Genomic DNA, 115,343 nt, shown 5'->3' with positions numbered 1-115,343 from the left:
TGATATAAGCTGTCCCATCCGCAAAACCAACGATCACCCCAACCAATAAATAGAACATGAAGAGTGAATTGGCTTGGGAGCTAAGAATCAATCCTAGTCCGAGCACAATCCCAGCAGTAGCAGTCAAACGGCGAAGCCCGAAACGATCCTGCAACTTCCCTGCGAACAAGGTCGCGAAAGCGAGTGCAAAGCTCGTTATAGAAAAAGTAATCGAAACAGAGTTAAGCTCCCAGCCAAATTTTGTTACCAGATGCGCATTAAATAAACTCCATGTATAGATGGTACCTAGGCCCATTTGCATAATTACTGTACCTAATACGATTAGCCACCGTTTGGTGCTTTTGCTGTCCATTGTCGTAGTCATGGTCTTTTCCTTCTTTCTCTCTCGTTGTCTGCTACAAGAGCTTCTATCGCCTCTTTATTGTAGCTAAACCAGCCGATGTTGAGAGAAATCCGGCATGAGATGACGGAAATGAAGAATGAATTGCATTTATAAGCGCATAATCTGCCTGAATTCCTTTACCTTACTACGACTTACCGGCACTTCAAAACCTAAATCATGCAGGCGCAGCAAATACGTATTGTTGAACCACGGGATGATTTCCTTAATCTTGGACAGGTTAACAATATAGGAACGATGGCAGCGAAAAAAACGATCCTGCGGCAGCCGCTGAAAGAAATCGCTAATACTAAGTGCCATGCTGTATTCCTCACCTTTAGTCATCACACTTGTACTTTTTTCCTGCGCGGAGGCGTAATAAATATCGTCGGCATTCACTACGATAATCTTTTCATTTTTCCACAGATTAACCTTGTCACTGACCGGATTACGCTCTTCTTCCCCCTGTCGTCCACGGCTGGCAAACGCATTCTCCAGCTTGTGCAGCATGGCTTTGATGCGTACCTCGCTATAAGGCTTAAGAATATAGTCAAAAGCTTCAATCTCAAACGCCTCAGCGGCATGCTCCTTATACGCAGTGATGAACACTATGTAGGGTTTTACCGAGAATCTACTGATATTTTGTGCCAACAGCACTCCGTCGATGGAGGGAATATTAATATCCAGAAAAATCACATCTATCGTATCACTCTGCAAAAATTTAAGCGCGTCCAGCCCATCTTCAAACTGTGCCGTTATATCAATCCCGCTGTGCGTCTCTATTAAATAAGCCAGCTCCTGTCTTGCCAGCTCTTCATCCTCTACAATGATCGCTCTCATTGTTCCTCCTTTTTAACATCAAAAAAGATGTTCGTCCCTTTATCCAATCTCTGAATGGTAAGTCCAGTCCCATAGATCAGCTTTACCCGTTGGTGTACATTAAACAGTCCGATTTTATTCTCCGGCATATCGCCAGTATAGACCTTCTCTATCGTTTCCTCGCTGATGCCAGCTCCGGTATCGCGAATGCCCACCCGTACGGTATCCCCGTGGTCTTTTACAGAAATCGTTACTGTTCCTGTCCCTCTTACCTTCAGTATGCCATGTATAATCGCATTTTCTACAAGCGGCTGAATGATCAGACTCGGAATTCGAACCTGAACCTCATCAATATCATAAAGCACGTTAAGCCGGCTTCCAAAACGCGCCTTTTCGATCTCTACGTATTGCTGGACCTGCTGTAGCTCTCGTTTGATATCAATGAATTCATCGGTAAGCTCCAGATTGTATCTCATATAACCGGACAGATTCACAATCAGCTCGCGTGCCTTATCCGGATTAATTCGAATCGAGGACGCAATCGCATTCAGTGCATTGAACAAAAAATGCGGGTTAATGCTGGTCTGCAGTGCCTTCAGCTCCGCTTTGTTCGCCATTTCCTTAATGCCTTCCACCCGCGACACTTCCATCAAGGTAGAGATCATTTGTGACAGACCCACGGCCATAGCTTGAAGCGAATAGGTAATCTTGTGGGCTTTGGTGTAATAGATTTTGAGCGCTCCCGTCACCTCACCCTTTTCCTTCAAAGGAATAATGATCAGCGACTTGATCTGCGGATTCACGTAATCACTATCATCGTTACGGATGGTAATTTCACCACTGGACAACGTTACTTTAGTTTCCTCACTGATAATATCGTTAGTTGTCTCATAATCCTCCTCACCCACGCCAACATAGGCACGAATAAACCGAGTATCCGTAATCGCTACAGCGTCTGCACCGATATCCTCTTTGATGATCTGGCAGATGGTGTGCAGCGACTCCTGATTAATATTGCGAAAATACGGCAAGGTCTTATTGGCAATATCAAGCGCCAGCTTGGACTGCTTAGCCGCGATCCGTTCCTTCTCACCTTCCACGCTCTGCACTAGCACAACAATCAGGCCGACACTAATCTGGCTCATAATCATCGGAAAAGCGATCTTGGACACGATATCCACACCCAGCGACATCGGCTGAGCCATCGCTAGAATGAGCAGCATCGTCAGTGCCTCACAGGCCATTCCCGCCAAAATCCCTGCTATCCAGCGACGTTCACCAGAGGTGCGGCGATAGATTATCCCAGACACTATGCCTGCGGTGATACTCGTAATCAGACAAGGAAGAGAGGTTACCCCTCCGATATCAATCAGAAAACGGTGAACCCCTGAGATGATGCCTGTTATAAGTCCAACCCATGGCCCGAACAAAATCCCGCCAGATACGATGGCGATAATTCGCACATTCACAAGCGAACCTTCCACATTAATCCCGCTATAAGTGCCGAAAATGGCAAATAAGCTGAAGATCATCGTCGCAATAGCAAGCTCTTGCGGAGCGTAACTCCCTTTTTGAAAAACCTCTTTAAACCGCGGCAGACGAGTCAATACAAACAGACACATCAGCAATAACGCAGCTCTTTCCAACAATTGCAGTAATATAGTAAACGTATATTGCACGGTCACCGCCTCCAAAGGTCTCGATGTCGATTCATTATAAAGATAGTTCATGCCTCTGTCCATTCAGCCTGTCCCTTTATACCTCTATTGAAACTCTTGTTGTATGATATTAACAGATTGGAAGCATGAATATTCGGAGGTGGCAGTTTGCACAAGATAGAACACGAGGCAGATATCATTCAGCTTGTACATAATGACCCCTGGATGATGGATATTTTAGAAAATGCCAGATCGCTACAGTTACCTGACTGGTGGGTTTGTGCTGGGTTTGTACGTTCAAAAATCTGGGATACCTTACATGGCTTTGAAGAGCGGACCCCTTTGCCAGATATTGATGTTATTTATTATGACGGCAGCAATCTTCATGAGGAAGTGGAAAAGCAATGGGAGGCAAAACTAAGAAATTTAAATCCCCATGTGCCATGGTCCGTTAAGAATGAAGCAAGAATGCATACCATTAACAACCTTGCGCCCTATACGTCATCTGTAGATGCCATCTCCAAGTTTCCGGAAACAGCTACAGCGCTTGGGCTTTCCTTAGATGAATACGGTAAGGTTATCCTAACCGCTCCGCATGGGATTGCAGATGTTATTAATGTAGTGTTACGGGCTACCCCTCATTTCAACAATAATCCGAACTTACTCCCTATTTATGAAAAACGAATTGCACAAAAAAACTGGCAGGCAACGTGGAAGCAATTGCAGGTCAGCGCTACCTAAAGCTAAGTTGTGTTAGCATCGGAATAAAAAAGACAGCAAGCCTCTGCTACAGAAGGGCTTGCTGCTGTTGTTTTATTACACCGCTAAATCAATACCAACCACGCCTACTACATCTCCCTGACGATTCCGGATTGCTCTAGATAATGTAATACAAGAACGTTTCGTAATCGCGGATACATAAGGTTTAGAGACATATTCACCCTCATTCACGGCCCCATTCCACCAATCACGCCGCTTAGCATTCAACAGGCCAGCCGCTGGCTCGGAGTAGATAAAGGTTCCATCCGTCCGATTGGACCAAATGGCTTGTACATCTGGAATTTTCTTAATGTAAGCGTTCAAAATACCTTGATGAACTTCAGTATCTGGAGCGTAAAGTTCTTCCTTGGCGGAAATCGTCTCCAAGAGACTCTGCATTTCCTGAAGCCGGGCTGCATATTGGCTCATCTCAATTTCCGCTCTGCCCGCAATGCTAGTAACCGATTGCTGCAAGGATTGCGACTCCGCTAACAGATTGGCGCTGACTTCGTTCAGCTGCCCAATTTGGTTCCGCTGCCGTGTCACCTGCTCCAGCGTAAGGTCTACATTGGCAATCGTCTCATTCACGATAGCCACCGCACCGCTCAGCTCCGTTGTCACTTCTACAATCAGCTTGCCCTGCTTCGCGGCAGCATCGATTGTTTCCGTCACGGCGCTGCCTACTTCATCTACTCTCGACGCGATATCATCGAGTCGAAGCTTAACCGTGCCGACCTCGTTCACCCCACGCTCCACTGAGACTTGCTCTTTCGTAACGGATTCCAGCACCTGCTGTACTCCATTATTAATGTCAAGCAAGATGCCTGAGGAGCGGTCTACCGAGCTCTTGCTTTGATCAGCCAGCTGCCGAATCCGGCTGGCCACTACTGCAAATCCGCGGCCCTGTTCACCGGCCCGGGCCGCTTCAATAGAAGCATTCAGCGCGAGCAACGAGGTCTCATTCACAATGGAGTTAATCAATGTATTGATCTCCTCTACCATCGCAATATGATTACTCAGGGTAGTAAACTTAGCTAACATGTCCCCACTCTGTGTTTGCAGATCCTTCATCACCACATCTGCAATGCTCAGGGAATCTACCATTGCTGTCATTCCTTGCCGAGCATATTGCATATTCGAGCCTAGTTTTTCCGTCAATTCTTCGATATGTGCTGTAACTGAGGCTACACCGCCCATCGTCTGATAGGCCCCTTCAATATTGGCTTTAGCTTCATTGCTGCGAATCCTTAAATCCGTTTCATACGCGTGTGAATAATCTGCTGTCTGCTGCAGCTGCTCTGTATGGCGGCTGATTTCTTCAAGCGCACCATGCAGCCGATCCGAGGTAACTACAATCTCATTGCCAAGAAGCTCCACTTTGTTCTGTGACTCCTTCAGCAGCGCTTCTTTGCGATAACCGTAGCGGGATGTATTCAGCGAGAACCATCCTAGAGAACCCATAAGCAGAATAATCACCAGCTTATGCATCCAGAGCATATCAATCAATAAGCTGTACACACTGACAAGAAGCAACAGGACGACTACGAAAATCTGGTTTCGACGGATCTGCATCTTTACTTCCACTCCACTCGATTGATGTTATGTATTCTAACATTATATCAGCAGAGTTAATTAAAGGAAATACTTTCTATAGTATTCCTTTTCGATCAATCATTCCCCGGGCCAGGCAATCTCCCCTTATAAAGATGCTTGTTGATCTCCCGCTTCCAAGAAAGCCATCAAGAGGAAACCTGAGCTTATTGTCGAATATATAAGCATATTGCCACTGGAAAAGAGGATCACATTATGCGCGCCACACCTCAAACTCCTCGTCAGACCTATTGGAATCGTGTGCTTCTCAATTCATTCTGGATCATCCTGATTGTGTATTTAAGTATTCAGTTCATTGTTTCTCTATCCTTATGGAGCCAGCGTCCGGAAACCCCAACCAGGAACGATTATATTGAGCACTCGTTGATTTCTGATTCCATCATAGTGAGTTTGATCATTATTCTAGAAGTAATCTATAGATGGAGGCCTCTGTGGGCCCAACTCGCCATTACGGTTGCAAGCCATCTATTTGCGGTTTTGATTATCGTCAATCTCAGCGATGAGTTGCATGTTAAATCATTAATTATGCTGTTCCCGCTACTAGTCTCGATGATCTATCTGAAGAGCAGTTATATGATAGCCACTTCTGCTATTTCTCTACTGTACACGATCATTTTATTCACCAAGACATCCATTCACGAGTACTTCCCGATCACCCAAACAATCATTATCGCTCTTATTTTTGCAGGCACTGCTTTGGCAGGTTTTGCAGTAATCGTTCGTGGACGTGATTTGATGCAATCCCTGCAGAACTCCGTCAAGTCAGAACAGGAATTACGCATTCAGAATATAATCATGGATCGTCTATCTAAGATAGATCCCCTGACTGATCTGTATAATCACAAGACTTTTCACGAATATTTGGGTTGGCTAATCGAGCATCAGCAGAGTAATCCATTCTCCATGCAGCTTGCCGTTATGGATATCGATAATTTCAAAAAAGTAAATGATTGCTATGGACACTCCGTTGGAGATATCGTATTACAAAAAGTCGCAGCGATCCTGCTCGAGTATATCGGTCCTGATGATTTCGCCGCGCGGTACGGGGGCGAGGAATTCATTGTCATTCTGACAACCAAAACCTTTGAGCAATCCTATGAAATCATGCAACAGATTCTAGCCAAAGTCGCCGATACCCCTTTTGCCGAAATGGAAGGGAAAAGCATAACCGTCAGTATCGGGATGCATGATTACACAGGTGCAGACTCCAAAAATTCTACTTTTCAGCAGGCTGATGATGCACTTTACGAAGCTAAAAACACCGGGAAGAACAAAATTGTCATCAGCTAGTGACAAGCTCCACAGACACTGTTTATCTGTCGGAGCTTGTTTTTTTTGCAAAGCCTTAATTTCAGAAGCATTTCATACCAAAAACCCCCACCTTGAGATGAGGGCTGTGTATCCACTGCTATATTCCGTAACGCTTCTGCGGTTCCAAAAGCTCCACCACTTCCTGCTTCGGAACAGGTCTGCTAACCAGATATCCCTGTACCTTATCGCAGCCCGATTTTCTGAGGAAATCCAGCTGGCTGATCTCTTCCACTCCCTCCGCAACGACCTCCAGCCCCATATTGTGGCCCAGCTGTATAATGGTCTGCACAAAAGACTGGCTGTAAGCTTTTTCCGAAAGCGAATCGATAAAGGTTTTATCCATTTTAAGCGTAGAAATCGGCAATTGCTGCAAATAACTAAGAGATGAGTATCCCGTTCCGAAATCATCCAGCGCAATACGAATGCCTTGGGATTTGAGGAATTGAAGCTTATTCACGATACTCTCAAACGATTCCATAAAAATAGACTCGGTGATTTCCAGTTCAAGACAACTAGGCTTTAGCCCACTTTCAGCGAGACTTTCCTGCACCATCTCGACGAAATCATCCTGCAATAGTTGAATAATGGAAATGTTAACTGATATCTTGTAAGGAATGCCCATACGATCTTGAATGCCCTTCATAAAGATGCACGATTCCCTAAGCACCCATTCTCCAATATAAATAATCAGCCTGGAATCCTCGGCGATTTTGATAAAGGAAAGTGGAGATACAAAGCCCAGCGTTGGACTATTCCAGCGAATTAAAGCCTCAAAACCAGAGATTAATCCAGACTGGATATCCACCTGCGGTTGATAATATAACTCAAACTCATTATTATTCATGGCACTGCGCAAATGTTTCTCTATATTCATCCGTTCATTAAACGCAGTATGCATGGATTTGTCATATACCACATAAGTCCCCTTGCCATCCTCTTTTGCCCGGTACATAGCGACATCCGCATTTTTCAAGATTTGCTCGGTGGTCTCCCCATCTTCCGGATAAAAGGAAATTCCAATGCTTACGGAAACGTACAAATAACTCTCTCCGATTAAAAAGGACTGCCTGAACGCTCTCATGATACGCTCCGCCAGGTCTAGCACATCCTCGTGGTTTTCTATATCCTTAATAAAAATCACGAATTCATCCCCGCCGAGCCGAGAGAGCATATCTCCTTCCCGCACCACCGACTGCAGCCTTTTGCTAGCCTTCTGAATAAGAACATCACCGGATTTATGCCCTAAGGTATCATTGATGTATTTAAAATTATCGGTATCTACGAACAACAGCGCCGCCTTGCCTCCTGAACATTGCAGATATTTCTCCATAGATTCCAGTAGACATACACGGTTGGGTAGATTACTAAGCTCATCCACATAAGCTAGACGATGCATGTGTTTTTGATTCTCCACCAGCATATCGTATTGCTCTACAAGCTCCTGCTGTGTGGCTGTAAGCTGTTCATAGGTTGCCTCAAGCTCCTGATAACTGTTGCTCAGCTTTAGCTCTACCTGCTTCCGCTTACTAATATCAATCAGCGAACCGATAAATAACACAACTTCATTCTTTGGATCAACGATAGCTTTACCACTTACCTCAAACCAGACGAACTGATTATCTTTGGTCCGCATGCGGTATTCCGTCTCGTAGATAGGTGTTAAACCTGCCAGATGATCATGTCTTGCCTTTTGGGATGATGGCTGGTCATCGGGATGAATAATACTAAGCACCCCATTTTCGAAAGAATTGATTTCATCCTCCGTATAGCCCATGAGCTTGTACCAGCGATCCGATAGATTATACAGTCCTGTCTCCCAATCAAGCTCCCACATGTATGCACCAGAACCCTCTGTCGCGAGACTGAACCGTCGTTCACCTACTTGCAGCTTAGCAAATTGCTCCTGTAGCTCGACCTCTGTCGCTGACAGCTCTTCGTAAGTAGCTTCCAGTTCCTCATAACTTTGCTGAAGCCTTAGCTCATTTTGTTTGCGCTCATCGATATCCACTCCTACAAGCACAAAAATATCAGCTGCCTGCTTATCCAATCCTTTCAACAAGGTGGTCCGAAATGAAAAATACCGCGCTGCTGGCGAATTGTCCGGAAGTTTATGCTCGATATTATCAACATAGTCAAGCTGTACGGCCCTTTCCAGCAGATTCCGAATAGCCGCCGTACTGCCTGTCAGCCCCTCTATATCCTCAATGTTTTTGCCCACTACTTCATTCTCGCATAGGCCCGTCATTCGCTCAGCGTAATTGTTAAACCGAACTACCTTTTTATCCGCCTGCACAGCCCAAACTACCATACCGCTATGCTCTATTACATCCTCAAAAAATTGCTGTTCCGAATAAACCGCCCGCCGTAAGTGATTAATATACATTTTTAGCAAAACCGCACTAATGATCAGAAGGCCGAGCAGAATAATGGCTCCCACAATAAATCTATTGCGCATCATAACTTTATAATAATCCGAATGAACGAAGAAATAGTGCTGATACAGCTCTTCAAAAGCACCTGAACGATGCAGGCGATCCAATCTCTCGTTAACATAAGTCACTAGCTCCGGAGAGGATTTACTTATTGCAAAAGCGACATCCCTAGGGTAGAGATTGCTCATTTTTTTGATAATACTCCCCTTCAATTTCTGCTCTGCAATCAGATAATCAATCACTTCCTGATTCTCAAATAGAAGGTCGATTTCCCCATTTTCTAAAGCCTTCAAAGCTTCAGGAGTCGTTGCATATTCTATGTAATTTGTAATCCCCACCTTGCTGTTCAGCACGGTTGCAGAATACTGCCCATTCCCTAACCCAATCTTATAACTTCCCAACGTCTTTAAATCGATCTCATCCTCAAGCTCTCGCCTTGCATAGATGGAAATATAATTCTTAATAACTGGATCTGAAAATAACACCTCTTGGTTACGCGACTCCGTAATTGCCATAAGACCTGCTATCTCAATATCTCCTTGAATCAGCCGACTGTATACTTCATCCCATTGCCCAGTACTGTAGTGAATAAGGTAATCCTGCTTCTCAAAAATCATCGTGCTCAAATTAATATCAAACCCGGTCAAATACCCATTTTCTACATATTTATAAGGTGGATATTCCAGTTCTACTTGGTACCTTATATCCTCTCTTTCGGCGTGAGCGGCTGTAGGAGGTACGAGCAAAAGCAGAAAAATAATCAGAAGCAACATTGTGCACCGCTTCATTGCCCAATTCCCCTTTTTGCTAAAATTTAGAATTTAAAGCATTATTCTAAAAAGTGTTCGACAAAATATGGTAAGATTCCTGCTAATTCTTTCCTAAAACCACACATTATACGCAAATCCCCATCTTTCGATGGACTCTTTTATTTGTAAATGATAAAAGTTACGAAGTCTTGATTTTTATATTGCTTTTTACATAGAAAATGTGGATAATAGCAATAACGATAAACGATGATAATGATTATCATTATTATAAGCGTTAATAATTTCAATTTACTATATTTAAGTTAAAAGGAGACTGATCACCCATGAACGTTACCTCTACCCGAACAACATTACAGGTTGACGATTATCTGGATCTGCTCAATCTTGCCGTTAAAGTTGGAGATTTGAAATGGCAAAAAGAAATTAAATCCAGATTGCAATACATCCTCTGTCTGCCGACAAGATAATGCTTCCGAGTATACGCCGTGTTCCCTTATTTGGGGGCATGGCTTTTTTTGTTGGTATGCAGACATAACTATATAATAATTGGAGTATCTCCAGGTCACCTGATGGTTAATGATATAGTATAATTATCAGCATAATATATTGAATAAAAAGTCCTTCAGATCGGAGCGTGTCAGCTTGAAAAAGTATATAGCTTTATTCTTAATGCTCAGCCTGTTATGGGTACCTGGTGCATACGCCGCTGGAATTCCTGCACAGCAGGGATTTGTTACCGATAACGCTGAAATGTTCAGTTCCGCAGAAGCCGCGTCTATTTCTGCTACCGCTACTGGAGAACTCATGACCATCCATGTACTCACTGTAGATTCCACAGACGGTACTCCAGCTGATAAGTATGCAGACAAGGTTTACGACTCGTGGAAACTGTCCACGCGGGATCTTCTACTGCTGATCTCCGCTGGTGACCAGTCCATTGAGCTAAATTTCTTAAATCCAGGCTTTCAAAGCTCGTTAAATACTTGGTCTAAGAATCAGGGAGGGTCCTCGGGAAGTTCAGCCATCCAAAAACTGCTCGACACCTATTTCATTCCTTATGCCAAAAAAGGGGACTTCGCTGGCGGGACAAAGGCTTTGATTAATGCCATCCATTCCATCGGAGATCGTGCCGGCAATACTGGAGGAACCGCAGGAAGCGGGAGCGCAGCCGGGGTCGGGAATGATGTAAACCGCTCCAGCAGCTCCATGTTTATGATTGCAGCGATTCTTATCGGAGCCCTTCTAACCCTCCTTCTACTCTTTGTAATGGTTACAGGTCTGCGTCGACGCAAGCAGCTTAGCGAGCAACAGAAACAGTTATCTAATTTAATGGTCCAGGCAAATCGGGCACTGGAATCGCTAAACCCTTTTCAAGGGATCGTTCAAGGGAAGACGGGAGAGCTAGTCGAAGGTATTTCCAAGCGACTGTCCGCCAAGCTCGTTGAAATCTCCGCACTACAAAGTGAAGGTCAAGGCGTTCAGCCAGCATTTTATCGTTTGGCTGCCCTCAAGACAGCCGTGAAACAATTGCAGCAGACCGAAGCTGCCTTCCGCACAGCGCTTGAAGAGGAAGAGAAACACATTGCTGTCATTAGCGAAGCTGACCGCAATGTCAAACAGCGTATTACAGAGCTGAAAGAGGATACGCCAGAGCTTGAAGAACAGCTGCAAGGTGCAGTTAAAGAAACCGGGTATGAGCTTCAAGAAATTGTAGAGGAACTTAAAGAGCTTGCGGAGGAAACTGCTAAGGCAGACCAATTGGAGCTTTTTGATCCCATTGCTGCACAAGAGGTTACCGAGGATGCACAGGAACGTCAGGAAAAAATCGAACAGGATCTGAAGGATGTTGATCTCTATGATGATAAGCTAAACAAATTTCCTACGGTATTAGCTGCGGCACGTGCCAAAATCACCGGGATCATTGAACAGAATTCACTGCATAATATGAAGGTTAAGCCATATGACCACCTAGAGCAGGCCCGCGTAGAATCGTTGACACTTGAAGCGCCGCTGCGTATAGGAGATATGGATGAGGTGCGCAGAATCGGCGCCAGTCTAGATCTGCTTCTGGATGAAGCTGTTGCTATGACAGAGCAGCAAGCACTGCTGCGGCAGAATAACCGCAGAGATCTAGAGACATTCCGCACCACATGGAGCCACTTGAAGCAGCGGCGAGACGAGCTGCAGGCCCGAATTACAGAAGCACGTGTACATTTCGAAGAACAGCATATAGTTAGCGTAGAGAACATTCTGACGGAGTGGAGCACACGTCTTCGGGAAGGTGCAGGTGAAGTGGCACAAATTGAGAACTGGACCAGTGATGAACGGGGCGAATATGACAAGGCCCACGATGCGCTGGAGCGCTTGCTGTCCTTGCAGGATGAAGCTGGCCGGCAATATGACGGCGTCTCTGAAAGTCTAAATGCATTAAATGAAAGACTGGATAAAGTACAACGTCTCTTCTCCGAAGGACAAAGCCGGGTAGAGACGACCCAGCGAATGCTGCACAGCAGAGGCTTGTCTTCCAGAATCCGCTTTGAGTTATCCCTACTGCCGGAATATAGCCAGTTGGAGCAACGGCTGTCATCCCGGCCTTACAATCTAGAGGAACTGGAATCGATTGGCCGCGCTTATGACGCTCAGATCACTTCCTTTGTGAATGAAGCGAACCGAATCGTTCGCCAAAAAGAAGAGGAAGAACGGCTTGCCCAGCTAGCCATGATGAGAGAGCAACAGCGGCGTGCGCAAGCCCGTAAACGGATGTCCTCTGGTCCTCCTTCTTCAGGCGGATTCGGTGGGGGACGTTCCTCCGGCGGCTCTTCCTGGGGTGGTGGCGGCAGTGGCGGCAAATCCTCCGGTGGTTCTTCCTGGGGCGGTGGCGGCGGCAAATCCGGTGGAAATTCATCGGGTGGCTCTAAGTGGTAATTCCTCACCATTAGATGCAAATGGATATACAAAAAGACTCTTTCGCTTATATGGGCGAAAGAGTCTTTTTAATTATGAATTATTATTGCTGTTTCATTTGTGGTATGAATGTGCCATCGGAAGATAAATTGTAACGGCCGTGCCCACTCCCTCTTCACTAGCTATTGCCACATATCCTCTGTGGGCAGTCACGATTTTTTTGACAATCATGAAGCCAAGTCCATTCCCATCGCCTCTAGTCGTGTGAAAAGGCTCTCCTAATTTCTCCAGAACTTCCTTGTTCATCCCCTCTCCATTATCGGTGAAGGTAATCACCTGAAATTCATCCTTCACATCAAGAGTCACTGTAATGCTCCCACCAAAAGGCAAAGCTTCCATTGAATTTCTTAGGATATTGAGGAAAATCTGCTTAATCTGATTGCGGTCACATTCGATCTCAGCATCATAATGGATCTTTGTATTTAACGCTATATTATTCATCTCCACCTGAATCGCGAAGATATTCAATACTTCCAGCAGGATCGTACTACATTGTTCAGTCATATAATGCGCAGCCTGCGGTTTACCCAGAATAAGAAACTCGCTCACAATAAGATTCATTCTTTCCACTTCTGACATAATGAGATCATAATGCAACAGACGTGAATCTTTATTAGCCAGTTGAAGCATCCCTTTCACAGTAGTCAGAGGATTGCGGATCTCATGTGCAATGCTCATAGCCAGTTGTCCTGCGACCACTAGCTTTTCTGTATTGCGCAGCACTTCTTCCGTTCTTTTCATCTCCGTGATGTTGCGCAAACTTCCAATCACACGCGCTAAGTAACCATTCCCATCGTAAACGGGTAGTACATCTAACATATAATGCTCGAACAACCCGTTTTTCTCCTGAATCACTTCTAACCCGGCACATGCGACATGATGTATGATGACATGTTGAAAGTATGCACCCACATTCCTAATTTCAAAGACACTAGTTCCAACAACAGACTCTTGATGCTCACCACCCAAATGAAGCATAGCTAAACCGTTCTCATTTATATTCACGACTGTTCCGAATTGATCTGTTATGATTACCCCTAAGTAATTGGTCTCTAGCAAAATCCGATTTAATAATTGCAGCTGAGAATTCCCTCTCCGCAACAAAATCTCACGTTCAATCGAGTCAGCCATCGTACAGAGCAGAGGCAGCAAATGGGGATGGGCTACATCTATATCTGCCATAAATGAAATTGTACCTAAAATTTCTTGCCCATTTTCTTTATAAAATGGAGCTGTACAGCATACTAAATGATGCAAAATATGATGGAAATGGTCTCGTCCTGTCAGCTGGAATGGCCTCTGATATTCAAGGGCTAAAGCGATTGAATTGGTACCCACCTCTTTATTCATCTGCACGCCTTCTTTGATGCCTACCTGTCCTACGAGATCTATAATCGTCGCATCTCCTTGGAACGCCAATAGATAACCTGCATCATCCGAAATCGTAACTAGGATCGGGTTCCCTTTGACTGAGGAAAGAAATTTTTTGACAAAAAATTCGATAACCTCAATCACTTCACTATATGCGCTAAGCTGTGCCCCCAATTCATCAGTAGAATATCCCTTTGCAAAGACAGGCGGTTGCTCAGGATCAATTCCTTGGTCAATACAATGCTGATTGGAAGCCTTAATAATGGTCTCATCCGTCAGTATCCCTGTTGTCTCATCCAAAGCCCTTACCCCATTCTGTATGAATCTTCAATTTTGCATTGCATAATTATGTATTCTACCTCTCTTCCTCTAATCCTTTTCAATCCTTAAAAATCAAATAATCCCAATGTTAAAAAATAACTTTCTGCACAAAAAAACTCCACCCCTATAAAAGAGCGAAGTTTTGGAGGATTACTATTTTCTATTTTTCTGTTAATGCTTAGTGTCATCCAAAAAAGGTTTATTCACATAATAATACATTACCCCCATCAGTACGCCACCGCCAATTAAATTGCCGATCGTAACGGGGACAAGGTTATGCACCACGCCATACCACGATACCGTTCCGGGATGATCAAGTACAAGCGCAATCGCAAAGGTACACATATTGGCAATACTATGTTCATAACCGGAGATGAAAAAACAGAATACGAATAAGACCATGGCGAACATTTTGGCCCCATCGCCTTTCATATTCATCGGTATAAAAAAAGCCATACAAACGAGCCAGTTACAAAGAATGGCCCGAAAGAAAAGCTGACCTGCCGGGGCTTCCATCTTATGCTCCACTACATATAGCAAAAAACCGTTTACATCTGAGCTATAGAACAGTCCTGTCAAAAAAATCAGCAAGGCAAAAACGGCAGCCCCAAGAATATTACCGATATAACTCATGATCCACATGCGGACAACCTCAGACCATTTCATTTTCCGTCTTAGTGCCGTGTATGTGTAATAAAAAGTATCTCCGGTGAATAAATCCCCACCACCAAAAGAAATTAGAATAATAGCCGCTCCGAAAGTAATCGCAGCCATTGGATATGCAAAGGGGGATTGCTCCATAAAGAAATAGTTGCCTGTCTTAAATGCTACAATTACACCGAATCCGATAAACATACTGGCCAGCATGGCTCTGGCAATATAGCGCATTACGCTTTGCCGGAATATCTTCTGTTTCTTAAGTGCTAATTGTTCAACCTGAAGCAGTGCCTCGTTCTCCATGTGACCTCCTTAGGGATTTTGGTATTTCCAGCTGATTATGGGCTAATCGACAGCCTTGCGTTATTATACCCAATAACCCGCTGGAAATTACTTGAACCAACTCGCGGCAAAAAATCCCTGAATACTTACGGGGAAGCGAAGCTACCTCTTGCTAATTGTCTTCATTCATTTTAGCAATGGCTTCTGCTTTTTCACTGCTGGCGACGATGATAAGCACGAGTATCAAACAGCCTAAAACCATAGCCTATCCCCACTTCCTCCACATGTAGTCTTGTGACAACTTATGTATGTGGATAGGGCTTTATGTTTGGCTACAGCAAACTTCATTTGATTAGATCACGTTTACGCCTATGCAGTAGTTGAAGCAAGCTACTTCATATCCAAAAAAAAGCAGAGCAGCGAACCCCCAGAAATGAAGGCTCACTGCTCTGCTATATTTTTACGGACTTTTTTTAAAACAATTAGTTCAAGAAGCTGCTCAGTTGGCTCTCTGCTTCACCTTGTTTCAGCGCCTCAGGCTTGTCCGCTTCATTGAGTCCTAGACGATTGCCCAGTTGGGTATTGATCGTCGTCATTTTGGATGTATAATCCTGGCAGCTTTCGATAATACGACGGTTTGACTGTTCCGAAGTATCCAATGCGCTAAGCAGATCGCCGATCGCTTGATTCACGGCTTCCATAGACATGGAAGGTTTGGATAGAAGCTCGGTGGTTTTTTCTGTAGTCGTACGCAGCAAGCGTGCATTTTCTTTAAACTGATCTTCAATCGTCTTATTTGTTGCTTCTACAGCGTTGATAACATTCTCCTGATCGGCCAGCGACATCGCAATCATTGCCGACACTGTAATCAGATTAGAAGTTTTATCAATCGCATTATTTACGGAATCGATCAGTTTATCATTATTGTCATTGATGATATCTGTAGCAGCAATCGCTTGATTGTAGAGCAGAATCATCTCTGTCATGGACTGAATACGAACCATCACTTTACGCAGACCACGCTCCAGATAAGCTTTACGGAACTCATTCTCAGGCTTTGCAATCTCCACCTCGAACAGCTCTTTTAGCTTATTGCCGAAGGCAATTTTGGTTTGAAGGTTATAGATCTCCTCCATAGAGGTACGTTTCAGCTGGCGCATATTTACAATACTCTCTTCGAGGGTATCTCTGCCGTCGCGTAGACCAGTAACAATCGCATCAATATTCGTGCGGACAGACTGATATTTGTACACATAGTTCTTCATCGGACTCTTCCGCAGCATTTTGCCGAAAAAGCTAACATTCTTACTCTGTTGCAGATTTTCACACTCATTCCGCAGCTTCATAATCATGTTAGGCACTTCAACACGCTTACCGGACATCAGGTCATTTACCGGACGATCCAGCAGCTTGAGCGTTTGGCCTGCTTTTTCCTGCGTCTTCACCCCAAGCTTCCCAATATCATCCATTAAAGAATCCAACGTGACTGTATCTGTCTGAGATACCTTCTCGATCAATTGTGCGGCTTCTTCGACTACCTTTTGTTCATCTTCTTTTTTTAATTGGATCAACTGCGTGGACATGGGTTTCCCTCCTATAATTCGGAACTGCTATACCGCTGATGAATCAGTTCCGCCTTCGTCTGAAGTTCCATCAGGTCTTTATGTTCGATCGTCGAAGCAATATCCGATATTTTGGAATCAACATCTCTTAGACCGTTCAGCAGCGTTCTCCGATTCTTCGTCTTCGCTTCACCACTTAGGCGCAAAAATGGGTTAATCACACCATTTAAATCCTTCAGAATCAATCTGCGGACCGTATGATTAATATCACCATTATTGAGCTCCTGCAGCAGCGGAATTACACGTTGAAGTCTCGCAAAAAGCGCCAGTGATTTCTCGACAATTTCATTGTCCAGTGTATCCTTCTGCCCCTCGGAGATAATCATATCTTCCAGAATGCTAAGGTACTCAACTACTGGAGCAAATTCCGGTCCAATCTTCGTTGGTTCGGCCTCAGTTCTACCACTATTGCCCGGATTACCTGGTGCAGCATTATTTGCCACACTAGGTAATTGCGGAGAATTTGCAGAGGGAGCTGGAGCAACAGGCACCGTCTCTGGACCTGCTGGCAGCACCTCAGCCGGAAGGTTGGTTCTTGGACTTCTCGTTGCAAGAACCCCTACCGCTGCACCCGCTACAGGCAACAGCAAGGAGAGTAACTCAGGCAAAAAAGAACTCGTTAATACAGCGACAACATAGCCAATACCGGCATACAGCAATATTTTCGATTTAAATTTAATTTTTCTCACCTCTTGTGAGCGAGATTGCGAACGCTCAATTCACGGGATCCGGAATTACGGATTCGCCGTTTATTTTCATAATTAGCGGCTGCTCTACATGGCTGGCAAGCACATTATCGCCGAACTCCGCAGGCTGGACCTCTCCGCCGAGTGCACTTTTGACAGCCAGGTATGGAAAGTTAATTCCAGACAGACAAGAAATATGAAGACCTCCAGACATCCGGGGGTTAATCTCCAGCAGTTTAGGAATTCCACCACTATACTTCATTTGAATATTGAAATTGAAAGGTATTTTATATACCTCTGCTACCCGGGAAGCGATCTCCTCCAGCTCCGGAATATGCTCCATCAGCCGCAGACGACCGCCAGCTTTACGACGGGGTACAGCCGCTAACAGCCTGCCATTCTCATCTGACAAGCAATCTATACTGTATTCATAACCTTCCAGCAATTCCATCACCATAAGTTCAGGGAATGTAGGTTCACTTCCCAGAATACGATAGGCCTCATCGAAGGATATCAGCGGAGTTACATGACCAAACAGCTCCTGTAAAGGACTACGTGTGTTATCAATGATACGGAAGCCGAGGCCTCCCTCTGTCTCCGTGGGTTTAAAGCATACGTGGTGTCCTTTGGCTACAAGATCATGATAAGCCTCTTTGAACTGCTCTGCTGTACTCACCACATGATAATCAGGAATTGTCATAATCCCTGTTTCCTTAACACTTTCGTAGAACTTCCCCTTATCCATGATGGTCTCCAATAAGTCCAAATCTCTACAGACTAGAACCTTGGTGCCAATCGCATCAAACATAGCAGCATGCAAAGCTATATCCAGCATATGTAACCGTGGAATGAAGATATCGATCTCATTGCGGCGACAGAAATCCACGCAGAATTGAACATATTCTATTCCAGTCAGTGCTGGTTCAGTCCCAGCAACATCAGCACCTTGAAGGGACATATGGTGAATATCAGGATGCGTGGCGAAGATTTGTACAGGAACGCCATCCTCATTATTGCGGATGAGATTCATATAATGGTAAGCGACGGAAAACCAGCGATTGAAATAAATGTTTACCTTTTTCATAGTGGCCCAACTCCCAATACGGTTAAGTTATTATAGATCATGTTTACATACTGTAGAATTTCATCACCAGCAAAAACACCCGCTTGCTTCGTAAAGGGATACCTTGATTTTACAAGACCACTCTGCTGCTCTGCAAATATTTCTCCATGACAAGGAGCAATCGCATAGTCCGCACTTTCTAGTAAACTCTTATCCAACAAGGAATCTCCCGATGCTACCATCGGTTCTGAACGAACCGTCCGGCGCACATGAACAATCGCATCACTTTTATTCACAGCGGCAGGAACGACATATAGCTTGCGCCCTTGTAAGGATACCCGCCAGCCCAAATCATATAATCGCTCTGCCAGATTCGTGATCTCATCCATAGGTAATAAATCACGAACTACTACAAAAGTATAAAATAAATCATCACAATACCGCTCACTAATGATCCATTCCTCGTGCACTACAGACCTAACGTGCATTCTAACTTCTTCTGCCGCAGCCGATTCATTTTGAACAAGCCTGCCCACAGAAGCTCTCCAGCTTTTATCTACTTCGCCACCAATCAGAATATTCCCGCCATTACTAGTAATCGCGTAGTCTGGAATAATCGTGTCTTGAAACAGATTAATACGCTTATACTGCGCTATTGTACGTGTTGTAACGGGCATAAAGATAATACGGGAAGTAAGCTCCATCAGATCAGCCAATGCTTTTTGCGAAATGTATGAAACCGTCTTACCATCCACAACCTCCGCAGGAACCAGGCCCGGAGTATTCTCAGGGACACCGATTGCATTTAAGGAATAGATTAACGTTCGGTCCAAATCACTGGCATAGATCATTCCGTCTCACCTCTCAGCGGCTTAATAATCCCGCAACAGGAGTAGGTGAGTCCAGGGAATACTTCTACTGGAACCCCTCTATCCTCTGCTAAGAGAATAATATGACGAAGATTTGGATTATCCATAGTATCGACAAGAATCTTCCACGGTACTCTGCGCAGCAGCACTCGGGTAGTTTCTCCGACTCCGGGCTTGACCAAATTGATGTTATCTATGCCGAACACTTCTTGAATACTCTGAATATCACGCAGGCCCTGCCATGTAATTTCTGGCGGCGATTGCTGCATCTGTTCAGCAATCGCTTGTGCTTCTTCCGCAACGGAGGAGAAATACGGGCAGATCGCCGCAATGAATACATTAGATACATCCGTATCGAGCCATTCCTTGTAGAATTTAGCTCCATGGAATTCTTCCGGACCGATTAAATCATCGCGCAGCACTGTCCGGCTCATCAGTCCTGACACCGTAGAATTGAGGCATGCACTAGGAATAAGATAATCCTCTCTAGTCCCGAACGTGCCTGAACAGTTCCCGGGATCAGCCAATACGGCCAGGTCATCATTTAGCCGAATGCCATATTTCTCATATAGGCTGTTGCACGCTTCAATCAATACCTGGCGAATAGCCCCTTTCCCCGTCCATCCGTCGACAAACTGCAAATCAGCGTCAAGCCCGTGCTTTTGCAGAATATAAAGGATTGCGTTCTCATCAATCCCCTTGCCCCGAATGATAGAGATACTATAATGCGGCAGATCAGCACCATATCGCTCTTGGATATAACGCTTAATCAGTACACCAATTGGTGTTCCCGCTCTTGCCAAAGAGACTAACACCGTATCAAGTCCCCTTTGAGCGACAATCATCTCAGAGACTACCGCTACTGCTAGAGCGACCTTCTCCGCAGATTGCTCCAGCGTCTCGTGAAATAACTCAATATACTGCTCAGTAGGCTGATATTCCACGGGCAGCATCTCAGAGTAGTGTACGCCTGATTGAATGGCGGCCTCTCTTTCGTCAGTCGCCCGCTCCAGTGAAACATCGCTCAGATCCTTAAGCAAAAATATAACATCTGACGGAGAATAGCTGCCTAGCGGAACCGGTTCGGCTATACTTCTGTTTAGAATTTCTTCAGTTACTGTTCCCTTCATAGGTAGGGCCTCCACTTCTTCTTTCCGAGGTCAGTACAATAAGATGCACTTTATGGCGGGCCAGTTTCTTCAGTATATCAAGCATAGGTTTCATACGCTCATGCGGTACATCACGCTCAATCAGCACAAATATATCATCGTATTGACCAGGAGCTATATTATAAATAAAGTTTGTGATTTCCGGGTCACCAGCTGAAGGATACGCAGCAGCACTATGTACCCCATAATCCGGCCGACGCTCAGGGTGAATTGGACTTCTAGTGGAAGACTGGTAAGCAATCCCTTCCCCCATTTCCGCCGCCACTCTCATCGGAAGATACATAAATTCTCCTACACCCATTACCAAGGCTTTCGGTCCTCTACGCAATTGCCGCAGCTGCTCAGCTATTCGTTTCACACCCTGATCAAGCTCCAGATTATCCTGTGACTCCATTCCGAACCGTCCACTATATTTCATATAAGGCGCTGTGTTGATCTCACCATAGGAATCGATAGAGGATACCTCCAGTCGTTCCATTCCATCTTGAGCATAAGTAGTTACAACCTCACACTCAGAAATGGCCTCTCTATCCAGCTGCTCAGTATCCTTATTAAACACTGGTGAACCTATCACTTCAATATTCCCTTGCAGCAGACATAACGACTTAATGCGAATCCCCAGCTCCTGCTCAAGCTCACTATAGTGTTGAAGATTGCTGCCGCTTCTCCAATCCAGAAGAGAGACTACCACATATTCCTCCCGCGGGAATTTTGACTGAATATCTCGAATTGTATTGATCGCGGTTTTCCCGGTCGTAATCTCGTCATCTACCAATATAATGGGCTCTGTCCCAGATAAGAGTTCGGTATCCAAGGCATAACATAGATGATCAACTGCATGGGAATGCTCTTCTACAAAACTTACAACAGACTCCAAATCAGGAATATGCTCACGCGTAGTATGAATATAGGATGCCTGCTCAGCAAAGATGTTGTACACACTGTGACCCAGTGCAGTTGCCGTTTCTGCGAATCCAATAAAAACCACAGGCTTGGGCAAAACCAGCCGGGCCGCTAGTAAATGTTGATAGGCTTCCTTAGCAAATTCAGGATGAATCAGCCCATGAACCGCCATATCCAATAACTTTGTCATACGATCACTATCCACGGAATCACCGTTCATCTCCTGATATAACAGCAGCGCCAACGCTGCTCCGCTTAGAAGTGAAGTATACGGATCGACGGGGATATGCTTGCCAAGCACCTTACTGACAAACAGAAAAGTTCGTTTTTTATTAATTCGCGCCGCCATAGAAAATAAAGAATCCAGAGGCATATGAAAGGGGTTAAAGGTTTCGGTTACATTCACTTGCAGGTTCTCGACTATGTTATACGTGCGTAAATTCGTTTTCGGGTAATAATCCGACAAAATGCTGTTGTTCATGTAACACCCCGTATATTTGAGATCGTAGTAAAATTCGTCTTGCCCAGTTCAGATGGGGCTTAATTTCGTTCATTTTATTAAAATATTGACTCTTAAACACGCCCAGACTGCCATCATTACTTTCTACAATGCTTAAAGCGTCGACGTATTCCTCATGCATCACCGTATACATCGCCTGAACAGGTCTGAGATGAGAAGGATGGATAATCGTCTTACCCACAATTCCATTCTCTTTATCCAAAATAACCTCACGAATTAGCCCGTCCACACTGCTCGAGATATAGCTATTCCGCATATCACGGCCGTTTTTGCCGTAAGTATCCTCAAATGGCGTCTGCCGTAGCTGCGGCCGGAGAACTCGATGACCTTTATTCGCAAAATACTCCCAGACAGGTCCTGAGATCACATATCCCTCTTCAACCCGCCCAAACACATTGATAATGTCCGAGATACAGTCACGGATAGGAGTAAGATCATAAATACTAACATCAGGACTGCGACGCAGTCCGAACAGGCTGGAGAAATCCGTTGCCCCAATTCTGACGTTTAGGACAAGTTCACGGTAATTACGGAGTAAATCACGGATAGATAGCAGACTGTCCACTCGACTTTCCCGATAAATAATAGGTGCAGTTTCCAAGATTGGCATCCCGTAAAGCACAGGATCATTATAACCACGCGTATTGTTGTACTCAGCTAACGTTTCAAAATATTGAATTCCATTGTCCACAGAGAACTTAGGAAATACAAACCCTGTTAACATCGTTACCAAGGATCCCAAGCGGAAAATCATTTGCCGGAGTTGGTCCGGGTTACGTACTCGTATAAAAAGAAGCGGGAGGCTGTTCGATGAATCCAGCTCATTTTCTGCGTAAGCAGCTAGGTAAATAAGATGCTGGATAATAGACTCCTCTGCATTGTCAACCTGGTCATCTCCGATTGCGTCCTCCAGATCTATAATAACCGTCACTAGACCTGCATTCTTGAGCTTAATGATGTCTTCTGCAACACTTGCACGGGTAGCCGGCATATAGAGGGCAGCGCCGACAGCGTAGGCTAGCAGTTCCTTGTTCGTGGTATGATCAAATGAGATAGGCGGAGTGTAAAACAAAGAGATTTCTTGTTCTTTCGTCAGGTAATCGAAGTATCTCAAATCGGTTCCCCCTTATAGTTTTGCGAAGCCAAGCAAAACAAGCGTAGACCTCTCCTCATAGAGAGTGTCAGAACCGGCAATACTCTCCCTTGGGGATGGCATCTTGGCTCTCTCAAATATAAGTGAAGGCCTACGCTATAACATATACGATTACCTGAAAGAAGCAGGCGTTTCTATTCTTGCATGATCGGCTCCGACTTCTCTATGGTGCAATTACTTTTTTAATCATGCACTTTTATGGGCATCTTTTTTCTTACGTCTAGCACTATAGAGGATCGTACCCACGAATACCGCTATAAGGATTGTAAAGAATACGACATGCGGCAATTCAAAACCAAAAGCACCCGCTAGCATCTTACCCGCAATAATGGCGATAAGCAGGAACGCTGCCTGTTCCAATTCAGGGAATTTATCAATAAGCTTCAAGAATACCTGCGCCACTCCGCGCATCATCAGAACCCCTAAGATACCACCCATAAAGAGAACCCAAACCTGATCGCTAAGTCCAAATGCCGCAATAACACTGTCAATACTGAAAGCAATATCCATTAATTCAACAAGGAGAACCGTCTTCCAAAAAGAAGTGCCTTTATTCTCCGTATGCTCTTCGCCACTGCCCTTAAACAAACCTTTATATGCGATATAAAAGAGATACAGTGCACCAAGAACCTTAACCAAAGTAAACTTAATAAGAAATGTCCCTAGTCCAATGGCCAGGAATCTGAACAAATAAGCCCCTAAGATACCGTAGAAAAGCGCCTTTTTCTGCTGCTCCTTAGGTAGATGCTTAACCATAACGGCAAGCACAAGTGCATTATCTGCAGAGAGCAAACCTTCTAGTAGAATTAAGCTCCCGATAATCCCCCAGCTCACAGGATCAGAGAGTGTACCTACTACATCACTCCATGAGAAAAAATGCCCATAATTCTCACTAATATTTCTAAAAAAATCTGCGAACCAATCCATTACACTTTGCGCCTCCGGTAAAATCGATTATTTGCTGCCCGCAACCCAGCGCAGCCCCCAGCCATAGGCTTCATCCATCTCACGATGACCACTGTAATATTGCACCAGCCGTTCAACACTAAATGTTTCATTGCTTACATTCCGGAATAACGCAATGGCACACATCCCTTTTCGGTTGTTATGCTCGTCCAAATTTACAATGATATCAGGTCCTCCGCCTTGTTTGATGGTGACAACCCCATCGGCCTCCGACCAGTTGGTTACCCCTTTATAAATAAAGGAAAACACTAGAATGCGTTCAATCTCGGAAATTTTGATACCATTTATACGCAAATTCTCACCAGTAGTTACGGAGCCTGTCCGATCATCCCCATCAAGCATGACATAAGGAGGTTGATTCAATGAGCCAAAGGCATTGCCCAACGCTTGTACCACTCCTTTACTGCCATTCTTCAGTTCATACAGACAAGCAAGATCTAGATCTACGCCATTTTTACGACTAAAGAGTCCGCCCTGCTTCTGGTTCCAGTTGAGATTAATCAACACTTCCCCTAAATCACCACTGGCTGATTTTTTCAAATTGATGGAATCGCCTTTTTTCTTCAGCTCGATTTTCTTCAAGTTGAGATTCATTGGCGAAGGCGGGGGTGTGGCTGGAGAGCTCTCTTCACGTTTCACTGGCTGCGCAGGCGGCGTTGCGAAGATTTGTGGTGGAATCTGCGGCTTAACCTCCGGCTGTGGAGCAGCAGGAGCAGGCTCCTCATTCGCTTCAATACCGAAGTTGCTGCATATCTCTTTCAAACCTCCGGCAAACCCCGCTGCAATGGCACTGAACTTCCATTCACTGTTATATCTATATAATTCCCCTACCACAATGGCCGTTTCCACGGAGAAAAGATTGTCGAGATCACATCGGAGCAGTTCCGCACCTGTCACTTGATTGAGAATCCGAAAATAGGCCTGACTAACTTGCCCAAAACTTTGACCCCTTTTCTCCCCATCATAAATGGTAAGCGTAAAGGCAATCTTCATCACATCGGAAGGAATCTTATCCAATTGAACTTCGAATTGCTTGCGGTCATTGAATCCTGGCACATCCTTATACCTAATATAAGATGTGGCTGGATTATTATAAAATATTAAATCCTCGTCTTTACTTACTTTACCCTCTGATCCAAGCAGGAAAGCAGAGCTATCAATCTCCAGAGCAGCCGGAGCATGCCAGCCGATCTCTACGATTATAGAATGAAGTCCAGCATTGCCTTTGGTCAGATCAGCTTTTTGCCCTTTGACTACGTTAACACTCATTCTTACGCCACCTTTATAAATGGAGTAAACCAACTAATAATTTTGTAAAAAAGAACCCCACAAAGTGGAGTCTGTACTGCTCTAAATATTTATAAAAAGGGCAGGATCGGTAATGACCCCGCCCACTTGGATGTTATTGCGCGTCCAGTCCATAGTTTCTGCATAAAGCGCTTAGACCGCCGGCAAAGCCACTTCCAATCGCCTGGAACTTCCAATCCGCACCATTGCGGTAGAACTCACAGAATACAACAGCTGTTTCAGTTGAAAAGTCTTCACCTAAATCGAAGCGAAGCACTTCACGATCATTAGAAGCATCTACTACACGTACAAAAGCATTGGAAACCTGTCCAAAGTTTTGTGCCCGAGTTTCATAATCATAGATCGTTACCGTTATTCCGATGCGCTGAATATGAGCAGGGATTTTGCTGAAATCAACAACAATCTGCTCGTCATCTCCGTCACCCTCACCTGTACGGTTATCCCCCGTATGAGTCAAGGAACCTGCGCCACCCGAAGGATTGTTGTAGAATACAAAATCATCGGAGCCCTTGGCCTTACCATCTTCATGCAGTAAAAAGGCTGAGGCATCAAGGTCAAAATCTTGGCCGCCGCTATACTTATTAGTATCCCAGCCCAACCCTACTACTACCTTCGTCAAACCCGGATTAGTCTTGGTAAGATCAATCCGTTGTCCTTTAGAGAGACTGATCGTCACTGACAAAACCTTCTTTCATTTATGAATTCAATTCATCTTTAGCATGCAGAATGAAATTTATTGCAGGCCGTAGTCGCGAGTCAAACCGCTCAAGCCGTCTTTGTAGCCACTGCCGATAGCATTGAACTTCCATTCTGCACCGTTACGATACAATTCGCCTACAACAACACCAGTTTCAATAGAGAAATCCTCACCGAGGTCGAAACGAATCAATTCTTCATTGTTCAGATCGTTTACGATACGTACGTAGGAACGGGAGACTTGTCCAAAGTTTTGGCTTCTTGCTTCAGCATCATAAATTGTAATAGTAAAAGCTACTTTGTCTACATCAGCAGGGATGTTCTGAAGATCCACTTGAACCTGCTCATCATCACCATCGCCTTCACCTGTACGGTTATCTCCGGTATGAACAACAGAAGCATTCTCATTTTGCTTGTTATTGAAGAAAATGAAGTTGGTTTCTTTATCAACTTTACCACTAGCATTGGTCAAAAAGACGGATACGTCCAAATCGAAATCTTTTCCGCCGTCATATTTATTAGTGTCCCAACCAAGACCTACTGTGATTTTGGATAGACCTGGGTTTGTTTTCGTTAAATCGATTTTTTGACCTTTGGATAGATTAATTGCCATGATTACATACCTCTTTTCTTATATTTGGATTATACGTAGCGTTCTGCAAGTTGATTGATATGAGCGGCGTGGCTGCCTTCACCAATTGCAGCGAACTTCCATTCTCCACCTTGGCGGTAAAGCTCTCCACAAATAAGTGCCGTAAAACCTGTGTAGTTGTCTGACAAGTTGAATTTAATCAACTCACTATTCCCGGCAGCATTTATTACCCGAATATACGCTGATTTGATCATTCCAAAATCCTGTTTGCGATTCACCGCATCGTAAATGTTAACGACAACCAGAACCTTGTGAACATCGGCAGGAATGGCTTTCAAATTAACCATGATTTGCTCGTCATCTCCGTCGCCTTCACCCGTCAGATTATCTCCGGAATGAATGACCGAGTTGCAAGGACTTTGCTTGTTGTGGAAGCAGATCAGGTTACCCTTCTTAGTTAGCTTACCATCCTCATTTAACAGCAGTGCTGAGGCATCACAGTCGACATTCGCCTGTTTCTTGACTCCAAAGAATCCCCGCGAGGCTTCAATTGGATCCCAGCCTAAGCCCACAATTACATTGGACAAGCCCGCATTACCTTTAGTCAAATCAATCTTTTGACCTTTTACCAGATTAATTCCAGCCAAATCAACGTACCTCCGTTTCCGATAAAAATCATTATCTGTTAGTCTAGCTTTTAGGTGTTATATCAGTGATACGATAAAGAATAAATTACGTTTCAACGAACTTTTATCTATGACTTCACCTAATTTATAAACTGAATTCGCTAGGGTTTAATCCTAAGACGCCACAAATATTCCGCACAACTGCTTTTTCGTAATCATCAAAATCACCATCAGCTGATCCAATTGCCGAGCATACACCCACGATCAGACGGCCCGCTTCTGGTTTGCCGCTAAACTTAGCGATCGCTTTCAAAGCTTCTTGTTTTCCTATTTCTGGTGAAAATTCGAAGTTACTTACGTAATAGTTGAATTGAGCAATGACATCTCTCATGTCAAATACCTTCAATTCATTACTCATATTCATATAGCCGGCCATTTTGTTTTTCTCTGCTTCTTCTATTTTACCGTCCGCCGCAGCGACCAAAGCGCAGCCTGCAACTACCGCATTCATGAAATCTTTATTTTTGAATTTCTTCACTTGATCTGTAAGTCCGCTTTTGGCTGTATTCAACCAGTTTTTAAATGTGCTCATCGTATTCTCCCTCTATCACTGCTAGATTATGATAACAAAAGATATCCCAAGAGCCTCCTCTCCACGTTCCGACAGATTTTGCATATAAATCCCTGAAATAACCGTTACTCTTCTAATATACCTGATAAAATAACAAGATTCTACTTTCCACAAAATTACAGCACCTTTGATAGAAAGGATCGTGTCCGTTCTTGCTTAGGATTTCCGAACAGCTGCTCCGGACTTCCTTCTTCCACAATCTCACCTTGTTCCATGAACAGCACCCGATCCCCCACCTCACGCGCAAAGCCCATTTCATGTGTCACCACGACCATCGTCATCCCCTCACGGGCCAGTTCCTTCATCACCGCCAGCACTTCCCCCACCATCTCCGGGTCAAGCGCTGAGGTTGGTTCGTCAAAGAGCATAATTTGGGGCTCCATAGCCAGTGCCCTTGCAATTGCTACCCGCTGAGCCTGCCCCCCAGACAATGAGGCTGGATACATCTCTGCTTTTTCACTTAGACCTACTTTTTGCAGCAGCTCAAGCGCTTTTTGCCGCGCTTTATCCGGAGACCATTTACGCACCTGAACCGGCGCCAGCATAATGTTTTCTATAACCTTCATATGAGGAAATAGATTAAACTGCTGAAATACCATCCCAAGCTCTGTACGGATATCGTTAATCTTCGTACTCGCCGCCATCAAAGAAGTGCCTTCAATTACAATCTCGCCCCCCTGCGGCTGCTCCAGTAAATTAAGGCAACGCAAAAAGGTGGATTTACCCGATCCGGACGGTCCAATAACCACCACTACCTCCTGACTGAAAATATCGATACTTATGTCGGCCAGCACCGTATTTGTTCCAAATGATTTATGTAAGTTCCGTACTGAAATCATAGGCTCCATCCTATTTCAGCCTCCGTTCAACGTAATTCAGCAGCTTGCTAAGAGAATAGGTAAGAATGAAATAAATAAGTGCCGCTGTCAAATAAGGCTCCCATATCCGCAAATATTGCCCTTTCATCGTGTTGGTCCAATACATTATTTCCGGTGCAGCCACCAAAGCCAGAAGAGAGGAGTCTTTCACAAGCACAATAAACTCGTTACCAAAAGCCGGAACCATCCGTTTGATCGCTTGCGGTAAAATAATAAATCTCATCGCTTGCCGACTAGTCATCCCCAGTGAAATAGCCGCTTCCCGTTGCCCACGATCAACCGACTGAATGCCTGCCCGAAAAATCTCAGCCGAATAAGCAGCCGAATTAAGCGACAGAGCAACAAACGCAGTAATTAGAGCATTAGTTTTGCCGTAAAGCGGGGGAATCACTCCAAAGTGAACAATCAGAATCTGCACATACAATGGTGTTCCTCGAAAAAAATTGATATATGAATGAAAAGGCCAGCGCAAATACCATTTTGGGGCCATTTTGCCAAATCCGATCCCCAGTCCCAAAATAGAGCCAAATAAAATAGAAACTACAGAAATACCGATAGTCAGCAGTGTCCCTTTTAAAAGGACGGGCAAATAATGAATGATAATGTCCATTCTAAAATCCATAGGACTCTCCCCTTCTCTTCTTTATGTCATCTCTCTTTAAAAAAATAAGCATGCGCAATAGCTATCATTACGCATGCTTATTAGGTTTTTTCCTTATTTTGCGTTCAATAAGCTATCCAGGTTAGGTTCTTCGCCGAACCAAGTTTTGTAGATTTCCGTGTACTTTCCGTTTTCCAATACCTTCTTAATAGCCGGATCCAGTTTCGCTTTTAACTCACTGCCCTTAGGGTAAAGAATGCCGTAATATTCCGCTCCGAAGTTCTCCGTGTCTACAATCCCCACCAGCTTCTGCTTAGGATTGTTTTTCATGTACTCACGTACAATGGCAATATCCGCTACAACCGCATCGGCTCCGCCGCCATTCAGTTCCATCAATGCCACCGCATTGCTGTCAAAACGTTTCAAGTTAGGGTTGTCGACACCCATTATTCCGCTCATCAGGTCATCTGCAGTTGTGGCCCCTTGTATTGCAACTACTTTATCTTTAAGATCAAGTGCGTTTTTGATGTCGCTGCCTTCTTTAACCATAATCATATTGGTAGATTCGAAATAAGGGATGGAATAGTCATAGGTTTCTTTACGTTCATCCGTAATCGATACTGAAGATAGCCCTGCTTGATACTCCGTTCCCTGCTTCACACTTTGCAGCATCGTTTCCCAGCCTGTGTTCGTTACGTCATAGTCTATTCCCGCTTCTTCCATAACTGCCTTAATGAAATCGATGTCGAATCCTTTGATTTTATCCGTGTCCATATACTCCATAGGAGCGTAGCTGGCATCACTGGCAAACTTAATTTTCTCCGCTGAGGATTCGTTACCAGCTTTACTGTTATTTGCTCCACAACCTACCAATGCAACCACCACAAATGATATAAAAACTGACATTAAAAAACGACTTTTTATTTTCATATCCCCATTCCCCCTATTTTCTGAAATAACTTAAAGAGATTTTAACAGATTAAAGGATTCATGACAATTAACTTTTCTAAATAATGTAAGGTTATATAACACAATATTATTATTTTATACGTTTTATGCGTACATCACTCTCAAAAAAAATACCATCAAACAGAAAAAGGCACTGCCAGAGATTCTATTCTCTCTAGCAATGCCTTTAGCATATTTAACTTTAAACCTATTAAAGTGTGATATCTCCATCATAAGAACCGATCAATTTATACAGATCCGGCCGGCGGTCACGGAAGATTCCCCACTCGATCCGGCCAACTTCCAAAGCATCCAGATCGAATTCGCTTACCAGCACGGTTTGCTCCTCACGTCCAGCCTCAACGATTTTATTGCCCTGAGGACCTGCAATGAACGATGAACCGTAGAAATTAATGCTCGAATCCTCATCAATTTCCTCACCAATACGGTTGGAAGCCACGACTGGAATAAGATTCGCAGCTGCATGTCCAAGCATACAGGTCTGCCAATGATCCTTGGAATCGATCGATCCATCCTGCGGTTCAGACCCAATAGCCGTTGGATAGAACAGAATTTCTGCTCCCATCAGGCTCATTACTCTAGCCGCTTCTGGATACCATTGATCCCAGCAGATACCTACACCAATCTTGGCATAACGAGTGTTCCATACCTTAAAGCCAGTATCTCCCGGATTAAAGTAGAACTTCTCTTCATAACCTGGGCCATCTGGAATATGACTCTTGCGGTATTTGCCCAGCACCGTTCCATCAGCATCAATTACAGCAAGTGAGTTGTAACGCGCGTAATTCTTTTTCTCATAAAAACTAATCGGCAGTACCACTTGCAGCTCCTTGGCTACTGCTTTGAAATGATTAATCGCCTTGTTATGCTCAAGCTCTGTTGCGTATGCGTAATAATCAGCTTTCTCTTTTTGACAGAAATACGGGGTCTCAAACAGCTCCTGGAGCAAAATAATTTGCGCACCCTGTGCTGCCGCTTCTCTGACCAATGTCTCGGCTTTGCTGATATTCTCCTCAATATTGCTGGAACAACTCATTTGTGTCGCAGCTACTTTTACATTTCTCAAGTATCTGTCCTCCTTGTATATAAATGTCCCTTTGGACGTCTAGTTTCCTTCAATTATAGCTGTGCAGGCATTTGCTGCGTAGTGCAGTGGACATTTCCGCCTTCGGTGATAACGGCCATTCCGTTAACTGTACGAATCTTGCGATCCGGGAACAAACCAGCCAGTACTTTCTCAGCAAGTGTATCCGTTTCTGTCGCGGTGCCCCCAAACACAGGCAAGATAATTCCGCCGTTCACGAAATAAAAGTTCAAATAACTGAGCGTCAGACGACTGCCGTCATGATCGACCCGTGGTGGCTGCTGAATCTTGATAATCTCCAGCTTACGCCCTTTGGCATCTGTAGCGTTCTCCAGAATACGCAGATTCTCTTGCGTAATCTCATAGTTCTCATCCTGCGGGTCCTCACAGACCTGGATAATAACTTTGCCTGGTGCAGCAAAACAAGCAATATTATCGACATGACCATCGGTTTCATCGCCACTAAGGCCACGTCTCAGCCAGATAATAGCTTCTGTACCTGTATAGTTCCGCACGTACTCTTCGATCTCTTCGCGCTTCAGCTCCGGGTTGCGGTTTAGGTTAAGCAGACACTCTTCTGTAGTAAGCAAAGTGCCTTCTCCATCCGTATGAATCGAGCCACCCTCCATCACAAGCGGTGCATCAAAACGGGTGATCTGCGCATGCTCCAGAATCTTCGGAGCCACTTCGTCATCCAGATCCCAAGGTGAATATTTACCGCCCCAAGCATTAAACTTCCAGTTCACACCTGCCATTTGTCCTTCTTTATTAACAATAAAGGTAGGTCCGTTATCACGCAGCCAAGCATCGCTATGCGCAATAGGCAGCAGCGTTACATTCGGTCCGCCGACCAAATGCTCTACCCGCTCCACATCCTCCGGGTTCACAATGACCGTGATTGGTTCAAACTCGGCGATGGCTGTGATAATGTCAGCATAACCTTGGCACACTGACTCGTGGTTATCCTGGAAACACATAGATTCCTGCACCGGCCAGGAGATAAAAGTACGTTCATGCTTGCCCCATTCCGGTGGCATTGTATAGTTCAAATCTTTAGGATTCATGTGTTAACTACCTTTACTAATATATTTGGAGCCAGTCCTACCCTTAAAACTCCTTCCTCATCATACAATAATATGTTCTAGTGCTCAATTCCCTGGGACATTAATAATCTTGGAAGGAATTTTTTTGTTCGCAGCCCCCATTTTACAGTTAAAAAATTTAAGTTTTCATCCGTAACAACGAAGCTAAATTTAATTATTTTAATATAAATCAGGATATCATTTAATAATTTTACTTATTTTAGTGATTCCATTTTCATTTCTAATGGATTTTATATAATTAGCTTAAAGGAGTGGGTTGCAATGGATGACATCGATCTTCAAATCTTGGAATTACTGAAAAGCAACGGCCGCATGACCAGTTCCGAAATCAGTAAAATCGTTCATTTATCCGTGCCTTCCATCACTGAAAGAATTCGTAAACTGGAGAATAACGGAGTGATTGATCAATTCACGGTCAAGTTAAACCGTAAGGCAATAGGACAAACCCTATTGGTATATATTTTCGTGCAGCTGCACGGCTCAGTTGAAACCCAACACTTCCGCACAACCATTATTCAATCGCCGCTAGTACTGGAATGTCATCATATCTCGGGGGAATACGACTATCTCTTGAAGGTGGGTCTACCGGATTTATCCGAATTGGAGGGTTTTATAACGCATACACTCAAGGCCAATCATGACATTGTAAGATCAAATACCGTATTTATTTTGTCCACGTTAAAAGAAGAATAGATAAAAGGAGTGAAGCCTTATGCCTTGGGAGTGGATGGCAAAAGGAATGCTGCTGGGGCTTTCTATTGCGGCTCCTTTAGGTCCTATCAGCATCTTATGCATCAAGAAAACCTTAAGCTCAGGTTTCAAAACTGGCCTATGCTGCGGCTTGGGAGCGGCCACAGCTGACGCAGTTTATGGTAGTATCGCCGGATTCGGCTTATCCGCCCTCACCGCTTTTTGGGTTGATTATAAAACGGTACTGCAAGCCTTGGGCGGGTTGTTTATTTGTTATCTTGGCATGAAGTCGCTGTTAGAACCCCCAGACACAGACAGCACAGCACCCAATTCCCCAAAAAGCTCACTGAATTCATACATAGTAACGCTGTTGCTGACGCTGTCCAATCCCATGACGATTATTTTTTTCCTTGGCATATTCAGCGCATCTGGCGTCCTTCTGTCTCATAGCAGCTCCAATATGCCGTTTCTAGTTAGCGGCGTCTTTCTGGGTTCCGCATTATGGTGGATGGGTTTGACAGGGAGCACCGCTTTGTTCAGAAACAACATAATGTCAGGACGTTCGAAACAGCTCATGTTCAACAAACTGTCCGGATTGGTAATGTTGTCTTTCGGCGTTGTCTCCCTTATTCAATCTCTCAATCTTCAGGAGTTCCTTTAAACGATATCTCTCACTATACGGTAATCTTTTTTACCACATTGCCTTCAAAATCCTTAACGATAAATTCCCCGCCCTCTAGAATAGCATAGGAATTCGGATTATTCTCTTTAGGCAGCGATATGGAGCCGGGATTCACCACATACACTCCCTCTTTTACATCGGCAACTGGTATATGGGTATGTCCCTGAATAAAAATATCCTTCTCGGAAAGCGCCGGCAAATGCTCAATGCTAAAGCCATGACCATGTGTAGCGTAAATCCGTCTGCCTTCGTGCAAAAGCATAACATAATCGCCCATCATCGGGAATTCCAGCAGCATTTGGTCTACCTCGGCGTCACAGTTTCCACGTACTGCGGTTATCGGCTTGTTTTTGTTATATGCATTAAGCTTATTAGCAACCTCTTGTGGGTTATAGTCCTTTGGCAGCGGATTTCTTGGACCATGATATAAAAAGTCTCCTAGAATAATAAGACTGTCCGGCTGCTCTTCTTCCACCTTTTCCAAAGCCCGTTCCAGCCAAAATAAAGATCCGTGAATGTCGGAAATAAACATTAACTTCATCATGTATTCTCCTTTTCAACTTAACTTAATTAAATATGCGCTTAGACAATAATCTTAACCTTGAACATACCACAACGCAAAGCGGACGTCCCCAAAGGAACGCCCTGTTCGCTATATCTTAACACTCACGGTAAATTCGAGGATCCCATCAAAAAGCGGTCTACTTCGCGCGCAGTCTGACGCCCTTCGTCAATAGCCCAGACTACAAGGCTTTGCCCGCGCCGCATATCGCCTGCTGTGAACACACCTTCTACATTGGTTACTTGTGCTCCGAACTCTGCTTTGGCGTTCCCCCGCTCATCGCGTTCCACCCCAAGCTCGCCCAGTATAGTTTCTTCGGGTCCTGTGAATCCCAAAGCCAGTAATACCAGCTGTGCTTGCAGGGTCTCCTCACTGCCCGGCACTTCGACCGGTACCATTCGTCCCTGTTCATTATGAGTCCATTCAATGCGCACTGTACGCAGCTCCTGCACTTGCCCACCCTCATCGCCGACAAACCGTTTCGTCGAAACCAGATAACGGCGCGGATCTTCTTGATACAGTGAAGCGGCCTCCTGCTGACCATAGTCCACTTTAAGCACCTTTGGCCATTCCGGCCAAGGATTGTTAGACTGACGTGTCAGCGGCGCCTGTGGCATAATCTCAAGCTGAGTCACACTGCGGCAGCCGTGACGGATCGAAGTGGCTACACAGTCTGTTCCAGTATCCCCACCGCCGATTACAACTACATCCTTACCTGCTGCTGATAAATATTCCCCATCGGCAAGCCCTGAATCCAGTAGGCTCTTTGTATTCAGCGTTAAAAACTCCATAGCTTGATGAATCCCACGCAAATCGCGTCCTTCTATCAGCAGATCACGTGCCTGTGTAGATCCACCACACAGTACTACAGCATCATGCTCTGCCTTGAGCTGTGATGCTGGGAGATCTCGGCCGATCTCTGTTCGAGTTACGAAGGTAATGCCCTCAGCTGCAAGCAGATCCACCCGGCGCTGTACAGTCTTTTTATCCAGCTTCATGTTGGGAATACCATAGGTAAGCAGACCGCCAATCCGGTCCGCCCGTTCATACACAGTCACCGTATGTCCTGCCTTATTAAGCTGTGCCGCACAGGCAAGCCCCGCCGGACCTGAACCCACTACAGCTACCTTTTTACCCGTGCGATGAAGCGGCGGCTCAGGCACAATCCAGCCTTCTGCAAAACCTCTATCTACAATCGACTTCTCAATAGATTTAATGGTGACAGGTTTGCCATTCATCCCTACCGTACAAGAGCCTTCGCAAGGAGCGGGACAGACACGGCCTGTAAATTCAGGAAAGTTGTTAGTCTTATGCAGACGTTTCAGCGCTATCTCCCAATTTCCACGATAGACCATATCGTTCCATTCAGGAATCAAGTTGTGCAAAGGGCAGCCGGAAGCCATACCAGACAACAGGCGTCCTACATGACAAAATGGCGTACCGCAATCCATACAACGCGCCCCTTGCTCGCGCAGCTTTTCTTCATCCATAGGTATCGAGAATTCATTCCAATTCTTAATTCGCTCCAATGCCTCACACTCGGAGGGTGTCTGTCGTTCAAACTCTAAAAATCCGGTTGCTTTCCCCATCTCTTTCATCCTCTCTACCAAAGAAAAGTACTCTCTGTCACTTTCTGCTGTTATGCCACTCTAAAGCGCCAAAGTAAATGCCTTAATATTAGCACCCCATATCTTTAACGAAAATGAGTAATGTCACCTTTTTATGTAAAATAAGAGCATCCATTCAAAAGAAAGTTCCACGCAAAAAAAGCACACAGCGCACTGTACTCATTGAGCACAATACTCCGCATGCTTTTGAAGAATTATCTGTAAAAAAACATCTAGTCCACCGTCAGCACTACCATTCCAATCCCGCTTACAGTTAGCTTATTACCCGTCAGATTCTGCACAAGATCGGCTCCAAAAATTGTTTTCCATGCACCAAGCTGTGGCAGAACCAAAGCCGTCTGTTCTACATTAGCATTAAAAAGCACATAGATATGCTTCGCCGCATCGCCTCCAGCATGGCCACGCAATGTATACGCTACCGAACTTACCGGTGCTTTTTCAAATACTAGATGATTCCGAATGTCATCTGCCGTTCGCATACGGAAAGCCGGATGTGCTTTACGCAAGGCAATTAGCTGCTTCAGATAAACCACATCATCTTGATGAGCAGCGCACAGTTCCCAATCCAATTGGTTGATCTTCACCGAGGATTTATAGCTGTTCTCTACCCCGTTTTTCGTGCGCATAAATTCCTGACCCGCATGGACAAAGGGGATTCCCTGACTCATGAACACTATCGCAGAAGCTAACCTATGCATAGATTGGCGCTGTTTGTCCGTCTGCCCTTGTGTGGACAGTAATATTTTATCCCATAACGTATGATTATCATGACATTCCACATAATTGACGGTTTGCTGAGGCTCCACGGCAAATTGTCCAATGCCTGGGGCATAAGCAATGCCTCCCGCGACCCCTGCCTTTATCGCAAGCTCCAATCCCATCATTCCGCTGATGAAGCCCGGTTGATCATGCAGAAAAATATTCCCTTTAATGGCATCCCGGAAATCATCATTAAAATGTCCGATTCCCGGCAGAAGTGCAGCATTCTTCTGATGAGCGAGCCGCTCCATCGGCAACTCCGTCCCCATCATCCAACCTTCACCAATCGTCATGATGGACGGGTCAATCCCATCCAGACGACGCCGGATTTCATCCATCGTGTTGAGGTCAATCAAGCCCATCAGGTCAAAACGAAAACCATCGATATGGTATTCTTTGGCCCAATAAACTACGGATTCCACGATGAAGCTGGACATCATCAAGCGTTCTGAAGCCACGTCATTCCCGCAGCCAGAGCCATCCGACAGGCTTCCGTCTTGCTTGTAACGCAAATAATAGCCGGGAACCAGCTTGGTGAAATTCACACGATAGCCATCGTACACATGGTTGTAAACCACATCCATAATGACGCGGAGACCGCGATCATGAAGTGCTTGAATCATTGTTTTTAGTTCCCGGATACGCAGTCCAGGCACATATGGATCTGTAGCATAGGAGCCTTCTGGCACATTATAATTCTTCGGATCATAACCCCAGTTATAATGCGGTTCATCCAGCCTCGTCTCATCTACACTCTCTGTAGAATAATCATAGACAGGCAATAGCTGCACATGGGTTACACCGAGGTTCGCGATATGATCGAGTCCAGTGAGAATACCCTCCGGTCCGCGGGTTCCTTCTTCCGCCAAAGCAAGATATTGTCCTTTATGGGTCATACCGCTTGCTGGATGAATGGATAAGTCTCGCAAATGAAGCTCATAAATGATGGCATCCACAGGATCATCCAAGGGTGGCTTATCTCCCGTCCACCGTTCCGGATCTGTTTTGCGTAAATCTAAAATAGCTCCCCTATCACCGTTCACTCCTACAGCACGTGCATAAGGATCAACCGCCTCATTCCACTGTTCTCCAAGACGTACTCGGTAGGTATAGAACTTGCCATCTAAATCACCGTCAACTGTAATTCTCCACGTTCCCCGGACATCACGGATCATAGAATACTTACACTCTGCTGCTCCCTGCCATGAATTATAGAGTACCAGCTCCGCTTCTTGAGCGGTGGGCGCCCATAAACAAAAAGCTGAACTCCCCGGTGAGTACGTTAGGCCAAGATCGTCCCCATCATAGCTGAATAACTGATCAAACTCCTGAGCAAACACGGAAATCCCTCTAGTAGCCGCAGGATCCCCATAATAAATGGGTTCCTTCATTTCCCTTTGTACGGACAAAGCACCTATCCCCTTTTCCAGTTATTAACTGGATTATAGTATGATCGTCTAAGTAGTGCAAACGTTTGGACTCAAATTTTTCAAGCTATTTTGTCAGGACAATCCCTCTACCTCGATGCAGCTGCAATATCTAGCCCGACCATCGTAATAATGTCTTTATTCGCAAAATACGGAATACGCCGTTCTTTCCCTAGAGTGACTCTACCGTCCTTGTACCGCACACCATTATCGTGGACAATCAGGGTAGCACGCTCTCCGTCCTCAAATCCCTCATATCCTATACCTAGTACCCAATGGTAATCGTAAGTAAACTCACCTCTCCACCGCAGACGAAACCACTTATCTAATTTAACAGCCACAGGCCGGCCGGCATCAATTTCTGTTTTATATACTTCAAAATCATTAAACGTAGTAATAAGTAACTTTTGCTGATCCTTAGGTAAAATCACTGAATGGATATAGTTCTTCAGTCCTTTGGTAAAACGGCGCACACTCATCCCCCAAGGTCTTCCACCGTGATGGCTGTATATGTAATTAATATGAGCGGCTTTGGAAGGAAAATGACCTTTGCCCCGAATAAAGTCCGCTCCTAAATGGGTGTTCCAATACTCCGCTAACGCTGCCATCGTAGCTGGGCCACATGCAGAGGACGGGGATTCGACCCCAACCTCCCACTGTGTATATGGCTCCGCAGGCAGTTTCTTGCTAATCCGAGGCTGTCCATGCTTCATTCGGATAGATCCCCTCTTAAAGGGCTAGACTTAGGAGTACAATGTGGAGTTGCCTCCGGAAGTAGAATTACATTTGCACCGGCATCCAATTCTCCTTCTGCAGCTGCTGCCCCTTCCATTGTTGTCTCCCGTTCTTCTGTCTGCACTGTATCTTCCACATTTATCTCAGCTTTACTATCAGGATTAATCTGCAGCGTGAAATAGAAATTAGAGCCCTCTCCTTCACTGCTCTCTACAGCGATAGCTCCGCCCATCAGCTCAACGAGCTTTTTACAAATCGCCAGCCCCAATCCTGTCCCGCCATATTTGCGATTAAACGAGGAATGCAGCTGATAAAAGGACTGAAACAGCCGATGCTGCTTCTCTAGAGGAATGCCAATCCCCGTATCCCTAACATTAAATTTCAAAGTTAATTTCTTTTGATCTGCGGACAGCTTCTGCTCTACGTAAATACTGATACTGCCCCGATCTGTAAACTTGATTGCATTGCTGACCAGATTGACCAATATCTGACGCAACCGCCCGGCATCGCCCATAATCAGTGGCGGGACTCCAGATGCCATGCTGCATGATAACTGAATATTTTTCTCCAAAGCCTTAGCTGTAAATAGATCGATTACGCTGTCCAATACGGCTTGAAGCTGCACGGGCTCATTTACAATCATCATTTTTCCGGCTTCAATTTTGCTGTAATCCAGTATTTCATTCAAAATAGATAGGAGCGAGCTGCTGCTCTCCTTAATAATGTCAGTATATCCAAGCTGTTCTTCATCAAGCTCCGTCTCCGCCAGGAGATCCGTCATCCCTACAATTCCGTTCATCGGCGTACGGATTTCATGGCTCATAATAGCTAAGAACTCAGACTTAGCCTGGTCTGCTTTTTCTGCGGATTCCTTCGCCCGAATGATTTCCTTCTCATCCGTGATGTCCCGAAACACTACAACAACACCCTTCGGCTCCCCTTTATCAAACAGAGGGGTTACCTGGTATTCCGCAAGAAAGCTAGAACCGTCCTTACGCCACAAGACCGCATCTTTACTCTGATAAGATACACCTGACTTAATAGCCTTCATCAGTGGAGATTCCTGCGGCCGATAATGGCTCCCATCAAGCGCTATTTGCTGAATATGATCCAAATAAGGATGGCCCATAATTTCATCATGTTCATAGTCCAGCATTTGCAAACCTGCAGGGTTAATGAACGTCACCTTCTCCTCCATATCGAGTCCAAAGATGCCTTCTGAAACCGCATTTAAAATAAGGGTATACTCATTGCTAAGCTTCTCAATTTGTTCTGTATAACGGATGCGCTCTGTAATATCACGGGAAATCCCATACACACCCACTACTTGGTCATCTACAATGATCGGAATATTGGTAGTATTAATTTCTACAAAGTGTCCGTCTTTATGAATAAGCGTTAGATCATAGCTTTGAGGATAACCCTGGGCGGCTAAGTTAAAATGATACAACGTCTTCTCTATGTCCTTCTCATGCACAATGGGGCCAAAGTACATTCCGATCAGTTCCTCCAGCGAATACCCGGTCAACTTCTCCAAATTCGCATTGGCAGTCAAATAGTCTCCATGCAAATTCATAGAGTACACAGCAGATGGATTGTATTCAAACAATGATTTATACCGTTGCTCGCTCTCCTTAAGCTTGAACTCGAACTGCTTGCGCTCCGTAATTTCCCGCCCAATCGCTATAATCTCCAAGACATTTCCCTCATCATCATAGGTATAACGACTGCTCGACTCGAACCAGACATAGGTGCCATTCTTATGGCGGTAGCGGTAAGCTACAGCCGGAATAACGCCAGAGCTGCGGCTCTGCTCCATTAAACCTTGCATCATAACTAGATCATCGGGGTGAAGATAATTATAGGCGCTTGTCCCAACCATCTCTTCAGGTTCATAACCAAGCAGGGTACGGCTAGCCGAAGAACAATATAAGAAAACACTGTCTTTGACCGCATGACGCGAGATTAAATCCAGCGAATTCTCAGACATCAATCTATAATTGCGTTCACTTTGACGAATTTGTTCTTCCATTTGCTGCTGCTGATCCCGATGATCCACCGTTTCCTGAGCTGCGATCTTTAGTTCCGTAATATCCTCGGCGTATACTATAATATACGAAGGGGCTTGTCCTTCTTCTGCTCCTAATCCAGAGAACATGAGAGACAGGCAAACGGGTTGACCTTCTTTGTTTAAAAAACAATGTTCCTTCTTCCAGCTGCCCGCTGGCGATTTCTGAAGCTCGTCCATTACTAATCTATAGGAGAGCTCTTTTGAATGTGCCTCTCTATTTTCCGATTCTGTAAAAAGAGCCCCGGCAAGAAACTCGGCCTCCGTAAAGCCAAGTAGATTGCAAAAAGCCGGATTGACTTTTATCCAGTTGAAATCGCCGTTATTCGAAAACAGTACGGCCATTCCTTCTGGAGACCTCATAAATGCATGATCCAGAATTGCGTTAAATTCTACCGAGCTGCCCATTTAAGCCAGACCTCCTTTGTTGCTAGTGCTAAAGCTCTCATACCTTCTTATGTCAGTATACGATAAGAGAACTGGGGAAAGAAATGTCTAGCGCATTATTTTAAATTGGAAATATTTAAATTTAAATTATTGACGCTAGCAAATAAACAACTTATATTTAAGAATAAATATATCGTTCGTGACCTATTACGATGGAAGCACCCGTAATAAAGGCTTTTGCCTTTGCTACGGGTGCTTTTTTGTTGTCTTCAGGGATACGGACAAAAGGAGGAGCGAATTAATGAACGCACTAAAGTCATTCCCCTTACTACTACTGGTGATCCTGCTATCGTTAAGCACATCAACGGAAGCTTTTGCTGCAGCAACGACTGAATTAACACCCTCTATTCAAGCGGCTTTTGATCTAACAGCTGCGACTGCCGACGGTCCTACAAGGATAAAGATGACTAATCTGTACAATGATTTATCTACTTTAAAGATGCAATACAATAATCGTGAGGAGCAGATCCGAACCCTTCACTATAATAATGAGCAAACACTGATTGCAGTACGTAAGCAAATTAAAGAGATTGATTTAGAAACCGTAGCTCAACTGGAGGCTACCGTTAAGAGCTGCAAACAGCACTATCAGCCCTTATTCGACCAGTACAATGCGCTTAATAAGCGTATCAAGATCGCCAAGGGTCTTAAAAACAAGACGTTGAATACCGTATTACAAGCCCAAGGTGATGCTATGAAGATCCTGGTTCAGTTGGCACGCAAAGAAATTAGCGACAGACAGAATCAGTTGAATGCAGCGAAACAGACACGTACCCGAAAGATAACCTATGCCCGCAAAACCTTGTCTGGCATTGATAGTCCACAGGTCTCAATTAAATCAAACAAAAGCGTAGTCACCTCATTGAATAAACGGATTTCCGCAGATTGGAGTGACTTCAAAGCAGCGATTCGCAAGCAAAACCTTACATTAACCACTCAGTCTCTGTCCTCACTCGTCTCCGGTTACCGCCAAATCGCAACACACAAGCAAAAAATCATAGAATTAGAACAAAAGATTTCTGCTGTCATTGCAAATACGAGGAAACAGATCATTTAACGGACTTTTTCTTCTCATTCGCTCTGCGGTAAGCCATTACTTTGCGGTACATGCTTTTATCAGAAAGATGTTTAAAAATATACGGGTCCGGACTAGTATTCACTTCAATAATCCAAGGCGTCATGGATCTATCCAATCCTACATCGACACCAATCTGTCTAAACCCAGGATATTTCTTATGGTAGAAACGTCCGGTATCTTCTCCTAGCTTTCTCAGTATCTTAAGCATTTGCGCTTGCTGAGCTTCGTTCAGATAAGGAGACAGCAGCTTTTCCATAGCAGTTAGTTTGCCGCCGCTATGATAGTTGGTAACAATCTTACCTTTCTCAGCTACCCGACCGATCAGACCGGTAGTTTCCCATTTGCCCTGCGGGCTGAGCTGGACCATCACACGGATATCAAAGCGGTGTTTCCCGTGCTTTAGCAAAACTATTCCTCTCTGGATCAGGTAACTACGTCCACGCGTTGCTTTCTTTAAAGATAAATGGAAGGCGTCGAAGGTTCTAAAGGTTTTGAGTCTTGTTCCACTTTGGTACTTATATTCTGTTCCATGAGCCTCTCTACTCTGCTCAACCTTCATCACACCATTGCCATAGGTACCGTATTCCGGTTTAACATAAACCATTCCATATTTCAGCAGCATAGCTTTCAGATTGACTTTACTGAATTTTATCGTTTCGGGAATCAACGGTGAAATTTCAGCGCTTCGCATGAGCACCTTGGTTTTAATCCATTTGCTGGTCAATGCAGACTTTAACTTCTTTCCCAACTGTCCTCTCCCCTGTCCCTCAAAAAATAATCACGGCCTTAGTAAGCCTTAGTATTTTATGCTGCAACTGTACAAATGGCATGAGTGAAACGCCCTCTCCGCTTTCGGATGTATCTACTGTTTACTGTGTTGCATATGGTGGAAGAGGATATCCATTAGCGGATAAAAGGAGGCGTGAACCATGCACATTTGTATCATTGCACCGGAGCAGTTCCCAGTTCCGGGAGACGGTTCTGTAGAAATCTGCATTTGGGCCATTGCCAGAAGACTGGCGGAGAGACATAAGGTAACCATTGTAAGTCGGAAGGTACCTGGACTACCTGCTGCCACTATATTGGAGCAGGTCAGAATTATCCGATTGCCTGCAAGCACCCCAGCCCATTATCTTACTTCGGTATTAGAATACATTCAGAAAGAATCCTTTGACATCATTCAGGTTGATAATCGCCCCCATCTTATGTCTGCTGTAAAGAAGCAGCTTCCTCATATCCCGGTATTTCTGTTCCTGCACTCGCTTACCTTCACACCGGGTACAGATAAAGTGGCCAATGCCTTGGCAAAAGCGGATCTGATCATTGCCAACAGCCACTCCTTACAGCGAAGATTGGATCGCCGCTTCCCGAAACTGACCACAGGGATTCATATTGTCTTATTGGGAGCTGATCTTGACCGGTTTACCCCTGTGCAGATATCTGAAAAACAACAGCTTCGTAGTTTCTACAGACTCCCGCAGACCTTTACCGTTTTGTTCGTTGGTCGGGTTATCCCCCGCAAAGGGGTGCCTATATTAATACGTGCTATGTCGCATTTAAACAAACACCTCCCCGCTCATCTGGTCATCGCCGGCAAAGGCAAACCGTCGTACATACGGCAGTTGAAGCTCCTTGCACGGCGGCTGAGAGTGTCTGTTACTTTTCTAGGAAATGTGGCTCATGAGAATATACACACCCTTTATCAGGCGGCAGACTGCTTTGTATGCCCTTCCCAGAATCATGAATCCTTCGGCCTTGTTAATGTAGAAGCTATGGCCTCCGGTCTACCTGTTATCGCTTCTAATAATGGGGGCATCCGAGAGATTGTCGCCTCTGGCCATAACGGTTATCTGGTAGAACGATATCGCGAGGCTTTACCCTTTGCCCGGCATTTGCTGCGGATAGCCCGCCATCCACAATTGGCAGTTACCATCGGATCACAAGGGAGAGCAGATGCGCTTGAAGCCTTCAATTGGCAGCGAACCGCAAACCATTTAGAACAGCTGTATCAAGCTTCTGCAACACCACAGCAAGGGTACAGAACTCTTGCAGATGGAATGCAATTGTAGACTCACCCAAAGTAGGGGCCTCCTAAGCCATCAACTGGCTGCTGGGTCCCTTTCTTTTTGGAGCTTGCTTGAGCTAAACACCAATCTCCGAATGAATTAGGTAACATATGCGCATACAAGGTAGCTATCGGACACAGCTGACCCCAAACGCAGCTTTATCCCTCATTTGCAATGCTAAGGACCCTATAACCCCTATTGGCATGAAAAATGCCCCATATGAACGTCATCCATAGGAATAACGCCAGTGGAGTCCGCAAGCATGTTCCAAGAGCCAAGAACTAACAAATAACGTCATATCGGTCCATAAGCCTCAGAGGAGGATTATTACTCCACGATGCAGACAGGCCATGAGCCACAACAAAAAGCAGCGATCCTCCCTCACGGGAGAATCGCTGCTTTTCTTTTTTCCTTATTTTACAATAAATAGTAAGTTTCATTCAAATCAATTGAATAACTGTAAGCACAAGCCCTACGACAAACCCGCATAAAGCTCCGTTCACACGAATCCATTGCAGATCTTTACCCACTTTATCTTCCAGCATATTCACTAGACTAGCGTCATCCATGCTGTCCAGATTCTCTTTTACCAAAAGACCTATTCTGTAGTGGTTAGCCTCTACAAAGGCAATTAGCGAAGCGCGAATCCGCTCTTCCCAGCTGCTGATCCATTCTTGTTCCTTGCCAATACGACGTACAAGCAGGGTATAGAGCGTGAACAGCTTGCGTCCGCCAGCCGCCCGATCTTCCTCCAATAGGGAAATTGCTTTGCTGCGAATGTTCTCCAATTGCGTATGCAGAAATGCGGTTGCTGCTTCGCCTTCAAGCTCATTTATTGCCCATTCTTTTAATGAAGCCAGTCTAGCCTCGTCATTAACAATCTGGAACAGGGCCACTCGAATCTCGCGGATAATCTCTTCACGGTATGGGCTATCCTCTTCCCGAAAATCGCGGATACCGGACTGCAACATACCTTGCAGCATTTCACCAAGCATATCTGCATCTATAAACCCGACAAAAGCCTGAAAAGCCATACCTTTAAGTCCGCCTAGCTTCACTTCAGCTAATTTCTCGCTGGCAATCTTGCCCAGCATAGCCTTCGTTTCAGGACGTCCGCTCCAAGTAGATACCCCTTCCAGCGCATAGTCCAGAGCAGCTACATCTTTACCGTCATTCATTAACTTAGTAACTATTTTATCAGCCGCAACGCCAAGCTCAGCTTCACGAACATATTCGGAGGCTGCCTTTTGCAGAAACGGTACGGCCTTCTCTACCGGAAGACGAGACACGAATTCGCCAAGCTGCTCCAATATTTGTACTCTTGCCTTCTTTTTACTAAAGAACTTTGTTAGTAGCTTGGAGCCCATTGATATAAAGCCAAACTTACGCAGCTTGTTCTCAATGCTTTCCTTGTTAAGAAGCTCAGTCTCCATCGCGGTGATTAGTGATTGGATGATCTTATCGCGATTCTTGAGCAGTAGTGAGGTGTGTGGAATACGTAGCCCCATCGGATGGCGGAACAGCGCCGTTACCGCGAACCAGTCGGCAATCCCCCCTACCAAACCGGCCTCGAAACCACCTCTCAGTAGAATCACGGCTAGGTTTTCAGGTAGAAACAGTGTAATCAGAAACCCACATGCCATAAAGGCGAGTGACATGGTGGCTAAGTTTTTGGATCTCATAAATAGTCCCCTTTACATAAGCAGCTGCCGATGTCCTTACACAGGAAAAATACCGTCGGGTCACGTTCCACGAACATAAGCTGACGATAGATTCGGCTAGTCGGTTAGTTTGATAACTATTGTACCACGACTGAACTATTATCTAAAAATATACTGTAAAAACCTCTTATCTCTTGTTGGACGTTCATTATTGTACAGTTGCATGAAAATGGTTTTTGGTTTTCAGAATATTAATGATAAGATACAAGTAACGTTTCAATACCCCTTAAAAAGTACCACTTTACCTGGAAAAGGAGCTCATACAATATGCTGATTGCTTTAGATATGGATGGAACATTACTGAACGAAGAAGGAAACATCAGTCCAAAAAACCGCGAAGCTATTATAAAAGCTCAGAAACTAGGTCACATTGTTATCATTGCCACAGGCCGCTCTTTTATGGATGCAGAACGTCAGCTTCGGCTAGCGGATCTGGAATGTCCTGTAGTCAGTCTAAATGGCGCAGTCGTCACATTATCTGATCGCACCCTCGCGGCAAGCACGCCGCTGAATAAAGCAGACATCATTCCCGCTCTGCGCTGGATGAACGAAATTCCGGACTTGTATTACGAGGTATACACTGAGGATAACGTTTATGTAGAGCTGAACAAACGTGTACGGTTAGAGAAATTATCTGCACTAAGCGATGAAGAAGTTCCTGAAGAAGTCAGCTGGCTGCTGAAAGCAATGATCGATCAACAGTTTCAACAAGCAGCGGTAACCTATGTGGAGAGTATGGAAGAGGTGTGGAGCAAGGAGGAAAATGTTATTTATAAAACATTGGCTTTTTCTCTAAACCGAGAGCTGCTCAAGGAAGCTTCCACCCGCTTCGCAGCTATTCCGGGCTTAATTATTACCGCCTCCCATGTAAATAATATCGAGATTAACCATGAAGAGGCCAACAAGGGCTCCGGTGTAACCATGCTTGCTGACCATTATGGTATCTCGCTAGCGGATGTAGCTGTCATGGGCGACAGTTATAACGATCAGCCGATGTTCGAGAAGGCCGGCTACCGGATTGCTATGGCTAACGCAGCGCCAATTCTTAAGGAAATGGCGGAATTCATTACCACCAGTAATGAGGAAGACGGAGTCGCGGCAGGAATTGAGCATCTTTTGAATAGAAAATCTAAAGAATAATTTCTATATAAAGCAGTGAATGCACAAATAGCACCGTGGGCGTTCTGCTCACGGTGCTATTTGTGGGTTTATTTTTGCTAGGTAGGGGGCTTCCATCACACTTTAGGTTTAGATTTAGCTTGTGGTTTAGCTTGTGGCTTACCTATAGCTTACTTATCGCTTTCCTGTAGCTTACTGTGGCTTACCTATTGCTTACTTATCGCTTTCCTGTAGCTTACTGTGGCTTGCCTATTGCATCCCCCGTCCCTCTCAAGAATTAGTTGTACTTCGTACAGTTAAATGCCCTCTTTTAGGCGATAATTCGGATTTAATTGCACTCTGTACACTTATATTCAGCAAATCTATTCAAAACGCAAAAATTCGCGATTTTTAACTGTACAAACTACATCTAAATCGCAAGGGATTCGCTACTCCACGAAATAGTTGCACTGAATACATCTATTTCACTTCAGCCGGTCAATCTCCCCATGTCTACAACTGCCTCCGGGTTAAAGCGAACTACCTTTCCATTCATCCCAAATCATCAAGGAAGCTGTCCTCCCCCTCCCATTCGGCAGACACTCGTACGTAGTCATCCACCTCAGGAAATTCCAACAGTTCAATAATAATCAATTCGAGCGCTGTAATGGCCCGCAGTCCATGCTTCGTACCAGCAGGAATCGTGACCGTGTCCCCGGCGGCAACCGCATGAAGATGGCCATTCATCCGGTATTCTCCATTTCCAGAAAGAAAAGACCAAACTTCTTTAGTATGCCGATGAAAATGGTAGCTGGTGTGCTCGCCTGCCAAAATGGTTATTTTAGAGGTCGTAACCTCAATACCTGCCGCCGTGCGAGAGAAGTCCAAAATGCGTGAGGTACCCCAGCGTTTTTCTTCAATCATCGGCTTCGCCGCATGGCCCTCCAGCTTCTGCTTAATTCGTTTTGCCTGCTCTATCCCAGCAACCAAAATGCCATCTGGCCCCGACGCCACGATTAAACCAGGAGCGCCGATGATATGCACAGGACAAGAGAGTTCGTTGATCAAATGGGTACCTTTTGAATCCTCAGAAATACTCCCACTGCCAATTACTCTTCCTTGCAAATGGGGAACAAGTGCATCCCAGCTGCCAATATCCGCCCACACCCCAATATAGGGGATGACTACCGCTCGCCGCGTGTGTTCTAGCACCTCATAGTCAAAGCTTCGTTCTGGCAATTGATCATAATGCTCCATAAACTCCAAGTAATCTACTGGAAGATCCCGTTCGACCATACTTGAGAGCAAGTACCCTAATGAGCAGGAAAACACGCCGCAATTCCACAGTCCTCCCTGAGAAATGAACTCGGCGGCTGTCGATTCGTTCGGTTTCTCTGCAAACTGCTTAACATTTAAAAAAGACGTCCCCCCTACCCCAGACCCTTCACCCGGCAGAATATAACCGAACTGTGTAGAAGGAAATTCAGGTAAAACACCAATCAAAGCAATGTCCGCTTGTGATTCGGCAAGCACACTCGGAAATTGATGAAGCTGCTTAAAAAAAGAAGCCTCCACATACGAATCCACCGGAATGACCACTACGATCTCTTTTGAGTCCATACCCTTCACAGAATGCAGATAACTCGCCGCCAGAGCTACTGCAGTAAAAGTCCCCCGTTTCTGCGGCTCTGCTAATAAAGGGACTTGAGCACCAACGGATTTGCAAGTAATCTCCACCTGACTGCGATGAGTCACAATGCAGCTTGAATCCAACAAACCTACTTCTTCCAGCCCTCTGCATACCCGTTCGATCATCGACTCCACACCGCCAGCTTCTGTTGGAAGCAGCCTTAAAAAAGCTTTTGACCTGATCTCATTTGATAGCGGCCACAACCGCTTCCCCGATCCCCCTGAAAGGAGTACGATCTGCAACCCTATCGCCCCCCTGCGCTGGATTTAGCCCCCGGTATTCTCACATACCCCTTTCGTTTATGAAAAGACAATGATCTATACTTCTCAGCCAGCTGATTCACTTTCTGCTTGGATAGCTGTCCTGCATTCATATGGAGACCTTTATTACGCGCTTTTTGAATCTTCATTCCCTCGCGATTCTTCGAATACAGGTAATTGGCATAGGTTTCGAATTCGGAAAAGGCAAATTGCTTGGAGCGGTTCATACTGTGTAAAATAGCTCGATACCAGGGCATTTGGTGTTTTGCTTCTATCTCTCTTTTCATTTGAGCCAATTGACTGCGTTCAAACAGCATGTAATGGGTCACAAATGACGATTTTGCGGTCACCTTGCGGCCCATGAGTTTCCTATAGGTTACAAAATACTGTGGTTGGCTCCAGTTCCGGCTGTAAAAGAGTGTCTTGCCATTCGCCCGAAAATGGTGGGGGGTGATCAGAACGGTATCAGCATCAATGACCAAAAAATAATCCGCTGTGCAGAGCTTGTCACCATTCAGCTTCAGCAGCTGTTGGAATAGCCAGCCGGAACGTTCCCAGGTGCGTGAGCGGTAATGAATGTCTTTTTTCGTAATCGGCAGCACCGTATTCTCATCAATAAAGGTACAGCCTTTTGTGCGGCAGAACTCAATCATCCGTTTCTTTTTGGGAGCAACAATTAATATCCGGCCGATGGGATGCTTAACCTGCTTTCTAACAGCGTCAATCACATGGGGAAGGGTCTGTAAATCTTTTTCAATCGCGGGAATCAGTACATCTATAGTAACGGCATGTCTGATGCGGGCTTTACTGGGCGAGGGCATAGGGTCATCTCCATATCATGTTTTTGCTTTAGGATATGAGCATGATAGGAAAAGGGAATGGGCATCACAGAATTGTTCAGGAGAGTGGCAAATGTGCGCTGGACAAGCCTGCGATGCGCGGGGCAGAAATTTTTATATTATAAAAATAGAAGCAGACCTGCACCCGGCGCCCTTTACTGGGGCAAATATGCCCCCTTTTTCGCTTATGGAGGTGGGTTTGCCCCTCTTCTACGTCGCTGCTCCTCTTCTGCTCATTTCTAGGGCATATATGCCTCTCTTTTCGCTTACGGTGGCGGCTTTGCCCTTTTCTAGGGCATTTTTGCCTCTCTTCCACGTCGCTGCTCCTCTTCTGCTCATTTCTAGGGCATATATGCCTCTCTTTTTGCTTATGGAGGCGGATTTGCCCTTATTTAGGGCATTTTTGCCTCTCTTCCATGTCCCAGCTCCTCTTCTGCTTCTTTCTAGGGCATATATGCCTCTCTTTTCGCTTACGGTGGCGGATTTGCCCTTATTTAGGGCATTTTTGCCTGTCTTCCACGTCGCTGCTCCTCTTCTGCTCATTTCTAGGGCATATATGCCTCTCTTTTTGCTTATGGAGGCGGATTCGCCCTTATTTAGGGCATTTTTGCCTCACATTTCGCCCACGCAGCCACATCCCAGCTTATCTACGGGATTTATACCGTACATCCCGCCCACGCAGCCACTTTCCATCCAATCTACGGGATTTATACCGTACATTCCGTCCACGTAGCCACTTTCCATCCAATCTACGGGATTTATACCGTACATTCCGCCCACGCAGCCACATTCCACCCAATCTACGGGATTTATACCGTACATTCCGCCCACGCAGTCACATTCCAGCCTATCTACGGGATTTATACCGTACATTCCGCCCACGCAGCCACATTCCATCCTATCTACGAGATTTATACCATCGTTGTGTCCCACTCCCACACCAATCCCCATATTTTTACTGGCTCAATATCCAACACTTTTCCTGTGCAGTAAAAAGCCTGGGATGGTATATTGTAGATTGGCTAAATTTTCAGCACATTTTAAGATGAACTCAAACATCATAGAACTAGATTTGTTGAGATCACTCTATACAGAAATAATGAAGGTGAATCTATTGAATAAGCTTTTATTTCATAATATCCCGCTGGGAGCTACTGGTGAGCGGATCCCGCAAGCGGCTGTGGCCTCAGCGCAGACAAGCCAAGAGCTGGTGAAGCGGGAGGATGAGGACTCCGCTTTTTTTCGCAGGCTGGAAGAAGGCGGCATCTTACTCAATCGTCCGCAGATTTCTGCGGTACGGCATCATAAAGGGCCGCTTCTAACACTGGCCGGCGCAGGTTCCGGCAAAACCTCGGTTCTGATCTGCCGAACCGGTTATTTGTTGTCCGTGCGCGGTGTCTCGCCAAGTCAGCTGCTATTGCTGACTTTTTCGAGTAAAGCTGCGGCGGAAATGCGCGAACGGATCGCCCTATTACCGGGAGTAGGCCCAGCGGACGTCGCGCGGCTGCAGGCCCGCACGTTTCATTCCTTTTTCTTATTTTTCTTGCGCAGACAAGGATTGCAGCAAGAGATTTTCAGTGAGACGCGGCGCCAGCACATCCTGTTGAAACAAATCATGCGTGAGCTAGGGCTACCTAAAGATGCCTATCCACCGGAAACGCTACTCTCCCTGCTCTCTTCCTGCAAGATGAACATGGGTACCGTAGAAGGCTTGCCTGAAGGAACCACCGCTGAAAAAGAAATGAAATCCATTCTGGAAATCTACGAACAATGGAAACTAGACAATTTCAAAATCGACTTCGACGATGTCCTCTTAATCGCCTATCGGATGCTAAAGGAGCGTCATACGCTTTTACAGGAATTGCAGATGAGATATCTATACGTGATGGTGGATGAGTTTCAGGATACCAATGCCCTGCAATACGAATTAGTCAAAATGATTGCTCACCCACAGCATAATCTGATGGTCGTTGGCGACGATGACCAGACGATTTATTCCTTCAACGGGGCACGCAGTGAATTCATTCTGGAATTCGAGAAGCTGTACCCGGGAGCAAGGGTTATTACACTTGATATTAATTACCGTTCTGGTCCAGCTATAGTCGGACTCGGCAACGGTATTATCCGGCACAATACGCGCCGGCGTTCCAAAACCCTGCAAGCTGCCAAAGGCAGCGGGAGTCAGCCCCGGTATATGCGTCCCCAGACAGCAGACGAGGAAGCCGAGCAGATGGTTGAGCATATTTTAAACGAGGTTTCGAGCGGCAAAAGAGAATATAGCGACTTCGCCATGTTATATAGAGCGTCCAGCAGCAACCGGGCCGTTCTGGAATTACTTCTTTTACGCGATATTCCCTATATTGATTATGGAGAAGGGCAATTACTGTACGAACACTGGCTAATTTCCCCGGTCGTGGATCATATGCGTCTCTCCGTGAATCGGCGGAATTTTGCGGCTATGGAGAACATCCTGCCTACTCTTTATATGAACCGTGAAAAAGGTATGAATCACATCCGGCAGATGGAAGCTAGACAACCAAAGCAAGGCCCACTAATCCATCTGTTGTCCATGCCCGGCATGGAGGATTTCAAGGGCACTAAGCTTAGAGAGCGGCTGGATCTAATTCGCAATATGCGCGAGTTAACCCCAGTCCAAGCGATTCGCCAGGTCCGCACGCAATTCTATGATTATTTCATCGAAGCGAATGAGCGGCATCAAGCAACCTTGCATCGCGAAACGTTAAAAGAAATGCTAGATGAACTAGAATCGTCTGCAGAGCGATTTGATAGTATTCCTGCCTTTTTGGATTTCATAGATAATGTTACGGAACGTAATGAACATAATCGTCAGCCGGGCACCAAAGAACAAGGGAATCGGATCGCGCTTATGACCATTCACAAATCCAAGGGATTAGAGTTTCCTGTGGTCTTTTTGATTGGAGCCTCTGAAGGAATTCTCCCGCATAGCTCCGCCCTGGAGGGCGACCGGCTCAAGGACCGCAAGCTGGCCGCTGCAAATAGTGGAAGTTCAAGCTTGGCTGCCCTGGAAGAGGAGCGAAGACTGGCTTACGTAGCTGTTACTAGAGCCCGGGAAGAGCTATTTATCAGTTCACCTGCGAGGCATCGGGGCAAAAAAGCAGAGGTCTCCCGCTTCATGTTATCAGCCTTCCGCTCTGCCGTTTCTTCCACAGCAACGACTACGGTGAGCAGAACAGTGACAACAAGATCCTTACCTACCAGCCGGACAACTGCGACAAGAACCCATGTCGTTCCAGTATGGAATTGTACCAGCAATACCTGTCCTGGCTGGACGCGCATGAAAGCGGGCGGAGCTGAGGATCATTTAACCTCAAAGCCCTGCCCGTTATGTAGTTCCCCTATGGCAAAGGACCAACGAGAAGTTCCTGTATGATTCAACGCAAAAAAAAGCAAGTTTCCTCTTCCCTGGAAACTTGCCTTTTTTATAAAAATATAGGTTTAAGCTGGAGTTACTACCGCTTCTTCTTCCTCTTCTTCATGCACAGTCTTGATCTGGATCATTACGGTTGACGGTTCGGTCAACACTTCAATCCCGTCCTTAAAGATCAGGTCAGAGACAAGCAATTGGTCGCCAATATCCAATCCGCTGATATCCACTTCCATGGAGGTAGGAAGATCTTCAGGCATACAGCGAACTTCCACTTCATAAATTTCAACCTGAAGCGTACCGCCTGCTTTAATCCCTACGGCTTCACCTGCAAAATGAATAGTCACCTTGCTGTCCATGCTCTTTTTCATATTTACATGTTGAAAATCAATATGCAGAATTTTGCCGGACAGGGTATCCTTCTGAATGTTCTGAACCACGACCGGAACCTCTAGCTCTTCCGATACCTTACCTTGCAGAATTGCGCGCGGATTCTTTTTGAGAATGTCCAGAAGTTCTTTTTCATTCACTTCCAACGTCAGAGTCTCTTTACCAATACCATATAATACAGCCGGAATACGTCCTTGCTTACGCGCCTGATTGATGTTGGACTTGGTGTCAGTCTTACGTGTGTTGAATTGAATAAACTTATTCATTGGGTTTCCCGCTCTCTTTGACCATAAATTCTTGTCACACTAAGTGTAACATGACCATATAATCTAGTCAAACCAACTGGAAGAATGCTAGGATTCGTATTCGTCAAAAGGGTCCGCGATCTCAATCTCATATGCTTCAGCATCACTCACCCCTACAGATAATACCGCCCGGCCTCCTCCAAGACGTTTCAAGCCACCGCTAAAGATAACATCCTCCAGTTCTTTGCGCTTGCCCGGGCCCGCCGGAAAATCACTGCGGACTGCAATTATTTTGACCGGAGTTGCTTTATAAGTCTCAGGATTCAGCGAAAAAGCCATGGCATAATAGTGTTTGTTTCCGGCGCTATCGAAGCAAGCAATGTGGCCCAATACGCCCACCATTCCACCCCGCAGCAGATGAGCTTCATTGGCTCCCCCCCACTCTTCGGGCACGAATTGATCCTGAAGCACCTCGGCATTAATAAAGGTCTGCTCATTCAGTTCGTCCAGCGAAGGAATCACTGTGAACCCAATCTGTCCTCGCCCACCCCGTTCGCCCTGTGGCCGGGTAAATACGCCTACACTGCCATTATCAAGCTCGATAAGCCGGATATCCTTCATCGTGCCGGGACCTGAAGAAAAGTGGGTTAAAGAATCGATGTGATACCCCCGGTAGAATTGGGTCACCCAGGAGGTAATCCGGTGCGGATCATCCGCTGCCGTAATCACTTCCACCCCGCCCACAATAAGTTCCCCCCTGATCCGGGTCCAGCACGGGTCCTGTAAATTGTACGTATGCGTATGCGCACGAGGCCTCCAGACTCCATCATGGCATGTAAAAAAGAAGACTTGAGAGAACTCACTGTCCCGTTCCTCAACTCTTCCCATTAGTACTTCCTCCCCGTTATACATAAACGGGGCGGTTATATTATAGACATCCCGGTGCCCGACACCGGTGAACGTCAGTTTATTTACTATGGTTGTACCGCGTCCGGCATGATATGTATCCAGAAGCTGCTTACAGGTGGCTGTCCGTGCCGGGTTCCTTGTCATCATCGTCCTCCTCATAATCATTTGAACGATCGATTACCCAATCGTTGTCTTCCGCATCCATGGCGATCAGCTCGCCGGGCTGGACATTAAAGTATACACATAATTTTAGCAGCAGATCCCTTGGATACTGCACCATCTCATTCTTGTACATTCGGCGTACTGAATCAAAGTGGTAATTGATCTCTTTGGCAAGCTTACGGATCGATAATTTCGGATCATGCCTCAGCATGACCTCGCTCAGTTTACTGCGTATGACTGGCATTCATCCACCTCCTCCCATAATATATCCGCACTCACCCAAGGAGTCAATTAAATTGACAAGATTAAATGGTCATGTTACAGTGGGATTAGGAAATAATTTGCAACATTTCTAATTTCAGAAAAAACAAATACCTTTCCCTATTCAGAAAATAAAGTCTTCTTTATTTTCTTTTTTTGTATCCAGACCAATCGCAAGACCATTAGGGAGGCTCTTTGAATGAAAAATACAGTCCGTAATCACAACATCGTGTTCCTGGGAACCAGTCTGCCGCGAGAGTGCGGTATCGCCACGTTCACACAGGATCTGCTAGATGAACTTATCCACCTTCCCGGCTTCAACCCGCCCCGGATTATTGCCATAAACAACAATGAAACCTACGCTTACGATCAGCAGGTAATACGGCAGATCGACCAGCATAATTACGCAGATTATATAGATACGGCCGATTTCCTCAACAATTCTGATACCGATTTGTTGGTCATCCAACATGAATTTGGCATCTACGGCGGAGAAAGCGGTGAATACCTGCTGCCCTTTGTCGAACGTTTGAACATTCCGTACGTTGTTGTTTTTCACACAGTGTTGACCAAGCCCTCCCCTAAGCAGCATCAGATCATCCGATGTCTGGCCGAGCGTAGCGTGCAGGTCGTGACGATGGCGGAATCAACCCTTACTGATTTATCTACTATTTATGAGATCCCAGTTTCCAAAATTACATTCATCCATCACGGTGTCCCTCAAGTGAGCACAGCTTCACGCTCCAGCCTCAAAGCACAATACGGTTATCCAGACCGCAAAATCCTCTCCACCTTCGGCTTCCTCAGTCCCGGCAAAGGGATTGAATACAGTATCGAAGCTATGCGCGGCGTGGTCAAGCGACATCCCGAAGCACTTTACATTGTCTGGGGCAAGACCCATCCGGTCGTCAAGCTGGAATCCGGCGAAGTTTACCGCCAGAAACTGACGGACCTCGTAGAAATGTTTGACCTGCAGAACAATGTCCAATTCGTCGATAAGTTGCTGACCCAAGAAGAAGTAATAGAGTCCTTGGTCATGTCAGATATCTATGTGACTCCTTATCTGGGTAAGGATCAGGCCGTCAGCGGCACCCTGGCCTACGGAGTCGGTTATGGCCGGGTCATCGTGTCGACCCCTTACCGCTACGCCCAGGAAATGTTGGCAGAAGGCCGCGGTCTACTGGCTGATTTTCATGATTCTGCTTCCTTGGAAGCCTGCATTTTGCGCTTGCTGAATAGCCCCGCCCTGGTGCAAACGATGGAAGACCGTACGTTGAAGCTCGGGCTCACTATGCGCTGGAACGAAATCGCCAAAATCTATGCCGCCTTGTTCCACAGCCATATCCAGAGCTCGGCGTCAGCTGATCGGAGCGTGATTTAATGGAAACCTCCACCACAGTACAGGCTAAACCAGGCTATCTGCGCAGAATCACGGACGATACAGGAATCTTTCAGCATACCAAGTTTGGGGTTCCGGACCGTTCCAAGGGCTACACTACCGATGATAACGCCCGCGCCCTGATTGCTGCGGTCTTAATGTACGAGAATTCCCGGGATGCCGTGGCACTCGATCTCATTCATACGTATATCTCTTTTATCTATCATTCCCAGACAGCGGACGGCAATTTTCGCAATTTCATGGATTATAACCGCTCCTTTATAGAGGATAAAGGTTCTGAAGATTGCCAGGGACGTACCTTGTGGGCACTCGGGTTCGCCTTGTCGCATGCTGCTTCCCTGCCCGATAACCTGATGAATACCTGCCGGTATTTGATCAATCAGGCACTGCCGCATCTGGAAGCCTTGGGCTCACCTCGGGCTGGAGCCTATGCCATCATCGGCCTAAGTTATCTTACCGAAGCACCGGGCTCATTAGGTTATGCTTTTCCATACCCGCATACTGAAAACACGACCGAAGAAGCCGCCTTTCTGCCAAGGGCAACCATTGAGGGTCTGATCGAAAATATTGCGGTTCGGCTGCATAATCAATATACCCGCTATAAGGGGCACGGCTGGAATTGGTTCGAGGACAGCATCACTTATGGCAATTCCATGCTGCCCTGGGCTCTGCTTCGGGCCTTCCTGATCTCCGGGAATAAAGACCTGCGGGAGACCGCCAAGGAAAGCCTGGATTTCCTAGCTTCCACCACCTTCTCCAGCAAAGGTTACTATAAACCGATCGGCAGCCATGGCTGGCTGCTGCGTGATGGGCTGGCTGCACCCTATGATGAACAGCCCATTGAAGCCTGCGAGATGCTGCTGGCCTGCCGGGAAGCAGCTGTTGTTCTTGAGGACCCCGCCTATCTTACGCAAGCAGAATTATGCTACAACTGGTATCTAGGGCATAATTCCTTGGGAATCCCTCTGATCGATCCGCAGACTGGTGCTTGTTATGACGGCATCCATGCCGCGGGGCTCAACCTGAACCAAGGCTCGGAGAGCATTATATCCTTCACAATTGCCCGGTTGGTGATGCATCATGAATAAATATGCTACGATCCTAGCCGGCGGGGGCGGAACACGGTTTTGGCCCCTGTCCAGACAAGAAATCCCAAAGCAGCTGCTGAATATTAGTGGCAACGACATTATGCTAAACGATACGATTGAACGCTTCAAAGGGATTATTCCTCAGGAGAATACAGTTATCGTTACTAATCGTACCCAAGCAGTATTGTTGGAGAGTATTATGCACAGCAGCGTTCTCAAAGCTAATATTCTAATTGAACCTGTGGCGCGAAATACAGCCGCTAGCATTCTTTTTGCAGCATTATCTATAGAGAAATCTCATGGCAATTCCTTAATGGTCGTCCTGCCTTCCGATCACTATATAACGGATGAGGAACAATTCCGTCTTACACTAGACGAAGCCTGTACTGTTGCCATGGAGTCAGACAAAATAGTAACCATCGGAATCAAGCCTACTTTCCCATCTACTGGCTACGGCTATATTGCCTTTGATAAGACGCCGATTGCGACAAGCCCAGTGGCTGTATATGATGTAGATGAATTTGTAGAGAAACCAAACTTTCAGAATGCACAGAGTTATCTGGCATCCGGTAATTATCTATGGAATAGTGGGATTTTTATTTGGCAGACCTCTGTCATTATTGATAATTTCAAACGTTATCTACCTCGACTCTACAAAACCATGCTGCCCATCAGTGATTATTTGGGTACAGATCAGGAAGAGGAAGTTATTAATGCCATCTATCCAACGCTTCAGAATATTTCGATTGATTACGGCATTTTAGAGCGCTCTGATGAAGTTGTCGTGCTTTCCGGGCAATTTGGCTGGAATGATATCGGCAGCTGGGATGCACTGGGTTCAATCTTCCCTCCGGATGATGCAGGCAACATTATAAAAGCAAATCATGTGGGGATAGATACCCATAATTCAATCATCTATGGAAATGGCAGACTGATCACGACCATTGGTGTAGACGGGTTCATCATTGCGGATACTGGGGATGCACTATTAATCTGTCCCAAGGATAAAGCGCAGTCAGTCAAAGATATCGTGGAGCTTCTAAAGGAACAGGGAATGACAGAATATATCTAACTAAAAAGAATGCAAAAAGACGGGCCATTGCAGTACATGCATGGTCCGTTTTTCATCTCATTATATAAGTTGAACAGTTTATAAATGTTTTTTAAACGCCAAACCTAGGTCCAAGCCCACAAGAACCCGTCTCGATCCCAAGCAATTCTCCCGCCATGGAGTTTCCGGAAAGCTTTCTTCACTTCTTTGGAGAGTGAGGCATTGCCGTTCTCATTCACAAATACAAATTGTTCTCCAAAATTCTCTTTCACATATTCAATCGCCGCCGTCTGATGCAAGGTACCCGTAAAACGAATCTCCTTCACCATCCATTCTGCTACTTCTTGTGCGGTTATTTCCATATGGATGCGCCTCCTCTCTGTGCTTACTGCTAAAATGTGCCCTCATTATAACATGAATACAGCCCAACCGGACAAACGTCCGAATTGGGCTGTATTGAAGTCATTTTACATCATTGTGGATAGATATGGTTCGACGGATAACGGGACTTCTGTCCTCCACTCACCATCAACAGAATCCCAGTAATTAAGTGCAAGAACCAGCCCACAAAAGGAATCCATGCCAATAAAGAAGTTATAATTCCTAGCACTGAACCGTAGATAGACTCACGGTCTCTTGAAGATAAAATCAATGTAATCACATGTAGAATAAACATCAACCCCAGAACGGAATACCCCGTGCCAATAACAATAGCAGCACCCAGAATTGGAATTGCCAAAATAATTTCACAGGAACCCGTAATCCATTTCATAGCTTTAGAAGCGCTCAATAGACAACCTCCTAATTGGGTAAAATATATGATTTTTCTAGTGCTAATTATTTTATTTCATACCAACGGCAAAGGTTCTTCCACTTTGTCATGAGATTGCTTCTGCACAAGTGGAGGCAAGCCCTCCTTGCTCATTGCTGCCGAAGGGTCCAGTCCCAAACAGTGGCACATTAAAGGAGCCATTCGCAGCTGTGGCAGCATTTCTTCCTCTTTTTCTGAAGATAATACATCTACCCCAAACGTATATAATGGCACATCTCGCTCGGAAGGGGTTATCCCGCCGTGGTACCCATTTGCGTTCATTCCGTGATCTGCCGTAATCATAATCTTATAGCCCTGTTCCATCCAAATAGGCAAAACAGTGGCCAGCAGACCGTCGGCATTACGCACTGAAAGCTCATATTCTTTACTCTCGCCGCCATAACGATGCCCGGCGTCATCTATATTCATGGAGTGAATGTATAGGAAATGCGGATCATAGGCACTCCGTAAATACACCGCGTCGGCAAACACATGACTGTCGGGATAGTGATCCTCGAAATAAAAGCTGCCATGCTGAATGGGCTTCATCACATTGTGCTGATGGCGATCAGCCAGTGGATCAAAAGGGGCCGAATTATAAAGCTCACTGACCCAATGATAGGCGACAGCAGCTGTGCGCAAATTAGCGGCCACTGCCAGATGGAATACGCTCTCTTCATGGCTTGGTCTCACAATATGGTTAGCCGTAATTCCATTTTTGGTCACAGGTGTCCCCGTCAAAAGCACTTCATAAAGCGGGCGTGACAGACTAGGCAATTCCGACTTCACTCGGTGACATGATATTTTCCCCTGCTCCACCAAATGCTCCATATACCCCATATATTCACGTGCGGCCTCATATCTAAGTCCGTCCAACACTACCACAATAAGTTTATTGTTCATTTCAGTCATCTTATTACGCTCCCTCTCGTTCCAGATGCAGCAGCTCAGAAGGGTTCAGAGCCAAGGTGACGTTAGCCCCTTCCACCAGCCTCAGCCAGCGTCCGTCATTTAAAAGATCAACCGTTAAGCAAATGTCTTCCACCTCTACCGTACACCTAATAATATTGCCCAACACGGAGACAGATTTAATGATGCCATCCACCAGTTGCACTCCGGCAGCAACCTCATGAAGTCCCGCGCCCTCATGCAGCAGCGTAACCGCCTCAGGCCGAATAGCAAAGCGGTCCTGCGTGCTATCTATCCCCCGGAACAACGTCATCACTTCTGATCGGGTCAATACATTGTAACTGCCCATAAACCGGGCAACGAACTCTGTTCGTGGTGCGGAGTACAACCCCTCAGGTGTGCCATCCTGCACAATCCGGCCACCGTTCATAATACAGATGCGGTCAGAAAGAATCAGCGCTTCCTCCTGATCATGTGTCACGAATAGTGTCGTCATGTTAAACCTTTTTTGGATATCACGAATTTCTGCACGTAAATTCTTGCGTATCTTAGCATCTAGTGCGCTTAAGGGTTCATCCAGCAGCAATACTTTGGGCTGCACCGCTAGAGAACGAGCCAGCGCTACCCGCTGCTGCTGTCCACCGGAGAGGGACTGCGGATATACATCCCGTTTATCCTCCAGATCGACCAATGCCAGCAATTCCGCGCAGCGATGATGGCGGGCTGATTTCGATAATCCCCGCATTTTCATTCCATACTCGATATTTTGGCTCACCGTCAGATTGGGGAACAAGGCATAAGACTGAAACACCATTCCTACCTCGCGCTTACGGGGCGGCAAACTTCCCAGATCTTTATTTTCCAAAAGAATTCTGCCGCCATCCAGCTCTGAAAGACCGGCTATGCAGCGTAGCAATGTGCTTTTTCCACAACCGGAGGGGCCTAGCAGTGTCACAAGTTCACCTTCACGGATCTCCAAATCAACATCGTCTAACACACAGGTATTCCCAAACATTTTGCGTACACCCTGCAGCTTTAGATAATCATTCATCCCTTAACGCCCCCTCCCATCTTTTTACCGAGCTTCATGAGTACCATCGAAAGAATTAGAATAAACAGAAAATAAGAGATCGCAATCGCGCTGGCTAAATGTCCACTTTCACCAACCCTTTGATATAGATATACCTGAATCGTCTGAATATGTCCGCCAACTAACATGTTCGTAAGGACAAATTCGCCGAATAGAACTGAAAATGATAACAGTGTAGAGACGATAACCCCAGGCCATATATTAGGCAAAATCACATTCACGAAGGCCGTTCTTCGGCGGGCACCAAGCAGCTCCGCAGCATGCAGCAGTTCAACGGCATTAACCGTTAACAGACTATTGCGAATGCCCTGATACATATAGGGAAGGATGACCACAAAATATGCCCCCACTAATAAATACGCTGTTCCAGCGATATCAAAGGGTCCAGAGGAATAGGTACGAATAAGACCTACCGCAGCCACAACACCAGGCACCGCATAAGGCAAAACAACAATACCTTTCATAAAGCTCTCCCAACGCGGAAAATAGAGGGTGATGACAAAAACAGCTGGCAGCATCACGGCCAGACTCAGCAACACGCTGATCAGGCATAAATAAAGCGAGGTCCAAAGCGCCTCCAGAAAGCGAATATCCTCAAACATTTCCCCAAACCAATTCAGCGTCCAAGCTCGGGGCAGCAAGGTATTCTGCCAATCTTGTGCAAAAGCATAAATGCCCGTTGCCAAAAGAGGAAGCAGCAAATACACCATGAGCAGCAGCATGAAGGTGCGTGGAGCAAAGCCTGCTTTACGTATATTCATTGCCCTGCCTCCTCACGAGCTGTCCATAAACGCCGGGAAGCTTTGATTTTCACATCCGGTTTACTGAGTGCTTTCGTTCCGAACCTCTCCGCACGCCGCACCATTAAATGGTTCAGATAAACCGCCAAAATCGTAGTCAGACCAAGCAGAACAGCAAGCGTACTCCCCATTTGTGGCTGTGTAACCACATCTCCGGCAATCAGTGAACCGATACGTACCGCCAACAGATTGTAATTTCCGCCAACCAATGCGTAAGCCGTGGCATAAGCCCCCATTGCATTAGCAAAAAGAATTCCAAGTGTGCCGAAGATCGCCGGAGTTAGAATAGGCAGGCCTATCGTCTTCCAGAACTGCCAAGGCCCAGCCCCCAGTAAGGATGCTGCCTCTCTCCACTGCTCACGAATTCCGTAAAAGGACGGGTACAAAAGCAGTAAGGCTAACGGAACCTGAAAGTATACATACACCAGTATTAGACCTGACCAGCTATATAGATCAAAATCGGCAAAAACACTCCAGCCCCACTGTTTAAATAAGAGTGTAAACACCCCATTATTTCCGAGCAAAATGATATAAGCAAAAGCCAGCGGAACACCTGCGAAGTTAGAGGTCATATTCGACAGCATCAGAAGTCTATCGCGTACTCTCGGGGTAAACCGGGTAATGCAATAAGCACAAAAAAGCCCGACAATGATCCCTATCAGACTTGAGGCTATGGAGATTAGCAGACTGTTCTTAATCGCCTGTATGTAATAGGCACTTTGCAACGCATGCAGATAATTGCCTAACGTAAATCCCGTTCCGTCCGCTGTGCGTAAGCTTCCCGTCAGCATGGATAGTATAGGTACCAGTTGAAAGGCTAACACCATTAGTGCAAATGGAATAAGTGCCAGGATCACACCGCGGCTTCTTTGTTTCATCTTACTCGCTCCTTGTCGCAGGAATAGAACAAAGGCGCCTTACGGCATCGTGACGAAGGCGCCCTGCTTCTTTTTTGGGGAGAAATGAATACTAATTCAAATGCACAAGCACACGTTCCTGCCACAATTGAGGAATGGTTTTTGCCGTCTCTTCCCATACCTTGTAATCACCAACAGGCTTAGCGTTGACGTATTCTTCTTTTGGCAACAGCTTAGCTGCAACATCATCCGGCAACGTTACACTGTCACGGATCGGACGAGCATAACCTTTGGCAAGATTAATCTGTCCTTCATCGCTAAGGATGTATTGACGTGTAAGCTTCGCCGCGTTAGGATGCGGCGCATATTTGTTGATGATCGTGGCATACCCGCTCACGACACTGCCTTCCTGGGGAATGGCTACTGCGAAGCCATCTTTGTTGATCTGATCTCTATAGTTCAAAGCGTTGAAATCCCACAGCAGGGTAACTTCTACTTCCCCTTTTTCAATGTTGGCAAGGGAAGCTTCTGCATTGGAGAGACGTCCGTTTTTAGCTAAATCCTCGAAAAAAGCAATCCCCGGTTCAATGTTCGACTCGTCGCCACCAAAGGCAATCGCTGCGGCCAATACAGCCATCTGTGCTTGAGCAGCCTTGGTTACATCACCAACGATGATTTTGTAGTTACCGTTCTTCAGATCTTCCCAGCTCTTCGGTGGATTCGCCACGAGCTTAGTGTTAGTCAGAAAAGAAATGGTGCCTTGATAGCCGACGATCCAATTCCCGTCCTTATCCTTAGCCCAATCGGGGATTTCATCCCAGTAGGATGTTTTATAAGGCTGGGTTACCCCTTTATCCACGGCAACCGAGCCAAACGCAATCCCCACATCTCCGATGTCGGCCGTTGGTTTGTCTTTTTCCGCATCAAACTTGGCAATTTCCTCCGCGCTCGACATATCGGTATCCGAATGTGTAAGACCATACTTACTGTTCATATCACTCCATGTATCTTTCCAGTTCGCCCAGGAATCCGGCATCCCCACACTGACGATACTGCCCTCTTCTTTAGCTTTACTCTCGATCTCAGTCAGACTTAATTCTTTGGTGCCAGCCTTTCCATTCGTTGTTTCTTCAGCCTTGGCTGAATTTCCACAAGCAGCAAGCAACAGGACGAGCAAGGATAACATTAGACCCATCGATAATTGATTTTTGATCCCTTTTTTCATGATTTCCCCTTCACTCCTATTTCTTATTTGCGGGCTTCTTTATGTCCAACTGTTAGGCACCCAATTGCAGTATAGGCGTGTACTATTTTCGCGGCATTAAGGAGAATAGGAATATTTGTAAATAAAAAGAAACGACCTGTCGTCTTTTTAGATGACCGCCGTTTCCCTTAGAAATGTTTTTATGAAAATAATTACATTAATTACACTAAAATAGAACTTTACTGATGTATAGTAGTATTTATTCATAATAAGAAATGACCCTCAGAGGAGCTTGAAAAATGCCGTTTACAAAAATTCAGATGGTAACAGGTTTATTTCTATGTACTTTGCTTATCTCAGCTTGCAACAATGCAGCTACTCCTCCTAAAAATAACACGCCAGATACAAGTAATAAAATCATTCAAATAAACAGTGATCTTTACACCCTCCCATTACGTGATCAGAATACAGAACAATACAACTACGCTGTCAATACCTCTGCCGGTATCGTATGGTTGCCAGCCCCAAAAATGAACATTGCCCCTGGAACAGAAGCAAATCCATTTTATTTTCCAACAGAGCCATTCACTTTCTATTTAAGTTCTCCTAATGAAAAATCACTAACTGTAGAAAAGTCCAAGAAGCTATTGACGTTACCTTTAAATGATGGCGATGCTGTTCTGGTGGTTAGCGGCGTTTTTGGATTAGATGATTATATCCTCTATCATACCTTTTCCATTTTCACTGATGGCGCTCAGCCGATACGAGAACAAGCTTGGGTGATGAAAGTAGACGATCCAACATCTAATAAAGAAATTGCTCAATTCCATTCATCTGGAGGTAAATTTTATAGTTATGTAGTTGATGAAAAAGAAAAACTTTATCTATCGGTTTCCATACTTCCTGGAAATGCAGATGGTAGCTATAGTTACGAAGTTTATATTTATAATCTTCTGACTGGCAACAAAGAAAAAATAAATGATTATTCTCTTAATCCCTCATCACTGGATTCCATCCAATTTACTTACAATAACAAAAAATATTCGTATAAACTTCAATCCAAGTAAAAAACTGCCCGACATTTCCAGGCAGTTTTACATGTATGAATATAACTACCGTCTACGCGCTGCCACACTGACAACACCGTATCTGTAAAGCACCTTCTTACCGAACCAGCCAAAAAGCCGATCCGTAAAGAAGCCCATAAAGCCAAGGCAGAATAACCCGACAAAGATCCAATCCGTACGGAAAAACAACCGGGAATTCCAGATCAGATAACCTACACCTTCGTTCGAAGCAATCATTTCCGCGCCGATAATCGCCATATATGAGGTGCCCATCGCTAACCGGATACCCGTAAAAATATAAGGGATCGTCGCCGGAACGACCACATGAATCAGAATTTGCCACTCACTGGCGCCCATACTGCGGGCTGAGCGGATTTTGTCTTCTTCCACGGACATCACACCGGTTAAAGTATTCAGCACCACGATAAAAAAGGTAGCGTACATAATTAACGCAATCTTCGACTGCTCCCCAATACCAAACCATACTAAGAACAATGTAATGAATGCAATCGGCGGGATAAAACGGATAAAGTTCAGGAAAGGCTCCGCAAAAATACGGATCAAGTTCACCTTCCCAATGATTAGCCCTACGGGAATGGCCAGTAAACTGCCGAGTACCCAACCAATGAGCACCCGGTAAAAGCTAATCCCGATATATTGCAGCAAGGTTCCGTCTTCCAGCAGCTCCCGTCCGCCCTTAAGTGTACTCCATGGTCCGGGGATCACATCGGGGCCATAGATTACAGCTCCAAGCTGCCAGACGCAGAACGCGGTAATCCATAGAAGGGTTACGGAAACCCACTTCTTCTCCACCCATTTTCTCATCTGTCTCACCCTATCCTATTCTTCGAAATGACCTTGAATTTGATTGTATAACGAGTAGAATTCCGGTGAGGTTACGTCCCGCGGATACGGCAGTGTATTATCATAAATATCCGTAATATTAGAAGACGGTCCTACGGACATAATGCCAATTCGTTCCCCCAGCAATAACGCCTCCTGAATATCATGAGTTACAAAAATCACCGTCTTATGTGTCTGGCGCCAAATGTTGACCAATTCCTTCTGCATCGTTCGGCGCGTCATCGCATCCAGCGCACCAAATGGCTCATCCATCAGCAGAATCGCTGGATCATTCGCCAGCACCCGAGCCAGCTGAACACGCTGCTTCATCCCCCCAGACAGCTCCTTCGGGAACTTCTCCTCATGCCCGTTCAGCCCAACAAGCCCGATGAACCTATCCGATATTGTGTGCCGTTCCGCCTTTGCGATTTTCTTCATCCGCAATCCGAACTCCACATTCTGACGAACGGTTAACCAAGGGAATAAGGAGGAATCCGCCTGCTGGAACACAACCGCCCGATCTCTGCCAGGCTTATTCACCTCTACATTATCCACCCGTAGATGCCCACCGGATTTGGAGACAAACCCGGCGATCATATTCAGCAGTGTTGATTTCCCGCAACCACTCGGCCCGAGCAGAACGAAGAATTGCCCACCTTTAATTACGAGATCTACATCTTTTATAATGTAGTGAACGTCCCCAGCAGTCGGTTCGCTGTAGCTTTTACGGAGCTGCTCAATATGAATGGTATGCTGCTTAGCAGGTAATGACATGCTGAACCCCCCTATTTCTTGTACGTAACCTCTTCTGGCAATGCCTTCGCCAGCGGCTCGAGATTCAGTTTACTATCCAGATCGAAATCCTTCTCAATGATTCCGTTGTCGACCATATATTTCTTCTGCTTGGTCAAACTGTCATACGCTGCTTGAGTAAATCCTAGTGCCCACGGATTATTCGGCAGATCTTTTATCGTTGATTCCTTAGGCTGCTTCACTTCCTTATACATCAGATCAGCAACCTCATCTGGGTGAGCCTGAGCATAGGCTCCGGCTTCATCCACCGCTGCTAGGAAATTCGCTATACCTTGCGGATTCTTAGTCGCAAAATCATTTCCCGTTACAATCCCCATCCCCAATCGAACCGTGGTTTTAGACATATCCGTCAGTTCATGAACACCTTTAAGTGCATAGAGCTTATCATTCAGAACCGAACCATAAAACCATGCTCCATCCACAGCACCTTGCTTCAAAGCGATATAAGCTTCATCAAAGGCACCCTGTCCTATTAACTCCACATCACCGAGAGCAGCATTATGCTCTTTCAAATATTCATCCCAAAGGTACGGAATGAAGGTGCCGCGTATGAAACTCAGCTTTTTCCCTTTCAAATCTTCAGCCTTCTGAATATCATCCTGTACGAACAATTTCCATTCAGTGGACGCTTCATCAGTCGCTAATCCCGCCGAGGCGATAATAGCATAATCGCCCTTCGCCACTGCGTTCAGCAAGGGGAAGTCTGCCCCGAAAGCCACATCCACCTGTTTAATAAAAAGGGCATTTACACCTTCCGCAGGGGAGCCAAAGTTGACCAGTTCAGCGTCAATCCCGTGTTTGGCAAAGATGCCTTTATCTAGTGCCACCCGAAAAGTGGGATTCGTATTGATGTCAGCAATTTTTATCTTTAATGTCTCTGCTTTGCTATTCGCCGCTCCCTCTTTAGCGGCATTAGAGGCAGCCGCGTCGCCCTTGGAGCTGCAGCCCGATAAAAGGATAACCACTGATAAAGATAAGAGCAGAAAGCTTGAGCTGATCCATGATTTTTTCAACCGACCCATCTCCTCAAATTTGTTAATTTACCTTGCGGCTGCTGCCTTCATCCGTCGTCGCTACACAAGCAGCTCCTTCAACAAATGGCAGGGTTGTCGCCACACTTACCACAGAATCCGATCCTTTAGGTGCAGACCCCGGGACTCTGAACTGCGTTACGTCTATTGGCTCAATCGCTTGTTCAACTGGCGTTTCCAGCTGTGGTACCCATGCATAAGGCACACGGTAGGAACGATAGACCATATTGGTATTTCTGGAGTCCGTAAATGGCGAAATATATTCCCATACCAGTTCATGTTCTGGCGTAACTTCAAAGAGTCTGCCGTTAGAACCTTCTGTAATTAAGGTGTTGCCATTCGGAAGCCGTTGAGCGGAGCTGATATATGGACTGTAGAATTTATAAGAATCGGTTGGGACAGAGAAACCTGCTTCTGCCGCTGTATATTGCCACTCTATCTCAAAAGTCACGGGATTAATCTCCAGAATTCGCGAGTGGTCGCGGAGTGCATTTTTTTGCCCAAAAGGAGAAGATGGATTTGGAAGACCATAACCGCCCCAGCCCCCGTTATCGAATACAAGTAAGTTGCCTTCTCCCGGCAAACCTTTCGGAATGATGTGCGCATGATGCTGGCCAATGATCCAGTCGATATGCTTCACTTCTGGCAGCGAGTAATCCGGACCGATTCTCCAAACGATGGCTCCGGTACGCTTATCCGTGATCGCAATAATATTTGCTTCACGCGCATCCCAGATCACGTTATCCGGATGGAAACGCTCATCCCCTGCATCGTAAAACTTATTGGGTCCTACATAAGAAGCCGAATTGATATGCAGCCAGTCTCCAACACCACCACCTAGATTTCCGAAAGAGCGTGAGTTAGGATCACGAAATAGTACATTTTTGGCCGCTTCATCAAAGCCTAGCTCATCAAAATGTTCATTTGGAGCCCACTCCCAGACGATATTCCCCTCCCAGTCCACCTCAAGGATCGTGTCATCAAGCAATTGTTTGTCGGAGATTTGAGGATTGTAGATGTTTTTATGAGCAAGAATTAGCGTTTTTCCACTGTCTACCTTGGGTTCAAGCCCCGGTGCAAAATATCCGACCGGATTGCCTTCGCGCTGATAGTCATGATGCTGGCGGGCATACCAGAGGGGTTCATAACCCGGATCTTCTATATGTTCATAGCTGTTATATTTCCACACGATGTTCCCATCCCAGTCCACCTGTACCAGATCTACATTATCCTGTATTCCGAATTTAGGATCTCTTCTTCCTGTGCTGCCCAGCACATAACCACCCGGGAAGATTTTAGCCGGAAATCCAAGCAGCCCCTTCCACAAATGCACCTCTTTACCGTTCATATCAATCAGTACAACACCTTCTTCACCAGCTTGAAATACGGTATAGCCACTCCAGGCTTTGTTAGGGTTATATACGGTTGCTCCAGTTGGATAAATGGTTGAATGTCCCATCGTTCATCTCTCCTACGTTCAATTTTTTTAGTAGCTAAGATAATTACTCTTTTTGGTGGTTGTTCGTGGCTTCTGTTCAAGGGCTGGAGAGGTCTCTGCATTCTCCTTGGCGAGCTTCAGCAGGATATCCGAGAATCCTTCCAAATTGCTAATGATCCGCTGATAAAAGTCATTTTGCTGCGCCAATTCCTCCTCCGTAAACCCCTCAAACAAAAGCGAAATACATCGTTCTCCGATGTTGCTGTTCTGCTCCGCCATCTTGCGGCCTTTACCCGTAATATCCAGCATTACCGTTCTACGATCGCCTTCTTTACGTCTGCGCACGGTATATCCACCCGCCTCAAGCTTATCGCTCAATGCGGTAATCGCACCTGAGGTGAAGTCTAGTTCATCCGCTAAATCTCCTAGCCTTTGTTCACCATCGCGAATGATTTTGTGCAGAATCAGCATGCCTGGTAAGGAGATACCTGCTACGGCGACTTTATCCCGCTCTTTCACGAATCTGCGAACCGCCTTGCGAAATGCCCAATCTGTCTCCTCCAGCTGTCTCCAATATTGTTCATTCATGGCTTACTAACCTCTGCTTTCTCCCAATCAGCCCATAAAAAAAGACTCCCAGCACCTACCCCTGACAAGGGAAAAGTACGGGAGCCTTTGGTGGTCCAATCAGCTCAGTTGAATTATTTCACTGTTCATTTAATTACTGTTTAAGTATTGGTGATATCATATACCCCTTTATTCCTACCTGTCAAGTAAGTATTTTATATATTCAAAAAAAGAACACCTTCAAAGGTGTCCTCCAACTCGGAAGCTTATAGACCACTTTCCAGCACAATTGCGTGACTGTCCTCATCGTATACCTGCATAAAAGATGATACGGCCGGTAAATAACGCTCTAACTGGTAAATATATTTTACCCGACTCCTGAATTGGCAGATTGGAGATATTTAATTTCACTTGCACTCCTTGCAATCTACCTTTTATTTTGAAAGATTCTGAAAATTAAAAATTAATTCAAAAATATTATATATGAAAAATCATATGAATAGTGGAAATTTCCTTTTTACATAGAAGAAAAAGGAGACTACACGCAAAAAAAGACAAAAAGCAGGCCAGAGTCACCTCTGCCTGCCTTTGCCAACCTATCTTATAATTTGATTATTCCATATAACAGTTTTGCGATTTCAGCACGGGTCACTTTGCCACGAGGGTCAAAGTTATTGTCGCCCTTGCCGTCAAGGATTCCCTTTGCTTGCAAATCAATTACCGCTTGCTTCGCCCACTCAGATACACTATTCATATCCTTAAAGCTTGCAGCAGCAGCAACGGAAGCTTGCAATCCTGCTTTATACTGCATCAGTTTCTGCAGGACAACTGCCGCCTCCTCACGAGTAATCGCATCTTTAGGTCGGAACTTGCCATCACTGCCTTGGATCAATCCAAGCTGGACAGCTTTGTCTATCGACTGTGCATAATAAGCATCTTTAGATACATCTGCAAAAGCACTCTGTACGATAGCCCCATTTGCTTCATCCAATCCGAGAGAACGAACGGCCAGTGTAACAAAATCTGCACGGGTTACATTCGCCTGTGGTCCATAATGCGTATCGTCGATCCCTTTAATCACATGCTTAGCCGTCAGCTTGGAAATATACGACTCTGCCCAGTGACCAGCAGTATCCCTAAATTGCTTATGGTATTCCAGTACCGCAAAGGAGGAAAAGTGATTTGTTGTGAAGGTAACGGTATTATCCTTAAACACTCCACCCAAATATTCCAACGTGCTGCCATTTACATAATAGACACCCGCAAAATCTGTATCAAGCTTAGCAAGCTGTTCCTTAGTCAGCGTCAAGGTAATCGTAACAACACCTTTAAGCTGGTGGATAGCCGTTTCTTTGCCTCCTGCAGATGTACTGAGGTTCAGCGTAACGTTAGCTCTGAATGGACTCATTCCAGCGTCATTGGCCTGTACAGATATCATACTCGTATCAATGCTTAGTAGCAGCATATCACTGCCTGCCGGAATGGCTGGTAAGGAGCTTGTTGGTACGCTCAAGGTAACGTTAGATGAAACAATATTCAAATTCAACTTCTTATCGACAGCCTGTTGAACAGCGGCTGCATCAAGAGCAATTCTAATCTGATCTTGAGCCGGGGTTGCTCCGCCTGCGCTAATCTTTAGGCTTCCCCCTGTAGCAGCTTCCTCTATCAGTTTCTTCAAGGCTGACGGATCAGCTGTATACGTCCCATTACTTCCTAATGCCAGTTCAATGTTTCCTTTTCCCGCTCCAGGTGTGGCTGTAGGCGTCGGAGTCACTGTTGGCACTGGTAAAACTACCGGAGGTGCCGTTGTCACCTCTGGTGCTGGTGTCGGCGTCACTTCTGGCGATGGCGATACCTCTGGTGTCGGCGTTACCTCTGGTGTCGGTGTTGGTGTTGGTGTCACCTCTGGTGTCGGCATCACATCCTCTTTTCCAGTGTAAAAGCCCCAGATATCTGAAAGCACACTACCGGAGTGATCATCCTCAACCTTTGTATACCATTGGTAGTAGCTATCCGGATTCAGCTTACTCCAAGTGACCTGAGTCTCCGCGCCACTCTCTACTTGTGGATTGGCCGCAATTTCCTGGTCGCTGTAAACCTTGACTCCGATATAGTCGGTAGCCACACGTTTAGTCACAGGCTGTAAATCCAGATCCAGAACGAACTCATCTTTGCCTGGATATTCGTCTTCATCATAGTAGTTATAATCATCCAAATAAGGCGAATAAGTCTTCACGCGAAGTTTGTTATTAGCAACATCGAACTGAAGCAGACGGATATAGCCAAGTCCCCCTTCTTCAGCGCCTTGGTAATCTGCCAGCATTTGATAGACACTGCGGTCTGGAATACCGTCACCGTTATCATCCAGCTCGTCTACCTTAAGCTCAGCATCATGATAATGGCCGGACAGTGCTGCGATTACGTTTTTGTTAGGTTTCACAACCATCTCAAAAATCTTATCTGCAATAGGTGCACGGTTATTAGAAACCAGCAAGTATTCATGGAGACAAAGAATCGCTTTACGCTCTGGATAACGGGCAACGATCTCATTCATCCATTCGATTTCTTCCTCAGCCAATCCCCAGCCCATGTATACAATAACAAAATCATTTCCGTTCGCAGACACTAAATCGTAATGGCCCCTGTTGTTGTCATAAGAGCCACCGAAGGTCGGCATATTCTTGAATCTCCACTCTCCAAAATACTCCCAGAATTTCGTGTAATCCCCGGTTTGATGACCTACGTCATGATTACCCGCAAGAACACCATAAGGAATGTTAGCTTCCTCCAGAACCTTCATGTCCCGGTCAGCTTCCTTCCACTCATACTCCTGATAGGATTTATCCACGATATCTCCTGTATGAATAACATACTTCAGGTTCAAGCTCTCTTTGTTGTCAGCTATCCATTCTACATTTTTACGGTAAATGTAAGGGTAGCTCTGTGAATAATATTGTGTATCTGACATCCATACAAAAGAAAAGTCATACGTATCTTGTGTTACTGTTGGTGCTGTCTTAGCCACCGAAGCAATTTCGTCCTGAACCATTACTGCAATGCTATTTCCATTAGCATATTCTCCAGCTGTAACCGTGGATTTCAGCTCAAAATCCTCTGTTCCAGCGATTAAATGATCCAGCTGTACCCATTTTTGTTGAGTTGGACTCCATGCGTAGAGACTTACTTTACGTCCCGGCAACGAATTCCCTTTCCATTCAATATCTACACGATCTGACGCCTTAACCGACTCATCCAGCTTAATTTCATAACGCTGATAAGGGAATTGATCGACAGCATCATTAATTAAATATTGTCCGTCCACCGCACTTATTTTACTGTAGTCGTCACTGCTAAGCGCTTGTTCGCCCGCAGGTACGGATTGTTTCGGCGGCTCTGTATCGGATGCGTTTATAAATCCAGCAAAGCCTTGCTCCGGATGGTTAGCATCGTACTTAAATCCTCTAAAGAAGGTAACGTTTATCTTATCCTGATTAGGATCTTCAACCTTAACCTTTAAAGTCGGATTAGTACCTACAGCGGTCTCCCAGTTTGTAGGAGAAATAAGCAGTGGCGCAAATGGATTCTCATTCGGTACATGGAATGTAATGACCTTTTCTGCCTGATTGCCAATCCTATCTAAGGCTGTGATAGAAAGCGTATGATCCCCAGCCGACAACTTCCCGGATGAAGTAGCATAGGGCAGTTCAATAACATTACCATCCAGCTTCACGCTGACCTTATCTACACCCGCATAAGTATCCTTAACTTCAGCAGCAATTTCAAAATTGCCACGGTAAGTTTGTCCTTCTTCTATGGATGCTTTGATGGATGGTGGCGTGTTGTCGACAATTACGTTTGATGATACTTTCGTTCCACCTTCGGTAAGCGTTACTTTATGTTCTCCGTCAGTTGCTTCCTTAGTATTCCAGTTGTACGCCTTTGAACGGAACAAATCCGCTTTTAGATCAAACTGGAAGCCGAGGGATTCATGCTTACCTGCGCTGTCCCCCATCTTGATTTCCTTATCACGTTCTGCATAAGCCGGATCCCAAATTTCGGTACCATCTGCCAGCAGGAGACGAACATTTTTCACTTCAAAATCATCCTTATTCTCCTCAGGACGAGGATCAAATGGAGATGATTTAGAGCCCGCCCGAATGTAAATCACATTATCCGTACCCTTTTTTAAAGCGGCAGAAGAAATAGGAAAAGTCAATGTAGTATACGTAGTAATCGGGTCCATAAAGGTATACAGAATACTGGCATCTCCTAGTTCTTCCGGTCCCATCGTGATCGCATTTTTAAAATAATAGTCCACATTTTTAGCTTCAAATACAAAGTAGGCATCATTCTCCAGTGCATTATATGCCTCGTTATTGCCCAGTAACTTACTGTCAATGCTCAAGCCTAAGACATCAGCCTTAGCGGTGGCAGAGGTTCCCTTTACGGTCACGGAGCCATTGATCAACTGCCCTTCCTTCACATTCAAACGAAGGGGTGATTGATCCTGTCCTCCTGTAACTTTTACTTTTATTACTGGAGATTGTGTTTCATTCGTTCCATCAGAAACAACAAAGTAATACTGGATTTCATTTCTGCCAATCAAATCCGCAGAGGTCAATTTAAAGTGATACAAGCTGTCGTTGAAGTCTTGGGATAGATTGTGGCTAACAGCCTCCGGCTGCTTGTCCGAAGACACTCTAACTTCCACAGAAGTAACAGCTTTATTGTCATCAGCAAAAGCCTTCAAATCGAGACCCAGCGACTGATCAATCTCCGTTACGCCGGTCAGATCTTCTACTGTTGGTTTCTCTGTATCCGGCTCCACATGGATCGGTGTGTTTGGAAGTTGTGTTACATCCGTCTGGCCTGGTGACGGAACGGCTGACCCCGTACTGATCTTGAGCATTTTGCTCAGCCCATTCACAGGATACTTATATAGAAGGGTTTTATTCTCTTTGGTGTCATCACCTTTAGCTCCACCATCGTAGGTGAGGTCAGCATCATAATACGCAGAGGAAATCTCCTTCTCCGTATTGCTCTTGATTACGACTGCCCGGCGGCCAGAGTTCGCCATACCATCGCTTTTGATCAAAAAGAGATTGGTGCCTTCAATTAAGTTTGTGTTGAATTCTGTATTGAAATCATTAGCAGTGTAAGTACTATTGGCACTATTAATAACCCAGAACACCACGGACTGCTGTGCAGGAATCAGAAAGTTCTCTGGCGTCGAAGGCCACTTCACATCGGAAGCGTTACCTTTATCAGGATAACGATAATAGACCTTGTAGTCCTTGAAATTAACTGGTGCATCAGTATTGTTATAGATCTCAATGAATTCAAAAGCGTCGCTGCTCGTTCCTTTTACATTCGTCGAATTCGGCAGCAGCTCTGTGATTAACAACGGCGGCACATTATTCGAATCGAACGCCGGCAGGTTCACATGAACAGAATAACTCTCTGTCACATTATTAACGCGGATGCTGTAATGCAGCTCCGGCTCTTCCAGCGCAGCTGCAGGAATCATTGCCGCATATTCATCCCCACCTTTTGAAGTCATGGTGATTACCGTATCTTTCGCCTGAGAAGGAGAGCCATACTGTAGCTTCACTACAGGTAGTGATCCATCTGCCCCGCTTTCCAGATTAGTAATCTTCGCACTGATAGGGAGATCGGCTGGATCGACACTACTCTGTGCAATATGTTCAATCACTGGCTGCTTGTTCCCAGGAACTAGCTCAGGCACTTGTTCTGCCTCTACGGTTCCAGGCGTAGCCACAACCGTTCCCGAATTCGCCATGAGGTTCATAACGGAGCTATCCGCTTGCAAATATTGATAGAAGATCCCGTTATTCTCCTTCACCTGTTCTTTTCCATAGGAAGCAGAAACAATTAGCGTATCTCCTGCTTTGCTTTTAATTTGTAAATTACGCGCAGAAGTGTTAGCCATCCCCCCGCCACCGTTGATCCGGAACAGATTCACTCCTTCCTGCAAAGCTGCAGAAGGATTAAAGTTTTTGATGAAATCCTCCGTAGGAACATTCAGATTATTGCCGTTCATAATCCAGAAAACAATATTTCCATGCGCCGGTATTACAGCATCACCATTAGGCGCCCATGTATCTTTGTCATTATAAAAGAAATAATAATCCTTAAAATTAACCGGCTTGTCCGTATTATTGTAGACTTCAACAAACTCGTAACCATCTACAGAGGTTCCATCTGTCCCTTTTACATTTTTAGTATCCGGAACAACTTCTGTAATCAGTAGCGCTCCTGGATTATGAGGTACCGCGTACACCTCTGCCATTACAGTCGGTTGACTTAAAAGCGTGTCGAGCTCAACCTGTTCATCAAAATGCGCCTCTAATTCGGAAGATGTCTGCTCCGTCTCCAGCTGCTGCTCTTCGGCATATCCTGCTGGAGCCATGATTCCCAACATCAAACTGCTGGCAATTATGCTGGAAAATAAACGTTTAGCTTTTGCTGTTATTCTCAAAACTCCGAACACTCCCCATTTGTTTGATTGTGATTCAATGCATAAATATGCAATGAAGCTCATCTGGAAAGTATACCTGCGGTGTATTATCGCTATATCATAGCCGTGTTAAATCTTTAGGTTATTTTTAATATTGCTTAAGCTTCAGTTCAGCTTCGCGGGTTACAATATAACTAGTTAGAACCCATTTTAAACGATACTTTAGACGGATGCTTAAGCAAGATAAGTTATTGCAGAACAAGAAAAGAGGACTCTAATGGATATAAAAAGAGTGATCATAGTCGGAACGGTAGTTGTAGTGATGTCTTTCGGAAATGCTTGGACTAGTCTTACCGCTAATGCAAGTTCGCCTGTAAAATGGTCCACCGCAGAGGTCGCGGATCAAGACGAATTATTGGAGGTACTTAACCAGCCAACGGACGAGGATCTATACGAGGCCATATATGACGGTAAGTCACTTCAAGATATTGCATCAGAACAAGGCCAAGATATTGAAGCTGTAATCGATCTACAGGTTGCCCAGCTAACGGATCAATTGGATTCACGGTTAGCCGCTGGAAGCATAACAACCGAGCAGTATGCGGCATATAAAGCGGAGCTGAGGGACATCGTTTCAGATAGTGTCCATACTTCCTTCGGTTAAGGGAATACATACAGCGACGCTGTAACATACACAAAAAACCCGGCTAAATGGATCTTCCATTTAGCCGGGTTTTGTATATTTAATACTTATTTTATAACAGAATCCCTAAGTCCCTATCTTGTTCTCTCTGTTAATCTCCAGAATATCAAGGAAGAATACAAAGATCGGAATCCCCAGAATCAGACCCCAAACCCCGAGATAATGCTCAGAGAATAACAACACGATAAACGTATAGAACATAGGCAAATTCATTTTGGATGACATCAGTTTAGGATTTAGGAAGTAGCCTTCTACAAAATGAAGCACGGCAATCATTGCCAGTACATAGATAGTCATGACTAGGCCACCAATATTGTAACCAATAATACAAAGTGGGATTAGCGAGATAACAAAACCTACAACCGGAATTAAACTAAGCAAGAAGATCATAATGGATAATGCGAAAAGGTAAGGAAAACCTAAAATCCAGAGTCCGATCACCGTAAAGCATGTATTAAACAACGCGATCAGAATTTGTGCTTCGATCACTTTTCCGAAAGAGGAGATAAATTTTCTGCCAAAATACTCAAGCTCTACATAGAACCAAGAGATTTTGCTCTCTTTAAGGCGGGAAGTGAAACTAACGATCCTGTTCTTCTCAAGTATAAATACAAAGCTCAAAATGGTTGATAAAACAAAGCTGGTGCCCCAATTGCTTATTTTCAAGACATATTCAATACCGTCTTTCATATACGACTGATAGTTCAAATCCTTAAGCTGGGCGAATATATACTGCACAATATCATTCTGCGGGATGTTCTCAGGGGTCAAATTGGTCAAAAAATTCGTTAACTGTTTAATCTGAATGAAAACCTTAGGCAGATAATTAACGAGGGTTATGACAATTACAGCGATTAAGGCAAGGTATAGAATAACAATAATCACTTTGCTGTTAACTGCTACATATTTGTTAATGCGCTTCGTGAGCAGCACTTGAAAGCTATTCATTACATACGCAATCAAAAACGTCAACAGTACCAAATTAAGCATATCTCTAATACTGAATAGCAGTAGAGCAACCAATCCTAAAATCAAAAAACGCCGGACCGTTAAATTTGCGTAATAACGCTTAAACAATTCCATCAGTTCTCTCCATTCGCTTACCAATTAGTACTCTGTTTATAGTCTACAGTAAGGAATTCACTTATAGCAACTAGTGATTCGCCTAAAATGACGAATTTACTCACTTTTTGTAATCTCATCATCAATAAAAGTGACACTTTTCATGCTCCTGCATCCATATGAGTCAATTCAACGATTCGGCGTTTCGGATCATATTTCATATCTATATGCAGATCTTTGCATAATTGATGAAATGGAACCATCAAGGTTCCCTTCCTCATTTCAGGAGAATTTCTTACCATATTCACCTTTTGGTTGTTCAAGGTCAATTCCATAGGCAAATCGATATGCTTCATCTGATCAAGCGTCAACGCAGCGGTAAGTGTCTCACTTCCCCCGTTAATTCGTGCGGCATTCCGATCCGCTCTGGTGTTAATCCCATCCTCAATTTTGAAGGTCAGTGAAATCCCCAGCGAATCACAAACAGCCAGCAATCTGTCATTGTAGGACCCATAAGGAAAAGCAATCGCCGAATCCGTATTGCCCAATTCTTCCTTCAGCCTTTGCTCCGCCTTAGCCAGATCACGTGTAACTCTGCTGTAGTATTCGACATTCATCTCATTCCTGTTCTCATCATCAACATATAACAAGGCACTTGCAGCTGGCCGCTGCCCGCCCTCGGCATCGACAATCCCATAATGGTGCAAATCATAGGTATGACTATAAAATCCCATCCCAGCATGCTTCATTTCCCGCATTTGCTCCCAAGTGAGCTTCGGTACGCTATTCGGATCTGGGTGATCTATTGTAGATACGATAACAAAATTAACGGCTGTATATCCGTATTTTTGCAAAACGGGGAACGCCAATTTATAGAAACTCTCATATCCATCATCAAAGGTCAGCAGCACTGCATTGTCCGGAACTGCGCCGTTATTCAGCATAAATTCACGGTATTCCGCCAAGTTGATCACATGAAAACCTTCCTGCTTCAGCAGATTCATTTGATCATCAAACCGATCAACCGATAACACCCAAGGAAACTGTGGCATGGGCTTCTCAGAAAGATGATGATACATCAGCACAGCCACCTGATCTCTGTAGTAAATACCTTTTGGAAGAGGTCCAGATTTCTGCCAGCCGATTTGTGTATTTAGTGCCTGTTCAGCTACCGCCTTCGGGATCATAAGATCATCAGGCGAGGCTGGGTTGGCAGCTATCGTCTTTATCATTTGACCATTTACGTTAATAGTAATTGTTGAAGGTTCATGTTGTGTATTCAAAATAGCAGCAAGGCTCAGCAGTAGAACTATGACAACAAGCAGCATATATTTTTTTGTTTTCAATCTCAGAATCTCCTTAACAACATTTCTTGTCCCTATGTAACTATATATTTTATGGAAGTTCCACCTGCTATTGGTTACATTTTCTTCTTATTTTTGTTTCTTTATCATAAAAAAGAGGGCGAACCTCAAGCCTGAACCGGCTTAAGGAACACCCCGCAAAATGGAGATCTATATACAATTATGTACATCTATATGTGATTGTAGACGGTCTAGGACCTTCTCTTATCTGCGAAGTAATTCTCTTCCCCAAGCTCGTCCACGAACTGCTGCAGCCAATGATAATATTGGACGGCATGCTCCAGCTTCTCCAGATCCTTCAGGCAGAATTGCCGCTCCTCCTCAGATGTATCTACGGCTTGAACCAATCCCTCCAGCTCAGGAATGACAACGTCTAAAGCGTGCTTCATGACATCAATCTCCCGCTGTAGCTTCATCCCAAAAAAGTTCTTAAAGGTCTGAAAGAAATCTGTTTCCACTGCATACAGATCCTTTCGGTCCCGCTTCTCCTCCAGCTTAGTGACCATCTTGGAGGCCATCAAAGAACGGACTCCATAGCTCATATTACTCTTGCTCATATTCATCACATTCTTCATCTCTTCAAGCGTCATCGGACGGTCTTCAAAGAACATAATTCCATACAGCTGCCCGAATGAATAATTCGCACCATATAGGTCCATCGTCTGAGCAATCGCATCGATCATCGGACGCAGCAGCTGCTCGCGTGGAGATAAGTCTTTATTCTCTTCACCAAAGGCTACCTGTTTCATAGCTGCACCTTCATTCCACTTAGAATCTACCCTTCTATTTTACACAAAATAGCAACTACCTGCGCTAATCTCTTAATTTTTTACATAATCTCGCATCGATCTTTACGTCCACTTGACCACGCAGCCGCTCGATGAGTGTACAATTTTTTTTGAACGGAAGAGCTTTCCTCAGAATTATACCGCAAAAAACAGAAGATGGAATGGGGTATCGACAGAATAATGAAACGTTCGAGATTTATAGGGGAGTTGAAACCGGTGCTCTTCACCTTGCCGGCAATGATTCCATTCGTTGTATTTTGGCTAGCGCCATTACTTTATGTATTTTATCTCAGCTTTACCGAATGGGACTTCATGAGCCCTGAGAAAACCTTTGTCGGACTAACCAACTATCTGGATCTGTTCAGCAATCCTGCCTTCTATAAAGCACTTAGAGTGACTCTGTTATTCTGTGCCGGAAGTGTGCTGCCCGTTATTCTGATCGGACTTGGACTAGCACTCCTGATGAACGGGAAGCTGAAAGGCTCCACCCTCTACCAGGTATTGCTGTTCTCCCCTTGGGTCACGCCGACCGTGGCTGTATCCATTGTCTGGTCCTGGATCTATGAACCCGAAATCGGCCTTGCCAATACTGTACTTGACCTCTTAGGTCTAGAAAAAATCGGTTGGCTTCAAGACCCTAAATGGGCGCTGCTCGGCGTTCTGCTCGTGACAATATGGAAATCGGTAGGCTGGGCGATGATTTTTTACTTGGTGGCACTACGCAATGTCCCTACGGATCTGCTGGAGGCAGCTCAACTGGATGGAGCAAATGCTGTTCAAAAATTCAGCCGTATTACTTTACCGCTAATCTCGCCAACGACACTGTTTCTGTTCATCGTACAGATCATCGGGGCTTTACAGGCTTACGACCAGATTAACGTACTTACACAAGGTGGACCGTCGGGATCAACACGCACCTTGCTCTATATGTATTATCAGTCTGCCTTTGAAGCCTTTCAGATTGGAGAAGCCTCTAGTGTCGCAATGGTTCTGGTATTTATATGTATGCTGCTATCCGTAGTCTCGCTAGAGGTTAGTAAACGGACAACCCATTATCAATAACAACTGCTGTAAAGGAGAACGACTGATGAATGCAACGATCGTACGCGTGGGCAAGCTGACCCGCCATCTATTTTTTACAGCTATTGCACTGATCATGGCCTTCCCCTTCTATTGGATGGTCACCAGCGCCTTAAAAACCAATGATGAAATCTGGCAGTCTCCGCCCACAATCTGGCCTAAGGATGCGCTGTGGAGTAATTTTTCAGCCGCCTGGCACGAAGCCCCTTTCTTCAGATATATGGGCAATAGCATATTTGTCGCTGTGTCGATTGTTATTCTGCAGGTCATAAATTCCGGGATGATGGCCTATGCGCTTACGCATATGAAATTCCGCTTCAGAGGGCTGTTCTCAGGCGTTATTCTTTTCGGCTATATGGTTCCCGCCACCGCTGTTTATCTTCCCGGATATTTGGTATTGTCCCAGCTCCATCTACTGGATTCATATGCCGGATTAATTCTATCCAACTGTGTAAGTGTCTTCTCCATCTTTCTAATTCGCCAAGCCTTCCTTCAGGTTCCCCATGAGCTGGTGGAGGCTGGAGAAGTGGACGGTTCCTCACATATGCGGATTCTGTGGACCATTCTTGTCCCCATTACACGTTCTTCCTTTGCTGTGCTAGCCCTGATCACCTTCATTGATCAGTACAATAACTATTTCTGGCCGATGCTGATAACCAAAGACCCTAATCTCCAGCTAGTCTCGGCGGGTCTGCGTAGTTTCTTTACTCAAGGAGGTGCCTACGGATTAAAATGGCCGCTGATCATGGCCGCTAGCGCATTCACCATCGCCCCGTTGCTGCTAGTATTTCTACTAGCTCAGAAAACGATCATGCAAAGTGTCAATATGACCGCTGGTTCCAGCAAAGGATAAGCTAACAATTCTATTTTAATAAGAGGAGAATGATGATGAACGTATTGAAGAGACTGTCCACCCTGTCTTTGGTTGCCGGATTTACAATGTTAACAGCTTGCGGAGGAAATGCGAATACAGGCAATGTTACAGCGGCGAATGGAGCTTCTTCCTCCCCCTCCACAGAGGCTGCGCCCACACAAAATGCACCGGTAACAATTGAATTCTGGTATGGTCTCGGCGGCAAGCTTGGTGAGAATATGGAGGCCCTGATTCAGAAATTTAATACCTCTCAGCAAGAGGTCATCGTCAAAGGTATCGCGCAGGCAGACTACACGGAAACCGAACAGAAGCTGCAAGCAGCTATCGCTACAGGAAAAGTACCTGCGGCTGCTCTCTCCTCCAATGTAGATTGGGCCCGTAAAGGATATTTCGCTCCGATAGACGAGCTTATGGCACTGCAGCCAGATTTTAATAAAGAGGATTTTGTCCAAACCTTTCTAAATCAGGGCCAGGTTGATGGTAAGCAATACTTCCTGCCGATGTATGGAACAACGCAGGTCATGTACTACCGCAAAGATGTTTTTGAGAAGAATGGAATTGATGCGAGCACATTAAAGACTTGGGAAGATCTGGCTGCCGCAGCTGCGAAAATGACAGTGAAGGACGGCGGCAAAACCACACTTTATGGTTGGGAGCCTATGTGGGGTTCAGGGAACATGATTGATGCCGTACTCAGCAAAGGAAGCACTATCCTTAGTGAGGATGGAAAACAAGTTATGGTCGACTCTAAAGAGTGGATTGAAACCTGGGATTTGTTCCGCAAGTGGATTCACGAGGATAAGATCATGCGGATTCATTCCGGCGGTCAAGGCTGGGAGTATTGGTACAAGACGATTGACGATGTAATGAAGGGTCAAGCCGCAGGCTACACTGGCTCCAGCGGCGATCAGGGCGACTTGGACTTCAGCATTGTTTCGGCTATGGAGCAGCCAGGCTGGGCTGGGATCGGTGAGGGCAAACCCGTAGCCCAAGCCCTTATGGCCGGCATTCTATCCAAAGCCAGCGACAGTGAAAAGGAAGCAGCTATGAAATGGCTAACCTACTTCACGAATGCTGAGAATACTGCGTCCTGGTCCATTAATACGGGATATATTTCGGTGCGCCAATCCGCATTGCAAGACCCTGCGTTTGTGTCATTCAGCGAAAGCAATCCACAGATTAAGGTTCCATTGATGCAAGCTTCTCATGGTTCTGCACCTTTCCAAGACCCAACTGGCGGCAAAATTAACGATGCGATGACAATCGCCGCAGATAAGGTGCAGATTGAGAATATCCCAGCAGCACAAGCACTTAAGGAAGCACAAGAAACGGCGCAAGCTGCGCTTGATAAATTAAAATAAAGGGCGGTGGACTTCATGTCTGAGCTCATCACTCCACAAGGCAGATATGCTGTAGCAGCTATTCTATTCGATAAGGATGGTACGCTGCTCCAGTTCGTATCCCTCTGGGGCAGCTGGGGCGAATGTTTTTTAGAGAGATTCACGAAGTATATGAAGGAAAAAGGACTACAGATTGCAGAAGAGCAGCTCCCTGCATTAATGGGAACTGTACACAATGCCCAGGGGAGCATTACCGATTATGATCGCAACGGACCGCTGGCTATGGGGACTATGAGTGATCTTTATGCCATTCTGTCATGGCAGGGTTATCTGCAAGGTTTATCTTGGGCGGAGTCCATGGAGCTTGTCCATCAATGCCGTCTCGAAGCGGATGTTAGGTTAGAAGAGAAACGCCCCGTTCACTCCCTTCCGGGACTTCATCGTTTTCTTGATGAGTGTGTGAGTGCAGGCATTCCTCTCGCCGTGGTGACCGCAGATGAAACAGAGGCCGCAGACAAACATCTCCAATGGCTGGGCATACGGCATTATTTCTCCGAGGTAATTGGAACAGATCTTGTGGATCAGGGTAAACCTTTCCCCGACATGGTGCAGCTTGCCTGCGAAAGGTTGGCCGTTGAACCCGCGCACACAGCAGTTATCGGTGATACTAACGGGGATATGCGAATGGCTAAAGCAGCGGGTGTACAGGTAGCTATCGGCCTAGCAGAAAGCGACGGTACTAGTGCTTCAACACATATTCTCCCGGATGCAGATCTCATTGTACAATCTTACGCTGAGCTCAGAATTGAGGTTACTTCCCTGTGAGAATAGAAGGAATATGGGCATGGATGTTTCTGGCGCTGGCTATTGTGTTCGAACTCTCAGGGACCCTCTCAATGAAAATATCTCAAGGGTTCACCCAGCTCTGGCCTTCCGTGCTTATGTTCCTGTTCTATGGAGCCAGCTTCACCTCCCTGAATTATGCTCTCACCTCTATTAAGGTAGGCGTAGCTTATGCGATATGGTCAGGAGCGGGAATCATCCTGATTTCCTTCATAGGAACCCTGTTCTTTGAAGAAAAGCTAACCCTATCCTCACTACTTTGGATAGCCGTCATCATTGTCGGGATCATAGGACTGAATATTAGCGGCAAGACGCATTAGCGAACAGCAACAGTATTGGATAGGTTCATAGATGAAGGAGGATGCCCAAACATGAGTACGAACACATCACCTGAAGATAAACCAGTTATCACCTTTCAGATCATTACGGATACCCATGTCACTGCTGACCGCAATCATGAGTACAATCTTAACTTCGAGCTGGCTCTCCGTGATATAGCAGCGCATGGGGAAGGCAGCAGCGGGATTATGCATATCGGTGATGTCACAGACCACGGCTTCCCTGCTGAATACGAAGAAATGCTTCGTATCCTCAAACAATACAAAACCGAACTGCCCGGGATTACCTTTACCTTAGGCAATCATGATGTGGGCCTCGGAAATTGGGAATCACGTTTAGGAATGTATACGTCACAGACCGGAATGTCCGGACCCTATCATGATCACTGGGTCAATGGCTATCATTTTATTATGCTAGGGACAGAACAAGGATTGCCCAAATTCTGTGATCTTTCTTCTGAACAGCTTGATTGGCTGGAGCATAAGCTTGGAGAACAAGCTTCACCAGATCAGCCTATCTTTCTCTTCCTGCATCAACCGCTTAAAGACACCGTAGCCGGATCGCTGGAATCGCAAGATTGGTATGGTGTCACACAAGATACGGAATTAAAAGAAATCCTGTCGAGATACCCTCAGACCTTGTTATTCACTGGACATACCCATTGGGAGCTGGAGGTAGACAACACTATGTTCCCTGGCGATGGAGAGATCGCAACGATGTTTAATGCTGCTTCTGTCGCCTATCTTTGGACTAATGAAGATAAACATAAAGAGGGCAGCCAAGGCTTCTATGTAGAAGTGTATAGCGATAAAGTGCTTGTCCGGGGCAGAGATTTTAAGACAGGAAGCTGGATTGAGGCTGCACACTATGAGGTATTTTACCCAGCGGTAAGCGTATATTAAAGATAAGCATTTAAGCGAGAAATATAACAAAAAAACGATTGTGCACAGGGAGTCCTTCCCCGCAACAATCGTTTTTTACTGTAGCTATTCAGCTTAACGTCCAATCGGTGCAATCCGGTAGACAGCTGTATCTCCAACCACTGCCTTCGTATCGCTCTCGATCTGCCAACCGAAGGATAACACAGAAGCCAAACGTTCCTTCTCGGCCAAGGTTAAAGCCACCTCAGCGGCTTCCTTACCTTCCTCAAGCTCCAGAGCCGCTTCTTTGCCCAGAGCTACCCATATCCAGCTGCGAATCCCACGAATCGTGTTGTATTTAATCTGATAGCCTGTCTTCACCGCTTGCCCGAACAACTCCGGCTGCTCTGACTGCAACGTAGTCAGCTGCTTATAATCAAATTGGTATTCGCTCTCGTCAACGGGCAAATCGCCCTCTGCCACTTTACGAAGAATATCCTCATCAGACCACCCCAAGGAGCGGAGTGATTCCACCAATAACGCATCCCACTGGGATAACTTTACCCGGTTTAAGTTCTCTGACATTCTGATCCCTCCCAATCTATATATAGAGTCTAATCATACCGTAAAATCATAAGCAACATAATGGCCCGGACTTACTTCCTGTAGTGTGGAAGTCTCAGCTCTGCCGTACTCTTGCGAATATCCGTCTAAAATAATTCTCTGATTGGCCCGCCGGGGATCCGTCTCCAAGATGGAAGACAGCAGCGCCTTTGTATAAGGATGAATAGGATTCTCGTACAGCTCATCACTTTCGGCTACCTCCACTAGACGACCGCCATACATCACGCCGATCCGGTCAGAAATATGCCGTACCATCGACAGATCATGTGCGACAAAGAGATAGGTCAAGCCGAATTCGGACTGCAAATCCTCCAGCATGTTCACTACCTGAGCCTGGACAGACACGTCCAGCGCTGAGATCGGTTCATCACACACAACAAATTCAGGTCTTACGGACAATGCTCTGGCAATCGAAATCCGCTGGCGTTGGCCACCGCTGAATTCATGCGGGAAGCGGTAGAGATGTTCTCTTTTTAAACCTACCTTTTCCAGCAATGCCGCAACAGCTTCTTTGCGTTCTTCACCTTCGTGGATACCGTGGATTTTCATCGGCTCACTGATCAGATCAAGCACACTTAAGCTTGGATTAAGTGATGAATAGGGATCTTGGAAGATCGACTGAATGCGTCTGCGAAAAGGTTTTAGCTGCTTCTCTCCAAGCTTGCTCAGCGGCTGCCCGTCAAAAGACACTTCACCGTCTGTGTAGTCATATAAGCGCAGCAAGCAGCGTCCAACCGTGGACTTGCCGCTTCCCGACTCTCCAACCAGCCCAAAGGTCTCTCCCTGTCGTATCTGAAAGCTTACGCCATCTACTGCCTTAAGCACCGATGTATCGCGTCCCCACATATCCTTGCCTTTGGAGAAATGTTTTTTGAGATTATTTACGTCCACTAGAATCTTATTGTCACTCAACCGAACCGCTCCCTTCAACGCCAGCTACGGCTGGAGTCTCCTGCACACCATCTGCTAACCAGCACATCGAACGGTGACCGGGCGATAATTCGATTACCGGAGGACGTTCGCTGCAACGGGCAAAAGCATTAGGGCAACGTTCCATAAAGGGACAGCCAGAAGGAGGATTCAACAAATCCGGAGGTGTGCCTTCGATTGGAATTAGACGTTCACGCGATTTGCCGTCACGTTTCGGAATGGAGCGAAGCAGACCTTTCGTGTAAGGATGCTGTGGGCGATAAAAAATATCCTCCACCGTACCTTCCTCCATCACTAGTCCACCATACATTACGATAACCCGTGTACATACCTGAGCCACCACACCCAAATCATGAGTGATCAGCGCTATAGCTGTACTGGTATTATTTTTTAGCTCTTTAAAAAGATCAAGAATTTGGGCCTGTATTGTTACATCAAGCGCAGTTGTCGGCTCATCCGCAATCAATAGCTCTGGCTGGCAGGAAAGAGCCATAGCGATCATGACCCGCTGCCGCATCCCGCCGCTGAATTCATGCGGATACTGCTGCAGCCGCTGCTCAGGATTATTAATGCCCACCTGCCGCAGGATACTTGCTGCCTCTTTAAACGCTGCTTCCTTATTTAAGCCGCGATGCCGCCGGATGACCTCCGTAAGCTGCTGGCCGATTTTTTTCACAGGATTAAGAGAAGTCATGGGGTCCTGAAACACCATCGCTATGCGGTTACCGCGCAGTTTTCTCCACTCTTTTTCCGAAAGGTTAGATAAATTGTCACCACGAAAATTAATATTTCCAGCGATAATTTTACCCGGAGGTGTAATCAACGACATAATCGCCTTCGCAGTTACACTCTTCCCGCTTCCGGATTCACCAACAATCCCTACCGTTTCTCCAGCATCTATATGAAAGCTAACGCCACGAACTGCCTGATTCTCTCCATCCCGAGTTTGGAAGGAAACCTTCAAATTCTCAACAGACAATAACCGTTCCGTCATGATGTCTTCACACTCCTATCTTCGGATCAGCTTCGGTTCAAAGCCAACCCGCAAAATATCGCCCAGAACATTAAAGCTCAGAACCGTTAATAGTATCAATAACCCCGGGAACAATGCCAAATAAGGTGCCTGAGCGATATATCCCTGCGCATTGTTAAGCATACTGCCCCAAGTGGCATTCGGAGGTTGTACCCCGAACCCAAGGAAGCTTAGGGACGACTCCATCATAATCGCGGAAGCGATATTATTCGTCGCACCTACAATCACAACAGGTACTAGCCCCGGAAGAATATGACGCCAAATAATTCCGAAGTTGCTCTGGCCGGAAGCTTTTGCATATAGTACATATTCCCGTTCTTTAATCGTCATCGTCTCCGCACGAATCACACGGGCAATGTTCATCCACATTAATAGAGCAATAATTAAAATGATGTTTCCTACACTCGGCTTCAGAAATACGCTGAGCAGCAGCAGCACGAGGAAAGATGGAATGGACATCACTACATCAAGCATCCGCATCAATAGATTATCAATCCATCCGCCAAAATATCCACTGATCACACCCACCGTCACACCTATACCCGTGGCAATGATCATTGAAGCAAAACCAACTAGCAAAGATACCCGGCCACCATACAAAGCTCGGGCAAAATAATCCCGGCCGTAATCATCCGTACCAAACCAATGATCCGCCCCGGGTGCTTTCAAACGTGCCAAAACATCCATTGCATTCGGATCATGTCCGGATAAAAAAGCAAATATAGAGCCTAGTGTGAAGACGATTAAAGTAATGAGGGCTGCGACACCCAATTTATTCGTAAATAGCTCATCTCCAACACTTTTCCATTTACTGCGATTCATGAGGTCACCTCGTTAATTTAATTCGTGGGTCCACGAAGCTATATAGAATATCCGCGACCAGATTGCCGATGATCAGCATTAAAGAAGAGAACAAAGTTATTCCCATAATTACGGGATAATCCATCCCTTTAACCGCAGTCATCCCTAAAGAGCCAATACCCGGCCATGAAAATACCGTCTCCGTTACAATTGCACCCGCCACCAGATCACCCATCGACATCCCGAGCAATGTAATTACTGGCAACAGTACATGCTTAAGCACGTGACGGAACAGAATCGTTGTCTTGCTGGATCCAAAAGCATATTGAATCTGCACATATTCTTCTTTTAGCTGTCCAATCGTACTAGAGCGGATGTATCGTACGTAACCGGCCAGAAATCCAAACGCCAATACGGCGCAAGGCAAAATACCATGCTTCAATACATCAACCGCTGATTCCACACCAATGGTTCGCATCCCCATAATAGGCAGCAGGTGCAGCTTAATTGCGAATAAGTACATAAGTAAGATGGCCAGCCAAAATAAAGGCACTGAAATTCCGATATAGGATAAAAAATTAATTACTTTATCCACCCAGCGGTTCCGGTTAGCTCCAGCAAGCAGACCCATCGGGATCGCCAACAGAACGGCTAAGCCGATTGCACTGCCCATCAAACCTGCTGTTGCAGGTAAACGTTCTAGAATTTGCTCCAATACAGGCTGATGATTCACAAGGGAATAACCGAAATTGCCCTGCAGTACTTCTTTGATCCATATAAAATATTGAATGTAGGCTGGCTTATCCAGCCCAAGGTTATGCCGGATGCGCTCAATATCATCCGCGTGCATATTCGGCGTAACGAAGGATAGTACCGGATCCCCCGGAGCCAGCTTAATCATCGCAAAGCACACAACCGAGACAAAAAACAGCATCGGCAGGGTTTGCAGTAATCTTCGGACGATAAGTTGTCTCATACGTATATTCTCCCAGTTCTATATCGGTAAAAAAATAAGCTGGATTGACCAGCTTATTTTTTCCCGTTCTTATTTAAGGTAGATTTTCGATAAATCTTCAAAAATAACGACAGGCTTCAAGACTGCTTCTTCTAGACCGCCGTAGTTCTTGGAGACAGCTACAATAGTCTTAGTATTAGCAATTGGATAAATCGGTGCATCGTCAGCAATGATCTCTTGGATCTTCTTATAGATCTCACCACGTTTAGTTACATCTGCTTCTCCTGCACCATCATTGAACAACTTATCGACTTCAGCATTATTATAATGCGAGTAGTTAGAGTCTGCAGTAGAAGTATACAAAATTCTGTAAGCATCAGGATCGTAACCCATAATATAACCTGCAATCGCAAGTTCAAAATCTGTTGAATTCATATCACTGAATTTCTGGCCATATGCCGAGGCATCCATATTTTGCAGTTCAACTTCAGCGCCAATGGCCTTTAGCTTTTGCTGCACGTATAGTGAAATGGCTTCCTGAGCTTTATTACCGCTCGATACAATCAATCTCAATTTCAGATCGCTAACCCCTGCCGATTGCAGAAGCTCTTTGGCTTTTTCTACATCATTATCAAAAGAAGGTACGTCATTAGTATAGAACAATGCATCCGGAGTCAAAAAGGACTTCGCCGGGTCTGCATACTCGTTAGAAGTATAAGCAGCCTGAATGATTTCATCACGATTTAGGGCTAAAGACAAGGCTTGACGAACTTCTTTTTTAGCAAGAGCACCTCTATCACTGTTTGCATTGAACAACAGGTAGGACAATCGGCCTTCACTATAAGGCAGGATTTCGAAATTGTTCGAAGCCTCAATCGTTCCAACATCCTGTGGATCTAGATACTTAATGTTGATCTCACCATTCTGAAGTGCGAGATTCGCAGCATTCGTATCTTTAGCAATCCGGTACGTTATAGAATCAAGATGTGGTTTGCCGCCAAAGTAGTTATCAAATCTCTCGAGTGTAACATATTCGCCTGCTTTGTATTCTTTAAATTTAAATGGGCCAGATCCAACCGGAGCAGCATTCTTGGTGCTTTTCTCTAGATCCGTCTCATTCTCAAAAATATGCTTTGGAATCGGAAATACTTGCACTAGTGTAGCTTCAAAAGCTGGGCTGACCTGCGGAAGCTTGAACTCTACAGTCAGATCATCCACCTTAACTGCCTTAACGGGTTTATCACCGATGAATAAGTTCGCTCTCAGCATGCTGTTTTGCTTCTCATCGAGGATGCTATCAATCGTGAACACGACATCGTCAGCTGTAAGCTTTTCTCCGTCATGCCAAGTTAGTCCACTTTTCAGTTTCAATGTATAGGTCAGGTTATCTTCGGAAAGTGTCAGGCTGTCTGCCAAGTAGAAGGTCTTCTCTCCGTTATTCACTTGGAACAATGGCGCGTAGAGCGCTTGGTCAATCGTCAGACTGACACGATCACCTGCATAGTTCGGATTTAGAATGACAGGATCTGCAGCGACCCCAATAATTAAGTTGCCGCCATCTTTTGGTTCAGTGCTTGCTGTCGATCCTTCAGTAGCCGTAGGCGTCTGATTTGTATTTGTGGAAGCGGCGTTATTTCCCCCGGAGCACGCGCTAATCAAAAATGTTAACAAAACCAAAGTAATAACTCCAGATAATCCTCTACGCATAAGTTTCTCCCCCGTGTCTATATTGTCTTTGTTTGTTTTTTATATTGTATATCGGGATACTAGGAATTACAATGGATAGCATTTCACATTAATGTAATATTGAGGGAACTGATAATTTCGACCTTTTTCATGACATCCCCACGCCTTAAAGTATCCACAGGGTCCATACCTGAAATGACTCTTCCGAATACAGTATGCCAAGGGTCGCAATAATCAAACTCTGTTCAGCCACCAATATGAGCTTCAGTCTTCGCTGTCTCTTCCGGTGCAATCAATTTCCTCAGCATCCTCATTCAGCAGAGGTCGGTATTCACCCTTTCCATCATCCCAGAACACATCCGCACGAGGATTCATGGCCAGTAACAGATTGATTAACTACTGAACTTTTAGTGGTGATTTATCCATAGTCTCATTCCTGTACTCATCTGGCTGCGTTCTTATCTAATTATCCGGTAATTGTACAGCAGATTCATCAAAATTAATATATCTAAAAAGTTCAATTTATCCAACTCTCATTTCTCATTTACTATAAGAACTTTGCGAAATAAGGATTATTACTCTCTCACTGTAAATATATTGAGAACATACCTATACCTCTCGGAAGAAAGGGAGAGTCCCCCAAGGAGGCCGCAATGAATAAGACACGCGTATTAATCGGCAGCCCGATCCATCAAAAGCCCAATGTATTACGGGAATTTCTGAATTCCCTGCTGCGCTTGAATATCGAGCAAATCGAACTGGATTTCCATCTGATTGATGACAATGATGATGAGGAATCCAGCCGGCTGCTCCAGGAATTCAAAAGCAAGGGCGAGCATATTTTTATTCAAAGCTCCGGCTTTAACGATGCGTACATTCGCAATGATACGACTCACTATTGGAATTCTGATTTAGTCTGGAAAGTCGCCAACTTCAAAAACCTCATGATTAACCGAGCGCAAACCCTGAACTACGACTACCTGTTCCTGATCGACTCAGACCTCATCCTCCACCCCGCTACGCTAAGACATCTAATAGGGACGAACAAAGATATTATTTCAGAGGTATTTTGGACACAGTGGCAGCCCGATACCATGTTTCAGCCGCAGGTCTGGATGCATGACGAATATAATCAGTGGGAGATACTTCCCGGCGAAAAACTGCAACCCGAGGAAATCAACCGCAGATTTCATGAATTCATAGCCAAACTCCGCAATCCTGGAATCTATGAAGTGGGGGGTCTCGGCGCTTGTACATTGATTAGCCAGCATGCGATAAAAGCCGGGGTGAGCTACAATCAGATCCGGAACATATCATACTGGGGCGAGGATCGCCATTTCTGTATTCGTGCCGCGGCCCTTGGCATTCCGCTATTTGTTGACACCCATTATCCTGCCCTTCATTTGTACAGAGATAGTGATTTGAACAAGGTTGAAGATTTTATCAGAGAAACAACAGGGGTAAAAGCTGAATCGGCACCCACACCCATCGAGGAAAATTCCAATGAGGTTGCAGCTGCTCCTATAACCAAAAAGCGTCCCAAGCTAACCCTTACCATGGTTGTAAAAAATGAAAGCGGGCGCTTCCTGCGACAGGTTCTGGAGGAACACCGCAAATATATCGATGAGGCTGTCATTATTGATGACGGCAGCACCGACAATACAGCAGCTGTCTGTCTGGAAGCACTTAAAGGCATTCCCGTTCATCTCGTGCATAATACCGAATCCAAGTTCAGCAATGAAATTGAGCTGCGAAAACAGCAGTGGGAGGAAGTCCTAAAGACAAATCCCGAGTGGATTCTGAGTCTGGACGCGGATGAGATCTTTGAAGCCAGCTTTGCAGAAAATATAGATTCCTTGCTGTATGCAGATGGGGTCGATCTGTTCTGCTTCCGTCTTTACGATTTATGGAACGCGAACCATTACAGGGAGGATACCTACTGGCGCTCTCATCTGAACTACCGCCCTTTTTTGCTTCGCTATAAAGAAGACTTCAACTATGTATGGAATGAATCTCCACAGCACTGTGGGCGGTTCCCGGAAAATATCTTTGAGCTGTCTCATCAGCTAAGCAACCTGCGGCTCAAGCATCTCGGTTGGTCCAAAGCCGAGTTCCGGCTGGAAAAATATCTGCGTTATATGCTCCTCGACCCCGACGGAAAATACGGCTGGAAAGAGCAGTATATGTCGATTTTGGATGAACAGCCTCATCTAATCCCTTGGGTGGAGTGAGGCTTACAATAAAAAAGACGTCCACAAAGCCGTTACGGTTTTGTGGACGCCTTTTTTTATTCAGAACTCAATTCAGAACTCTGTGGCCCATCGACTTCTGGCTTCAGAATGGTTACCGTCAGCCCGTTGCCGGATTCATCCACCTGAATAACTGATCCCTCTGCGGCTTCACCAGCAATAATCGCACGCGCCACACGTGTCTCCAAGCTGCGCTGGATGAATCTTTTCAACGGTCTTGCTCCATACACAGGATCAAAACCTTCCTTAGCGATAAAACGCACCGCCGATTCAGTTAATGCCAGCCCGATTTCCCGTTCTGCCAGACGTAGACGCAATCCATCCACCAGTTTGTCCACAATTTTCTCGATCTCACCCAGTGTCAGCGGCTTGAACATTACAATGTCATCCACCCGGTTCAGGAACTCTGGACGGAAATGACCACTCAGTTCCTTCATCACTCTATCCTTGGCAGCTTCCGTGAGCTGACCTTTTTCATCGGTGCCTTGAATCAGATGAGGTGAACCGATATTGGAAGTCATAATGATGATTGTATTCTTGAAGTCAACCATTCGGCCTTGTGAATCAGTCAGCCGTCCATCATCAAGCAGCTGCAACAGAATGTTAAACACATCGGGATGCGCCTTCTCCACTTCATCGAGCAACACTACAGTATAAGGCTGACGCCGCACAGCTTCCGTGAGCTGCCCGCCTTCCTCATATCCAACATATCCTGGAGGTGCGCCGACGAGACGGGAGACACTATGCTTTTCCATATACTCCGACATATCTATACGGATCATGCCATCTTCGCGGTCAAAAAGAGATACCGCAAGCGACTTAGCGAGCTCAGTCTTCCCTACCCCCGTCGGGCCAAGGAACAGGAATGAACCAATCGGGCGATTCGGATCTTTGATTCCCGCTCTTGCCCGAAGCACTGCATCGGCCACCAAGCTGACTGCTTCGTCTTGGCCCACTACCCGTTCATGCAGCGTATCCTCCAGACGCAGCAGCTTATCCCGCTCGCCTTCTACCAGTCGGCTAACTGGAACACCCGTCCAGCGGGAGACAATATCTGCGATTTCCTCTTCAGTAACAGCCTCACGTAGCAATCTTGTATCCTGATCCTGCTGTGCCGCTTCTTCCGCTGCTTTCAGCTGACGCTCCAAATCAGGAATAATGCCGTAGCTCAGTTCGGCTGACTTATTAAGATCATATTCCTCCTGTGCATCGATCAGATCCTTGCGCGCTTGCTCCAGCCGTTTTTTGAGGTCGCGAATCCCTTGGATGGCCGACTTCTCTTTCTCCCAGCGCGCCGTCATTCCTAGCTGCTTCTCCTTCAGGTCAGCGAGCTCGCGCTGCAATATTTCGAGACGGCGTTTGCTGGCGTCATCGGTTTCTTTTTTAAGCGCTGCTTCTTCAATCTCCATCTGCATCAGGCGGCGGGTCACTTCATCCATCTCACCCGGCATGGAGTCTATCTCTGTGCGGATCATGGCGCAAGCCTCGTCCACTAGGTCAATCGCCTTATCCGGTAAAAATCGATCCGTAATATAACGATTGGACAATACCCCTGCGGCAACTAGGGCGCTGTCATGGATTTTGACCCCGTGGTGGACTTCAAACCGCTCCTTCAGACCACGCAAAATGGAGATTGTATCCTCTACATCGGGTTCGCTCACGAGCACCTGTTGGAAACGGCGCTCCAGCGCAGGGTCCTTCTCTATATATTTGCGATATTCATCGAGCGTTGTGGCACCGATACAATGCAGCTCACCCCGGGCCAACATCGGCTTCAGCATATTGCCCGCATCCATCGAGCCTTCGGTTTTACCTGCGCCCACAATCGTATGCAGCTCATCAATAAAAAGAATAATGCGGCCGTTACTTTCGCGAACCTCCCTCAATACCGCCTGCAGGCGTTCTTCGAATTCACCACGGAACTTGGCGCCTGCCACAAGTGAACTCATATCCAGTGAAAAAATCGTCTTATCCTTCAGCCCCTCTGGCACGTCTTTGCGCACGATCCGGTGGGCCAAGCCTTCCACAATGGCTGTTTTCCCTACACCTGGTTCACCGATCAGCACAGGGTTATTTTTCGTTTTACGGGACAAAATCCGGATTACCCGGCGGATCTCGCCATCACGACCAATGACTGGATCAATCTTGCCCGCGCGAACCTCTGCTACAAGATCACGGCCGTATTTCTCCAGCACCTCATAAGTAGCTTCTGGCTCCCGGCTGGTTACCCGCTGATGTCCACGAATCTCAGCAAGCACCGACATCAGCTTCTCACGGGTCAGCCCACGGCGGACAAAAAGATCCCTTAGCTCACGATTCTCCCCGCTCGAATCCGACACCATTGCCAGCACCGCATGCTCCACAGAAACAAACTCATCCTGCATCTTCGCCGCTTCCTTCTCCGCCTGCTCCAGCAGATGAATCAGCGATTGCGAGGCGTAACGCCTTACCGTGCTTGCTCCTGACCCGCTGATGCTCGGCTTGCGTTGAAGCAGTTCATCTGTGCTGCGCATCAGCTCAGCCACAGGGATATTCATCTTTTGCAGCAATCTTGGCAGCAAACCTTCTTGCTGCTGGAGCAACGCTTTTAACAGATGGAGATTATCGATCTCCTGATGACCGCTGTCTGATGCCAGCGACTGCGCCGCAGCTACTGCTTCCTGCAGCTTTTGAGTTAATTTATTGAAATCCATAGCTCTCTCACCTTTCTATTTAAGAGTGATTATATTAAATCGGCCTTTTTGGCCGGGGATAGGTTAATTTAGCGGGATTTATCCCGCTTATTTCGAGTAACTAGCTGGTTTGCACTCATTCTGCGGGATTTTTACCGTTCTTTTCGAGTAACTAACTGGTTTGCGCTCATTCTACGGGATTTTTACCGTTCTTTTCGAGTAACTAGTTGGTTTGCACTCATTCTGCGGGATTTATACTGTTCTTTTCGAGTAACTAGTTGGTTTGCGCTCATTCTACGGGATTTTTGCCGCTCTTTTCGAGTAACTAGCTGGTTTGCACTCATTCTGCGGGATTTTTACCGTTCTTTTCGAACAACGAGCCCCATTCGGCGCTTTCTAGGGCACTTTTGCCTTTCTTTTCGCACATCGAGCCTCATTCAGCGCTTTCTAAGGTATTTTTGCCTTTCTTTTCGCCCAACGAGCCCCATTCAGCGCTTTCTAAGGCACTTTTGCCTTTCTTTTCGACCATCGATCCCAGTTTGGCACTTTCGAAGGCACTTTCGAAAGCACTTTTGGCACTTTTTTCCCACCATAGTGCCGACTTTCACCGTTTGAGCGAAACGTTCATTTATAGTTAGTGGCTAAATAAGTTACTGTTCTGCAACTAGCATTCAAATCACCTTATTCACCAACCAGAGTTGATCACAAACGAGTGTAATCACCTCACCTCTACCTCTTCTACCTATCTATTAATTACCCACTTTCGCCTTCTGCCGCTGGGTGCCAGTGCTTTGACGTTTAGCTCTGGCTTCGAAAGGGCTGGAGTCTGCCAGCTTTCGGTAGAGATTTTTCTCCGCTTCGCTGATAGGTTCAGGGATAACAATCTCAATTCCAAATAAAATATCGCCGTTCGCACCATTCTCACGTTTTAAGCCCTTGCCGGGGATACGTAGCGTTTTGCCGCTCTGAATTCCTGCTGGAATCTTCAATTTCACGGCGCCGCCCCCCGGTAATGGAACCTTCACTTCTCCACCCAATACCGCTTGCCAAGGAGCGATTTCAACCATGCCATATAAGTCGCCATCGCGAATCTCATAAATATCATGAGGAAGAATATGAAGTGCCAGCAGCACGTCGCCACCCGGAGTGTTTCCCGCGGTTTTAATAATTGTACCCTCATAGGATCTAGGCGGAATGTTAACATCCACCGTTTTGTCGCTGACCTGTACTCTTACAGTGGCGCCCTTATAAGCCTGCTCCAAGGTAATATCCAGCTGCGCCTGCATGGTACTACGGGCCTCGCCCCACGGATTGCCATTCGCACGCCCCGTTCCACTTCCCGAGAAAAAATCAAAGCCAGCCCGATCCGCCGAGCCCCGATTCCCAAAAAACATCCCGAATAAATCTTCCTCCGAAATACCAGAACCTCCTGTTGAATAAGTTCCACCGTTCCAGCTTCCACTTCCACCAAAGTTTGAATCCCAAGAGGAGGCTCCACTCGCCGCCCCTCCACTAGCTCTGCCACGTTGAGCTCCATAAAGCAGCTCTTCATCATAGAGTTTCCGTTTATCCTCATTACCAAGCACTTCATAGGCTTCAGCTGCTTCTTTGAATTTCGCCTCTGCCTCAGGGGCTTTGTTAACATCGGGATGCCACTTCTTGGCAAGCTTCTGATAAGCCTTTTTAATTTCTTGTTTAGTAGCTTTTTTGCTCACGCCCAAAGCATCATAATAGCTTTTACTAGCCACTCGCGCTTCCTCCTTTCCATCCCTATTCTCATGTTGACCACCATTGCACTCCGAGAAAAGACGCACCATAGCCGGAATCCTCCACTACAATGCGCCTTCTATTCATAACACTATATTAAAAGCCCGCTGCCATCTCTAAAAGACTGAGCAGAAGTTCATTCCGCTTAATTTATGCTTATTCAGACTGCGAACCCGTAGAATTAGAATCTCCGTCTTGAATCTCGATGCGTTTACCTTGCATTTTTTGCCGTTTGGGAACTTCCAGCTTCAGCACTCCATCTTTCAAAGACGCGCGAATTTCTTCCTCGGCAATATCTTGAACATAGAATCTGCGCACATATTCACCATATCGGCGTTCTCTGCGTACAATCTGATGTTCCTTGTTCTCCTCGGCATTTTCTTCCTTACGTACAGCTTTAATCGTCAAATAAGGACTGGCATAATCAATGTCGATTTCTTCTTTTTTCAAACCAGGAAGTTCAGCTTCAATCAGGTAAGCCTGCTCACTCTCACGAATATCTGTTCTGAAGGACATCGTGGAGCTCTTAATCGGTGCAAAAAAATCATCATTAAAAACATCATTCAAGGACTTAGCCAGCACACCAAAAGCATCATCTCTACGTTTACCAAAAGGAACCATATCAAACATTATCCATTCTCCTCTCATTGACTTTGACTTTATTTGACCTATGACCTTATTATAGTCCCCTACCCGAGGAATAACAAAACCGATTTAAGCCGATTATCGCTCAAATTCAGGCGAATTAGCTGATTTTCCACAACAAAATTAGTTCTTTTTATTTATTTGACCAATTTTGACCTTTGTTTGATCTTTCGTAAATGACACCTATATAATCATGATCCAACTTGCAGTACGATTATTATATGTTCCGACCTTCTGTTCGATACAAGCCATTAGCTTCTAATCATCTCCACGCCAGCTTTTAAACGGAGTTTCCTTACGATCTATCAAAATTTAACGATTTAAAGATGAAGCCAGCAGAAGTGATATAATGAAAGACAACTAAAGACCATTTTCGTTACAGGAGACCAATTGTATGCAACCAACCTATCCCATGGATGATACGCAGTGGAGTAAGCTCATCCAAAATGTCGCCTATTATTTCGATGATCTTACCCTCAAGCGGGGGTTCCAATATTATAAACAAAATCGAGTGCAGCCGTTTACCATGACGGAGCCTCGTAAGATTAACGCTCTAGTTGAAGGTAGAGAGGATTACCGCGTCACCATTGATCTCGACGGCTTCACCAATTGTCATTGTAATTGTCCAGTATCAGGTCATTGCAAGCATATGGCTGCTGTGCTGCTGAATTATGCCGAACAGCAGAATAGATCTGTACAAGTTCTAGCTAACGCTAAAGCTGCTTCCTTTTTGCCCAAAATATCAAGTACAGCAACAAGTACTTCTATTGGAGCCGATGCAACTCGTCAGCAGCAAATGAAAGAGATGGCTAACCACATCGCTAGCGGGAAAATAACGGAGTGGCGGGAGTATTTTGAATTCTGTGTCTCCCCTCTAGCCCATACCACCCGAAATCCTGAATATGTGAGTCGGGCCTTGTCTGCAATTAATAAATTCAAACCAAAAATGCTTCCGGAAACGGAGAAGCTGTTCACTCTGCATGCTCATCTTTATCTGTTGGAAAAGCTCGCTAAGCCTTCCACGCAATCCGTCGGTCAGGCCGCTTACGCCCCTTCTCTTGGTTATTACACACAGGTAGCAGTCTCAGAGCTACAGGAAGTAATCACAGGTCTTTTAAAAAAGACACTTCCGCTGTCCCCCGAGCAAGAGCAGGATCTATGGCCATACGTCATCGATACTTTATCTTATCTACGGCGCGAGATGTTGACGGAGTCGCGGGATCGCTCACGGGATCAACCCTCTTTTTCTCTTAGCTATGATCTGCTGTGGAGAAATTGGATTTATCCGAATACAGGTGGAACTAAGCTTTACCTGAATGAAATCGAACAGCTGCAGCAAGCAGAAGGTGAATTAGGCGCTTCCCTGTCACAACATGCGTGGCTGTTAGCTCAGAGCCGCATGTATTACTATCTGATGGATGACCAGAAGGCTTGGGACTTACTGAATAAGGCTGCCGAGCGCCCGGGTCTCCATCCCGATGAGCTCATGAGCTTCACCTCTCCGCTGCTGGATGCAGGGGACTGGTCCCGGTTGGTGGATTGGCTTGTTCAGATCGGTCCACTGCTGAGCAGCAGACTCTATAATCTCAATAGCTATTCAACCAGTTGGGAAGAAGCTGTTCGCCACCTGCCTGAAGCTGAGCCACAAATGTGGGATACACTAGCCACCATGTTACCTATCTCTGGCGAAGTCTATGAAGAGAAGCTAATCACCTATGAGAAATGGCAGACCTGGATGGATTATCAGCTGTCCATCGGTAAACAGCCCTCCGAATTTCGTGTCAAAGACCTCCAACCGGTGGAAAAGAATGCACCTGAGGTTCTGCTGCCCTTTTACCATCAGGCCGCCGAAAGATTCGTGCTGGATAAGAACAGACATAGCTACAAAGCGGCTGTGAAATTATTGAAACGATTATCCAAGCTGTATAAAAAGCTGAAACAAGAAGAACGCTGGGAAGAGTTCCTCACTGCCTTCGCCATTAGGCATAGCAGGCTCCGTGCGCTGCAAGAGGAGCTTCGGAAAGGAAAGCTAATACCATGAACATGCATTTACGCACGCTAACCATCCGGCTTGCATTAAGCCAGTATGGCGATGCTTTAATATTTGGAATGAATGAGCGCGAAGATCTCGTGCCGGGCTTGCAGCTTAAGCAGCGGCTTTTCGCCTGGCATGAGGCGTCTTTTTATGGTACGGAGTTAACCGTGCAGCCCGCTGGCGAAGGCGTAGAGCTAGTGATTCTTCCTGCTGAGCAGGTCATCCCCTTCTTTGCCGAGCAGAAGCTTTTGGCGCATATCGAATGGAGCTGGGAGGGCGATGCCGCCCACCTCACAGAACTGGCACCACTTCTGGCTATATGTCTGGAGCACAAACAGTATATTCCCGACATCTCCGCCTACCGCGCCGGGAGGCTGCAATGGACTTGGGACGAGGGGGCTCTTGCGCAGGTGGCAGTGGACAGTGACACTGCTAAGGGAGCCCTTGAGGCGCTAAATGGCGGCAGCGAATTTAGCCGTGGATTACGTGCGGCGTTCTCTGCCGCCGTATCGCAGCGCTATTACAGCACGGAGGCCGAAGCCGGCGACCTCCGCAGCGAATTCCCGCTTCTCTTCGATAGAAGCGGAGCACTTGCAGCGGGCATGGATACCGCTGCGTGGCTTATCGCCATTGGCTGGAAGGCGGACACCGCGCCTTTCCGGCCCGCTCTACAGCTGCTGGAGCCCGATGAGGATGAATCCTATTGGCGGCTGCAGCTGATCCTTCAGGACAAGCGCGATGAATCCGCGCTTGTTCCCATCAGGCTCGCCGATAACGGCGAGCCGTACGGCTTGTGGCCGGCCGCGTGGTCGGCTCACGTGCATGAACGGGCCGCGGGATGGCTGGAGCGCCTCCGCGGCAGTCTGCCGCCCGAGCGCTTCGCGGCGGGCGGCGATGTGCTGGCCGAACCGCTGAGCGATGCCATCGCCTGGCGGTTCTTGACGGCCGAGAGCCAGCGGCTGCTGGAAGCAGGCTGGCAAGTGCTGCTGCCGGCGTGGTGGGAAGCCGCCAGCCGGAAAAAGCCGCGCCTGCGAGCGAAGATCAGCTCCGGCGAAGACAAACGCAGCGGCGGCGAGTCGCTGTTTGGTCTCGATTCGATCATCGATTTCGATTGGCGAATCTCCATCGGCGATGCGGATCTCACTGAAGCCGAATTTGCCGAGCTGGTCGCAAGAGGGGAACGGCTCGTCCGCTTCAAGGGCAAATGGGTCTCACTCGATCCGGCTCTGCTGGCGCAAATCCAAAGAGCCATGGCGGGAATGGACAAGTCGCAAGGCTTGTCCTTCCAAGACGTGCTTCAGCTCCACTTACTAGGAGCTGGTGAAGAGGCAGACGCTGAAGCTACGGAAGAGCAGCTGCAAGAAGATGCCGCGCGTCTGCGTCTGGAGGTAGAGCTGAACGAGCATTTGATCAGCCTTATCGGTCAGCTGGGCCAGCGCTCAGAATGGCCTAAGCCGCCCGTACCCGCAGGCCTTAAAGCGGAGCTGCGCACCTATCAGCATGAAGGATTCGCCTGGCTGACCTTTCTGCGCCGCTTTGGGCTGGGGGCCTGTCTAGCCGATGATATGGGACTAGGCAAAACAGTACAGCTCATCGCCTATCTGCTACACATCCAAGAGAACACGGATGCAAGCTCAGCCCGGCGGCAGACCGACCCACCAGGCTGGCCTTCATTGATCATCTGCCCGACCTCTGTGTTAGGCAATTGGCAAAAGGAGCTGCAACGCTTCGCGCCTTCGTTGAATGTTATGCTTCATTACGGAAGCCGCCGTCTGGACGCGGGATTCTTCTATGGCGCAGCTTCGCAAGCCGATGTGGTACTGACCTCTTATGCAACTGCTGCGCTTGACCAAGAGCTGCTGAAGGAATTCACTTGGGCGACTATCTGCCTGGATGAAGCTCAAAATATCAAAAATGCCCAAACCAAACAATCCGCAGCTGTACGTAGTTTTCCAGCTCTACACCGGGTCGCCTTAACAGGGACGCCGATAGAGAACAGATTATCCGAGCTGTGGTCCATTTATGATTTTATAACCCCAGGTTATCTGGGCAGCGCCAAGTCTTTTAATGACCGATTCACGAATGCTATTGAGAAGGAACGCGACGCGAAACGTACAGCGGACCTACAAAATCTAGTGAAACCCTTCATGCTGCGCCGCAAGAAAAAAGACCCTAATATACAGCTCGATCTACCTGATAAAAATGAAATGAAAACCTATGTTCATCTGACAGCCGAACAAGCGGCGCTTTACGATCAAACCGTAAACGGACTGTTGGAACGGATGAAGAAGCTGGAAGGCATTGAGCGCAAAGGGGCAATTCTCGGGGCTCTGACCGGGCTTAAGCAGCTATGCGATCACCCGATGCTTGTGACAAAAGAAGCTATCCCTGAGCTTGATACGGACAATAAACTGGATACCAGCTTTCTTATTAACCGTTCCTCCAAACTCGAAAGACTGCTGGACATGGTTAAGGAGCTGCGCGCGGAAGACGAGCGCTGCCTGATTTTCACTCAATATGTGGGTATGGGAAAAATGCTTCAGGCGGTTCTCCAGCAGGAGCTGGGCGAACCCGTCCTTTATTTGAACGGAAGCACCTCCAAACAGGCGCGCGACCGCATGATCGAGCGGTTTCAGACACCCGCCCCTTCGGCAGAAGATGGGTCTACACGCCCAGACACACCGCCGTCTGATCAGCCGAATGTATTCATCCTTTCACTCAAGGCTGGGGGAGTTGGCCTGAACTTAACTGCAGCCAATCACGTATTCCACTTCGACCGCTGGTGGAATCCAGCGGTGGAGAATCAAGCAACTGACCGCGCTTACCGCATGGGCCAGACTCGTGATGTGCAGGTGCATAAATTCATCGCCCTGGGCACACTCGAAGAACGGATTGATGAGATGCTGGAGAATAAACAGCAGCTCAGCGATAATGTGATCTCCAGCTCGGAAGGCTGGATTACCGAGCTGTCCACAGAGGCTCTGAAAGATCTCTTCACCTTGCGTCGTGACTTAAATGACTAGCAAAAAGGAACATTCGCGTAAATGCGAATGTTCCTTTTTCACAAGAATAATTACCATTGCTCGGACATTTTAAAGGTAACTGCGAGATCGTCCCCGCCCGAGAGGGAGTTTACCACCAATGTGACAGGTTCATCATGGAACTCGTATGAGAGTCGCTCATTAAGTAAATTGACCGCCAGATTCGCATACGCCCCAGAAATCCCTGATCCTGTACCTTGCATAATAACTTTTCCACCCGTGACCGTAGTGCAGGTATAGTTCACTAGCAGCGCCGTGTCCGTGACAGGAATATTTGTAGTCGGTGTAGGATAATTCTCGAAGGCCCCATCAAGGGTCCCGCCTGCAACGACCATATATCGCACAGGTCTTTTGGACATAACATCTAAAGCTGCCGGTCGAATCTCAGCCGCAAGACCTTGTGGAATAGCAAAGCCAGGACGCCTCATGAAGCTGATTGCTGCAAAGTCAGTCGATGTAACGGTCACGTTATCACGTATTTCCGAAGTTATTCGGCTCACTTGAAACACTTCAAGATCAACGGCCGTCCATACACCGTCCGCATCAACAAGGAAAACCTGAATCTTCATCTGCTCCTGTGAATATACAAAATTAAATTGGAATAAATCCTCTACCATGACATAGGTCTTGCTTAAGGTCTCCTGATATTGCAGCTCAAATAACTCTTCAACAAAAATGGCCTGGGGACTGACACTATTGGATAAGCCCGTAATATAACAAAACGCGCCAGCCGATCCATTGTTGACAACTTTGATCACTACTTGATCTATTGGCCGAGTACCGTCGACTGGTAAATTAATAATGGTGTTTGTGGACAGAACAGGCAATGTCATCACACCTCCTATATATCAATTCATATATGATATGTAAACATTGTTTAGAATTATTGGGTGTAATTAAAATACAAGAGATGTTCCAGAGCATAAATAGAGATTTGCCACTAAATAACGAATGTGGTAAACTCGACTTAACTTTTTATGAACGGAGGGTTACGTGTGATAGACTTTATCCGAGTTAGAACTTTGCGCGGCTAATTGAATAGCGCTAAAGCTCTGCCCATGTGCAGAGGACTCAGGATTGGTCTACCCATTTTTAAAGGTAACCCGATAATTTAACAACAGCGTGTAGGGAGGATTCTCTTCACCTCCATTCCTTTAAGAATTGAACATCCATAGAAGCCGATTAGCCAACTGCTGCTCGCAAGGGATCAAAGTGACTCTTCCCTGCGACTGGACTGTTGTTTAATTCATTCTACCTATGGAAGGCCCTAACTCTGACGTCCTCTAACGAACCGTAAGCACAGGCAGATTGCCTGTGTTTTTTTGCGTTTATTATTTACTATTGGAGGATGAATAAATATATGGAACAAATACGAGAAAAAGCAATTATAGTCGGTGTCCAGCTTCAGAACGAAACGAATTTCGCCTATTCGATAGAAGAGCTGAGCAATCTGGCAGCTGCCTGTGACCTTGAAGTCGTAGGAGAGCTTAGTCAAAAGGCAAGTCGAATTAACCCCTCCCATTATATCGGGACAGGTAAAATCGAGGAATTATCGGCACTTTTAGAAGCACACGATGCTCCTATTGTTATTTTTAACGACGAACTGTCACCTTCACAGATCCGCAATTTGGAGTCCGCACTGGACCGTCAGGTCATTGACCGGACCATTCTGATCTTGAATATTTTTGCGGAAAGAGCGAAGACCAAGGAAGCCCAGCTGCAAGTTGAAGTAGCCAAGCTGCAATATATGCTGCCGCGCCTCACAGGTCTTCGTGAGTCGCTGGGCAGACAAGGTGGCGGAGCTGGACTTAAAAACAGAGGTGCTGGTGAAACCAAGCTAGAGCTGGACCGCAGAAGAATTGAAGAGCGGATCACTGCTTTACAGGTTGAACTGCAACAACAAGTAGCAAGACGCCAAATCCAGCGGAAACAACGGCATAAAAATGAAGTTCCCGTCGTCTGCCTTGTAGGCTATACGAACACCGGAAAATCCAGCTTAATGAATGTCATGGTAGAGACTTACCATCCAGGTTCCCATAAACAAGTATTCGCCAAGGATATGTTGTTCGCTACACTAGAGACATCGGTTCGCAGCATTGAGCTGCCTGATCACAAAACCTTTTTATTAACAGATACTGTCGGATTCGTCAGCCAGCTTCCCCATCATCTGGTCAAAGCGTTCCGCTCCACTCTTGAAGAGGTTACCGAAGCGGACTTATTGATTCACGTAGTCGATATTTCCGATCCGCAGCATCAACAGCATATGGCGGTTACAGATGAGACGCTCAAAGCACTCGGCGCTGACCAGATTCCAACGATCTATGCCTATAATAAAGCTGATCTGACTGATTTGCCTTACCCGCAAATTGAAGGTGACAATGTCTACCTTTCCGCCAAGAAAAATAGCGGAATGGCTGAACTTACCGCTCTGATCCGCAGCCATGTTTTTACGGACTATGTCCAGTGTGAGATTCTGGTTCCATTTGATCGGGGTAATGTAGTCTCTTATTTCAATGAACACGCCCATGTTCAATCTACTAGCTATGAAGAAACAGGCACACGCCTTGAGCTGGAATGTAGAAAATCTGATTTTGAGAAATTCCGCAACGATTTTATTGAGCTATAACAAATTAGAAACGACGTGGTAATCCTTAATTAAAAAAGAGGGATAGAGTTTTCAGAGTTATCTGAAGCTCTATCCCTTTCTTTTGTGAATAAAAAAATGAACAATACAAAAGAGCCCTCTCTTTGCATTGCTCAGTAAATATAAAATAGGCAGACGCTAGATCTTATAAATATAGTTTTTAGACCCTATTCTTGAACATACAGTGTATCGGAAGCTTCTATTGTTGGCTGCCGGTAAAACCGTTCCTGCAGATAACCGCTGTAAGTAATTAAAGTCTGGATGCACCGATTCATCCGTTAAATAGGCCGAGATATCACTCCCATATACTCTTTCCTGATTCAGAGAGTCTATGATAATCTCTCCAGTAGTAATCCCTATGCCATGGCCGTAGAACAGATCATTTTCGAGTTTAATTGCATTCTCGCCCTGCCATTCTGGCTTGCTCGGAGCATGATCGGGATTCTTGAAATATACAACGTCTCCCCGCTGCGTTAGTTCCTTGTTGTAGTTTGTGATTAAGCGTAAATTCTCGTCATAATTCCAGTCCCATAAGAACAAATCCTTGAAATACTTATTAAACGCTTCTTCACCTATAGCTTCAATCGTCGCCCGATACATAACAATGACCATGGCTGTCGCGCATTCAAAGGCATATAAATGACCATTCCGAAAAATATCTTTAATCCCCACTGTGGGTTCCACGCCAGCGTTCAGCTGAAGCCCACCAATCTCTGTACGTGTCCAAAACTGCGGATTGCAGCGGGAATCATCAAATGTTGCAAAATCCACTCCACTTTCATTTAAAGCTTCAGCCGATTCCACGATGCTTTCTCTCATTTTGCGCTCAAAGTCAAGGGCATCGGGTGAACGAACTTCCTTCACCATGCTTAGTCCCTCCAATGTTATAGGTTCTAAATATAGGTTATTGTACGTGTTCGTCACCGGGTTGGTGCTTAATTCTCATGATTCCCTGGCATCCACGAACCACTGGTTAAGCTGCCGTGTCTCTTCCGTCAAAATATCCAGGAAAATAGAAGTGCGATAACCCGTATCCTTCAAGCTTTTGCCCGTAATCTCTGCAATTCGGTTTAATCTATAAAGCAATGTATTAGTGTGTATATGTAAAAAAGCCGCGGATTCCTTTAAATTGCCGCTTAATGATAAATAGACAGCGATGGTTTTGAGAAAATCACTTTTATGCTCGCGATCATGTTCTTTTAGCGGATATAGCAACGGGCTTTTACGAATTCGACTGCGCTTTTGCTCCATAATAACCGGTATATATGCCCAAAATCCAATTTCCTCGTACAATAGCAGCTCCCGCCCATGAAAAGGCAGCAGCTTTTTGATCTCCACAATGGACACCGCTTCCCAATAGGCAATAGCCGCGGACATATATTCAGTGTAATCGAGACTACAGCCAGCAGCCAGTGTGCAGCCTTCACTCTTATACATATCCTCCATTGTTTTATGCAGGAATGAAGATAATCCACCCGCCCCCTCGATCACAAAGCTGAAGGAAAACAAAATAATCAGCCGATTATGCTCAGCCGTCAGAAATAGTAATTGCAGTCCGGAATAAGATGCCATAACCTGCCGAAACCGGAGTATTAAATGATCATCGATTACCTTGTCACTTTCAAACACGCTAATATAATATTTTTCCGGCAAAAGAATGGACCAAAATTCCGCATCCTTTTTAATATTTGCTTCGTTGTCGTAGTGGGAGGTAATCAGCTTCCAGAAAAAGTCCTCATGCGTTTTGTCCTGCTTCGTTTTCCAGCCTCGCTGCTTAAGTAAATAACGGCCTACGATACCTGCCGCCTTCTCAACGATATTTTCGGCATGCCCTTCTACCAGGTTGCCTGTATCTACTACCCAAATGTACCCGAGAATTTCCTTCTGATGTTTGATACAAATGGCCAGCCGGGGACCAAGTCCCACCTCCAGCACTGCAGGAATTCGAATGGGATGTGCCGCGCTCTCCAGCTGCTGCATAATCCCTTTTTTGCGCAAGCCAATAATCACAGTGTTAGGTACACGCTTCCCGATAATCGTTGAAATCCGCGCGGAGTCACTCTCAAATTCATGCGAGCTGTAGCCAATCACATGATGATTGCTGTCCTCAATGGTAACTTGAGACTGGAGCGATTCACTTATCGCATCTGCCAATGATTCCATACTGTCGAAGAAACGATCAAATAATGGATCCTTATCTGTCACTAGCTTCACTCCCACCTGAAGAATAACCAAATCCTGTACTCTAGAGTGATTTCATTATAGTATGCATCCCCCTAGCTGACTATAAGATAAATAGCTGGTTTAGGTGAGGGGCGAGATCGGCTTGTTGAGGAAGGTGTTTGGGACGGGGATGTTTGGCGGGGGTTTTGTTGAGAGTTTTGTCGGGGTATTTGGGAAGGTTTAATAGTTGTTGGTGATTACCAAATGTTATAAGTGGTTTTTAGGGAATAACCCCCGGAAATTCTGTGTTTTAATCATCACATGATCATAATTAGGGGAATTCTCCCTAATATTCTGCACTTTAAGCATCACACGATCATAATTGGGGATATACTCCCTGATTTTCTTCTGTTTTGCGTATAAACAGGCGTATTCCTCGTTTTTTAGGGAGGAATTCCCTAATAACAGCATTTTTAAGCTATTTTCGCGTTTTTTTAGGGAGAATTTCCCTAAAACATCTCTCATCAAAGCTTTCACCCGATCCATCCAACTTCACTACGTAATCTATCCACCATAGCACCGCACGAGCAAACATCTACTGCATCTAATTACACTGAAACGCAATCTATTTACTTTAACGCCGTACTGACCAACTTCCACCCGGTCTCCACCGCAAGAAACGCCAAACAGCAAGCTCCCCGCAGAGAGCTTGCTGTTTGGCTCATTCCATTATGGAACGTGTCTATTTTAGATCAATGTGAATGTCTGCTCCATGGCTTGCTCAACCGAATAAGGTGTCTCACCCAACGCTTCGGCAACAGCTTGGCAGGTGATTCTGCCATTGGCTACATTCACGCCGCTTCTTAAGCCGTCATTATCCTGAATCGCCTTGATCACACCTTTATTGGCAATTTGCAGGGCATATGGAACTGTAACATTTGTTAAGGCAATAGTTGAGGTCTTAGGAACAGCACCTGGCATATTAGCCACGGAATAATGCAGCACGCCGTGTTTCACAAACACGGGATTATCATGTGTCGTCACTCTGTCGATGGTTTCTACAATACCACCTTGGTCAATGGCCACGTCAACGATCACTGATCCCGGCTTCATGGTCTTGACCATTTCTTCAGTAACCAGCTTCGGTGCTTTAGCACCCGGAATTAACACGGCACCTACCAGCAGATCCGCTTCAGCCACTGCTTTGGCAATATTATAAGGGTTAGAGATCAACGTATTAATCTGTGCTCCAAAAATATCATCTAATTGACGTAGTCTCTCCGCACTGAGGTCAACTATCGTAACATCTGCGCCTAAACCAATAGCCATCTTAGCTGCATTAGTACCTACTACACCACCGCCAATGATACTCACTTTACCTCGGCTAACGCCAGGAACTCCGGAAAGAAGAATACCTTGTCCGCCGTAGTTCTTTTGCAGGAACTGCGCGCCCAATTGGACGGACATCCGGCCAGCTACTTCGCTCATCGGTGTTAACAGCGGCAAGGTGCGTCCATGAACAACCGTCTCATATCCGATCGCAAAGACGCCTTTGTCTTTTAGCGCAGCAGCCAAGGCAGGCTCTGGAGCAAGATGAAGATACGTAAATAGAATAAGGCCTGAACGGAAATAGGGGTACTCAGTTGCTAATGGTTCTTTTACCTTCATCACCATTTCAGCAGAGCTCCAGATCTTTGCTACATCCTCAATCAATTGTGCTCCGGCAGAGACATACTCTTCGTTAGGAAATCCGCTGCCCACACCGGCTCCAGCTTCTACGAGCACTTGATGACCTTCAGTAATTAAACTAACTACACCCGCAGGGGTTATGGCAACACGATTTTCATTGTTTTTAATTTCTTTAGGTACTCCGATAATCATCATTCATCTCTCCCATCTAATGTAGATCCCTTATGTAAAGAATGATAACATATGATTAGCATTCCCATTTTGTTAAAAAATTAAAATATTATCTACCATGATTGTGTTTTTACACAAAGGATCAGACTTAACTGCCCATTAATCTTTAACCATTTTGGTACTCAACACAACCATCTATATTATCTCATAAAAAAAGACACCCTATAGAGTGCCTTTTTGACGATTTTGTATGAAATTAAAGCGACTACCATATCGCATGATGTTATATTAAATGACATTAACTATCTTGATAATAACAACATCACTGTTTCTAACACCACATTTACCCCTTTTTCGCAGTCTTCATAGGAGGTTAGTTCCTCTTCACAATGGCTTTTACCCTTCACGCTAGGCACGAACACCATTGCGGATGGCAGAAAGCTGGCTACGAATTGTGCGTCATGCCCTGCACCACTTGCGATCTTTCTACTGGAATAACCCAAGGTTTGAGCCGCTTGCTCCACCAAATCACACACATTCTGATCAAACCACACCGTATCTCGGCCCCAAAGCTTAGTCTTGCTTACTTCACAATCCAGCAGTTGCTCTGGCAAACCGTTAATAATGGCTTCCACTTCACGCACAATCTCCATCTCTTTATTTCTGGCTTCAATGGTGAAAATCACTTTATTGGGAATGACGGTATGGATATTAGGAAGCACATTCATTCTGCCCATGGTATACACAAGCTCGGAATCGAGCGCCCCCAGCTTGCTCCGCAGCTCAATAATCAGATCTGTGGCAGCAAACAAAGCATCTTTGCGCATCGCCATTGGGGTTGTGCCCGCATGATCGGATTCTCCCGTCACCTCAATCTCGTAACAGGCCATACCAACTACACAGTCAACCAGCCCAATCGTCAGCTTCTCTTTTTCAAGAACAGGCCCTTGCTCAATATGAAGCTCCAAATAAGCGGTGGCTTCGGTGATACGATTGCTCATTTCTCCCTTATATCCACTCTTCTCCAGCGCTTCACCAAAGGTGATGCCTGCTGGATCTTTTTTGTTCAACATGACACTTTTATCAAACTTTCCGGACAACACACCAGAGGCCATCATCGATGGCTCAAAACGTGCCCCCTCTTCATTCGTAAAATTCATAATCGTCACCGGAAACTTCGGCTTAATTCCGTAATCTACAAGCGTCCGCACCACCTCTAGACCCGCGATAACCCCTAGGACGCCATCGAATCTGCCCCCTTTTTTCACAGTATCCATATGCGAGCCAATCACAATCGGAGGCCCGGAAGTTTCGCCTGCCAGTGTGGCATACATCGTCCCCATATCATCCATCTTCACAGACATTCCGAGCTCTTCACAACAGGCACGAAAATAATCCCGAACTTTAAGATCCTCTTCCGTCAGCGATAATCGGGTCACGCCATTTTTATCTGTACGCCCATAATCGGCAAATGCCTCGATTGTATTCTTCAGTCTCTCACCGTTCACGAATATTTTTTGCAGCTGCATCCCAGATCCCTCCGCTTCGAGCATTTTGTTGGCTTTCTATCTATGTTAAACCAAACCATAATATTTTCATTTTACATATTGTAATAACTATTATTCACATGATGCTACAACGAGTAGAGCCAGCAATAAGTAAACTAAAGTAGTATATACAATCTTTTCATACGAGGGGTAAGCTTAAGATAGCTTATCATCCAGTTTTCCACAGGAAAGGAGCGAACCCATGAATCTAAGCCTTGTGATCCCGGTATACAATATAGAGCAGTATATAACCCCTATGTTTAATTCACTGCTTGACCAAAGCGATCCGCATTTCGAAGTCATCATCGTAGATGATGGTTCTACGGATAACACTTACAACGTTATAGAAAAGATTCTTTCGCGTAATCCCGCCCTTTTCTGTAAAGTCATTCGAACGGAGAATCATGGAGTAAGCGCGGCTAGAAATAGGGGTTTAGCTGAAGCCACAGGTAATTATGTTCTTTTTGTCGATGGAGATGATTATGTCTCCGCAGACTTGGTCTCAACCATTCATTCTTATACTCAAGATGAACAACCCGAGATTATTTGCTGGGGTTATAATCATGTCTCAGAAGGCAGAGAAACTCTATTAAGCTGTACCTCTGATTTCAGCGACGTGACGGGAAGTGAAGCACTGGCGCGGATTTTCGTGAACAAAAGCTTGCGAATATGGACAGGGAGTATCGCTTATAAGCGAGAATTCTTACTTCTCCACGGGTTAGGTTATACAGAACGCTGTGTGAATGGAGAGGATCAAGAGTTCATCTACAAAGCCTTGTCCAGAGCGGCCAGAGTCATCTCAATCCCGGATATACTATCATTTTATTTACAGAGAAACTCCTCCATCTCCAACAGCTATAACGTGAATAAATTCGATGTAGTGGATGCTTTCAAAAGGGTGGATGAATATTTCAAAACCTATCCCTTTGCTGAACTAGACACGATCTCCCCTTTGTTAATGAACCGTGAGCTGATTGAGAACTACTTTTTCAACCTCAAAACCTGTCTAAATGGTACGGAAGGGGTAAGCATTCAGGAATTACTTCGTGACATCAACCATACCTATCCCAAGCTCAATCAAGAAATGGATGAACTCATAAGACGTTATAGAGGAGATAATCGCAGATTAACCCTTTATATCAGAACATTTTTAATCTCCCCGCTTCTATATCACAGATTCATCTCTGTGGAGAGAGGCTTATCCCGGTTCAAGCGCAACCTACTTAAAGGGAACGGAACCCGAAAGGAATCTAGAATATGAAAAAGATGCTGATATACGCCTATACCGAATTTAATCTGGGCGATGATCTATTCATTAAGGTGCTGTGCGAAAGATATCCGGATACCAAATTCAGAATTTGCGCACCACGCCTCTATAAACAATGTTTCAAAGAGCTCCCTAACCTCAAAGTGTATCCTTCCGATTCCCTTCTTCTAAGAGGCATTGGCTATATTTGCAGGAAGCTAAAGATACATAATGTGGCTCACAAATATCTGGCAGATCACTCAGATGGCGTCGTTCATATCGGCGGCTCAATTTTCATGGAAGCAGACCACTGGGCAGAGCATTTCAAGAATGCAGAAGTCATTCGTAATCAAAATAAGCCTTACTATCTGTTAGGATCTAATTTTGGCCCTTTTACAAATCAAGAATACTATGATGAGCACAAGCGGATTTTCAAGGATTATACAGATATATGTTTCAGAGAACAGTACTCTTATGATTTATTTAAGGATCTGGATAATGTCCGCTTAGCCCCAGATATTATTTTTCAGCTAGACCCGCCAGATATTCCAAACGAACCGGAGGATTACATCGTCTTATCCGTTATTAAACCTTCTGCGAAAGGTCTGAACGGTTTTGACAACCTCTATTATGAAAAAATGAAAGAACTCGCAATTTATTTCATTGAAAAAGGTTACGCAGTTCATTTCATGTCATTTTGCGAACACGAAGGCGATCAACTGGCGATTGAAGAGATTCAGCGCCTTATCGGTCCCTCCTACAAGGATGCTATTCAAGTGCATTTATATAAAACGAACATGGAAGAAGTGTTGTCCGTGTTAGCTAATGCCAGTTCTATTGTGGCTTCAAG

General features: G+C 45.6%; 96 protein-coding genes and 1 pseudogene (2 of these 97 only partly in view). 27 read left to right on the top strand and 70 right to left on the bottom strand.

Features of this window, described 5'->3' with window-relative positions; genetic code table 11:
• From NST25_RS01785 to NST25_RS01775, 3 genes are all read right to left on the bottom strand, one after another.
• On the bottom strand, window positions 1-364 hold the start of the coding sequence (locus NST25_RS01785) for an OFA family MFS transporter (protein WP_139329935.1). Its footprint begins 893 nt before the window's first position; only the first 364 of its 1,257 coding nucleotides appear in the window; it begins with the start codon at window positions 362-364; the stop codon falls past the left edge of the window.
• Between the two features lie 126 nt (window positions 365-490).
• Window positions 491-1,219, bottom strand: coding sequence for a LytTR family DNA-binding domain-containing protein (locus tag NST25_RS01780; protein WP_076134814.1), 729 nt, complete (start codon window positions 1,217-1,219; stop codon window positions 491-493).
• Window positions 1,216-2,820, bottom strand: a complete 1,605-nt coding sequence (locus tag NST25_RS01775) for a sensor histidine kinase (protein WP_339174374.1) — start codon at window positions 2,818-2,820, stop codon at window positions 1,216-1,218. The genes NST25_RS01780 and NST25_RS01775 overlap by 4 nt, the downstream gene beginning before the upstream one ends.
• Window positions 2,821-3,081: 261 nt before the next feature.
• Here NST25_RS01775 and NST25_RS01770 point away from each other — a divergent pair, with 261 nt between their 5' ends.
• The gene (locus tag NST25_RS01770) at window positions 3,082-3,597 is read left to right on the top strand and encodes a nucleotidyltransferase family protein (protein ID WP_076124758.1); all 516 of its coding nucleotides are present in this window, start codon (window positions 3,082-3,084) and stop codon (window positions 3,595-3,597) included.
• A 75-nt stretch (window positions 3,598-3,672) separates the two neighbouring features.
• On the opposite strand, the gene NST25_RS01765 is transcribed toward NST25_RS01770, so the two are convergent.
• On the bottom strand, window positions 3,673-5,187 hold the full coding sequence (locus NST25_RS01765) for a methyl-accepting chemotaxis protein (protein WP_076185612.1): 1,515 nt from the start codon (window positions 5,185-5,187) through the stop codon (window positions 3,673-3,675).
• A gap of 234 nt (window positions 5,188-5,421) precedes the next feature.
• On the opposite strand from NST25_RS01765, the gene NST25_RS01760 reads away from it, so the two are divergent.
• Entirely contained in the window at window positions 5,422-6,516 is a 1,095-nt protein-coding gene (locus NST25_RS01760) for a GGDEF domain-containing protein (protein WP_076124680.1), read from the top strand.
• Between the two features lie 118 nt (window positions 6,517-6,634).
• Here NST25_RS01760 and NST25_RS01755 read toward each other — a convergent pair whose 3' ends face one another.
• The gene (locus tag NST25_RS01755; protein WP_076275967.1) at window positions 6,635-9,757 is read right to left on the bottom strand and encodes an EAL domain-containing protein; all 3,123 of its coding nucleotides are present in this window, start codon (window positions 9,755-9,757) and stop codon (window positions 6,635-6,637) included.
• Window positions 9,758-10,062: 305 nt separating this feature from the next.
• Between NST25_RS01755 and NST25_RS01750 the strand changes: the two genes are divergently transcribed.
• Window positions 10,063-10,206 carry a hypothetical protein gene (locus NST25_RS01750; RefSeq protein ID WP_167348483.1) on the top strand — a complete coding sequence of 48 codons (144 nt, stop codon included), beginning with the start codon at window positions 10,063-10,065 and terminating at the stop codon, window positions 10,204-10,206.
• 175 nt (window positions 10,207-10,381) lie between these two features.
• Window positions 10,382-12,664, top strand: coding sequence for a TPM domain-containing protein (locus tag NST25_RS01745; protein ID WP_340393238.1), 2,283 nt, complete (start codon window positions 10,382-10,384; stop codon window positions 12,662-12,664).
• A 93-nt stretch (window positions 12,665-12,757) separates the two neighbouring features.
• Here NST25_RS01745 and NST25_RS01740 read toward each other — a convergent pair whose 3' ends face one another.
• From NST25_RS01740 to NST25_RS01645, 20 genes are all read right to left on the bottom strand, one after another.
• A complete protein-coding gene (locus NST25_RS01740; RefSeq protein ID WP_076185603.1) occupies window positions 12,758-14,374 on the bottom strand; it encodes an ATP-binding protein in 1,617 nt (538 codons plus the stop codon).
• Window positions 14,375-14,566: 192 nt separating this feature from the next.
• A complete protein-coding gene (locus NST25_RS01735) occupies window positions 14,567-15,355 on the bottom strand; it encodes a formate/nitrite transporter family protein (RefSeq protein WP_076124688.1) in 789 nt (262 codons plus the stop codon).
• 461 nt (window positions 15,356-15,816) lie between these two features.
• Window positions 15,817-16,917, bottom strand: a complete 1,101-nt coding sequence (locus tag NST25_RS01730) for a toxic anion resistance protein (RefSeq protein WP_036687432.1) — start codon at window positions 16,915-16,917, stop codon at window positions 15,817-15,819.
• Between the two features lie 11 nt (window positions 16,918-16,928).
• On the bottom strand, window positions 16,929-17,636 hold the full coding sequence (locus NST25_RS01725; protein ID WP_340034576.1) for a hypothetical protein: 708 nt from the start codon (window positions 17,634-17,636) through the stop codon (window positions 16,929-16,931).
• 34 nt (window positions 17,637-17,670) lie between these two features.
• Complete coding sequence (locus NST25_RS01720) at window positions 17,671-18,726, bottom strand: ATP-grasp domain-containing protein (RefSeq protein ID WP_076185601.1); 1,056 nt, start codon at window positions 18,724-18,726, stop codon at window positions 17,671-17,673.
• Window positions 18,723-19,556, bottom strand: coding sequence for an HAD family hydrolase (locus tag NST25_RS01715; RefSeq protein ID WP_036687429.1), 834 nt, complete (start codon window positions 19,554-19,556; stop codon window positions 18,723-18,725). The genes NST25_RS01720 and NST25_RS01715 overlap by 4 nt, the downstream gene beginning before the upstream one ends.
• On the bottom strand, window positions 19,553-20,704 hold the full coding sequence (locus NST25_RS01710) for a cysteine protease StiP family protein (RefSeq protein ID WP_076302299.1): 1,152 nt from the start codon (window positions 20,702-20,704) through the stop codon (window positions 19,553-19,555). Before NST25_RS01710 ends, NST25_RS01715 begins: the two co-directional genes overlap by 4 nt.
• A complete protein-coding gene (locus NST25_RS01705) occupies window positions 20,685-21,995 on the bottom strand; it encodes a phosphoribosyltransferase family protein (RefSeq protein ID WP_076282401.1) in 1,311 nt (436 codons plus the stop codon). The genes NST25_RS01710 and NST25_RS01705 overlap by 20 nt, the downstream gene beginning before the upstream one ends.
• Before the next feature lie 76 nt (window positions 21,996-22,071).
• Entirely contained in the window at window positions 22,072-23,280 is a 1,209-nt protein-coding gene (locus NST25_RS01700; RefSeq protein WP_232061116.1) for an HpcH/HpaI aldolase/citrate lyase family protein, read from the bottom strand.
• A gap of 225 nt (window positions 23,281-23,505) precedes the next feature.
• The gene (locus tag NST25_RS01695) at window positions 23,506-24,246 is read right to left on the bottom strand and encodes a TerC family protein (RefSeq protein WP_036687425.1); all 741 of its coding nucleotides are present in this window, start codon (window positions 24,244-24,246) and stop codon (window positions 23,506-23,508) included.
• Window positions 24,247-24,273: 27 nt separating this feature from the next.
• Window positions 24,274-25,554: a TerD family protein gene (locus tag NST25_RS01690; RefSeq protein WP_076124694.1), complete on the bottom strand. Its 1,281-nt coding sequence runs from the start codon at window positions 25,552-25,554 to the stop codon at window positions 24,274-24,276.
• A 133-nt stretch (window positions 25,555-25,687) separates the two neighbouring features.
• Window positions 25,688-26,269 carry a TerD family protein gene (locus tag NST25_RS01685; RefSeq protein WP_036687422.1) on the bottom strand — a complete coding sequence of 194 codons (582 nt, stop codon included), beginning with the start codon at window positions 26,267-26,269 and terminating at the stop codon, window positions 25,688-25,690.
• Window positions 26,270-26,326: 57 nt separating this feature from the next.
• Window positions 26,327-26,902, bottom strand: coding sequence for a TerD family protein (locus tag NST25_RS01680; RefSeq protein ID WP_036687420.1), 576 nt, complete (start codon window positions 26,900-26,902; stop codon window positions 26,327-26,329).
• Window positions 26,903-26,931: 29 nt separating this feature from the next.
• A complete protein-coding gene (locus NST25_RS01675) occupies window positions 26,932-27,528 on the bottom strand; it encodes a TerD family protein (protein ID WP_076124695.1) in 597 nt (198 codons plus the stop codon).
• A 124-nt stretch (window positions 27,529-27,652) separates the two neighbouring features.
• Window positions 27,653-28,099 carry a tellurite resistance TerB family protein gene (locus NST25_RS01670; protein WP_076124697.1) on the bottom strand — a complete coding sequence of 149 codons (447 nt, stop codon included), beginning with the start codon at window positions 28,097-28,099 and terminating at the stop codon, window positions 27,653-27,655.
• 155 nt (window positions 28,100-28,254) lie between these two features.
• The gene (locus NST25_RS01665; protein WP_076276053.1) at window positions 28,255-28,977 is read right to left on the bottom strand and encodes an amino acid ABC transporter ATP-binding protein; all 723 of its coding nucleotides are present in this window, start codon (window positions 28,975-28,977) and stop codon (window positions 28,255-28,257) included.
• A 10-nt stretch (window positions 28,978-28,987) separates the two neighbouring features.
• Entirely contained in the window at window positions 28,988-29,638 is a 651-nt protein-coding gene (locus NST25_RS01660) for an amino acid ABC transporter permease (RefSeq protein ID WP_076124698.1), read from the bottom strand.
• A gap of 93 nt (window positions 29,639-29,731) precedes the next feature.
• Window positions 29,732-30,547 carry a transporter substrate-binding domain-containing protein gene (locus NST25_RS01655; RefSeq protein WP_340393237.1) on the bottom strand — a complete coding sequence of 272 codons (816 nt, stop codon included), beginning with the start codon at window positions 30,545-30,547 and terminating at the stop codon, window positions 29,732-29,734.
• Between the two features lie 229 nt (window positions 30,548-30,776).
• Entirely contained in the window at window positions 30,777-31,652 is an 876-nt protein-coding gene (aguB, locus tag NST25_RS01650) for an N-carbamoylputrescine amidase (protein ID WP_076124702.1), read from the bottom strand.
• Between the two features lie 53 nt (window positions 31,653-31,705).
• Window positions 31,706-32,734: an agmatine deiminase family protein gene (locus tag NST25_RS01645; RefSeq protein WP_340393236.1), complete on the bottom strand. Its 1,029-nt coding sequence runs from the start codon at window positions 32,732-32,734 to the stop codon at window positions 31,706-31,708.
• Between the two features lie 300 nt (window positions 32,735-33,034).
• Here NST25_RS01645 and NST25_RS01640 point away from each other — a divergent pair, with 300 nt between their 5' ends.
• Window positions 33,035-33,466 (top strand): Lrp/AsnC family transcriptional regulator, encoded by a 432-nt coding sequence (locus NST25_RS01640; RefSeq protein WP_076124705.1) that lies wholly within the window; start codon window positions 33,035-33,037, stop codon window positions 33,464-33,466.
• A gap of 19 nt (window positions 33,467-33,485) precedes the next feature.
• A complete protein-coding gene (locus tag NST25_RS01635) occupies window positions 33,486-34,124 on the top strand; it encodes a LysE family translocator (RefSeq protein ID WP_340393235.1) in 639 nt (212 codons plus the stop codon).
• 13 nt (window positions 34,125-34,137) lie between these two features.
• Here NST25_RS01635 and yfcE read toward each other — a convergent pair whose 3' ends face one another.
• The 5 genes from yfcE to NST25_RS01610 all read right to left on the bottom strand — a co-directional run bounded on the left by yfcE (window position 34,138) and on the right by NST25_RS01610 (window position 41,732).
• A complete protein-coding gene (yfcE, locus tag NST25_RS01630) occupies window positions 34,138-34,686 on the bottom strand; it encodes a phosphodiesterase (protein WP_340394350.1) in 549 nt (182 codons plus the stop codon).
• Window positions 34,687-34,811: 125 nt separating this feature from the next.
• The gene (locus NST25_RS01625) at window positions 34,812-36,296 is read right to left on the bottom strand and encodes a glutamate synthase subunit beta (RefSeq protein WP_340393234.1); all 1,485 of its coding nucleotides are present in this window, start codon (window positions 36,294-36,296) and stop codon (window positions 34,812-34,814) included.
• A gap of 251 nt (window positions 36,297-36,547) precedes the next feature.
• Entirely contained in the window at window positions 36,548-38,503 is a 1,956-nt protein-coding gene (gene pulA / locus NST25_RS01620) for a type I pullulanase (protein ID WP_340393233.1), read from the bottom strand.
• A gap of 107 nt (window positions 38,504-38,610) precedes the next feature.
• Window positions 38,611-39,234, bottom strand: a complete 624-nt coding sequence (locus NST25_RS01615; protein ID WP_076124714.1) for a C39 family peptidase — start codon at window positions 39,232-39,234, stop codon at window positions 38,611-38,613.
• Window positions 39,231-41,732: a PAS domain S-box protein gene (locus tag NST25_RS01610; protein WP_340393232.1), complete on the bottom strand. Its 2,502-nt coding sequence runs from the start codon at window positions 41,730-41,732 to the stop codon at window positions 39,231-39,233. The genes NST25_RS01615 and NST25_RS01610 overlap by 4 nt, the downstream gene beginning before the upstream one ends.
• Window positions 41,733-42,012: 280 nt before the next feature.
• Here NST25_RS01610 and NST25_RS01605 point away from each other — a divergent pair, with 280 nt between their 5' ends.
• A complete protein-coding gene (locus NST25_RS01605; protein WP_076220534.1) occupies window positions 42,013-42,828 on the top strand; it encodes a hypothetical protein in 816 nt (271 codons plus the stop codon).
• Here NST25_RS01605 and NST25_RS01600 read toward each other — a convergent pair.
• Window positions 42,821-43,597, bottom strand: a complete 777-nt coding sequence (locus tag NST25_RS01600) for a YheC/YheD family protein (RefSeq protein ID WP_232061115.1) — start codon at window positions 43,595-43,597, stop codon at window positions 42,821-42,823. The genes NST25_RS01605 and NST25_RS01600 overlap by 8 nt on opposite strands.
• Window positions 43,598-43,778: 181 nt before the next feature.
• Here NST25_RS01600 and NST25_RS01595 point away from each other — a divergent pair, with 181 nt between their 5' ends.
• Entirely contained in the window at window positions 43,779-44,918 is a 1,140-nt protein-coding gene (locus NST25_RS01595) for a glycosyltransferase family 4 protein (RefSeq protein WP_076282372.1), read from the top strand.
• 437 nt (window positions 44,919-45,355) lie between these two features.
• Here the strand turns inward: NST25_RS01595 and NST25_RS01590 are convergent, their stop codons facing one another.
• Window positions 45,356-46,597, bottom strand: coding sequence for a DUF445 domain-containing protein (locus tag NST25_RS01590; RefSeq protein ID WP_340393231.1), 1,242 nt, complete (start codon window positions 46,595-46,597; stop codon window positions 45,356-45,358).
• 306 nt (window positions 46,598-46,903) lie between these two features.
• On the opposite strand from NST25_RS01590, the gene NST25_RS01585 reads away from it, so the two are divergent.
• A complete protein-coding gene (locus tag NST25_RS01585) occupies window positions 46,904-47,776 on the top strand; it encodes a Cof-type HAD-IIB family hydrolase (RefSeq protein WP_340393230.1) in 873 nt (290 codons plus the stop codon).
• Window positions 47,777-48,286: 510 nt separating this feature from the next.
• Here NST25_RS01585 and NST25_RS01580 read toward each other — a convergent pair.
• From NST25_RS01580 to NST25_RS01565, 4 genes are all read right to left on the bottom strand, one after another.
• Window positions 48,287-49,666: a sugar phosphate nucleotidyltransferase gene (locus tag NST25_RS01580; RefSeq protein WP_340393229.1), complete on the bottom strand. Its 1,380-nt coding sequence runs from the start codon at window positions 49,664-49,666 to the stop codon at window positions 48,287-48,289.
• Between the two features lie 2 nt (window positions 49,667-49,668).
• The gene (locus NST25_RS01575; RefSeq protein ID WP_248549146.1) at window positions 49,669-50,505 is read right to left on the bottom strand and encodes a DUF6492 family protein; all 837 of its coding nucleotides are present in this window, start codon (window positions 50,503-50,505) and stop codon (window positions 49,669-49,671) included.
• A gap of 228 nt (window positions 50,506-50,733) precedes the next feature.
• A complete protein-coding gene (locus NST25_RS01570; protein ID WP_143764982.1) occupies window positions 50,734-51,066 on the bottom strand; it encodes a hypothetical protein in 333 nt (110 codons plus the stop codon).
• 69 nt (window positions 51,067-51,135) lie between these two features.
• Window positions 51,136-51,456: a hypothetical protein gene (locus NST25_RS01565; protein ID WP_340393228.1), complete on the bottom strand. Its 321-nt coding sequence runs from the start codon at window positions 51,454-51,456 to the stop codon at window positions 51,136-51,138.
• A gap of 181 nt (window positions 51,457-51,637) precedes the next feature.
• Here NST25_RS01565 and NST25_RS01560 point away from each other — a divergent pair, with 181 nt between their 5' ends.
• On the top strand, window positions 51,638-53,935 hold the full coding sequence (locus NST25_RS01560) for a UvrD-helicase domain-containing protein (RefSeq protein WP_339245969.1): 2,298 nt from the start codon (window positions 51,638-51,640) through the stop codon (window positions 53,933-53,935).
• A 65-nt stretch (window positions 53,936-54,000) separates the two neighbouring features.
• On the opposite strand, the gene NST25_RS01555 is transcribed toward NST25_RS01560, so the two are convergent.
• The 3 genes from NST25_RS01555 to NST25_RS01545 form a co-directional block, all read right to left on the bottom strand.
• On the bottom strand, window positions 54,001-54,585 hold the full coding sequence (locus NST25_RS01555; RefSeq protein WP_076101172.1) for a 50S ribosomal protein L25: 585 nt from the start codon (window positions 54,583-54,585) through the stop codon (window positions 54,001-54,003).
• Between the two features lie 87 nt (window positions 54,586-54,672).
• Window positions 54,673-55,620 (bottom strand): DUF1861 family protein, encoded by a 948-nt coding sequence (locus NST25_RS01550; RefSeq protein WP_340393227.1) that lies wholly within the window; start codon window positions 55,618-55,620, stop codon window positions 54,673-54,675.
• Window positions 55,583-55,879, bottom strand: coding sequence for a helix-turn-helix transcriptional regulator (locus NST25_RS01545; RefSeq protein WP_076127054.1), 297 nt, complete (start codon window positions 55,877-55,879; stop codon window positions 55,583-55,585). The genes NST25_RS01550 and NST25_RS01545 overlap by 38 nt, the downstream gene beginning before the upstream one ends.
• A gap of 216 nt (window positions 55,880-56,095) precedes the next feature.
• Between NST25_RS01545 and NST25_RS01540 the strand changes: the two genes are divergently transcribed.
• Genes NST25_RS01540 through NST25_RS01530 form a run of 3 tightly spaced genes read left to right on the top strand, consistent with a single transcriptional unit; the run spans window position 56,096 to window position 59,455 of the window.
• Window positions 56,096-57,277, top strand: coding sequence for a glycosyltransferase family 4 protein (locus NST25_RS01540; RefSeq protein WP_076278951.1), 1,182 nt, complete (start codon window positions 56,096-56,098; stop codon window positions 57,275-57,277).
• Window positions 57,277-58,383: a glycosyltransferase gene (locus tag NST25_RS01535; protein ID WP_340393226.1), complete on the top strand. Its 1,107-nt coding sequence runs from the start codon at window positions 57,277-57,279 to the stop codon at window positions 58,381-58,383. Before NST25_RS01540 ends, NST25_RS01535 begins: the two co-directional genes overlap by 1 nt.
• On the top strand, window positions 58,376-59,455 hold the full coding sequence (locus tag NST25_RS01530; protein ID WP_076127047.1) for a mannose-1-phosphate guanylyltransferase: 1,080 nt from the start codon (window positions 58,376-58,378) through the stop codon (window positions 59,453-59,455). Before NST25_RS01535 ends, NST25_RS01530 begins: the two co-directional genes overlap by 8 nt.
• 104 nt (window positions 59,456-59,559) lie before the next feature.
• Here NST25_RS01530 and NST25_RS01525 read toward each other — a convergent pair whose 3' ends face one another.
• From NST25_RS01525 to NST25_RS01495, 7 genes are all read right to left on the bottom strand, one after another.
• Window positions 59,560-59,796 (bottom strand): hypothetical protein, encoded by a 237-nt coding sequence (locus NST25_RS01525; RefSeq protein WP_036687339.1) that lies wholly within the window; start codon window positions 59,794-59,796, stop codon window positions 59,560-59,562.
• A gap of 110 nt (window positions 59,797-59,906) precedes the next feature.
• Entirely contained in the window at window positions 59,907-60,224 is a 318-nt protein-coding gene (locus NST25_RS01520) for a hypothetical protein (RefSeq protein ID WP_036687337.1), read from the bottom strand.
• 57 nt (window positions 60,225-60,281) lie between these two features.
• Complete coding sequence (locus NST25_RS01515; protein WP_081387388.1) at window positions 60,282-61,157, bottom strand: alkaline phosphatase family protein; 876 nt, start codon at window positions 61,155-61,157, stop codon at window positions 60,282-60,284.
• A gap of 4 nt (window positions 61,158-61,161) precedes the next feature.
• Complete coding sequence (locus NST25_RS01510) at window positions 61,162-62,205, bottom strand: ABC transporter ATP-binding protein (RefSeq protein WP_340393224.1); 1,044 nt, start codon at window positions 62,203-62,205, stop codon at window positions 61,162-61,164.
• Window positions 62,202-63,005, bottom strand: a complete 804-nt coding sequence (locus NST25_RS01505) for an ABC transporter permease subunit (RefSeq protein ID WP_340393223.1) — start codon at window positions 63,003-63,005, stop codon at window positions 62,202-62,204. The genes NST25_RS01510 and NST25_RS01505 overlap by 4 nt, the downstream gene beginning before the upstream one ends.
• Entirely contained in the window at window positions 63,002-63,922 is a 921-nt protein-coding gene (locus tag NST25_RS01500) for an ABC transporter permease subunit (RefSeq protein WP_340393222.1), read from the bottom strand. Before NST25_RS01500 ends, NST25_RS01505 begins: the two co-directional genes overlap by 4 nt.
• 91 nt (window positions 63,923-64,013) lie before the next feature.
• The gene (locus NST25_RS01495) at window positions 64,014-65,126 is read right to left on the bottom strand and encodes an extracellular solute-binding protein (RefSeq protein WP_076278953.1); all 1,113 of its coding nucleotides are present in this window, start codon (window positions 65,124-65,126) and stop codon (window positions 64,014-64,016) included.
• A gap of 278 nt (window positions 65,127-65,404) precedes the next feature.
• Here NST25_RS01495 and NST25_RS01490 point away from each other — a divergent pair, with 278 nt between their 5' ends.
• A complete protein-coding gene (locus NST25_RS01490; protein WP_340393221.1) occupies window positions 65,405-66,172 on the top strand; it encodes a hypothetical protein in 768 nt (255 codons plus the stop codon).
• A gap of 45 nt (window positions 66,173-66,217) precedes the next feature.
• Here the strand turns inward: NST25_RS01490 and NST25_RS01485 are convergent, their stop codons facing one another.
• The 6 genes from NST25_RS01485 to NST25_RS01460 all read right to left on the bottom strand — a co-directional run bounded on the left by NST25_RS01485 (window position 66,218) and on the right by NST25_RS01460 (window position 77,363).
• Window positions 66,218-66,997, bottom strand: a complete 780-nt coding sequence (locus tag NST25_RS01485; RefSeq protein ID WP_076307970.1) for an ABC transporter permease — start codon at window positions 66,995-66,997, stop codon at window positions 66,218-66,220.
• Between the two features lie 15 nt (window positions 66,998-67,012).
• Window positions 67,013-67,789: an ABC transporter ATP-binding protein gene (locus tag NST25_RS01480; protein WP_076220059.1), complete on the bottom strand. Its 777-nt coding sequence runs from the start codon at window positions 67,787-67,789 to the stop codon at window positions 67,013-67,015.
• Between the two features lie 11 nt (window positions 67,790-67,800).
• Window positions 67,801-68,841, bottom strand: a complete 1,041-nt coding sequence (locus NST25_RS01475) for an ABC transporter substrate-binding protein (protein ID WP_076307971.1) — start codon at window positions 68,839-68,841, stop codon at window positions 67,801-67,803.
• A 22-nt stretch (window positions 68,842-68,863) separates the two neighbouring features.
• On the bottom strand, window positions 68,864-70,318 hold the full coding sequence (locus NST25_RS01470; RefSeq protein ID WP_076127030.1) for an aryl-sulfate sulfotransferase: 1,455 nt from the start codon (window positions 70,316-70,318) through the stop codon (window positions 68,864-68,866).
• A gap of 27 nt (window positions 70,319-70,345) precedes the next feature.
• Window positions 70,346-70,885, bottom strand: coding sequence for a MarR family transcriptional regulator (locus tag NST25_RS01465; protein ID WP_340393220.1), 540 nt, complete (start codon window positions 70,883-70,885; stop codon window positions 70,346-70,348).
• A gap of 580 nt (window positions 70,886-71,465) precedes the next feature.
• Window positions 71,466-77,363 carry an S-layer homology domain-containing protein gene (locus tag NST25_RS01460; protein ID WP_340393219.1) on the bottom strand — a complete coding sequence of 1,966 codons (5,898 nt, stop codon included), beginning with the start codon at window positions 77,361-77,363 and terminating at the stop codon, window positions 71,466-71,468.
• Between the two features lie 256 nt (window positions 77,364-77,619).
• On the opposite strand from NST25_RS01460, the gene NST25_RS01455 reads away from it, so the two are divergent.
• Window positions 77,620-78,006, top strand: a complete 387-nt coding sequence (locus tag NST25_RS01455; protein ID WP_038568262.1) for a hypothetical protein — start codon at window positions 77,620-77,622, stop codon at window positions 78,004-78,006.
• 105 nt (window positions 78,007-78,111) lie between these two features.
• Here the strand turns inward: NST25_RS01455 and NST25_RS01450 are convergent, their stop codons facing one another.
• From NST25_RS01450 to NST25_RS01440, 3 genes are all read right to left on the bottom strand, one after another.
• On the bottom strand, window positions 78,112-79,128 hold the full coding sequence (locus NST25_RS01450) for an AI-2E family transporter (RefSeq protein ID WP_036687315.1): 1,017 nt from the start codon (window positions 79,126-79,128) through the stop codon (window positions 78,112-78,114).
• A 140-nt stretch (window positions 79,129-79,268) separates the two neighbouring features.
• Window positions 79,269-80,453: a polysaccharide deacetylase family protein gene (locus NST25_RS01445; protein WP_081387136.1), complete on the bottom strand. Its 1,185-nt coding sequence runs from the start codon at window positions 80,451-80,453 to the stop codon at window positions 79,269-79,271.
• 209 nt (window positions 80,454-80,662) lie between these two features.
• Window positions 80,663-81,220 (bottom strand): transcriptional regulator, encoded by a 558-nt coding sequence (locus NST25_RS01440; protein ID WP_076101159.1) that lies wholly within the window; start codon window positions 81,218-81,220, stop codon window positions 80,663-80,665.
• A gap of 219 nt (window positions 81,221-81,439) precedes the next feature.
• Between NST25_RS01440 and NST25_RS01435 the strand changes: the two genes are divergently transcribed.
• From NST25_RS01435 to NST25_RS01410, 6 genes are read left to right on the top strand one after another with little or no spacing between them, the layout of a single operon-like run.
• Complete coding sequence (locus NST25_RS01435; protein WP_076127023.1) at window positions 81,440-82,321, top strand: sugar ABC transporter permease; 882 nt, start codon at window positions 81,440-81,442, stop codon at window positions 82,319-82,321.
• 25 nt (window positions 82,322-82,346) lie between these two features.
• Window positions 82,347-83,192: a carbohydrate ABC transporter permease gene (locus NST25_RS01430; RefSeq protein ID WP_076127021.1), complete on the top strand. Its 846-nt coding sequence runs from the start codon at window positions 82,347-82,349 to the stop codon at window positions 83,190-83,192.
• A 35-nt stretch (window positions 83,193-83,227) separates the two neighbouring features.
• On the top strand, window positions 83,228-84,574 hold the full coding sequence (locus NST25_RS01425; RefSeq protein ID WP_340394349.1) for an ABC transporter substrate-binding protein: 1,347 nt from the start codon (window positions 83,228-83,230) through the stop codon (window positions 84,572-84,574).
• A gap of 15 nt (window positions 84,575-84,589) precedes the next feature.
• Window positions 84,590-85,378, top strand: a complete 789-nt coding sequence (locus tag NST25_RS01420) for an HAD family hydrolase (protein ID WP_280753352.1) — start codon at window positions 84,590-84,592, stop codon at window positions 85,376-85,378.
• Window positions 85,375-85,716 (top strand): multidrug efflux SMR transporter, encoded by a 342-nt coding sequence (locus tag NST25_RS01415; RefSeq protein ID WP_248549163.1) that lies wholly within the window; start codon window positions 85,375-85,377, stop codon window positions 85,714-85,716. Before NST25_RS01420 ends, NST25_RS01415 begins: the two co-directional genes overlap by 4 nt.
• Before the next feature lie 51 nt (window positions 85,717-85,767).
• Entirely contained in the window at window positions 85,768-86,637 is an 870-nt protein-coding gene (locus NST25_RS01410) for a metallophosphoesterase (protein WP_248549164.1), read from the top strand.
• A gap of 93 nt (window positions 86,638-86,730) precedes the next feature.
• Here NST25_RS01410 and NST25_RS01405 read toward each other — a convergent pair whose 3' ends face one another.
• The 7 genes and pseudogenes from NST25_RS01405 to NST25_RS01375 all read right to left on the bottom strand — a co-directional run.
• Window positions 86,731-87,180, bottom strand: a complete 450-nt coding sequence (locus tag NST25_RS01405) for a hypothetical protein (protein WP_248549165.1) — start codon at window positions 87,178-87,180, stop codon at window positions 86,731-86,733.
• A 33-nt stretch (window positions 87,181-87,213) separates the two neighbouring features.
• On the bottom strand, window positions 87,214-88,131 hold the full coding sequence (locus NST25_RS01400) for an ATP-binding cassette domain-containing protein (RefSeq protein WP_280753353.1): 918 nt from the start codon (window positions 88,129-88,131) through the stop codon (window positions 87,214-87,216).
• Window positions 88,124-89,143: an ABC transporter ATP-binding protein gene (locus NST25_RS01395; RefSeq protein ID WP_076127008.1), complete on the bottom strand. Its 1,020-nt coding sequence runs from the start codon at window positions 89,141-89,143 to the stop codon at window positions 88,124-88,126. The genes NST25_RS01400 and NST25_RS01395 overlap by 8 nt, the downstream gene beginning before the upstream one ends.
• A 15-nt stretch (window positions 89,144-89,158) precedes the next feature.
• A complete protein-coding gene (locus NST25_RS01390) occupies window positions 89,159-90,004 on the bottom strand; it encodes an ABC transporter permease (protein ID WP_036687295.1) in 846 nt (281 codons plus the stop codon).
• 4 nt (window positions 90,005-90,008) lie between these two features.
• A complete protein-coding gene (locus tag NST25_RS01385) occupies window positions 90,009-90,959 on the bottom strand; it encodes an ABC transporter permease (RefSeq protein WP_076127007.1) in 951 nt (316 codons plus the stop codon).
• Window positions 90,960-91,028: 69 nt separating this feature from the next.
• Complete coding sequence (locus tag NST25_RS01380; RefSeq protein WP_076127005.1) at window positions 91,029-92,645, bottom strand: ABC transporter substrate-binding protein; 1,617 nt, start codon at window positions 92,643-92,645, stop codon at window positions 91,029-91,031.
• 83 nt (window positions 92,646-92,728) lie between these two features.
• A pseudogene (locus NST25_RS01375) lies at window positions 92,729-92,842 on the bottom strand (peptidylprolyl isomerase); the annotation flags it as partial.
• A gap of 435 nt (window positions 92,843-93,277) precedes the next feature.
• Here NST25_RS01375 and NST25_RS01370 point away from each other — a divergent pair.
• Window positions 93,278-94,855 (top strand): glycosyltransferase, encoded by a 1,578-nt coding sequence (locus NST25_RS01370; protein WP_340393217.1) that lies wholly within the window; start codon window positions 93,278-93,280, stop codon window positions 94,853-94,855.
• Window positions 94,856-94,911: 56 nt separating this feature from the next.
• Here NST25_RS01370 and clpB read toward each other — a convergent pair whose 3' ends face one another.
• From clpB to NST25_RS01355, 3 genes are all read right to left on the bottom strand, one after another.
• A complete protein-coding gene (clpB, locus tag NST25_RS01365) occupies window positions 94,912-97,566 on the bottom strand; it encodes an ATP-dependent chaperone ClpB (protein ID WP_340393216.1) in 2,655 nt (884 codons plus the stop codon).
• A 728-nt stretch (window positions 97,567-98,294) separates the two neighbouring features.
• Entirely contained in the window at window positions 98,295-99,293 is a 999-nt protein-coding gene (locus tag NST25_RS01360; RefSeq protein ID WP_175617381.1) for a DnaJ C-terminal domain-containing protein, read from the bottom strand.
• Window positions 99,294-99,468: 175 nt separating this feature from the next.
• Window positions 99,469-99,942, bottom strand: a complete 474-nt coding sequence (locus NST25_RS01355) for an Hsp20/alpha crystallin family protein (RefSeq protein ID WP_076186194.1) — start codon at window positions 99,940-99,942, stop codon at window positions 99,469-99,471.
• A gap of 409 nt (window positions 99,943-100,351) precedes the next feature.
• Between NST25_RS01355 and NST25_RS01350 the strand changes: the two genes are divergently transcribed.
• Window positions 100,352-101,998, top strand: a complete 1,647-nt coding sequence (locus NST25_RS01350) for an SWIM zinc finger family protein (protein WP_076186196.1) — start codon at window positions 100,352-100,354, stop codon at window positions 101,996-101,998.
• On the top strand, window positions 101,995-105,015 hold the full coding sequence (locus tag NST25_RS01345) for a DEAD/DEAH box helicase (protein ID WP_340393215.1): 3,021 nt from the start codon (window positions 101,995-101,997) through the stop codon (window positions 105,013-105,015). Before NST25_RS01350 ends, NST25_RS01345 begins: the two co-directional genes overlap by 4 nt.
• A gap of 50 nt (window positions 105,016-105,065) precedes the next feature.
• On the opposite strand, the gene NST25_RS01340 is transcribed toward NST25_RS01345, so the two are convergent.
• On the bottom strand, window positions 105,066-105,866 hold the full coding sequence (locus NST25_RS01340; protein ID WP_076126993.1) for a hypothetical protein: 801 nt from the start codon (window positions 105,864-105,866) through the stop codon (window positions 105,066-105,068).
• A 527-nt stretch (window positions 105,867-106,393) separates the two neighbouring features.
• Between NST25_RS01340 and hflX the strand changes: the two genes are divergently transcribed.
• Window positions 106,394-107,659: a GTPase HflX gene (gene hflX / locus NST25_RS01335; protein ID WP_076126991.1), complete on the top strand. Its 1,266-nt coding sequence runs from the start codon at window positions 106,394-106,396 to the stop codon at window positions 107,657-107,659.
• Window positions 107,660-107,815: 156 nt separating this feature from the next.
• On the opposite strand, the gene NST25_RS01330 is transcribed toward hflX, so the two are convergent.
• The 4 genes from NST25_RS01330 to NST25_RS01315 all read right to left on the bottom strand — a co-directional run bounded on the left by NST25_RS01330 (window position 107,816) and on the right by NST25_RS01315 (window position 113,229).
• Window positions 107,816-108,544 carry a protein-glutamine gamma-glutamyltransferase gene (locus NST25_RS01330; protein WP_076126990.1) on the bottom strand — a complete coding sequence of 243 codons (729 nt, stop codon included), beginning with the start codon at window positions 108,542-108,544 and terminating at the stop codon, window positions 107,816-107,818.
• A 75-nt stretch (window positions 108,545-108,619) separates the two neighbouring features.
• A complete protein-coding gene (locus tag NST25_RS01325) occupies window positions 108,620-109,882 on the bottom strand; it encodes a helix-turn-helix domain-containing protein (protein ID WP_076126988.1) in 1,263 nt (420 codons plus the stop codon).
• A 705-nt stretch (window positions 109,883-110,587) separates the two neighbouring features.
• Window positions 110,588-111,721 (bottom strand): alanine dehydrogenase, encoded by a 1,134-nt coding sequence (ald, locus tag NST25_RS01320; RefSeq protein WP_340394348.1) that lies wholly within the window; start codon window positions 111,719-111,721, stop codon window positions 110,588-110,590.
• Between the two features lie 281 nt (window positions 111,722-112,002).
• Entirely contained in the window at window positions 112,003-113,229 is a 1,227-nt protein-coding gene (locus NST25_RS01315) for a Zn-dependent hydrolase (protein WP_340393213.1), read from the bottom strand.
• Window positions 113,230-113,449: 220 nt separating this feature from the next.
• On the opposite strand from NST25_RS01315, the gene NST25_RS01310 reads away from it, so the two are divergent.
• Together NST25_RS01310 and NST25_RS01305 are read left to right on the top strand one after the other, a co-directional pair.
• A complete protein-coding gene (locus tag NST25_RS01310) occupies window positions 113,450-114,508 on the top strand; it encodes a glycosyltransferase family A protein (protein ID WP_076126983.1) in 1,059 nt (352 codons plus the stop codon).
• Window positions 114,505-115,343, top strand: partial view of a polysaccharide pyruvyl transferase family protein gene (locus tag NST25_RS01305; RefSeq protein WP_076126981.1) — the 5' portion only. The gene runs 289 nt beyond the window's last position; 839 of the gene's 1,128 nt are visible here — the first part of the coding sequence; it begins with the start codon at window positions 114,505-114,507; its stop codon lies beyond the right edge, outside the window. The genes NST25_RS01310 and NST25_RS01305 overlap by 4 nt, the downstream gene beginning before the upstream one ends.

The organism is Paenibacillus sp. FSL E2-0190, assembly GCF_037992965.1.
GTDB classification, from domain to species: Bacteria; Bacillota; Bacilli; order Paenibacillales; family Paenibacillaceae; genus Paenibacillus_AQ; species Paenibacillus_AQ odorifer.
This window is presented reverse-complemented; position numbering and strand designations above follow the sequence as displayed.

Excerpts from the sequence above, each read along its gene's own strand:
- NST25_RS01615 (WP_076124714.1), bottom strand. The coding sequence starts at position 39,234 with ATGAAGCATGGACAGCCTCGGATTAGCAAGAAACTGCCTGCGGAGCCA.
- NST25_RS01705 (WP_076282401.1), bottom strand. The coding sequence starts at position 21,995 with ATGGCGGCGCGAATTAATAAAAAACGAACTTTTCTGTTTGTCAGTAAG.
- NST25_RS01385 (WP_076127007.1), bottom strand. The coding sequence starts at position 90,959 with ATGAGACAACTTATCGTCCGAAGATTACTGCAAACCCTGCCGATGCTG.
- NST25_RS01640 (WP_076124705.1), top strand. The coding sequence starts at position 33,035 with ATGGATGACATCGATCTTCAAATCTTGGAATTACTGAAAAGCAACGGC.
- NST25_RS01495 (WP_076278953.1), bottom strand. The coding sequence starts at position 65,126 with ATGAAAAAAGGGATCAAAAATCAATTATCGATGGGTCTAATGTTATCC.
- NST25_RS01715 (WP_036687429.1), bottom strand. The coding sequence starts at position 19,556 with ATGATCTATGCCAGTGATTTGGACCGAACGTTAATCTATTCCTTAAAT.
- NST25_RS01515 (WP_081387388.1), bottom strand. The coding sequence starts at position 61,157 with ATGACTGAAATGAACAATAAACTTATTGTGGTAGTGTTGGACGGACTT.
- NST25_RS01340 (WP_076126993.1), bottom strand. The coding sequence starts at position 105,866 with ATGACATTGCCTGTTCTGTCCACAAACACCATTATTAATTTACCAGTC.
- NST25_RS01455 (WP_038568262.1), top strand. The coding sequence starts at position 77,620 with ATGGATATAAAAAGAGTGATCATAGTCGGAACGGTAGTTGTAGTGATG.
- NST25_RS01465 (WP_340393220.1), bottom strand. The coding sequence starts at position 70,885 with ATGAATGAACAATATTGGAGACAGCTGGAGGAGACAGATTGGGCATTT.
- NST25_RS01470 (WP_076127030.1), bottom strand. The coding sequence starts at position 70,318 with ATGGGACATTCAACCATTTATCCAACTGGAGCAACCGTATATAACCCT.
- NST25_RS01500 (WP_340393222.1), bottom strand. The coding sequence starts at position 63,922 with ATGAAACAAAGAAGCCGCGGTGTGATCCTGGCACTTATTCCATTTGCA.
- NST25_RS01595 (WP_076282372.1), top strand. The coding sequence starts at position 43,779 with ATGCACATTTGTATCATTGCACCGGAGCAGTTCCCAGTTCCGGGAGAC.
- NST25_RS01545 (WP_076127054.1), bottom strand. The coding sequence starts at position 55,879 with ATGCCAGTCATACGCAGTAAACTGAGCGAGGTCATGCTGAGGCATGAT.
- clpB (WP_340393216.1), bottom strand. The coding sequence starts at position 97,566 with ATGGATTTCAATAAATTAACTCAAAAGCTGCAGGAAGCAGTAGCTGCG.
- NST25_RS01570 (WP_143764982.1), bottom strand. The coding sequence starts at position 51,066 with ATGAGCAGAAGAGGAGCAGCGACGTGGAAGACAGGCAAAAATGCCCTA.
- NST25_RS01780 (WP_076134814.1), bottom strand. The coding sequence starts at position 1,219 with ATGAGAGCGATCATTGTAGAGGATGAAGAGCTGGCAAGACAGGAGCTG.
- NST25_RS01575 (WP_248549146.1), bottom strand. The coding sequence starts at position 50,505 with ATGCCCTCGCCCAGTAAAGCCCGCATCAGACATGCCGTTACTATAGAT.
- NST25_RS01440 (WP_076101159.1), bottom strand. The coding sequence starts at position 81,220 with ATGAAACAGGTAGCCTTTGGTGAAGAGAATAAAGACTTATCTCCACGC.
- NST25_RS01710 (WP_076302299.1), bottom strand. The coding sequence starts at position 20,704 with ATGAAGGGAACAGTAACTGAAGAAATTCTAAACAGAAGTATAGCCGAA.
- NST25_RS01645 (WP_340393236.1), bottom strand. The coding sequence starts at position 32,734 with ATGAATCCTAAAGATTTGAACTATACAATGCCACCGGAATGGGGCAAG.
- NST25_RS01315 (WP_340393213.1), bottom strand. The coding sequence starts at position 113,229 with ATGCAGCTGCAAAAAATATTCGTGAACGGTGAGAGACTGAAGAATACA.
- NST25_RS01555 (WP_076101172.1), bottom strand. The coding sequence starts at position 54,585 with ATGAATAAGTTTATTCAATTCAACACACGTAAGACTGACACCAAGTCC.
- NST25_RS01410 (WP_248549164.1), top strand. The coding sequence starts at position 85,768 with ATGAGTACGAACACATCACCTGAAGATAAACCAGTTATCACCTTTCAG.
- NST25_RS01695 (WP_036687425.1), bottom strand. The coding sequence starts at position 24,246 with ATGGATTGGTTCGCAGATTTTTTTAGAAATATTAGTGAGAATTATGGG.
- NST25_RS01490 (WP_340393221.1), top strand. The coding sequence starts at position 65,405 with ATGCCGTTTACAAAAATTCAGATGGTAACAGGTTTATTTCTATGTACT.
- NST25_RS01405 (WP_248549165.1), bottom strand. The coding sequence starts at position 87,180 with ATGTCAGAGAACTTAAACCGGGTAAAGTTATCCCAGTGGGATGCGTTA.
- NST25_RS01450 (WP_036687315.1), bottom strand. The coding sequence starts at position 79,128 with ATGGAATTGTTTAAGCGTTATTACGCAAATTTAACGGTCCGGCGTTTT.
- NST25_RS01395 (WP_076127008.1), bottom strand. The coding sequence starts at position 89,143 with ATGACGGAACGGTTATTGTCTGTTGAGAATTTGAAGGTTTCCTTCCAA.
- NST25_RS01310 (WP_076126983.1), top strand. The coding sequence starts at position 113,450 with ATGAATCTAAGCCTTGTGATCCCGGTATACAATATAGAGCAGTATATA.
- NST25_RS01535 (WP_340393226.1), top strand. The coding sequence starts at position 57,277 with ATGGAAACCTCCACCACAGTACAGGCTAAACCAGGCTATCTGCGCAGA.
- NST25_RS01755 (WP_076275967.1), bottom strand. The coding sequence starts at position 9,757 with ATGAAGCGGTGCACAATGTTGCTTCTGATTATTTTTCTGCTTTTGCTC.
- ald (WP_340394348.1), bottom strand. The coding sequence starts at position 111,721 with ATGATTATCGGAGTACCTAAAGAAATTAAAAACAATGAAAATCGTGTT.
- NST25_RS01750 (WP_167348483.1), top strand. The coding sequence starts at position 10,063 with ATGAACGTTACCTCTACCCGAACAACATTACAGGTTGACGATTATCTG.
- NST25_RS01680 (WP_036687420.1), bottom strand. The coding sequence starts at position 26,902 with ATGGCAATTAATCTATCCAAAGGTCAAAAAATCGATTTAACGAAAACA.
- NST25_RS01765 (WP_076185612.1), bottom strand. The coding sequence starts at position 5,187 with ATGCAGATCCGTCGAAACCAGATTTTCGTAGTCGTCCTGTTGCTTCTT.
- NST25_RS01610 (WP_340393232.1), bottom strand. The coding sequence starts at position 41,732 with ATGGGCAGCTCGGTAGAATTTAACGCAATTCTGGATCATGCATTTATG.
- NST25_RS01510 (WP_340393224.1), bottom strand. The coding sequence starts at position 62,205 with ATGAATGATTATCTAAAGCTGCAGGGTGTACGCAAAATGTTTGGGAAT.
- NST25_RS01390 (WP_036687295.1), bottom strand. The coding sequence starts at position 90,004 with ATGAATCGCAGTAAATGGAAAAGTGTTGGAGATGAGCTATTTACGAAT.
- NST25_RS01655 (WP_340393237.1), bottom strand. The coding sequence starts at position 30,547 with ATGAAAATAAAAAGTCGTTTTTTAATGTCAGTTTTTATATCATTTGTG.
- NST25_RS01770 (WP_076124758.1), top strand. The coding sequence starts at position 3,082 with ATGATGGATATTTTAGAAAATGCCAGATCGCTACAGTTACCTGACTGG.
- NST25_RS01670 (WP_076124697.1), bottom strand. The coding sequence starts at position 28,099 with ATGAGCACATTTAAAAACTGGTTGAATACAGCCAAAAGCGGACTTACA.
- NST25_RS01760 (WP_076124680.1), top strand. The coding sequence starts at position 5,422 with ATGCGCGCCACACCTCAAACTCCTCGTCAGACCTATTGGAATCGTGTG.
- NST25_RS01735 (WP_076124688.1), bottom strand. The coding sequence starts at position 15,355 with ATGGAGAACGAGGCACTGCTTCAGGTTGAACAATTAGCACTTAAGAAA.
- NST25_RS01665 (WP_076276053.1), bottom strand. The coding sequence starts at position 28,977 with ATGATTTCAGTACGGAACTTACATAAATCATTTGGAACAAATACGGTG.
- NST25_RS01345 (WP_340393215.1), top strand. The coding sequence starts at position 101,995 with ATGAACATGCATTTACGCACGCTAACCATCCGGCTTGCATTAAGCCAG.
- NST25_RS01480 (WP_076220059.1), bottom strand. The coding sequence starts at position 67,789 with ATGTCATTACCTGCTAAGCAGCATACCATTCATATTGAGCAGCTCCGT.
- NST25_RS01430 (WP_076127021.1), top strand. The coding sequence starts at position 82,347 with ATGAATGCAACGATCGTACGCGTGGGCAAGCTGACCCGCCATCTATTT.
- NST25_RS01730 (WP_036687432.1), bottom strand. The coding sequence starts at position 16,917 with ATGTCCACGCAGTTGATCCAATTAAAAAAAGAAGATGAACAAAAGGTA.
- NST25_RS01485 (WP_076307970.1), bottom strand. The coding sequence starts at position 66,997 with ATGAGAAAATGGGTGGAGAAGAAGTGGGTTTCCGTAACCCTTCTATGG.
- NST25_RS01420 (WP_280753352.1), top strand. The coding sequence starts at position 84,590 with ATGTCTGAGCTCATCACTCCACAAGGCAGATATGCTGTAGCAGCTATT.
- NST25_RS01530 (WP_076127047.1), top strand. The coding sequence starts at position 58,376 with ATGAATAAATATGCTACGATCCTAGCCGGCGGGGGCGGAACACGGTTT.
- NST25_RS01435 (WP_076127023.1), top strand. The coding sequence starts at position 81,440 with ATGAAACGTTCGAGATTTATAGGGGAGTTGAAACCGGTGCTCTTCACC.
- NST25_RS01505 (WP_340393223.1), bottom strand. The coding sequence starts at position 63,005 with ATGAATATACGTAAAGCAGGCTTTGCTCCACGCACCTTCATGCTGCTG.
- NST25_RS01330 (WP_076126990.1), bottom strand. The coding sequence starts at position 108,544 with ATGGTGAAGGAAGTTCGTTCACCCGATGCCCTTGACTTTGAGCGCAAA.
- NST25_RS01660 (WP_076124698.1), bottom strand. The coding sequence starts at position 29,638 with ATGGATTTTAGAATGGACATTATCATTCATTATTTGCCCGTCCTTTTA.
- NST25_RS01590 (WP_340393231.1), bottom strand. The coding sequence starts at position 46,597 with ATGAGATCCAAAAACTTAGCCACCATGTCACTCGCCTTTATGGCATGT.
- NST25_RS01720 (WP_076185601.1), bottom strand. The coding sequence starts at position 18,726 with ATGAAAAAGGTAAACATTTATTTCAATCGCTGGTTTTCCGTCGCTTAC.
- NST25_RS01425 (WP_340394349.1), top strand. The coding sequence starts at position 83,228 with ATGAACGTATTGAAGAGACTGTCCACCCTGTCTTTGGTTGCCGGATTT.
- NST25_RS01690 (WP_076124694.1), bottom strand. The coding sequence starts at position 25,554 with ATGAGTGTTAACGTAGTCAAAGGGCAAAAAGCTGATCTGACCAAAGGC.
- NST25_RS01605 (WP_076220534.1), top strand. The coding sequence starts at position 42,013 with ATGAACGCACTAAAGTCATTCCCCTTACTACTACTGGTGATCCTGCTA.
- NST25_RS01585 (WP_340393230.1), top strand. The coding sequence starts at position 46,904 with ATGCTGATTGCTTTAGATATGGATGGAACATTACTGAACGAAGAAGGA.
- NST25_RS01540 (WP_076278951.1), top strand. The coding sequence starts at position 56,096 with ATGAAAAATACAGTCCGTAATCACAACATCGTGTTCCTGGGAACCAGT.
- yfcE (WP_340394350.1), bottom strand. The coding sequence starts at position 34,686 with ATGAAGTTAATGTTTATTTCCGACATTCACGGATCTTTATTTTGGCTG.
- NST25_RS01370 (WP_340393217.1), top strand. The coding sequence starts at position 93,278 with ATGAATAAGACACGCGTATTAATCGGCAGCCCGATCCATCAAAAGCCC.
- NST25_RS01775 (WP_339174374.1), bottom strand. The coding sequence starts at position 2,820 with ATGTGTCTGTTTGTATTGACTCGTCTGCCGCGGTTTAAAGAGGTTTTT.
- NST25_RS01550 (WP_340393227.1), bottom strand. The coding sequence starts at position 55,620 with ATGATGACAAGGAACCCGGCACGGACAGCCACCTGTAAGCAGCTTCTG.
- NST25_RS01635 (WP_340393235.1), top strand. The coding sequence starts at position 33,486 with ATGCCTTGGGAGTGGATGGCAAAAGGAATGCTGCTGGGGCTTTCTATT.
- NST25_RS01525 (WP_036687339.1), bottom strand. The coding sequence starts at position 59,796 with ATGGAAATAACCGCACAAGAAGTAGCAGAATGGATGGTGAAGGAGATT.
- NST25_RS01350 (WP_076186196.1), top strand. The coding sequence starts at position 100,352 with ATGCAACCAACCTATCCCATGGATGATACGCAGTGGAGTAAGCTCATC.
- NST25_RS01355 (WP_076186194.1), bottom strand. The coding sequence starts at position 99,942 with ATGTTTGATATGGTTCCTTTTGGTAAACGTAGAGATGATGCTTTTGGT.
- hflX (WP_076126991.1), top strand. The coding sequence starts at position 106,394 with ATGGAACAAATACGAGAAAAAGCAATTATAGTCGGTGTCCAGCTTCAG.
- NST25_RS01625 (WP_340393234.1), bottom strand. The coding sequence starts at position 36,296 with ATGGGGAAAGCAACCGGATTTTTAGAGTTTGAACGACAGACACCCTCC.
- NST25_RS01380 (WP_076127005.1), bottom strand. The coding sequence starts at position 92,645 with ATGCGTAGAGGATTATCTGGAGTTATTACTTTGGTTTTGTTAACATTT.